Annotated in this window: 115 protein-coding genes and 2 riboswitches (2 of these 117 cut by a window edge); of the genes, 8 read left to right on the top strand and 107 right to left on the bottom strand. The window is 54.9% G+C overall.

Annotated elements, in window-relative coordinates; translation table 11 throughout:
• The 3 genes from NFU03_RS02100 to NFU03_RS02090 all read right to left on the bottom strand — a co-directional run.
• On the bottom strand, positions 1–445 hold the 5' portion of the coding sequence (locus tag NFU03_RS02100; protein WP_251635693.1) for a LysM peptidoglycan-binding domain-containing protein. 302 nt of this gene lie to the left of the window's left edge; the window shows 445 of its 747 coding nt (coding positions 1–445); it begins with the start codon at positions 443–445; its stop codon lies off the left edge, out of view.
• A gap of 78 nt (positions 446–523) precedes the next feature.
• Positions 524–1,960 (bottom strand): RecQ family ATP-dependent DNA helicase, encoded by a 1,437-nt coding sequence (locus tag NFU03_RS02095; protein WP_251635692.1) that lies wholly within the window; start codon positions 1,958–1,960, stop codon positions 524–526.
• Positions 1,957–3,000 carry a YpbB family protein gene (locus NFU03_RS02090; RefSeq protein ID WP_251635690.1) on the bottom strand — a complete coding sequence of 348 codons (1,044 nt, stop codon included), beginning with the start codon at positions 2,998–3,000 and terminating at the stop codon, positions 1,957–1,959. Before NFU03_RS02090 ends, NFU03_RS02095 begins: the two co-directional genes overlap by 4 nt.
• 113 nt (positions 3,001–3,113) lie before the next feature.
• Here NFU03_RS02090 and NFU03_RS02085 point away from each other — a divergent pair, with 113 nt between their 5' ends.
• Complete coding sequence (locus NFU03_RS02085; protein WP_251635688.1) at positions 3,114–3,371, top strand: ferredoxin; 258 nt, start codon at positions 3,114–3,116, stop codon at positions 3,369–3,371.
• Between the two features lie 50 nt (positions 3,372–3,421).
• Here the strand turns inward: NFU03_RS02085 and NFU03_RS02080 are convergent, their stop codons facing one another.
• From NFU03_RS02080 to NFU03_RS02025, 12 genes are all read right to left on the bottom strand, one after another.
• Entirely contained in the window at positions 3,422–4,006 is a 585-nt protein-coding gene (locus NFU03_RS02080; protein ID WP_251635686.1) for an ECF transporter S component, read from the bottom strand.
• Between the two features lie 199 nt (positions 4,007–4,205).
• Positions 4,206–4,338, bottom strand: a riboswitch (FMN riboswitch).
• A gap of 65 nt (positions 4,339–4,403) precedes the next feature.
• Positions 4,404–5,417, bottom strand: coding sequence for a hypothetical protein (locus NFU03_RS02075; RefSeq protein WP_251635684.1), 1,014 nt, complete (start codon positions 5,415–5,417; stop codon positions 4,404–4,406).
• A complete protein-coding gene (locus NFU03_RS02070) occupies positions 5,410–5,946 on the bottom strand; it encodes a sigma-70 family RNA polymerase sigma factor (protein WP_251635683.1) in 537 nt (178 codons plus the stop codon). The genes NFU03_RS02075 and NFU03_RS02070 overlap by 8 nt, the downstream gene beginning before the upstream one ends.
• Positions 5,947–6,003: 57 nt before the next feature.
• Positions 6,004–7,770 (bottom strand): ATP-binding protein, encoded by a 1,767-nt coding sequence (locus NFU03_RS02065; protein WP_251635682.1) that lies wholly within the window; start codon positions 7,768–7,770, stop codon positions 6,004–6,006.
• The gene (locus tag NFU03_RS02060; RefSeq protein WP_251635681.1) at positions 7,767–8,486 is read right to left on the bottom strand and encodes a response regulator transcription factor; all 720 of its coding nucleotides are present in this window, start codon (positions 8,484–8,486) and stop codon (positions 7,767–7,769) included. The genes NFU03_RS02065 and NFU03_RS02060 overlap by 4 nt, the downstream gene beginning before the upstream one ends.
• A gap of 154 nt (positions 8,487–8,640) precedes the next feature.
• Positions 8,641–9,825, bottom strand: coding sequence for a c-type cytochrome biogenesis protein CcsB (gene ccsB, locus NFU03_RS02055; RefSeq protein WP_251635680.1), 1,185 nt, complete (start codon positions 9,823–9,825; stop codon positions 8,641–8,643).
• Positions 9,825–11,480 carry a cytochrome c biogenesis protein ResB gene (resB, locus tag NFU03_RS02050; protein WP_251635679.1) on the bottom strand — a complete coding sequence of 552 codons (1,656 nt, stop codon included), beginning with the start codon at positions 11,478–11,480 and terminating at the stop codon, positions 9,825–9,827. Before resB ends, ccsB begins: the two co-directional genes overlap by 1 nt.
• Positions 11,481–11,495: 15 nt before the next feature.
• Positions 11,496–12,023, bottom strand: coding sequence for a thiol-disulfide oxidoreductase ResA (resA, locus tag NFU03_RS02045; RefSeq protein WP_251636211.1), 528 nt, complete (start codon positions 12,021–12,023; stop codon positions 11,496–11,498).
• A 123-nt stretch (positions 12,024–12,146) separates the two neighbouring features.
• Positions 12,147–12,878 carry a pseudouridine synthase gene (locus NFU03_RS02040; RefSeq protein WP_251635677.1) on the bottom strand — a complete coding sequence of 244 codons (732 nt, stop codon included), beginning with the start codon at positions 12,876–12,878 and terminating at the stop codon, positions 12,147–12,149.
• Between the two features lie 102 nt (positions 12,879–12,980).
• A complete protein-coding gene (locus tag NFU03_RS02035) occupies positions 12,981–13,991 on the bottom strand; it encodes a D-alanyl-D-alanine carboxypeptidase family protein (RefSeq protein ID WP_251635675.1) in 1,011 nt (336 codons plus the stop codon).
• Positions 13,988–14,596: an SMC-Scp complex subunit ScpB gene (gene scpB / locus NFU03_RS02030; RefSeq protein ID WP_251635673.1), complete on the bottom strand. Its 609-nt coding sequence runs from the start codon at positions 14,594–14,596 to the stop codon at positions 13,988–13,990. The genes NFU03_RS02035 and scpB overlap by 4 nt, the downstream gene beginning before the upstream one ends.
• A complete protein-coding gene (locus NFU03_RS02025) occupies positions 14,593–15,351 on the bottom strand; it encodes a segregation/condensation protein A (RefSeq protein WP_285835402.1) in 759 nt (252 codons plus the stop codon). Before NFU03_RS02025 ends, scpB begins: the two co-directional genes overlap by 4 nt.
• A gap of 54 nt (positions 15,352–15,405) precedes the next feature.
• Between NFU03_RS02025 and NFU03_RS02020 the strand changes: the two genes are divergently transcribed.
• Positions 15,406–15,918 carry a DUF309 domain-containing protein gene (locus NFU03_RS02020; RefSeq protein ID WP_251635669.1) on the top strand — a complete coding sequence of 171 codons (513 nt, stop codon included), beginning with the start codon at positions 15,406–15,408 and terminating at the stop codon, positions 15,916–15,918.
• Here the strand turns inward: NFU03_RS02020 and NFU03_RS02015 are convergent.
• The 13 genes from NFU03_RS02015 to NFU03_RS01955 all read right to left on the bottom strand — a co-directional run bounded on the left by NFU03_RS02015 (position 15,915) and on the right by NFU03_RS01955 (position 26,333).
• A complete protein-coding gene (locus tag NFU03_RS02015; protein WP_251635667.1) occupies positions 15,915–16,283 on the bottom strand; it encodes a GNAT family N-acetyltransferase in 369 nt (122 codons plus the stop codon). The two genes, NFU03_RS02020 and NFU03_RS02015, sit on opposite strands and share 4 nt — an antisense overlap.
• Positions 16,284–16,358: 75 nt before the next feature.
• Positions 16,359–16,463: a YdgA family protein gene (locus NFU03_RS02010; protein WP_251635665.1), complete on the bottom strand. Its 105-nt coding sequence runs from the start codon at positions 16,461–16,463 to the stop codon at positions 16,359–16,361.
• On the bottom strand, positions 16,460–17,788 hold the full coding sequence (gene lysA, locus NFU03_RS02005; protein ID WP_251635663.1) for a diaminopimelate decarboxylase: 1,329 nt from the start codon (positions 17,786–17,788) through the stop codon (positions 16,460–16,462). The genes NFU03_RS02010 and lysA overlap by 4 nt, the downstream gene beginning before the upstream one ends.
• 106 nt (positions 17,789–17,894) lie before the next feature.
• The gene (locus NFU03_RS02000; protein ID WP_251635661.1) at positions 17,895–19,343 is read right to left on the bottom strand and encodes a spore germination protein; all 1,449 of its coding nucleotides are present in this window, start codon (positions 19,341–19,343) and stop codon (positions 17,895–17,897) included.
• Between the two features lie 3 nt (positions 19,344–19,346).
• Positions 19,347–20,135: a SigF/SigG family RNA polymerase sporulation sigma factor gene (locus NFU03_RS01995; protein WP_285835401.1), complete on the bottom strand. Its 789-nt coding sequence runs from the start codon at positions 20,133–20,135 to the stop codon at positions 19,347–19,349.
• Positions 20,136–20,138: 3 nt separating this feature from the next.
• Complete coding sequence (gene spoIIAB / locus NFU03_RS01990) at positions 20,139–20,585, bottom strand: anti-sigma F factor (protein WP_251635658.1); 447 nt, start codon at positions 20,583–20,585, stop codon at positions 20,139–20,141.
• Entirely contained in the window at positions 20,575–20,928 is a 354-nt protein-coding gene (locus tag NFU03_RS01985; protein WP_251635657.1) for an anti-sigma factor antagonist, read from the bottom strand. Before NFU03_RS01985 ends, spoIIAB begins: the two co-directional genes overlap by 11 nt.
• Before the next feature lie 214 nt (positions 20,929–21,142).
• Entirely contained in the window at positions 21,143–22,453 is a 1,311-nt protein-coding gene (locus NFU03_RS01980) for a pyrimidine-nucleoside phosphorylase (protein ID WP_251636209.1), read from the bottom strand.
• Between the two features lie 5 nt (positions 22,454–22,458).
• Positions 22,459–23,658: a phosphopentomutase gene (deoB, locus tag NFU03_RS01975; protein ID WP_251635656.1), complete on the bottom strand. Its 1,200-nt coding sequence runs from the start codon at positions 23,656–23,658 to the stop codon at positions 22,459–22,461.
• A gap of 24 nt (positions 23,659–23,682) precedes the next feature.
• Positions 23,683–24,576, bottom strand: a complete 894-nt coding sequence (gene xerD / locus NFU03_RS01970; protein ID WP_251635655.1) for a site-specific tyrosine recombinase XerD — start codon at positions 24,574–24,576, stop codon at positions 23,683–23,685.
• 93 nt (positions 24,577–24,669) lie between these two features.
• Positions 24,670–25,128 carry a ferric iron uptake transcriptional regulator gene (gene fur, locus NFU03_RS01965; RefSeq protein ID WP_251635654.1) on the bottom strand — a complete coding sequence of 153 codons (459 nt, stop codon included), beginning with the start codon at positions 25,126–25,128 and terminating at the stop codon, positions 24,670–24,672.
• An 83-nt stretch (positions 25,129–25,211) separates the two neighbouring features.
• The gene (locus NFU03_RS01960; RefSeq protein ID WP_251635653.1) at positions 25,212–25,727 is read right to left on the bottom strand and encodes a hypothetical protein; all 516 of its coding nucleotides are present in this window, start codon (positions 25,725–25,727) and stop codon (positions 25,212–25,214) included.
• Positions 25,728–25,787: 60 nt separating this feature from the next.
• On the bottom strand, positions 25,788–26,333 hold the full coding sequence (locus tag NFU03_RS01955) for an NUDIX domain-containing protein (protein WP_251635652.1): 546 nt from the start codon (positions 26,331–26,333) through the stop codon (positions 25,788–25,790).
• Positions 26,334–26,395: 62 nt separating this feature from the next.
• On the opposite strand from NFU03_RS01955, the gene NFU03_RS01950 reads away from it, so the two are divergent.
• Entirely contained in the window at positions 26,396–27,298 is a 903-nt protein-coding gene (locus NFU03_RS01950) for an aldo/keto reductase (protein WP_251635650.1), read from the top strand.
• Positions 27,299–27,349: 51 nt separating this feature from the next.
• Here NFU03_RS01950 and NFU03_RS01945 read toward each other — a convergent pair whose 3' ends face one another.
• The 3 genes from NFU03_RS01945 to NFU03_RS01935 all read right to left on the bottom strand — a co-directional run bounded on the left by NFU03_RS01945 (position 27,350) and on the right by NFU03_RS01935 (position 30,661).
• Positions 27,350–28,642 (bottom strand): nucleobase:cation symporter-2 family protein, encoded by a 1,293-nt coding sequence (locus NFU03_RS01945; protein WP_251635649.1) that lies wholly within the window; start codon positions 28,640–28,642, stop codon positions 27,350–27,352.
• A complete protein-coding gene (locus NFU03_RS01940; RefSeq protein WP_251635648.1) occupies positions 28,639–29,223 on the bottom strand; it encodes a xanthine phosphoribosyltransferase in 585 nt (194 codons plus the stop codon). The genes NFU03_RS01945 and NFU03_RS01940 overlap by 4 nt, the downstream gene beginning before the upstream one ends.
• Before the next feature lie 148 nt (positions 29,224–29,371).
• Positions 29,372–29,473: riboswitch (purine riboswitch) on the bottom strand.
• 69 nt (positions 29,474–29,542) lie between these two features.
• The gene (locus NFU03_RS01935; RefSeq protein ID WP_251635647.1) at positions 29,543–30,661 is read right to left on the bottom strand and encodes an NAD(P)/FAD-dependent oxidoreductase; all 1,119 of its coding nucleotides are present in this window, start codon (positions 30,659–30,661) and stop codon (positions 29,543–29,545) included.
• Positions 30,662–30,852: 191 nt separating this feature from the next.
• On the opposite strand from NFU03_RS01935, the gene NFU03_RS01930 reads away from it, so the two are divergent.
• Positions 30,853–31,947, top strand: a complete 1,095-nt coding sequence (locus NFU03_RS01930; RefSeq protein ID WP_251635646.1) for a branched-chain amino acid aminotransferase — start codon at positions 30,853–30,855, stop codon at positions 31,945–31,947.
• A gap of 46 nt (positions 31,948–31,993) precedes the next feature.
• Here NFU03_RS01930 and NFU03_RS01925 read toward each other — a convergent pair whose 3' ends face one another.
• The 4 genes from NFU03_RS01925 to NFU03_RS01910 form a co-directional block, all read right to left on the bottom strand.
• Positions 31,994–32,566, bottom strand: coding sequence for a YhcN/YlaJ family sporulation lipoprotein (locus tag NFU03_RS01925; protein ID WP_251635645.1), 573 nt, complete (start codon positions 32,564–32,566; stop codon positions 31,994–31,996).
• Positions 32,567–32,633: 67 nt separating this feature from the next.
• Complete coding sequence (gene menC, locus NFU03_RS01920) at positions 32,634–33,743, bottom strand: o-succinylbenzoate synthase (RefSeq protein ID WP_251635644.1); 1,110 nt, start codon at positions 33,741–33,743, stop codon at positions 32,634–32,636.
• 63 nt (positions 33,744–33,806) lie between these two features.
• On the bottom strand, positions 33,807–34,055 hold the full coding sequence (locus NFU03_RS01915; protein ID WP_251635643.1) for a YqkE family protein: 249 nt from the start codon (positions 34,053–34,055) through the stop codon (positions 33,807–33,809).
• 23 nt (positions 34,056–34,078) lie between these two features.
• Positions 34,079–35,263 (bottom strand): acetyl-CoA C-acetyltransferase, encoded by a 1,185-nt coding sequence (locus tag NFU03_RS01910; protein WP_251635642.1) that lies wholly within the window; start codon positions 35,261–35,263, stop codon positions 34,079–34,081.
• A 119-nt stretch (positions 35,264–35,382) separates the two neighbouring features.
• Here NFU03_RS01910 and NFU03_RS01905 point away from each other — a divergent pair, with 119 nt between their 5' ends.
• On the top strand, positions 35,383–36,285 hold the full coding sequence (locus NFU03_RS01905; protein WP_251635639.1) for a hydroxymethylglutaryl-CoA lyase: 903 nt from the start codon (positions 35,383–35,385) through the stop codon (positions 36,283–36,285).
• A gap of 18 nt (positions 36,286–36,303) precedes the next feature.
• Positions 36,304–37,230, top strand: a complete 927-nt coding sequence (locus NFU03_RS01900) for an alpha/beta hydrolase (protein ID WP_251635637.1) — start codon at positions 36,304–36,306, stop codon at positions 37,228–37,230.
• Between the two features lie 117 nt (positions 37,231–37,347).
• Here the strand turns inward: NFU03_RS01900 and NFU03_RS01895 are convergent, their stop codons facing one another.
• From NFU03_RS01895 to NFU03_RS01870, 6 genes are all read right to left on the bottom strand, one after another.
• Positions 37,348–37,584 (bottom strand): YneF family protein, encoded by a 237-nt coding sequence (locus NFU03_RS01895; protein WP_040286784.1) that lies wholly within the window; start codon positions 37,582–37,584, stop codon positions 37,348–37,350.
• A gap of 148 nt (positions 37,585–37,732) precedes the next feature.
• On the bottom strand, positions 37,733–38,179 hold the full coding sequence (gene sirA, locus NFU03_RS01890) for a sporulation inhibitor of replication protein SirA (RefSeq protein ID WP_251635635.1): 447 nt from the start codon (positions 38,177–38,179) through the stop codon (positions 37,733–37,735).
• A 191-nt stretch (positions 38,180–38,370) separates the two neighbouring features.
• Positions 38,371–40,377: a transketolase gene (gene tkt / locus NFU03_RS01885; RefSeq protein ID WP_251635633.1), complete on the bottom strand. Its 2,007-nt coding sequence runs from the start codon at positions 40,375–40,377 to the stop codon at positions 38,371–38,373.
• A gap of 108 nt (positions 40,378–40,485) precedes the next feature.
• A complete protein-coding gene (locus NFU03_RS01880; protein ID WP_251635631.1) occupies positions 40,486–40,719 on the bottom strand; it encodes a DUF896 domain-containing protein in 234 nt (77 codons plus the stop codon).
• A gap of 64 nt (positions 40,720–40,783) precedes the next feature.
• Entirely contained in the window at positions 40,784–41,443 is a 660-nt protein-coding gene (locus tag NFU03_RS01875; RefSeq protein WP_251635630.1) for a YneB family resolvase-like protein, read from the bottom strand.
• Positions 41,443–41,760 (bottom strand): LysM peptidoglycan-binding domain-containing protein, encoded by a 318-nt coding sequence (locus tag NFU03_RS01870; protein WP_251635629.1) that lies wholly within the window; start codon positions 41,758–41,760, stop codon positions 41,443–41,445. The genes NFU03_RS01875 and NFU03_RS01870 overlap by 1 nt, the downstream gene beginning before the upstream one ends.
• Positions 41,761–41,948: 188 nt before the next feature.
• Between NFU03_RS01870 and lexA the strand changes: the two genes are divergently transcribed.
• Entirely contained in the window at positions 41,949–42,569 is a 621-nt protein-coding gene (lexA, locus tag NFU03_RS01865) for a transcriptional repressor LexA (RefSeq protein ID WP_251635628.1), read from the top strand.
• Positions 42,570–42,878: 309 nt separating this feature from the next.
• On the opposite strand, the gene NFU03_RS01860 is transcribed toward lexA, so the two are convergent.
• A complete protein-coding gene (locus NFU03_RS01860; RefSeq protein ID WP_251635627.1) occupies positions 42,879–44,141 on the bottom strand; it encodes a methionine gamma-lyase family protein in 1,263 nt (420 codons plus the stop codon).
• 119 nt (positions 44,142–44,260) lie between these two features.
• On the opposite strand from NFU03_RS01860, the gene NFU03_RS01855 reads away from it, so the two are divergent.
• The gene (locus tag NFU03_RS01855; protein ID WP_251635626.1) at positions 44,261–44,866 is read left to right on the top strand and encodes a trimeric intracellular cation channel family protein; all 606 of its coding nucleotides are present in this window, start codon (positions 44,261–44,263) and stop codon (positions 44,864–44,866) included.
• 23 nt (positions 44,867–44,889) lie between these two features.
• Here NFU03_RS01855 and hfq read toward each other — a convergent pair whose 3' ends face one another.
• From hfq to fliR, 65 genes are all read right to left on the bottom strand, one after another.
• The gene (gene hfq, locus NFU03_RS01850; protein ID WP_398289703.1) at positions 44,890–45,099 is read right to left on the bottom strand and encodes an RNA chaperone Hfq; all 210 of its coding nucleotides are present in this window, start codon (positions 45,097–45,099) and stop codon (positions 44,890–44,892) included.
• A gap of 30 nt (positions 45,100–45,129) precedes the next feature.
• A complete protein-coding gene (gene miaA / locus NFU03_RS01845; protein WP_251635622.1) occupies positions 45,130–46,101 on the bottom strand; it encodes a tRNA (adenosine(37)-N6)-dimethylallyltransferase MiaA in 972 nt (323 codons plus the stop codon).
• The gene (locus NFU03_RS01840; RefSeq protein WP_251635620.1) at positions 46,095–47,012 is read right to left on the bottom strand and encodes an alpha/beta fold hydrolase; all 918 of its coding nucleotides are present in this window, start codon (positions 47,010–47,012) and stop codon (positions 46,095–46,097) included. The genes miaA and NFU03_RS01840 overlap by 7 nt, the downstream gene beginning before the upstream one ends.
• Positions 47,013–47,029: 17 nt before the next feature.
• Positions 47,030–48,919 carry a DNA mismatch repair endonuclease MutL gene (mutL, locus tag NFU03_RS01835; protein ID WP_251635619.1) on the bottom strand — a complete coding sequence of 630 codons (1,890 nt, stop codon included), beginning with the start codon at positions 48,917–48,919 and terminating at the stop codon, positions 47,030–47,032.
• Between the two features lie 16 nt (positions 48,920–48,935).
• Positions 48,936–51,497, bottom strand: a complete 2,562-nt coding sequence (gene mutS, locus NFU03_RS01830; protein ID WP_251635617.1) for a DNA mismatch repair protein MutS — start codon at positions 51,495–51,497, stop codon at positions 48,936–48,938.
• 119 nt (positions 51,498–51,616) lie between these two features.
• Positions 51,617–52,126 (bottom strand): outer spore coat protein CotE, encoded by a 510-nt coding sequence (gene cotE, locus NFU03_RS01825; RefSeq protein WP_309296245.1) that lies wholly within the window; start codon positions 52,124–52,126, stop codon positions 51,617–51,619.
• A 132-nt stretch (positions 52,127–52,258) separates the two neighbouring features.
• Positions 52,259–52,693: a YlbF/YmcA family competence regulator gene (locus NFU03_RS01820; RefSeq protein ID WP_251635616.1), complete on the bottom strand. Its 435-nt coding sequence runs from the start codon at positions 52,691–52,693 to the stop codon at positions 52,259–52,261.
• 253 nt (positions 52,694–52,946) lie between these two features.
• Complete coding sequence (locus NFU03_RS01815; RefSeq protein ID WP_251635615.1) at positions 52,947–53,225, bottom strand: stage V sporulation protein S; 279 nt, start codon at positions 53,223–53,225, stop codon at positions 52,947–52,949.
• An 89-nt stretch (positions 53,226–53,314) separates the two neighbouring features.
• A complete protein-coding gene (locus tag NFU03_RS01810) occupies positions 53,315–54,112 on the bottom strand; it encodes a TIGR00282 family metallophosphoesterase (protein WP_251635614.1) in 798 nt (265 codons plus the stop codon).
• A gap of 56 nt (positions 54,113–54,168) precedes the next feature.
• Positions 54,169–55,725: a ribonuclease Y gene (gene rny / locus NFU03_RS01805; RefSeq protein WP_251635613.1), complete on the bottom strand. Its 1,557-nt coding sequence runs from the start codon at positions 55,723–55,725 to the stop codon at positions 54,169–54,171.
• Between the two features lie 227 nt (positions 55,726–55,952).
• Positions 55,953–57,014 (bottom strand): recombinase RecA, encoded by a 1,062-nt coding sequence (gene recA / locus NFU03_RS01800; protein WP_285835400.1) that lies wholly within the window; start codon positions 57,012–57,014, stop codon positions 55,953–55,955.
• Positions 57,015–57,193: 179 nt separating this feature from the next.
• Positions 57,194–58,429 carry a competence/damage-inducible protein A gene (locus NFU03_RS01795; RefSeq protein ID WP_251635612.1) on the bottom strand — a complete coding sequence of 412 codons (1,236 nt, stop codon included), beginning with the start codon at positions 58,427–58,429 and terminating at the stop codon, positions 57,194–57,196.
• A 16-nt stretch (positions 58,430–58,445) separates the two neighbouring features.
• Positions 58,446–59,024 (bottom strand): CDP-diacylglycerol--glycerol-3-phosphate 3-phosphatidyltransferase, encoded by a 579-nt coding sequence (gene pgsA, locus NFU03_RS01790; RefSeq protein WP_251635610.1) that lies wholly within the window; start codon positions 59,022–59,024, stop codon positions 58,446–58,448.
• Positions 59,025–59,120: 96 nt separating this feature from the next.
• The gene (locus tag NFU03_RS01785; protein WP_251635608.1) at positions 59,121–59,963 is read right to left on the bottom strand and encodes a RodZ domain-containing protein; all 843 of its coding nucleotides are present in this window, start codon (positions 59,961–59,963) and stop codon (positions 59,121–59,123) included.
• A gap of 72 nt (positions 59,964–60,035) precedes the next feature.
• Positions 60,036–60,833, bottom strand: a complete 798-nt coding sequence (locus NFU03_RS01780; RefSeq protein ID WP_251635606.1) for a DUF3388 domain-containing protein — start codon at positions 60,831–60,833, stop codon at positions 60,036–60,038.
• A gap of 136 nt (positions 60,834–60,969) precedes the next feature.
• Positions 60,970–61,704 carry an elongation factor P 5-aminopentanone reductase gene (ymfI, locus tag NFU03_RS01775; protein ID WP_251635604.1) on the bottom strand — a complete coding sequence of 245 codons (735 nt, stop codon included), beginning with the start codon at positions 61,702–61,704 and terminating at the stop codon, positions 60,970–60,972.
• A complete protein-coding gene (gene yfmH / locus NFU03_RS01770; protein WP_251635602.1) occupies positions 61,701–62,999 on the bottom strand; it encodes an EF-P 5-aminopentanol modification-associated protein YfmH in 1,299 nt (432 codons plus the stop codon). Before yfmH ends, ymfI begins: the two co-directional genes overlap by 4 nt.
• Positions 62,992–64,281 (bottom strand): EF-P 5-aminopentanol modification-associated protein YfmF, encoded by a 1,290-nt coding sequence (yfmF, locus tag NFU03_RS01765; RefSeq protein WP_251635600.1) that lies wholly within the window; start codon positions 64,279–64,281, stop codon positions 62,992–62,994. The genes yfmH and yfmF overlap by 8 nt, the downstream gene beginning before the upstream one ends.
• 177 nt (positions 64,282–64,458) lie before the next feature.
• Positions 64,459–65,421, bottom strand: a complete 963-nt coding sequence (locus tag NFU03_RS01760; protein WP_251635598.1) for an ABC transporter permease — start codon at positions 65,419–65,421, stop codon at positions 64,459–64,461.
• 1 nt (position 65,422) lies between these two features.
• Positions 65,423–66,469: an ABC transporter permease gene (locus NFU03_RS01755; RefSeq protein WP_251635596.1), complete on the bottom strand. Its 1,047-nt coding sequence runs from the start codon at positions 66,467–66,469 to the stop codon at positions 65,423–65,425.
• Complete coding sequence (locus NFU03_RS01750) at positions 66,462–68,030, bottom strand: ABC transporter ATP-binding protein (protein WP_251635593.1); 1,569 nt, start codon at positions 68,028–68,030, stop codon at positions 66,462–66,464. Before NFU03_RS01750 ends, NFU03_RS01755 begins: the two co-directional genes overlap by 8 nt.
• A gap of 171 nt (positions 68,031–68,201) precedes the next feature.
• Positions 68,202–69,278 (bottom strand): BMP family lipoprotein, encoded by a 1,077-nt coding sequence (locus NFU03_RS01745; protein WP_251635591.1) that lies wholly within the window; start codon positions 69,276–69,278, stop codon positions 68,202–68,204.
• Positions 69,279–69,328: 50 nt separating this feature from the next.
• On the bottom strand, positions 69,329–70,057 hold the full coding sequence (locus NFU03_RS01740) for a GntR family transcriptional regulator (protein WP_251635589.1): 729 nt from the start codon (positions 70,055–70,057) through the stop codon (positions 69,329–69,331).
• 155 nt (positions 70,058–70,212) lie between these two features.
• A complete protein-coding gene (locus NFU03_RS01735; protein ID WP_251635587.1) occupies positions 70,213–72,576 on the bottom strand; it encodes a DNA translocase FtsK in 2,364 nt (787 codons plus the stop codon).
• Positions 72,577–72,648: 72 nt separating this feature from the next.
• Positions 72,649–74,316, bottom strand: a complete 1,668-nt coding sequence (locus NFU03_RS01730; RefSeq protein WP_251635586.1) for a ribonuclease J — start codon at positions 74,314–74,316, stop codon at positions 72,649–72,651.
• A 101-nt stretch (positions 74,317–74,417) separates the two neighbouring features.
• Positions 74,418–75,311, bottom strand: coding sequence for a 4-hydroxy-tetrahydrodipicolinate synthase (gene dapA / locus NFU03_RS01725; protein ID WP_251635584.1), 894 nt, complete (start codon positions 75,309–75,311; stop codon positions 74,418–74,420).
• Between the two features lie 25 nt (positions 75,312–75,336).
• The gene (locus NFU03_RS01720) at positions 75,337–76,380 is read right to left on the bottom strand and encodes an aspartate-semialdehyde dehydrogenase (protein ID WP_251635582.1); all 1,044 of its coding nucleotides are present in this window, start codon (positions 76,378–76,380) and stop codon (positions 75,337–75,339) included.
• Between the two features lie 93 nt (positions 76,381–76,473).
• Complete coding sequence (locus NFU03_RS01715; protein WP_251635580.1) at positions 76,474–77,067, bottom strand: dipicolinate synthase subunit B; 594 nt, start codon at positions 77,065–77,067, stop codon at positions 76,474–76,476.
• Between the two features lie 6 nt (positions 77,068–77,073).
• Entirely contained in the window at positions 77,074–77,853 is a 780-nt protein-coding gene (locus NFU03_RS01710) for an NAD(P)-dependent oxidoreductase (RefSeq protein WP_251635579.1), read from the bottom strand.
• Positions 77,846–78,118, bottom strand: coding sequence for a YlmC/YmxH family sporulation protein (locus NFU03_RS01705; protein WP_251635577.1), 273 nt, complete (start codon positions 78,116–78,118; stop codon positions 77,846–77,848). The genes NFU03_RS01710 and NFU03_RS01705 overlap by 8 nt, the downstream gene beginning before the upstream one ends.
• Positions 78,119–78,187: 69 nt before the next feature.
• Positions 78,188–79,417, bottom strand: coding sequence for a M16 family metallopeptidase (locus tag NFU03_RS01700; RefSeq protein ID WP_251635575.1), 1,230 nt, complete (start codon positions 79,415–79,417; stop codon positions 78,188–78,190).
• A gap of 77 nt (positions 79,418–79,494) precedes the next feature.
• On the bottom strand, positions 79,495–81,612 hold the full coding sequence (pnp, locus tag NFU03_RS01695; RefSeq protein WP_251635573.1) for a polyribonucleotide nucleotidyltransferase: 2,118 nt from the start codon (positions 81,610–81,612) through the stop codon (positions 79,495–79,497).
• A 186-nt stretch (positions 81,613–81,798) separates the two neighbouring features.
• Positions 81,799–82,068, bottom strand: coding sequence for a 30S ribosomal protein S15 (rpsO, locus tag NFU03_RS01690; RefSeq protein WP_251635570.1), 270 nt, complete (start codon positions 82,066–82,068; stop codon positions 81,799–81,801).
• A gap of 130 nt (positions 82,069–82,198) precedes the next feature.
• Positions 82,199–83,146: a bifunctional riboflavin kinase/FAD synthetase gene (locus NFU03_RS01685; RefSeq protein ID WP_251635568.1), complete on the bottom strand. Its 948-nt coding sequence runs from the start codon at positions 83,144–83,146 to the stop codon at positions 82,199–82,201.
• Positions 83,133–84,074, bottom strand: coding sequence for a tRNA pseudouridine(55) synthase TruB (gene truB, locus NFU03_RS01680; RefSeq protein ID WP_251635566.1), 942 nt, complete (start codon positions 84,072–84,074; stop codon positions 83,133–83,135). Before truB ends, NFU03_RS01685 begins: the two co-directional genes overlap by 14 nt.
• A 94-nt stretch (positions 84,075–84,168) precedes the next feature.
• Positions 84,169–84,522, bottom strand: a complete 354-nt coding sequence (gene rbfA / locus NFU03_RS01675) for a 30S ribosome-binding factor RbfA (protein ID WP_251635564.1) — start codon at positions 84,520–84,522, stop codon at positions 84,169–84,171.
• 19 nt (positions 84,523–84,541) lie between these two features.
• Positions 84,542–84,823, bottom strand: coding sequence for a DUF503 domain-containing protein (locus tag NFU03_RS01670; RefSeq protein WP_251635562.1), 282 nt, complete (start codon positions 84,821–84,823; stop codon positions 84,542–84,544).
• The gene (gene infB / locus NFU03_RS01665) at positions 84,820–87,288 is read right to left on the bottom strand and encodes a translation initiation factor IF-2 (RefSeq protein WP_251635560.1); all 2,469 of its coding nucleotides are present in this window, start codon (positions 87,286–87,288) and stop codon (positions 84,820–84,822) included. Before infB ends, NFU03_RS01670 begins: the two co-directional genes overlap by 4 nt.
• A 13-nt stretch (positions 87,289–87,301) precedes the next feature.
• On the bottom strand, positions 87,302–87,616 hold the full coding sequence (locus tag NFU03_RS01660) for a YlxQ family RNA-binding protein (protein WP_251635559.1): 315 nt from the start codon (positions 87,614–87,616) through the stop codon (positions 87,302–87,304).
• Complete coding sequence (rnpM, locus tag NFU03_RS01655) at positions 87,613–87,894, bottom strand: RNase P modulator RnpM (RefSeq protein WP_251635557.1); 282 nt, start codon at positions 87,892–87,894, stop codon at positions 87,613–87,615. Before rnpM ends, NFU03_RS01660 begins: the two co-directional genes overlap by 4 nt.
• Before the next feature lie 23 nt (positions 87,895–87,917).
• A complete protein-coding gene (gene nusA, locus NFU03_RS01650) occupies positions 87,918–89,111 on the bottom strand; it encodes a transcription termination factor NusA (protein ID WP_251635555.1) in 1,194 nt (397 codons plus the stop codon).
• Between the two features lie 24 nt (positions 89,112–89,135).
• Positions 89,136–89,612, bottom strand: a complete 477-nt coding sequence (rimP, locus tag NFU03_RS01645; RefSeq protein ID WP_251635552.1) for a ribosome maturation factor RimP — start codon at positions 89,610–89,612, stop codon at positions 89,136–89,138.
• Between the two features lie 183 nt (positions 89,613–89,795).
• Complete coding sequence (locus tag NFU03_RS01640; RefSeq protein WP_251635550.1) at positions 89,796–94,109, bottom strand: PolC-type DNA polymerase III; 4,314 nt, start codon at positions 94,107–94,109, stop codon at positions 89,796–89,798.
• 57 nt (positions 94,110–94,166) lie between these two features.
• Positions 94,167–95,768, bottom strand: coding sequence for a YbaK/EbsC family protein (locus NFU03_RS01635; protein WP_251635548.1), 1,602 nt, complete (start codon positions 95,766–95,768; stop codon positions 94,167–94,169).
• Positions 95,769–95,810: 42 nt separating this feature from the next.
• Entirely contained in the window at positions 95,811–97,070 is a 1,260-nt protein-coding gene (gene rseP / locus NFU03_RS01630) for an RIP metalloprotease RseP (RefSeq protein WP_251635546.1), read from the bottom strand.
• A gap of 45 nt (positions 97,071–97,115) precedes the next feature.
• Complete coding sequence (locus tag NFU03_RS01625) at positions 97,116–98,264, bottom strand: 1-deoxy-D-xylulose-5-phosphate reductoisomerase (RefSeq protein ID WP_251635544.1); 1,149 nt, start codon at positions 98,262–98,264, stop codon at positions 97,116–97,118.
• A gap of 20 nt (positions 98,265–98,284) precedes the next feature.
• Positions 98,285–99,079 (bottom strand): phosphatidate cytidylyltransferase, encoded by a 795-nt coding sequence (locus NFU03_RS01620; protein WP_251635542.1) that lies wholly within the window; start codon positions 99,077–99,079, stop codon positions 98,285–98,287.
• Entirely contained in the window at positions 99,076–99,870 is a 795-nt protein-coding gene (locus tag NFU03_RS01615) for an undecaprenyl pyrophosphate synthase (RefSeq protein ID WP_251635540.1), read from the bottom strand. The genes NFU03_RS01620 and NFU03_RS01615 overlap by 4 nt, the downstream gene beginning before the upstream one ends.
• Positions 99,871–99,997: 127 nt before the next feature.
• A complete protein-coding gene (frr, locus tag NFU03_RS01610) occupies positions 99,998–100,555 on the bottom strand; it encodes a ribosome recycling factor (protein WP_251635537.1) in 558 nt (185 codons plus the stop codon).
• Positions 100,556–100,557: 2 nt separating this feature from the next.
• Complete coding sequence (gene pyrH / locus NFU03_RS01605; protein WP_251635535.1) at positions 100,558–101,280, bottom strand: UMP kinase; 723 nt, start codon at positions 101,278–101,280, stop codon at positions 100,558–100,560.
• A 76-nt stretch (positions 101,281–101,356) separates the two neighbouring features.
• Complete coding sequence (gene tsf / locus NFU03_RS01600) at positions 101,357–102,244, bottom strand: translation elongation factor Ts (protein WP_251635533.1); 888 nt, start codon at positions 102,242–102,244, stop codon at positions 101,357–101,359.
• 92 nt (positions 102,245–102,336) lie between these two features.
• Positions 102,337–103,071, bottom strand: coding sequence for a 30S ribosomal protein S2 (rpsB, locus tag NFU03_RS01595; RefSeq protein WP_251635530.1), 735 nt, complete (start codon positions 103,069–103,071; stop codon positions 102,337–102,339).
• Positions 103,072–103,213: 142 nt separating this feature from the next.
• A complete protein-coding gene (locus NFU03_RS01590) occupies positions 103,214–103,765 on the bottom strand; it encodes a hypothetical protein (protein ID WP_251635528.1) in 552 nt (183 codons plus the stop codon).
• Between the two features lie 4 nt (positions 103,766–103,769).
• A complete protein-coding gene (locus NFU03_RS01585) occupies positions 103,770–104,078 on the bottom strand; it encodes a hypothetical protein (protein WP_251635527.1) in 309 nt (102 codons plus the stop codon).
• Positions 104,075–104,854 carry a FliA/WhiG family RNA polymerase sigma factor gene (locus NFU03_RS01580; RefSeq protein WP_251635525.1) on the bottom strand — a complete coding sequence of 260 codons (780 nt, stop codon included), beginning with the start codon at positions 104,852–104,854 and terminating at the stop codon, positions 104,075–104,077. The genes NFU03_RS01585 and NFU03_RS01580 overlap by 4 nt, the downstream gene beginning before the upstream one ends.
• A gap of 148 nt (positions 104,855–105,002) precedes the next feature.
• A complete protein-coding gene (locus tag NFU03_RS01575) occupies positions 105,003–105,497 on the bottom strand; it encodes a chemotaxis protein CheD (protein ID WP_251635523.1) in 495 nt (164 codons plus the stop codon).
• Position 105,498: 1 nt separating this feature from the next.
• Positions 105,499–106,131, bottom strand: coding sequence for a chemotaxis protein CheC (locus NFU03_RS01570; protein ID WP_251635521.1), 633 nt, complete (start codon positions 106,129–106,131; stop codon positions 105,499–105,501).
• Complete coding sequence (locus NFU03_RS01565; RefSeq protein WP_251635519.1) at positions 106,121–106,594, bottom strand: chemotaxis protein CheW; 474 nt, start codon at positions 106,592–106,594, stop codon at positions 106,121–106,123. The genes NFU03_RS01570 and NFU03_RS01565 overlap by 11 nt, the downstream gene beginning before the upstream one ends.
• 16 nt (positions 106,595–106,610) lie before the next feature.
• Positions 106,611–108,677, bottom strand: a complete 2,067-nt coding sequence (locus NFU03_RS01560) for a chemotaxis protein CheA (RefSeq protein WP_251635517.1) — start codon at positions 108,675–108,677, stop codon at positions 106,611–106,613.
• A gap of 12 nt (positions 108,678–108,689) precedes the next feature.
• The gene (locus NFU03_RS01555) at positions 108,690–109,817 is read right to left on the bottom strand and encodes a protein-glutamate methylesterase/protein-glutamine glutaminase (protein ID WP_251635515.1); all 1,128 of its coding nucleotides are present in this window, start codon (positions 109,815–109,817) and stop codon (positions 108,690–108,692) included.
• A gap of 2 nt (positions 109,818–109,819) precedes the next feature.
• On the bottom strand, positions 109,820–110,686 hold the full coding sequence (locus NFU03_RS01550) for a MinD/ParA family protein (RefSeq protein ID WP_251635514.1): 867 nt from the start codon (positions 110,684–110,686) through the stop codon (positions 109,820–109,822).
• Positions 110,679–111,794 (bottom strand): flagellar biosynthesis GTPase FlhF, encoded by a 1,116-nt coding sequence (flhF, locus tag NFU03_RS01545; protein WP_309296244.1) that lies wholly within the window; start codon positions 111,792–111,794, stop codon positions 110,679–110,681. Before flhF ends, NFU03_RS01550 begins: the two co-directional genes overlap by 8 nt.
• A gap of 2 nt (positions 111,795–111,796) precedes the next feature.
• Complete coding sequence (gene flhA / locus NFU03_RS01540; RefSeq protein ID WP_251635512.1) at positions 111,797–113,830, bottom strand: flagellar biosynthesis protein FlhA; 2,034 nt, start codon at positions 113,828–113,830, stop codon at positions 111,797–111,799.
• A gap of 25 nt (positions 113,831–113,855) precedes the next feature.
• Positions 113,856–114,935 carry a flagellar biosynthesis protein FlhB gene (gene flhB / locus NFU03_RS01535; protein WP_251635511.1) on the bottom strand — a complete coding sequence of 360 codons (1,080 nt, stop codon included), beginning with the start codon at positions 114,933–114,935 and terminating at the stop codon, positions 113,856–113,858.
• A 4-nt stretch (positions 114,936–114,939) separates the two neighbouring features.
• A protein-coding gene (fliR, locus tag NFU03_RS01530) for a flagellar biosynthetic protein FliR (RefSeq protein ID WP_251635510.1) crosses the window boundary here: on the bottom strand, positions 114,940–115,098 show its 3' portion. The gene runs 615 nt beyond the window's last position; only the last 159 of its 774 coding nucleotides appear in the window; its start codon lies beyond the right edge, outside the window; its stop codon occupies positions 114,940–114,942.

Genomic DNA, 115,098 nt, shown 5'->3' with positions numbered 1-115,098 from the left:
TGGCCTCCGGTTTCGGGTCTGGTTTCACAGTTGCCGAGCCGGGCTCAGCTGCCGACGCACCGCCGTCTGCTGAAGGGCTCTGATCTCCCTGATCGTCCTTATCCCCGTCATCATCACCGGCGGCAGCACCTGTCCCTTTGCCGGGATCGTTATCGCCCACCTCGAACGTCACCCCGGCCTTGTCGACTGTAGCAGTATTCCCCTGTTTAGGATTATACAAATCCGAGAGGACATACACAAATATTCCAATTGGTATGAGAGTGAAGAGCACAAGGATCACGTTGATAAGGGTCAGGCCTTTCCGGCTCCCCTTCTTCTTGCGCTGCGGATTTTTCTTATTCTGGCGGAGCTGAACACGGGAAGGCAGTTCTTCCGGCGTCTCCTCTTCTATCTCGATCGCTTGTCTATTGTTCTCGAAATCTGAGTTAACGTCACTTTTTGTCATAGCGGCATTCTCCTATCCCCTATTGCTGTCTCTTCATTATGACGAATTTTGTCGCAAAAGTAAACGCCAATCAAGTCCTCAGCAAAGCAGCAGACGGATCCGTTCTTCATAGGGGAGGAAGGCCCTTTCCCCGGGGGCAGGCAATGCGCTTTCGAGCCATGTCTCAGCCATGTCCCCGCACACCGAGCAGCAGGGGATCTGCTCCCGGGCCGGCTCCTCGCCGAAATAATGCAGCAGCTTGCTGCGCAGGCATGTCTGCCCGGCGGCATAGCCGATCATCTGCCGGAGCTTCTCCTCTTTGTCGAAGCGCAGCCCCGTGAAGATTTCCGTCACTGCCGTACCGCCGCCGTGCTCGCCGTAATAATCGATCAGCCGGGCGCCCGTCTCGGAGATTCCGGCAAATTCCGCGGCAGATGCCGCAGCTTCCCCGTTTTTTTTCATTGCCAGATAATGTGCGGTCTGCGCCTCGTCGGGCAGGTCATGCTGGACGATGAACCTGACTTTCTGTTCATCATCCGGGACGTACAGGAGAACTGCGCTCGACTGCTTCCCGTCGCGCCCTGCCCGTCCCGCCTCCTGGACGTAAGCGGCCGCGGATGCCGGCATCTGGTCGTGGATGACCTGCCGGATATCGTCTTTGTGGATGCCCATGCCGAATGCGTTGGTCGCGCAGATCCAGGCGAGCTCCCCTGACAGGAACTGCTGCTGGATCATCTGACGGTCCCCGGCCTCCTTGCCGGCGTGGTAGGACGCGATCCGGATCCCGTGTCCCTGCAGCAGCGCCGTCAGTTCTTCCACACGCTTGCGGGAAGACACGTACAGGATGCCCGGACCGGAAGTCGTCGTCAGACGTTCGGTGATCCAGCGGTTCTTTTCCTGTTCACCGGCCGCTCTTTGGACAGCGTAATACAGATTCGGACGGTTCAGCGACTGGCGGAACACGTTCGCATCGCTCATCTCCAAATACCCGAGGATGTCCTTCTCCACGCGCCCGTCGGCGGTTGCCGTAAGCGCCAGGATCACCGGGTTCCCCGCTTTGCGGATGAAATCCCCGAGCCGCAGGTAATCCGGACGGAAGTCGAATCCCCACTGCGAAATGCAATGTGCTTCATCGACGACAAGAAGGGCAACGTGCTGTGACGACAGGAAGCGTGTCATGTCCGGCCGGGTCATCATTTCAGGGGAGATGAAAAGGAATTTGACCGTGCCGATCTCTGCAAACAGCTGTCGCCTCTCATCTGACGGCATGAATGCATTCACCGCGGCCACCCGTTTCTCCCCCCGGCGGCGGATCGAAGCCGCCTGGTCCTCCATCAAGGAGACGAGCGGGGAAACGATGATGACCAGTCCGTCCATCAGGTCGCCCGGGAGCTGATAGCACAATGATTTGCCCATCCCGGTCGGAAGGATCGCAAGCGTATCCTTGCCGTCCAATACGGAACGGACCACGTCTTCCTGACCGGGGCGGAAACTGTCGAATCCGAAACGCTTTTTCAATTCCTGCTCTAGTCTCATACCGGAGGTTCCCCTTTCATCGTGCTGAGCACAAGTCTCAGCTGGAAGTAGGACAGGTGCGGAAACGCCTCCTTCAGCAGCCGGAGCCGTTTCACATCCCCATCGCTGACCATGAGCCGGACAGCCTGCTGATCATCTTCCGTCACGAACAGACCGATCGGGAAACCGGGAACGTTCGCGGCCATTTCCGTGAAATGGTCTTCGATCGTGCTCGTCTTCAGCTGCCGGGCCCGGGAAATCTCTTCCAGCGAATAGCCTTTGTCGAATAATTTTTTCGTGGCCGCTGCCGATCCGGTCAGCGGCGTCTCCACGCGGATACTCTCAGAAAGCTTATGTAAGTGCGGCATGGCGTTTTCGGCTTGCGGTGTTTCCGCGATGGCGAGCAGCCGGTGGAGCGCTTCCAGCCACTCGAGCTGCAGGCTGTTCCTCGGCTCGCCGGCGGCTTCTTCGAGCTGTTCCCATGTCCATCCTGTCGCACCCGCACCGGTCAGACGGTGACTGAAAAGAGCCGCCTGCAGGTCGGACATCCCTGAGGCCCGGATGGCGGCAATCAGTTCCTCCGCAAGCTGTCCGGCTGTTTCCGGCCATGACTCTTTTTTGACAGGAATAAGGCGGCGGACGAACTGCTGGACAGTCCGATCATTGGTGATCGGCAGGAAGGAATTCTGTCCGTCCCTCAGCTGGGAGAACGTCTGCACGACCAACTGCAGACGCTGGAAGAAGACGGCTTCCCGCCCCCTATAGTTCCAGCCGTCGAACCGGTACTCCGGAAGTGCGGCAGCCGCTTCGCGCCCCGCATCGGTCAGCTCCAGGAGCCCCTCTTTTTCAGCAAGCAGGCCCCGCGACCGGAGAGCTCCGGCAGCTTCCGTAAACGCGGCTTCTGAAAGCTTCGGCAATAGCGAGAAGTACGGTTTTACCGAAAAGGTGTCGGCATCTTGGAGGGTCTGCCCGGAACGTTTGCCGCGCAGGACGTGAAGACAGCCATTCAACGACCGCTGACCGTCCATTTTCTCTGCAATCTTGAGAATTAGTGAACTCAACTTCACGACGAATCCCCACTTTCTAGAGTGTAAAGGTTGAAAACTGCTGAAAACCGTTTTAGAATGAATGAAGAACAAAATTGCAAGTGCGAAGAAAAGAGGAGAGAACGAACATGTCTACTTGTAAGTATACAATTGTAGATCAAGATACATGTATCGCCTGCGGAGCTTGCGGAGCTGCAGCGCCTGATATTTATGACTACGATGATGAAGGGATCGCTTTTGTTATCCTCGATGATAACACGGGCAATACCGAAGTTCCAGAAGAACTGCTGGAAGACCTCGAGGATGCATTTGACGGCTGTCCGACCGACTCCATTAAAATTGCGGATGCTCCATTTGACGGCGATCCTCTAAAATACGAAGACTAAAAACAGGCGGCCGCTTTACGCGGGCCAGCCTGTTTTTTTATTGGTGCTATTCAGCGTGCTGTCAGTTTCCTGTGCTGCTGACCGATCCAATTCTGCATGCTCTTGAACAGCAGCAGCGTGATGATCATCAGGATCACGCCCTTGATCAGGTTGAATGGCAGGATCCCGAGCACGATCATCGTGTAGAGTCCTTCACCCGTCACAGGAGGCGCATTCAAGAAGAATGTGTACGCCGGCAGGAAGACGAGATAATTGAGGATGCTCATGCCGATCGCCATGGAAACCGTCCCGGAAACAAGACCTGCTGCCAGTCCGCGGGAAGTACGGAACTTGTTGAAGATGGCGTAGATCGGAAGGATGAATAACACACCCGTCACGAAGTTCGCGATCTCACCGACAGGAACACCTGTCGGACTGCCCTGCAGGAACCAGTAGAGGACGTTCTTCAGCAGTTCGACTGCAATCCCTGCGACCGGTCCGAGTGTCATCACGGCGAGCACCGCCGGAATCTCACTGAAATCGATCTTCAGGAATCCCGGTAGTGCCGGCAGCGGGAAATTGAACTGCATGAGCACCGTCGAAATGCTCCCTAGTATGGCGACCAGGATCATCGCCCGTAATTTCTTGCTGTTCATCATACTCTCTCCTTTTGCGATTCACTTCACAAAGAGGAAAGGTTCTGCCGGTTCTTTTGTCTGCCGAAAAAAACTCCCTCCAGCTCATTCGCTAAAGGGAGTTTTAAGACGTGTTTACATAAGCACCGGTCCTATCCGGAAAACCGGACACCCGTGCTTAAATAAGCCGCTGTCAAACAGACAAAAAAGACGGCTTCGCCTTCACCTTCTCCCATCCAGACTATACTGTCGGCTCCGGAATCTCACCGGAATCAGCTGTTACGCTCGCGGGCTAGGAAGCATAGGCTCCCATTTCCGCCGGTCGGGAATTGCACCCTGCCCCGAAGATGAATCAATATTTTGTTACAACTCCAGTATACAAAAAAAAGACCAGTCTGTAAACTTGTGTGTTTACAGACTAGTCGTTCTTCAAAATGGCCGGCTGCGGATTCGGTCCGATCGCTTCCGGCAGCGTCTTGCGGAAATCCAAACCGTTCCAGTCAGCAGGACTGATCCCTTCGAGCCTGAGGCCAACTCCGAAGCTGCGGGCGGTCAGGGCGAGACTGTCGATAAGCTGCATGCCCCTGTCCGGTCCGAGTCCCTCGAGCTGGATTGCCGGGTCGAATGTGAGCACGGCGGTGCTGCCGTCCTGCCTGACAGTGAACGAGGCGCCTGCCGGGATGGCTGATGTAAACGCATCATCCGGTGCGGTCCTCATCATTTCGGCCGCTTCGACGAACGTCTCTGCCTGCCGGTCTGTGTAAGGCGCAAGGAACTGACGGCCGTCCTGGCCGGTGCAGACAAAGTACGGCGCACTTGCACCTTTGTACGCCGCAGCAGATCCGACAGGCCGGAATGCCGGCAGCCCCATCGCTTCCAGAGCCAGGTCCGATGAAAACGCAGCTGCCAGCTGCTGTTCCGGTGCATCGGCGGGAAGGCCTTTCGCACGCAGCTGGTCTGCGTTGAAAACGACGGATACCGGGATGTCCGCCGACTGCGCGGACGGCAGGCGGCCATTCAGGACACTTCCGCCGTCCAGGCTGTACAGTGCATACCGTCCCGCTTCCGCCGAGTCATTCAGTAAAATCCGGGATTCTGCGGCAGGCGGCTGACCGGCGGCTTCCTCCGATTCCTCTTTGTCATGATCCACAGTCGCGGTACTCTGCTCCGCTGACTGGTCGGTACTTTTCTCGCCGTCTAATACGGAAGGGATTACAATGGCGCCAGCAAGAAGGGCTGCCGAGGCTGCCAGCAGCGGGACCATCCGCCGTTTCCGCTGCCGGATTCCGGCCTGCCCGAGAGACGGTTCCCCGGAGAGCCGGCTGTCGCTCTGCAGACGTTTCAGCACTTCATCCGGCGTCCTCGTGTCCGGCTGATCCGGCAGCGACCGCAGAAGGGTTTCCAGCCGCTCATCCTCATGTTTCTCACCCATGGTGCGCCTCCTTTCCCGGTTCAGCGGTTGAAATAGCAGTTCTCAGTTTTTTCAGAGCCCGGTGCTGCGCCGTCTTGACTTTACCAGCGGTCCAGCCGAGCGCTTCGGCGGTCTCCGCAATGGAAAGGTCGTTCACATATCGCATGACGATAACGAGCCGCTGGTCGAGCGTACAGCCGTCGAGCAAGTCTATGACCGTCCGCATCTCTTCCTGCTCGATCGCTTCCTGCTCCGGCGTTTTGCTGGACGCAGCGACTTCACGCGTATCCCAGTCGAAAAACTGGTCGGCATGCCTGGCGCGGACAGCAGTTTTACGGAAATGATCGATGGAGACATTTTTGGCGATCGAGAACAGCCAGGTCTTTTCGCTGCTGCGGCGTTCGAACGACGAGTAGGCTGGTATGGCTTTGACATAGACTTCATGGGACAGATCTTCCGCAAGCTGCCGGTCTTTCGTCAAGTATGTCAGAAAGTTGAATACATCCCGATGATACGTCTCATAGAGATGGTGAAATACGGATTCATCCACAGCAATCCTCCTCGATCACCCGATTTGACGGCATCAGCGCCAAAAGGTTACACAGTTTCACTCCAGGGGCAGGACAGCAGTAAACACCGTCCCCCCTGTATCGCCTCTTCTGGCGCTGATCATGCCGCCGTGCGATTCGACGATGTTCTTCGCGATGGCAAGCCCGAGTCCCGTCCCGCTCTTCCCCCGTGTCCGTGCCTTGTCCGCCTTGTAGAACCGTTCGAAGACATACGGCAGGTCCTCTTCCGGGATGCCGCTTCCTGTATCGATGACGGAAAGGGCGACATTCTTCGGATACTTCTCGACCGCAAGCGTGACGCGGCCCCCGTTCGGCGTATGCCGGATGGCGTTATCGACCAAATTCGTGAACACTTGCTCGATGCGGTCTTCATCCGCCTGGATATGGAGGGATTCCTGTCCGTTCGGCCGGACATCGAGTGTGACTTCGGAATCCCGCGCGACTTGCGTGAACTTGTTCTGCATGCGCTCGAGGAACGGCACGATGGCCATCTCGGATTTGTAAAGCCGCATGTGCCCGGATTCCATGCGGGCAAGATCCAGCAGATCGGTGACGAGACGTCCCATCCGCTGGGACTCATCATGGATGATCTTCACCATTTCCTGGTTCTCCTCCTCCGTTTCGGGCACACCGTCCAGGATCGCTTCACTGTATCCCTGCAGCATCGAAATCGGCGTGCGCAGCTCGTGCGAGACATTGGCGATGAAATCCGAGCGCAGCTTGTCGAGCTGGTGCTGCTCGGTCATGTCGCGGAGGACGGCGACCGCCCCGCGGATACTGTTTTTACTGTAGAGCGGGCTGATTGTCACGACGAAGAACAGACCGCCGAGTTCGAGCTCCGCATCGACCTCTTCCGCGAACGTGACCGCATGCTCGAGCATGTGGTTGATCTCCCGGGGGAGCAGTTCATCCGATTCCGGATTCGTGAAAGACCATTTCTGCAGCAGTTTCTCAGCCTGCGGATTACTGAGCAGGATCGTATGGTCCCGGTTGAACGTGATGACGGCATCGGTCATGGACGTCAGGATGCTCGACAGCTGCTCCTTATCCTGCTTGATGAGCTCCATGTTGTACTTCAGCTGCCGGCCCATCTGATTGAACGCCGTGGACAGCTGGCCGATCTCATCGTTCTGCTTGACGGGTATCCTCGCGTCAAAATTACCTTTCGACAGCTGGAAAGCCGCCTCTTTCAGCTGCCGGAGCGGACGTGTGATCTTATTCGACAGGAAAAAGGCGAAGAACGTCGTGAGAATGAAGGCGATGAACGCAGACAGCAGGACGATGTGCGTCGTCCACTTCGTCGTATCATGGATGGCTTCGAAGCTCTGGAAGACGAGGACGACACCCTTTCCGCCGTCCGGGATAGGGGCTGTACTGACAATGTACCGTTCCGAGACACCTGGTTCCGTCAGTGACGGCAGGATCATCTGCTTGGACATGCTGTGTGTCCCGCTGAGGCGGATGAATTCAGTGTCTTTCAGCACTTCACGTTCGATCGGACCCATCTTCCCGGAATCCTCGTGGAACGAGTAGGCGATCTCTCCGCCCCTGCCGATGACCATCGCATTCGTCCCGTTGTTCAGGATGTCCCGGACGACGAGCTGCATCGCATTCTCGTTTTCATGATCCTCGATGACACTGCCGATCGTCTTCGCTTCGCGCATCAGCGTCTCCTCCGCCTGCCGCGTATGGAAATTATCGAAGAACTCGAGCAGGAGCGCCGTCACGATGAACAAGACAAATGAAACGAGAAGCAATATGGTTGCCCATAGCTTCCCGACGATTGAGTTCCATATTCGGTTCATTCGGAAGGTACCTCGAATTTGTACCCGACGCCCCATACCGTGACGATCATCTTCGCGGCGCGTTCCGAAACGCGGTTCAGTTTTTCACGGAGACGTTTGACATGGGTGTCGACGGTCCGGAGGTCGCCGAAGAATTCGTAGTGCCACACTTCCTTCAGCAGCTGCTCCCGGTCGAACACCTTATCCGGTGCTTTGGCCAGGAAATAGAGGAGCTCGTATTCTTTCGGCGTGAGGCTCACTTCTTTCCCTTCCGCAGTGACCCGGTGTGCATCGTGGTCAATCGTAAGCTGCGGGAAGACGACCAGGTCCTTCGATGTGGCGGCTGCCTGCGCACCGTTGACAGATCCCGTCCGGCGCAGAAGCGCTTTCACGCGCAGCACGACTTCCCGCGGACTGAACGGTTTGACGATATAATCATCGGCCCCTGTTTCAAACCCGGTGACGCGGTCGGATTCCTCCCCTTTGGCCGTCAGCAGAATGATCGGTGTCTGATCTTCGGCGGCGCGCAATTCGTGGAGCACTTCCATGCCGTCTTTTTCCGGCATCATGACATCGAGCAGGATACAGTCATATTGGGTTCCCTCTATTTTTTCCAATGCTTCTCTTCCATCTTGCGCTTCTTCCATTTCATAGCCTTCCCGGGATAGATACATCGTGAGAAGGCGGCGTATCCGGTCTTCGTCGTCTACGACGAGCAATTTGACGTTTTCATCCATTGACGATTGCCCCTTTCAAACCTGCTCTTTTCATTGTACTTGTCCTATAGCGAAAAAGAAACTACTATACCCTGTCCCGCCCGCCTGATGACAGCTGCAGCGCCGTACCGTAAAAAGACCGCACAGCGGGTTAGGCTGTGCAGTCTTTTTGAGGTTATGCGTAAGAGTGAAGGCCGGCGATGATCAGGTTGACGGCGATCAGGTTGAACATGATGATGACGAACCCTGCGACGGCAAGCCACGCGGATTTCTTCCCTTCCCAGCCCTGCGACAGGCGGAGGTGGAGGAAGGCTGCATAGAACAGCCACGTAATGAGCGCCCAGACCTCTTTCGGGTCCCAGCCCCAGAAGCGCGACCATGCTTCCTGTGCCCAGATCATTGCGAAGATGAGCGCACCGAGCGTGAAGACCGGGAAGCCGATCAGCACGGAACGGTAGCCGATCTCATCCATCAGCTGCGAGTTCGCCTTCTTCGCGAACGGCTGAAGCAGGGCTGCGATCGGACGTCTGAAGATCAGACGGAGCAATAGATAGAGCACGATGCCGGACGCCACCGACCAGACGAACGTGGTCAGCGTTTTCGCATTCACGATGGACGGCATTTCAAACCAAGGTTTCATCGTATCGGTTGTCACTTGTTCGTAGTCATGCATCCCGAACAGCGGCGGATAATTATACGTGATCTTAGCCGGCTGTTCGTTCTTATCGATGTAGTTGAAGTCGGCCTCGTACCCTGACAGCGAGAACGCTGTGGAGGAGACGACGAATCCGAGGACGAGAACGATCGTGAACATGACAGCTTCCAGCCAGAAACGTTCTTTCGATTTCTTCGTCAGGTCGATGTTTTTTGCAAGGAAGATCAGTCCGGCGACCGCACTGATAGCGAGGATCGATTCACCGATAGCCGCCGTGATGACGTGGACAGTGAGCCAATAGCTCTTCAGCGCGGGGATCAGCGGTGTGATCTCCCGTGGGAACATACTCGCATACGCAATGATCACAATTGCGATCGGCAGTGCGAACAGCCCGAGCGAAGGTGTTTTGTAGATGAAGAAAATCAGGATGAACGCGCCGACAAGCATCATACTGAATGCTGTCGTGAATTCGAACATGTTACTGACCGGCGCATGGCCGGAAGCCATCCACCGGGTGATGAAGTAGCCCAGCTGAGAGACGAAGCCGATGATCGTAATGACAATCCCGATCTTCCCCCACATGCTGTCTTTGTAGGATTTCTCAGTTTTCGAACTCTTGACGGCCCCTCCGAAGAAGAAGGTCCCTGCAAGGTATGCGATAAATGAGACAAATAGTAAATTGGCGCTCAGTGATGCATAATCCATTAAACTGTCTCTCCTTCCATCGTATCAGCTGCTGTATCTTTGTCCTGTTTGTCAGTATACGCCGGAAGGGCAGCTGTTTCTTTCACTTTATCGATGTCTTTCTTCAGCGAATACCAGTTTTTGTTCGTATGTGCGGCAACCATCATTTCCGAACCTTCCCCTTTTTGGATCCAGATCCGGCGGTGCTGCCAGTACGACCCTTGAATGACACCGATCATGAAGACGATGCCGCCGAGCAGCAGGATGTAGAGTGTCTTGTCCTTACGGATCGTCAGACCGGAAGCATTCCTTGACTCGACGGACTGGAACTTCACTTCATAGTCATTCGGCTCCACTTCCAATGTCTGCTGGATCGCAACGAAACTTTTCTCGCCTTCCGGGTGTTCCGGCGTGATCATATTGAAGATGAACGCAGGATTGTTCGGAACCGGTGATTTAGAGACCGGTTCCCCGTCGACGATGCCGTCGTAATCCGCATAATACTCCATAAGCTGGATGGAAGATCCGCTGCCGAGATCATATTTCTTCGCCGGTTCGTTCAGATCGACAGTGAATTCGCCGAGAGACTTCTGCGTCTCCTTGTTCAGGAGAGCGAACTTCATTTTACTGAGTTCACCTGTTTTGTAGTCCATCTGGAAGATACTGTAGCCGTCAAACTTCAGCGGCTTATTGACGACGATTGGATACTCTTTAATGAATTCCACATCTTCTGATCCTGGTAGGCTGTTCTCTTTTTCTTTGTACAATTTGACGTCAGATTGGAAGTTGCTGACGATGGCGCCGTTCTTATCGAGGGCTTCGCCGAAGACGGCATCTGCACTCTCTTTGTCATAGGTTTCAACGGTGAACGCTACGTTTTCCAGCAAGTATCCCGGTGCGCCGGGTATTTCACGTGTTTCGCCTTCCCGGATCCACATTGTTTCATCGACATAGAATCCAGGCAGGCCGCGCATGAGGACACCCAGCAGGAAGATGATGAGGCCGGTATGGTTGACATACGGACCCCAGCGGCCGAACCGGTTTTTTTCCGCAAGAATTGCGCCGTCTTCGGTCTTGACGTTATAGTGCATGTCTTTCAGCGCTTTTTCGGCATTTACGAGAGATTCGTCAGGGTTGACGACAGGTTCTTCCCCGTAGATCCTTTGGCGCTTCATGAACGACGGATGCCGCTTCGTCCGCTGCTTTTTCAATGACTTGTAAAGCGGGATGACGCGGTCAAGGCTCGCGATAATGATCGATGTCCCGAGCATTCCGATCAGGATCTTGAACCACCAGCTGTTGTACATATCATACAGGCCAAGGTGGTAATAAATTTTACCGAATGTCCCATAAAGCCGCTCATAGTAATCTAAATACGCATTCGGATCGTTGCCATTCACCGGTACATAGAACTTTTGCGGCAAGATTGTTCCTAACGCCGAGGTGGACAGAACCGCGATAATAATGCTGACTCCTATTTTCACACTGGAGAAAAAATTCCAAATTTTGTCGATTATCGACTTCTTGTACGTCTGCGAGCGACGTGCAGAACCTTCATAGCGCATGTCCACCATGCTGCTGTCTTTTGCCTCTTCTGTAAGCGGACGTCCGCACTTTTCACAAAGGACGGTTCCGAATGGATTTTCATGCCCGCATTGGCATTTGATTTTGCTCATTAGGTACCCCGCTCCTTACTCGGGCTGAACGCTCTCCATGAGAGAAACAATTTCACTTTCGCTCATTTCCCGTGTAATAATCTGTTGAATGACTCCGTTTTTATCGATGAGCATGGTTGTCGGAAGCGGAACAACGTTGTAACTATTCCGGCTGACACTTTTGTTCTTGTCAATCATGACAGGAAAGGTCAAGCCATACTGTTCGATGAATGTATCCACTTTGAATTCGGACTCCCCGATGTTGACGGACAGGACCTGGACGCCTTTATCGGTGAATTCCTTGAAATGCTTCTCAATGTACGGCATTTCTTTTTTACAAGGCGGGCACCATGTCCCCCAGAAGTTCAGGAAGACACCTTGTCCTTCGTAATCGGACAGCTTCACTTTCTTCCCGTCCATATCGGTCAGTTCGAAATTCGGAGCATGATCACCGACTGCCAGTGTTTTCTTCTCCTTGTTCGATGTCAGTGCAAAGACGATGGCCGCTGCCATAACTAACAGGAGGGCGCCCCGAATGTACAGCCGCTTTTTCTTTTTGTCCATTTTAGCCACTTCTCTACCCCCATACAGTTTTCTCACGATAACCACATAGCATCTTCCATTATAGCAAAGCTGTGTTTTTTAATCGTAGTGGTTCGTGAGCGTTTTGTGACAGTTGGCCGGTTTTCAGCCGATCGTGCCTGTTTCTGCAAGGACGCGAAGCTGTTTCACTTCATGAGGAGTCAGCTCCCTGGCTTCACCGGCGTTGAGGCCGTATGTCGTCAGGTTGGCGAATGATTCCCGGCGCAGTTTCACGACAGGGCAGCCGATTGCATCGAACATCCGGCGCACTTGCCTGTTCCGTCCTTCGGAAATCGTGATCTCGACAAGTGCTGTCTGCGCTTTCTTGTCCATCGAGCGGAGTTTGACATGTGCAGGTGCTGTCAGGCCGTCTTCGAGTTCGATGCCGCGTTCGAGCTTCTTCAGCGCTTCCCGCGTCGGAATCCCTTTCACTTTCGCGATGTATTGTTTTTTGATGCCGAATTTTGGGTGGGTCATCGTATAGGAGAAATCCCCGTCATTCGTCATGATGATGATGCCTGATGTATCATAATCGAGCCGTCCGACAGGGAATATCCGCTGTTCGACGAGGGGCATCAGGTCGAGTACCGTCTTGCGGCCTTTTTCGTCATGGACCGTCGAGATATAACCTCTTGGCTTGTACAGCAGATAGTAGACGAAAGTTTCCTTCGTAATCTGGATGCCTTCCACTTCGATCCGGTCCGACGCGGTCACTTTCGAACCGAGTTCCGTGACAACCTGTCCGTTCACTTTCACTTTACCGTCCGTGATCAGTCCTTCAGCCTTCCTCCGGGATGCAACCCCCGCACGTGCCAGCACTTTTTGCAGTCTTTCCATTTCCGTCACCTCATTCTTCAGTCTAAAAAATTATGTCACATTTCCATGCAAATGAAAAGAAGACCGACTGCAGCTGATCGAACAGCTGCCCGGTCAGCCGAGCTATTCCATCCTCTTCAACTTGACAGCTGCTGTGACCACCGGTTCCCGGTCAAGCATGACGATCCATTGTCCGGTGTCTCCGGTCTCCGTATCCGTCGGGAGCCGCATGACCGAGGACGTCTGTTTCCTCTCCTCTTTCGTCAGCAGCAGCTCGATCGGCTGCTTCAGTTCCGCTGTCACACCGGGCAGCACGGCGTAGCTCCCTTTTTTCGCGATTCTGACCACGTCATGCGTCCTGAACGCGGTGTCGGCGAGTGTTTTGTGTACATTCCAGTCATTGCCGTTGTTCAGCGTGACGACGATGACCCGCTTGCCGTTCTTTTCGAAATAGGTCGCGAGTGTCCGGCCGGCCGCCTTCGTGAAACCGGTTTTGCCTGCCACGGCATCCGTCTCGGCTGCGACAAGACGGTGCTTGTTCTGCCAGACGACGGATCCGCCCTGCCGGAAGGTATACTGTTCAGCCGACGCGATCTTGCGGAATTCCTTGTTCTTCATGCCGTAATAGAGCATCATGGCTGTGTCATAGGCGGAGGACAGATGCGTCTCATCATGCAGGCCGGACGGGTTGGTGAAATGGGTATTATCGAGCTGGTACAGTTCCGCCTGCTCGTTCATGAGCCGGACGAACCCTTCCACCGATCCGCCTGCGTGTTCGGCGAGCGCCACGGCTGCGTCATTGCCGGAACGGAGCATGAGGCCGTACAGCAGGTCCTCAGCCTTCACTTTGCTGCCGGGCTCCAAGTAGATGGAGGACCCTTCCGCGGATGCGGCAAGCGGGGTGATGACCGTCTCTTCTTCCGTCACACCCGATTCCAAGTACGTCAGTGCCGTCCACATTTTCGTCAGACTTGCGATGGGCAGCTGTTCGTGCGGGTTGAAGCCGTCGAGAAGCCGGCCGGTATCCGCGTCGATCACCGCCCATGATGAGTTACCTGCAGCCGCCGTCACCGGCTGTACTGCCATGCTGAACAGCAGAACAATGAGTGTCAGTCGCACTACCGCTTTCTTCAAGCATCGCTGCCTCCTTCTTCGTCTTGTGCTTCCAGCATATCCTGGAACTTCGTCAAGAAGAGATCCGTGTCTTCCTCCTCTTCGTTTTCGAGCAGTAATGGCGGCAGGTCCTCCAGCGAATTCAGTCCGAAACGGTCCAGGAAATACGGGGTCGTCGCATAGAGGATCGGACGGCCGCTCGCTTCCAGTCTGCCTTTTTCGGTGATGAACCCTTTCGATGCAAGTGTCTGGATCGCCCGCTCCGATTTCACCCCGCGGATTTCATCCACTTCCACCCGGGTCACCGGCTGTTTGTATGCGATGATCGCAAGCACTTCCAATGCGGCCTGTGTCATCAGCTTGGCCGGCGGATTCTCGAAAAGCCGTTTCATATCTTCCGCGAACTCGGCTTTTGTCACGAGCTGGAAGCCGCCGCCGTACTGGCGGAGGGTGATGCCGCTGTCTTCCCTGCTTTCATAGGCTGCCAGAAGGCCGTCGAGCGCTTCGGTCACTTCACCTTCCGTGCAGACCGACAGAGCCGCCAGCTGTTTGAGCGTCAGCCCTTCCTCTCCTGCTACGAACAAAAAACTTTCCAATACTGCTGCCAGCCGTTTGCTGTCATTCATCCTTCAGTTCCTCCAATAGCTAGCGAAATAAGCAGCCGGTCGAAGTTGCCTTGCTGGCGGACAACGACGTCCCGGCGTTTCATGAGTTCCAAAATCGACAGGAAAGTAACAACCAATCCGCCGGTATCCCCCTCTTCGAATAATTCGTCGAACACACAATGGCCGCCTTTCCGGACGATTACACCCATGATTTCATCCATCTTCTCCCCGACAGACCGTTCGTTGTTTGTTATACTGGCTGACAGAGGGGCCTTCAGCCGTCTTCTGTGCAGCATCTTCTGGAAGGCGCTGACCAGGTCGAAGACATCGAGTTCCTCAGCGGGATCCGCTTGCGGGATACTGCCGTAGTTTTCCATGTCGGACGGCTGTTTCGTGAAATGGACAGCACGTTCTTCTGCCGACTCCTTGAGCTGCACGGCTGCTTCTTTATATTGCTTGTATTCGAGGATGCGCGCGATGAGTTCCTCCCGGGGATCTTCTTCAGGCTCGAAATCCGTTCCGTCGTCGTCGAAGACATCGCCTTCGTGTACGGGAAGCAGCATCTTGCTCTTGATTTCGATCAGGGTGGCTGCGAGTACAAGGTATTCGCTGAGCTCATCGAGTTGGAGGACCCGCATCGTATGCAGGTGTTCTATGTATTGGTTCGTCAGCTCAGCCATCGGAATGTCATAGATATCGATCTCCAGCCGGTTGATGAGATGGAGCAGCAGATCGAGCGGACCTTCAAAAGCTTCCAGTTTTACATTGTATGACATCATTTCACCTTCTCTGCTTTTTGCAGACGGATTTTATTCATAAAGGAGAATTTCATGCACCCTTACCATCATCCGCTATTTGTTCAGTTTTTAGTCTATTTTAATACGAACGGGGATTATTTTGAAGGACACGAAGTGCTCGAGGACTATTGGAAGTCGGTCTCGGCCCATACGAAAATCCATCCGCTCACAGCGTTCATCCTCCTGACGACCGGCATGTATCATTGGCGGCGCGGAAACTTCGAAGGAAGTTCGAGGACACTGCATAAAGCGCAGCAGCGGTTCAGGGAGGCGATCCCGCTCTTTCCGGACTATGCGGAAGAGATCGATCTCGACGGACTTCTGCTCGACATGGATAATGCTGTCCGCACCATCCGGGACCGTCAGCCATTCAAGCCTTTTGCGATCAGGGGGCTTTCCCCGGACCTCGCCGGGAAGACGCAGGCTGCAGCCCTCACACTTCCCCTTCTGCCGGCCGGAAGCGACCCTGTCATCCATAAACATATGCTGCGGGACCGGACGGATATTCTAAGACTCCGGGACGAAAAGAAGAAGAGCGGACGCTAGCGTTCCGCTCTTGCTTCTTCCAGGATGCATCTGCTTACAAATGCGTCGGTGTATTCGTTACCGGACGCTGCTTTGTCCGGATACTCTTCTTGGAGTTTCGTAACGACTTCCCTGCCGATCCCTTCTCCGCGGAAAGACGGATTCAGGGACAGGTGGTGGACGGTCAGTGTATCTTCTGCAAGTTCAGCGCCGATGATGCCGATAAGGTCTTCCTGTTCTTTTACGACAAACAGTTCCCAGTTCTCTTCTGTCTCGTAGCGGGTGAGTATTTCCTGCAGCTGCTTGACGGAATAATCTCCTGGAATATAGGACAGGAAACCCATCGCTATTTTTTGGTATGTTTTTTTGTATCGTACAAGTTTCATGGGTACCCCTTCTCTTTTCCAACATTGCCTATTGCTGATTTTACCGGAAACGCCCTGTTTTTTCAACCTGCGTCTTCAGCGAGGGTCGATCACCGGCACAACAAAATACCAGTAAAGTGCGCCCCACGTGAGTGCCGCGACGATGATGATGGCGAATAATATCAAGTTCTTCTTCTTCATGACTGCTCTTTCCTCACCTTCTGCTGCAGGGAGAGATCCAGCCGGGTCATGTCTTCGTAGGTTTCGCGGCGGATGACCAGGCGGTGCTGTCCCTTTTCTGCAAATACGACTGCCGGGCGGGGCAGCCGGTTGTAATTGCCAGCCATTGAGTAAGTATAAGCACCTGTACAGAATACCGCGAGCAAATCGCCTTCCTGCATACGCGGAAGCCGGGCTGCCTGTATGAGCTTGTCGCCGGATTCACAGCATTTCCCCGCGATCGTCAGTTCCGTGTCATGCGGAGCATCCATCTTGCCGGCGGCTGCCGCTGTGTAATCCGCATCGTAGAGGGCCGGCCGAATATTATCCGACATCCCACCGTCGACTGCGAGGTAGGTCCGGATGCCGGGAACGGTTTTTTCACTGCCCGCCGTGTAGAGCGTCGTCCCTGCATCCCCGACGAGCGAACGGCCCGGTTCGATCCAGATTTCAGGCATCGGATAGTCCCACTCAGCGGACAGGGCGAGCACGGCTTCCGTCATGTTTTCGACGTAGACGGCCGGCTCGAGCGGTTTGTCCGCTTCCGTATAGCGGATCCCGAAGCCGCCTCCGAGGTTGAGCACCGAGCAGACGAACCCCTCTTCAGCCCGCCACTGTTCCATCTTTTTCATAAGGGCCTGCGCTGCAAGGGTGAATGCGTCCGTCTCGAATATCTGGGATCCGATGTGGCAGTGCAGCCCGAGCAGTTCGACGTAAGGCATGTCCAGGACGGTCCGGAACGCTTCGTCCGCCTGTCCATTTTTCAAGTCGAATCCGAATTTGGAGTCTTCCTGCCCCGTCGTTATGAAATCATGGGTATGGGCTTCGATACCCGGAGTGACCCGGAGCAGGATGCGCATCTGCTGCTTCCGGGATGCTGCCAGTTCACGGATCATCTCGAGTTCCAGGAAATTATCCGCAACGATGCAGCCGATCCGTTCATCGAACGCGTAATTCAGTTCCATGTAGCTTTTGTTATTGCCGTGGAAATGGATCCGTTCCCTCGGGAAATCCGCTTGGACGGCCGTGTGCAGTTCACCGCCCGAGACGACGTCGAGCGACAGGCCTTCTTCGGCCGCAAGCTCATAGATAGCGATGGAAGAGAACGCTTTGCTCGCATAAGCGACCTGGGCGCGGACCCCCATCCTGCTGAATGTTTCACGGAAGGCGGCTGCACGCTTCCTGATCAGTTCCGTATCGTAGACGATGAGCGGTGTCCCGTAAATATGCGCCAGATCGACAGAATCCACGCCTCCGATTTCAAGATGCCCCTTGCTGTTCACTGTTTGCGTTCCATATAGCTCCATCTTAATCCCCCACTCTCGATTATGCAGGCTGCCCTGCTTTCCCGTCTTTCAGGAAAAGCGTCATCTATGGACAAATCTAACATAACTCCAGGCGGCAGGCAATGGCTTACGGGAGCCGGCTGCGGTCCGGCGAGTGGGTGATATACGGTCTCGGCATATCCTCCGTCATCGGCAGTCTGAGGATGACCCGCATCATCGCTTTCGGGAAAAACGGCAGTGCCGGCCACAAATACGGGACGTTCAGCGGTTTCATTGAACTCAAATAATAGAACAGGACGGCAAGCATGACGAAGAATCCGGGTGCCCCTGCAATCGCTGTGGCGATGAGCAGGGCGATCCTGAACAATTTGGTCGTGATGCTCAGTTCATACGACGGGATGGCAAATGTCAGGATGGCGCTTACGGCGACGTAGAGGACGACTTCGCCGGTGAACAGCCCGACATCGATGGCCACTTGCCCGATCACGATAGCAGCGACAAGGCCCATCGCCGTCGTCATCGGTGTCGGCGTATGGATGGCCGCCATCCTCAATATCTCGATGCCGAGATCGGCCAGGAGCAGCTGGACGAACAGCGGGACGGCACCTGGATCGTCCGGTCCGATGTAGTGAAGGAATTGCGGAATGTACTGCGTTTTGGTCGCAAGCAAGTACCAGAACGGCAGCAGCAGGAGACTGAACAGCGCACCTGTCAGGCGGAGCCACCGGACGAATGTCCCGATGAAAGGGGCCTGACGGTATTCTTCTGCGTGCTGCAAATGGTCGAACAGCGTAGTCGGCACGAGGATAGCGGATGGAGAGGTGTCAACGATGAGCGCGATATGGCCTTCCAGCAAATGGGCTGCACAAATATCGGGGCGCTCTGTATACCGTACAAAAGGCATCGGATTAAACCGCTGCTTGAACAGGAATTCCTCCAGCGACTTGTCAGTCATCGTGAGCCCGTCCGTCTGGATTTCGTCCAGACGCTTGCGCAGGCCGTCGAGCATCTGTTCATTGGCCGCTCCCTGCATGTAGGCGATCGCCACGTCTGTTTTTCCGATAACGGACACTTTGTGCATTTCAAACCGGAGCTTTTCGGTGCGCAGCCTTCTGCGGATGAGTGTCGTGTTCTGCAGGATGTTCTCCGTGAACCCGTCACGCGAACCGCGGATCACTTTCTCATTGTCCGGCTCTTCCGGCTGCCGGCCCGGATAATTCCGTACATCGATCGTAATGGTGAACCCTTCCTCAGTAATGAAAGAGGCAAGACCGCTTAAGAGTGATGTCAGCAGATCATCGCGGCTGTTCGGCTGTTCGACGGAATGGTAGGGGAAGTAGGAGAGCAACTTCTCACCTGAATAGTGAGAAGTTGTGTCCCCCCTTTCCTCTTCCTGCATTTCAGTCAGCAGGGTGGTGATCGTCTGCCCGTCGACCAATCCGTTGATATAGAGCAGGAGAACCGGCTGCTCGTACAGATGCAGATCCCTGGCAACCGCATCGTACGTTTCGCCGGTACCGAACTTATCGACAAACCACGCTTCCGCTTCGCTTTTAGTGGCAAATAGTGGATTCATGTGCTAATCAGCCCTCGCTTTTTCTACCTTCTCTTCAGGTGTGGCGCCCATCCAGGTTTTCAGCTGGGCCAGTATCTTCTTCTCGAGCCGGGATACTTGCACCTGGGATATCCCGATCCGTTCCGCTATATCGCTTTGTGTGCAGTCCAGGTAGTACCGCATGTAGATGATCGTCTGATCCCGCTTGTTCAGCCGGGAGATCACGTCACGCAGCGGAATGTGATCGAACAGCCTTGCAGACCGGTCATCCCTCAGCTGATCCATGAGTGTCAGACTGTCCCCTTCGCTGTCGTACAGCTGTTCGTGAAGCGAAGCCGGGTCCCGCAGTGCATCCGATGCAAGGATGATGTCATCGACCGCTACATCGAGTTCAGCGGCAAGTTCCGTGATGGACGGTGACGTGCCGTACTTTTTTACGTAGCTGTCCGTCGCATGGCGGATCTTGAAACTCAGTTCACGGATCGACCGGCTCACTTTGACCATCCCATCATCCCGCAGGAAACGCTGGATTTCCCCGACGATCATTGGGACGGCATATGTCGAGAATTTGACTTCGTAGGACAGATCGAATTTGTCGATCGATTTCATAAGGCCGATGCAGCCGATCTGGAAGAGGTCCTCCAAGTCCGCTCCTCGCGAGGCGAACCGCTGGACGATCGACCAGACGAGACGCGTGTTGCCTTCAATCATCCGGCGGCGCGATTCCTTATCGCCTTCCTGGGACTGCTGAATCAGCATTCTCATTTCCTCTTGGGTTAGAAGTGCTTCCGTTTTGTCAACAGACATCTTCATCGGTCACCTCATTCTGCTTTTTTCCGTGACCGGAGAAAATGTTTTTTCGAAACGGACGACTGTCCCCTGGCCGATAGCGGACTCGACGGACAGGGAATCCGCGAAGCTTTCCATGATCGTGAAGCCCATCCCCGACCGCTCGAGCAGCGGTTTCGTCGTGAACATCGGCTCCATCGCCTGGTCCACGTCGAAGATCCCGTTGCCGTCATCCCGCACGGTCATCGTCACTTTGCTGTCTTCGATCTTGGCGTGGATGGTCACTTCCCGGCTGCCGTCACAATCGTAGCCGTGGATGATTGCATTCGTGACCGCTTCCGAGACGATCGTCTTGAACTCGGACAGTTCTTCGAGCGTCGGATCCAGCGGTGTGATGAAACATGTCATCGTCATCCTGGCGAGTGCTTCGTTCTCTTCATGTGCGGCAAATGACAATGTCATCTCATTGTTCATGGTAAACCCCTCCGATTTCCCCTATCGCGTTTTCTATGGTGCCGCGCCTGACGACCGATCCGAGACCTGAGAATTGGAATATCTTCTCCATCGTCGGCGATGGGTTCAAGATCAATGTCTCCCCCTGCTGCGGAGCGAGATCCCTCATTCTCCCGAGGACGAGCCCGATTCCTGAACTGTCCATGAAACTCAGATGAGTGAGATCCCAAATGATGGCATGTGCGGTGCCGCCGAAAATTTCCGAGGAAATTTGTGTCCGTATCCGGTTCGCTTCGTGATTCCCCAATTCCCCCTGCAGCGTAACGACGATGATTCCTTCTGGTGTAATTGACAATTGTGTCACATCTACCGCCTCCTTCCCGCCCTCTATTCAACGGGGTTCCTGCGGATTCCTCCTTCGTGACACAACTAGTCAAAACTAGTGTCAGGGCAGCAAAATGTGACAAACATCTCTCCGGTCAGTGTGGACAACTTCCAGCAGAATTAGACAGATACCGAATTAAAAAAAGCACCATTCACGCGTTAGCGTAAATGGTGCTTTTTGTTCAAACCGCTGTTCAATTGGTTCGGTCGATGACTTTGTAAATGAGCGGCGGACGTTTCTTCGGCTGCCGGGAAATGTGGATATGCTTGCATAGCATGCTTTCCGTTTTCTGGGTATCTTCTGAATTGGCATGAATGACCGCAATCGGTTCGCCGGCTTCGACGTAATCACCGATCTTTTTCTTCAGAACGATTCCGACGGCCAGGTCGATATCGTCTTCCTTCGTCGCACGCCCTGCCCCGAGGAGCATGGCAGCCACACCGATTTCGTCGGCTTCCATCTTGGAAACGTACCCGGTTGTTGTCGACTTCACTTCCCGGATGACAGGAGCCTTCGGCAGCAGTTCCGGATTTCTGACAATCTCCGGATTTCCGCCCTGTGCCTCGAGGAACTTGGCGAACAATTCGAGCGCCGCCCCGTTGTCGATCACTTCGCGGAGCAGGTGTCGTGCTTCCTTCGTATCATCCGTCTTTCCGCCGGCGATGAGCATCTTACTGCCGAGCACGAGACAGAGTTCCGTCAGATCTTCCGGCCCCCGGCCTTGCAGTGTCTCGATCGCCTCTTTCACTTCAAGCGCATTGCCGATCGCGAAACCGAGCGGCTGGCTCATATCCGAAATGACCGCAATCGTATGGCGGCCGACTTCGCTGCCGATGCCGACCATCGCTTCGGCAAGCACTTCAGCCTCTTCCGGCGTCTTCATGAATGCGCCGTCCCCTGTTTTCACATCTAGGACGATTGCATCGGCGCCTGCTGCAATCTTCTTACTCATGATCGAGCTCGCGATGAGCGGGATGCTGTCCACGGTCGCTGTGACGTCCCGCAATGCATACAGCTTCTTATCGGCTGGCGTCAGGTTGCCGCTCTGTCCGATAACAGCCAGTTTGAGGTCATTCACCTGGCGGACGAACTGCTCTTCCGTAATTTCGACGTGGAAACCTTCGATCGATTCCAGCTTATCGAGTGTGCCGCCCGTATGCCCGAGACCGCGTCCGCTCATTTTGGCGACAGGGACGCCGCATGCCGCGACGAGCGGAGCGAGGATGAGTGTCGTCGTATCCCCGACGCCTCCCGTTGAGTGTTTGTCCACTTTGATCCCCTCGATGGCGGACAGGTCGATCCGGTCGCCGGATTCGACCATGGCCATCGTGAGGGCGCCCTGCTCTTCGGATTCCATACCCGAGAAATAGGTCGCCATCAGGAAGGCGCTCGCCTGATAATCCTGGATGGACCCGTCCGTATAGCCGTCGACGAAGAAACGGATCTCCTCGTCCGTCAGCGTCTCGCCGTCTCTCTTTTTCTGGATAACATCGACCATCCGCATACCGATCACCTTGCCTTCTCCAATAATGCCGGCAGGAAACTTTCCCCGAATTCCGGTGCTTTCACGCGGAAGTTCTCAGCGACCGTCGCGCCGATATCCGCAAATGTCTTGCGCAGCGGCAGGGACCCGCCGCTTGTGAACCTCGGTGAATAGACGAGCAGCGGAACGAATTCACGTGTATGGTCCGTCCCTGGATGGATCGGATCATTGCCGTGATCCGCCGTGATGATCAGCAGATCATCGGGCTGCAGGCGGTCCAATATTTCCGGCATACGTGCATCGAATTCCTGCAGTGCATTGCCGTAGCCCTGCGGATCCCTACGATGGCCGAATAGCGCATCGAAGTCTACGAGATTCGTGAAACTGAGACCGGTGAAATCGGACTCCATCTCCTCAAGGAGCTTATCCACGCCGTCCATGTTGCTTTTCGTACGGACCGCTTTCGTCACTCCTTCGTTATTGAAGATGTCCGAGATTTTCCCGACAGCCACGACGTCGCGCCCGTCATCCTGGAGTGCATTCATGACGGTCGGTTCGAACGGTTTCAGCGCATAGTCATGCCGGTTCGACGTCCGGACGAAGCTGCCCGGCTCCCCGACGAACGGGCGTGCAATTACGCGGCCGACGAGAAACTCAGGCTGCAGCGTGAGCTCGCGGGCAATCTCGCAGATCCTGTACTGCTCCTCGATAGGGATGATGTCTTCGTGAGCCGCGATCTGCAGCACAGGGTCCGCTGACGTATAGACGATCAGCGCGCCAGTTTCCATATGTTCTTTCCCGTATTCTTCGATGACCGCTGTTCCGCTGGCCGGCATATTGCAGATGACTTTCCGGCCTGTCCGCTGTTCGAGCTCGTCGACCAGCTGCTGCGGGAACCCGTCCGGATACACTTTGAACGGCTTGTCGATATTAAGGCCCATGATTTCCCAATGCCCGGTCATCGTATCTTTTCCGACGGAGGCTTCCTGCATTTTGCCGTAGAAACCGATCGGCTCACCGGCTGCCGGCACGCCCGGGACTTCCTTAATGTTGGACAAGCCCATGCGTGCAAGGTTCGGGAGTTGCAGCCCGTTTTCCATATGCTCGCCGATATGGCCGAGAGTGTCCGCTCCTTCGTCGCCGAAGTCGGCGGCATCGGGTGCTTCACCGATCCCGACCGAGTCGAGTACGATCAGGTGAATTCGTTTGAATGGCTGTTTGCTCATGATTGTGACCTCCTGAATGATTGGTTACGCCCTCGGGTGATACTGGCTGTATACGTCCTTGAGGCGTGTCCTGCTGACGTGCGTGTAGATCTGTGTAGTGGAAATGTCCGCATGCCCGAGCATTTCCTGGACCGCGCGGAGATCGGCACCGTTCTCGACCAGATGGGTCGCGAACGAATGGCGCAGCATGTGCGGTGTCAGTTTCCGGCTAAGTCCGGCTTTTTCGGAGACGGCCTGCAGCAGGCTCCAAATGCTCTGCCGCGTCAGCCTTCCTCCGCGGCTGTTGACGAACAGGGCATCCGTGGCACTGCCGGATACGAACTCCGGACGGACACGCTCCAGATACTCTGTACACGCTTTCACGGCCGTGCTGCCGAGCGGGATGATCCGCTCTTTGCTGCCTTTGCCGAAAACACGGGCGAATCCCATCGTGACATTCAAGTCTTCCGTATCCATCCCTATCAGTTCACTTACCCGCATCCCCGTGCCGTATAACAATTCAAGAATAGCAGTATCCCGAATATTTTGCAGGGTGTCCGTCCCGGCTGCCATGATGACGCGGTCGATCTCCTTGACAGAAAGCACCCGGGGCAGTTTCTTTTCCAGTTTCGGCAGTTCGAGATGGACGGTCGGATCGGTTTTCAGCACCTGATCCCTCAGCAGGAACTGGTGGAACGAGCGGATTGACGAAATGTGGCGGGACAGTGTCCGAGCCGACTTCCCTTCCTCTTTCAGCGCGTGGAGATAATCGAGGATCCTCTGCTGATCGATCCGTTCCGGTTCCGTCTGCCGGCCTGCCAGCCAGCCGACATATGCCGTCAGATCTCGGCGGTACGAAACGACCGTGTTATCCGCGAGCTGCCGTTCCACTTTCAGATAGTGCAGATAGTCCTGCAATGCAAAGCGCAAGTCCGCCATTTCTGATCGGGCGTCCGGCTGAACACCGCCGGACGACCTCCCTCCTTTTTTTGAAAGGAACAATAAAAGAGGACAGCATGATGCCGCCCTCCCTCACTTTCCCTTTGTATCCCCCTCGGATTTGCATCGTCTGCAAATCCCATGGAAGGTGAGCCAATGATCTTTGACCGTGAATCCAAACCGCTTTTCAACGATCTTTTCCACATCTCCGAGGAGATCTTCCTGGATTTCATCGACCGTTCCGCACTCTATGCATATTAAATGGTGGTGGAAGCGTTCTGCCCCCTCCTGACGCAGATCATATCGCGCAACGCCGTCTCCAAAGTTGATTTTGTTGACTACTTTCAGTTCCGTTAACAATTCAAGCGTTCTGTAAACGGTAGCCAGACCGATCTCCGGGGCTTTTTCCTTCACGAGCAGGAAGACATCTTCTGCACTGAGATGGTCCGCTTCGTTTTCCAGAAGCACCATTACCGTGGCTTCTCGCTGAGGCGTCAATTTGTAACTGGCCCCATGCAGTTGTTTTTTAATGCGTTCGATTCGGCTTTCCATAGGACGCCCCCCTCAAGAATGATTCTATTATAGCAAAACGCTATTCGTGTTGACAATAGAAAGGGGGCTGTCCCGGAGGGGGCTCATCCGCCTACGAGCCGGAAGACAACCTTGTCGGCGAGGAATACGAGCAGTCCGGCTGCCGCCAGTATGAGCGGGAGCCGCAAAGAGGCCGTCTTCTGCTTCGGCTGCCTGACGAAGAACGGCGGCGCCAGCGTCCAGCAGCAGATGCAGACGAGGAATGTCGCCAGCAGCTGGAATGGGAACCACCAGCCGGCATAAGCGAGCATTTTCACGCCGTTTGCAAGAATATAAGCGGAAGAGAGGCCGAACAGCACACTTTTGAATGCCCCGATACTCATTACCAGCCATCTCGTCTTGCCGGACAGGGAGAGGCCGATGGCGAGGATATAGAATGACAGGACCGACAGCAGCTGGTAGAAGACCGGGGAACCGTCCGGTGCAGCAGCCCGCGGATCATACAAACGGACCAGTGCCGAGAAATCGGCTGACGGCAGGCTCCGGCAGAGCAGGACGCCGCCGAGATAGCCGACAGCCAATACGACAAACAGCTGGATGAACGACAAAGAACGTATCATGGACTTCCCGCCTTCACATAGTTTTTATAAGTCTATGCTTGTCCGGAGGGAAATAGTAGATCAGTTTGCGTACAGTTGTTTCGCGAACAGGACGGCGAATGCCGTTTTGGCATCATAGATCCTGCCGTCCTCCACCATGGCTTCCGCCTGCTTCAGTGTACATTCATAGACGTCGATGAACTCGTCCTCATCGCCTTCGGCAGGATTTTCCACCCGCTCCAGCTCCTCGGCCAGGTAGAGATGGATGACTTCGTCCGCAAAGCCGGGTGAAGTCGCGAATGATTGGATTAACCGGAGCCTGCCGGCACGATAGCCCGTCTCTTCCTCCAGTTCGCGTGCCGCTGTCCGCTCCGGATCTTCGCCCGGATCGATCTTGCCTGCCGGGATTTCGATGATCGTCCGCTCGAGCGCTTTCCGGAACTGTTCGACAAGCACCAGTTTTCCCTGATCTGTCAGCGCGATGACGGCGACGGCTCCCGGGTGTTTGATGAGTTCCCGGGAGGAGTGCTTGCCGTTCGGCAGTTCCACTTCGTCCACACGGAGCTCGATGATCCGCCCTTCGTAGATCGTCTTGCTCGAAGTCGTCTTCTCTTCAAATTTCGCCATAAGCTTCCCCGCTTTCTTTCTTGTTTGGACCAGTATACCATGAGACTTCAGGAGGTGTTTGCATGAAGAAAAGAGAAGTTGGCCGGAGCGGGCTCTTCGTTTCAGAACTGGGGCTCGGCTGCATGTCCCTTCCGGAAGATCAGGGACAGGCGGACCGGATCATCGCTTCTGCCATCGATGCAGGCGTCAACCTGCTCGACACCGCCGATCTGTACGGCGGCGGAACGAATGAGGAGCTGGTCGGCCGGGCACTGAAAGGACGCCGTCAAGAAGTCATCCTGGCGACGAAAGCCGGAAACCGGATGAATGCGGACGGCCGTACATGGTCCTGGGACCCTTCGAAGGAGCACATCATGGAAGCGGTGAAAGCGAGCCTGACACGTCTCGGCACCGACTACATCGACTTGTATCAGCTGCACGGCGGGACGATCGAAGATGATGCCGATGAGACGATCGAAGCGTTCGAACGCCTGAAAGAGGAAGGGGTCATCCGGCAGTATGGGATATCGTCGATCCGCCCTAACGTCATCGATCGCTTCCTTTCAGACAGCAGCGCGGTTTCCGTCATGATGCAGTATAGTATGCTCGACCGCCGTCCGGAAGAATGGTTCGATCTGATCACAGGTCACAGCGCATCTGTCATCGCACGCGGGCCGCTCGCGAAAGGGCTGCTGACGGCGGAAGGGCCGGAACGTGTGCGGACAGTCGATTCGTTTGCAGAGTATGGACAGCCTGAGCTGACAGATTTGATCCGCCATCTCGATCAGAAAAGTACCAGCCTGCACGCGGCAGCGATCCATTTCTGTCTGTCCTCGAACGCCGTCGCTTCAGTACTGACAGGAGCCCGGACCCTGGAACAGCTGGACGACTCCCTCCGCGCATATGAGACTGCAATCCCGCAGGAGGAACTGCAGCAGCTCACTGAACTGCTTGCTCGTCATTCGTACGCGGAACATCGGATATAATAGACGAAAAGAAAGAGAGCAGAGGATCTGGTTCATCCTCCGCTCTCTTTTTCATGCTTCCTGTTCAGTCAACACGACCGCTTTCTTGCGTTTCCGCTTCGGCAGCATATTGAAAATGATATTCAATGAAATGGCTGTTACGCTTCCTGCAACAATTCCGTTGCTCGTCAGAAGCTGGAGTCCTTGCGGCAGTTTCGCGAACAGCTCCGGAACGACAGAGACACCGAGGCCGATGCCGACGGAACATGCGATGATCATGGCGTTATCCTGTGAGCCGACAACGACCGTACTGAGCATTTTGATGCCCTGTGAAATGACCATGCCGAACATTGCCACCATTGCCCCGCCAAGGACCGCATTCGGAATGACAATAGCGAGTGCAGCGACTTTCGGCAGGAAACCGAGACTGATCAGCATGCCGGCCGTAATGACGAGCACTTTCCTGGATTTGACCCCGGACATCTGGACGAGTCCGACATTTTGAGAGAATGTCGTATAAGGGAAAGCATTGAAGATTCCGCCGATGACGGACGCCAGACCTTCTGACCGGTATCCTTTCGCCAAGTTCTTCTGCTCTATTTTCTCATCACAGATGTCGCCGAGCGCAAAGTAGACACCCGTCGACTCGACGAGCGACACCATCGCCACGATGGTCATCGTCAGGATCGGCTGCCAGTGGAACGACGGCATGGCGATGAAGAACGGCTTCGTCAGGTGGAAGTAAGATGCTTCCTGGATAGGGGTGAAGTCGACAACCCCCATGAAGATCGCTGCGACCGTCCCTGCCGCCATACCGATCAGGATGGCGATCGCCCGCAGGAACCCTGTCGAGAACCGATAGACGAGAACGATGAATGCAAGTGTACCGAATGACAGCAGGATATTATGCAGCGATCCGAAATCCGCTGCCCCCTGACCGCCACCCATATTGGTGATCGCGACGGGGATGAGGGTGATCCCGATGATCGTCACAACTGAACCGGTGACGACCGGCGGGAAGAACTTGACGAGCTTGCCGAAGAATCCGCTGATGATAACAATGATCACGCCGGACGCAATGACGGATCCGTAGATTGCGGAAAGGCCGAATGAGCTGCCAATCGCAATCATCGGACTGACCGCAGTGAACGTACAGCCGAGGACGACAGGCAGACCGATGCCGAAGTACTTGTTCGTCATGATCTGCAGCAGTGTCGCAATCCCGCACATCATAATATCGACCGAAACGAGATACGTCAGCTGAGTGGGAGTCAGGCCGATGGCACCGCCGACGATAAGCGGGACGAGTACCGCGCCTGCGTACATGGCGAGCAGATGCTGGATTCCGAGCAGTGTCGTCTTCATTGTCCGACCGCCTCCTTGAAGGTAACTTGTCCGTCTTCGAGCGATTCGACGATGGCGAGTGATTCCACGCGAAGCCCTTTTTCACGGAGCATGGCACCTCCCGGCTGAAAGCCTTTTTCGATGACGATACCGACGCCTGCAACGGAAGCTCCCGATTGTTCCGCGATTTCGAGAAGACCGAGCACAGCCTGTCCATTCGCCAGGAAGTCGTCGATGATGAGGAGGGTATCCCCTTCGCCGAGATGTGCCTGTGACACGGAAATCTCATTCGACTCCTGCTTCGTGTACGAGTAGACCGATGCACTGTACAGTTCACTGTTCTGCGTCAGCGATTTACGCTTGCGGGCGAAGACGACCGGAATGCCGAGCCGCAGCCCCGCCATGACGGACGGTGCGATACCAGAGGATTCGAGCGTGAGGATCTTCGTGAGGCCCGCGTCACCGAATTTCTCCGCGAACTCATCACCGATCGCCTGCATCAGTGCAGGGTCGATCTGGTGGTTCAAAAACGAATCGACTTTCAGTACATTCCCCGGGAGAACATTGCCCTCTTCTAAAATCTTATTCTTCAGCAATTCCATTCCATTTCCTCCTCAATGATAGGGCGGGCATGCAAAAAAGCCGCATAACCCGCGCATCCAATCATATCTATGAGTGGAGCAAGGATCATCACGGCTAAAAAGTCACCAGATAGAACGAAACAGGGACCTGCAGTCGTTCGGCAGGATGTTTCGCTTCCGTTGCTCTCATAGTCGGTTCGTTTACGGCAAACCGGTAGAAACTTGCGGGCCATATCCCCGCTATTATATGAGTGAATGTATTCGATTTTGACTTTAGTATAGCATGCGGCAACGGAATTACAAGCCTTCAGGGCGAATTAAAAAATGTAACCGTTTTCCTTCAGTGTGCATGGATGGCACTGTCCGGCGCATAAGGTGCCATGTCCGCGTCTGTCTCTTCCCCCGTGCATATCTGTGCGAGGAGCTTCCCGATGAACGGCCCTGCTGTCAGCCCCGAGGCGCCGAGCCCATTGATGATGTACATGCCGGGATGTTCCGGAACTTCCCCCGCCACCGGCAGGAAACCGGGTGTGAACGGCCGGACACCTGTCCTTGCTCCGACCCATTCGGCATGCCGGAGCCCTGGAGCGACGTCGAGCGCCTTGTCCAGCACTTCCCGGATTCCGCCTGCGCTCACTGAGGGATTGAAGACATCATCGTCCTCATGTGTCGCGCCTGCAGCGACCCGCCCATCATCGAATGACAGCAGATACTGGTCGCCTGGCGGAATGACGACCGGCCAATCTTTCGCCTGTTCCTCGTGGGGATCCAGATGGACGATCTGCGCTTTCTGTCCCCGAACGGCGAGCTCCAGTCCGAGACTTTCGAAATCGGGCGGCCAGGCTCCTGTCGCCCAGATCAGACGGTCTGCAGTATATAGCCGGCCATCTACCTGTATGCGCAAAGTTCCGCTTCCGTCGTTTTCGAGCTGAGCATTACCTGCAATAAATTCAGCTCCGTGATGCTCGGCTGCCCGTCTCAGTGCCTGCAGCAGCTTCCTCCCGTCGACCCGGGCGGCGCCTGATACATGCAATCCTGCGTAGCCGGCAGCAGCCGGCGGATAGAGCTTTGCAATCTGATACGTATCGACCTTTTCGATATCACCGATCTCAGGCGCTTCCTCCCTTCTTGCAAGCGCACGCTCATACGCCTTGTCCCGTTTGGCTTCGTCGCTGTACAGCTGGAGAGCACCGACTTTCCGGTACCCCGTTTCCTTCTCACCAAGCTGTTCAAGCTCGGCGATGAGCCCGCCGTAATGTCTCGCACCCAGGCGGACGAGCCGGTACCAGTCCTGATTCCGCCGCTGCGACAGCCAGGGGCAGATAATACCGGCTGCTGCATCCGTCGCCCGGCCCGTGTCGGCACGGTCGATCACTGTGACGGTGCATCCCCTCTTCGCCAGTTCATAAGCAGCGGAACAGCCGGCTATCCCCGCTCCTGCGATCACGATTTTCTGCATGCTGATTCACTCCTTTTTTTCATCACTTAGTGTACACTTGCTAAGAAGAATGCTCAAACCAAGCTCGTGAAAACGATTTCAAATCTGTAACAAAATTAAAATACGGACTATTCTTTCTTTTTGAATAAAAAGGCGTATAATGGCAGTATTCGATATATCGACAGCTATCACTTACAAAGGGGACATGAGAAATGACGACACCTGAGATCACTGTAACACGGACCGATTCCCGAAAAGTAAAACCGCTGGACGAAACGCTCCTATTCGGTCGGACATTCACGGACCATATGTTCATCGCTGATTATGTAAAGGGTGAAGGCTGGCAGAATCACCGGATTGTGCCCTATGCACCTATTTCGCTTGATCCCGCTGCAATCGTCTTCCATTATGGCCAGACCGTTTTTGAAGGCATGAAAGCTTACCGGGCAGAAGATGAGTCCATCCGGCTGTTCCGTCCCCAGGAGAATTTCAAAAGGCTTAATCGGTCCCTCGACCGCCTATGCATGCCGGAAGTCAATGAAGAACGGGCGCTCTCAGGTCTGCTGGAACTGCTGAAAGTGGAAGAGGAATGGGTCCCCCGCCTGAAAGGCACTTCGCTGTACATCCGGCCGTTCGTCATTGCGACGGAAGCGTTCCTCGGAGTGGCGCCTGCTGCGACCTATCAGTTCTACATCATCCTGTCACCGGTCGGTTCGTATTATGAAGAAGGGATCCACCCGGTGAAGATCCTCGTGGAGAACGAATTCGTGCGTGCCGTCAAAGGAGGGACCGGCGGAGCGAAGACAGCCGGCAACTACGCATCTGCACTGAAAGCGCAGGAGACGGCAAGTGCTAAAGGGTATTCCCAAGTCATGTGGCTCGACGGAGTGGAGCACAAATATGTCGAGGAAGTCGGCAGCATGAATATCTTCTTCAAGATCGACGGGGAGATCATCACACCGGCCATCAACGGCAGTATTCTCGAAGGGATCACCCGCAAATCGATCATCGAACTTCTTGCGCATTGGGGGACGCCTGTGACGGAGCGGCAGATTTCGATGGAGGAAGTGGCGGAGAGTTTCGCTGCAGGTAAACTCGAGGAAGTGTTCGGTACAGGAACGGCAGCTGTCATTTCCCCGGTTGGCGAGCTGAACTGGAACGGGACGATCATGGAAGTCAACGGCGGCAAGACCGGACCGCTGTCGGAGAAGCTGTATGACACACTTACCCGCATCCAGATGGGGGTTGTCGAAGACCCGCTCGGCTGGGTGACGAACCTGTCTGCACCGTTAGAAAAAATCGGATGACAAAATGCCCGGACCCCCATTTGAGGGGCCGGGCATTTTTGTCGTTTCAGTGTGCGTCCGGGAAGATCCGTTTCAGCGCATCGCCGATTTCATCGAACAAGCCCTGCGCAGGTTCCCCGCCCTGCAGTTTCGCATGGTAGTCGTCAATCTGCTTAGCAAAGTCAGGGTTTGTCGACACGTACACTTTGTCAGTATCGCCCGTTGCCTCTTTCGCTTTGTCGGCAATCTTTTCATCGATATCTTGCGATGAAGCTGTACCTTCCTTCAAAGTTGCACCTACATACACACTGTCATTCATCTTCAGGACACTGGCGTGGTCGACCCCGTCGACCGTTTTCACCGCGTCGGCAACCTTGTCGGCATTTTCCACCCGGTTTCCGTCATTCCCGGCTTCCGTACCTGCCCCTTCAGTCGTTCCTGCCGTCCCGCCATCGTCCATACCGCCTGTCCCATTATTGCCGTCTGTCGTACCGTTCTCTGTCGTTCCGTTGTCGGCAGTGCCGTTTTCTGTCGTCGCATTGTTCGTCGTCTGGCCGGCATTATTGTTGTCTTTCTTGCCGCAGGCTGCGAGCGAAGCGATGAGCAGGGCGGCAGCCAGAAACATCCAAATTCTCTTCATTGTTTTCTCTCCTCCATCCTGTTTACTGAACAGTATGGGCAGGAGGCGAAGGAATTATGTATCGGTTTCACAAATTCAGTTCGGTCACCCGGATTGTTCGGCGCTCAACTTCCGGCCAATCGATTTCGCAACCGATTCCCGGTCCTTCCGGCACAGTGATCTCCCCATGATCTACCGTCACTTCGGGAATGATGATGTCATGGTGCCAATAGTTCGACGATCCGGCAGTGTCCCCCGGCAGCGTGAAATTCGGCAGGGAGGTGAGTGCGATGTTATGGGCGCGGCCGACGCCTGCTTCAAGCATGCCTCCGCACCAGACGGGGATCCGCGCCGCCTGACAGACGTCATGGATCTCTCTCGCTTCCGTCAGTCCGCCCACCCGGCCGATTTTAATATTGACGACCCGGCAGCTGCCGAGTCCGATCGCTTTCCTCGCGTCATCGGCGGATAAAATGCTTTCATCGAGACAGATGGGTGTATCCAATTCCTTTTGCAAAACCGCGTGGTCGACGATATCATCCGCTCCAAGCGGCTGTTCGATCATCAGGAGGCTGAAACGGTCGAATTCCTTCAAAAGATCCAGATCGTCCAGGGAGTAGGCCGAGTTGGCATCCGCCATGAGCGGAATATCGGGGAATGCTTCGCGGATTTCTGCCAGCAGTCCGATATCCCTGCCCGGCTTCACTTTCACTTTGATGCGCTCGTATCCGGCGGCTAGACTGGCGGCTATCCGTTCGTTAAGTTCTGACGCAGTCGGCTGGAGGCCGATACTGATCCCTGTGCCGATCTTTTTTTTCGTCCCGCCGAGTGCAGCTGACAGGGACACATCTTCACGTTTCGCATAGCAGTCCCAGACAGCGCATTCGATAGCGGCTTTTGCCATATTGTTCTTCCGGATCGGCATGAAAAGATCACGGATTTCGTCAGGATGGGAAATCCTTTTTCCTTTGAGCAGGGGAATGAGGAAATCGCGCATGACGTGGATCGAGGTCTGCGTCGTTTCTTCCGTATAGAAAGGGGCAGGAAAGGCGACCCCTTCCCCGTACCCCCGGTTCCCGTGTTCATCGGTCACTTCCACGATTGTGAAGTGTCTCGCCTGCATGGATCCGAAACTCGTCGCGAATGGCTGTTTCATCGTCATTTCAAGCTCCCGGATCGTGACATTTCGAATTTCCATCAGCTCGTTCATCTCCTTTGAAAAACACCGCACTTCTAAAAAGCAGTGCGGTGTCCGTCCATCTTATTTGCCGGCCGGCCAGTCATACTCATCGAGCAGTTCCCCGAAGCTTTTGTTCGCTTCGCGTTCTTTCTGCTCGCGGACCGCCTGCTGCCTGCGCTGTTCTTCCGCCTGGGCCGCTTCTTCGGACAGTTCCGATTTAGCTGCTTTCAGCTTGGCGAGGACACTGTCGCCGAGTGCGTCGGCGAGCGTCATCGCGCCGTCATCTTTCTTGCTACCTGTCTCGCGCGGCTGCTGTTTCTTCTTCGCCATGTCCATCTCTCCTTCTTCTTCGATTAAGGCCGTTCGACGACGGCTGCCACGCCTTGGCCGCCTCCGATGCAGAGGGCGGCAAGTCCGCGTTTTGCGTCACGCCGCTGCATTTCGTGAAGCAGCGTAACGAGGATACGGGCACCGCTTGCGCCGATCGGATGTCCAAGAGCGATAGCACCGCCATTCACGTTCAATTTGCCGGGATCGAAGTTCAGCTCACGATCCACCGCTAGGGATTGTGCTGCAAACGCTTCATTTGCTTCGATCAGATCGATATCATCCAGCGACAGTTCAGCACGTGCCAGGACATTCTTCACTGCCTGGACGGGCCCGATCCCCATGACGGATGGATCCACCCCTGCATTGGCATTGGCCGTGATGACGGCAAGCGGCGTGACGCCGAGCTCGTCCGCTTTCGTCTTCGACATGATCACGAGAGCGGCGGCGCCGTCGTTCAGGCCGGATGCGTTGCCAGCCGTAACGCTTCCCTCTTTTTTGAATGCAGGGCGCAGCTTGGCGAGTTTCTCAGCTGTCGTCCCCTCTTTGATGTACTCGTCTTCCGAGAACACGATGGGATCCCCTTTCCGTACAGGGATTTCAACAGGGACGATCTCTTCCTGGAAGCGCCCTGCCGATCGTGCTTCGGCCGCTTTTTTCTGTGAGGCCGCCGCAAATTCATCCTGTTCCTCGCGCGACAACTCATACCGGTCACACAGGTTCTCGGCCGTGATGCCCATATGATAGTCGTTGAAGGCACACCAGAGACCGTCGGAAACCATCGTATCGACCAGTTTCTGATCCCCCATCTTGAACCCTTCCCGAGCATTCTTTAAGACATATGGCGCCTGGCTCATACTCTCCATGCCGCCTGCTACGATGACGTCCGCATCCCCTGACAGGATCGCCTGACGTGCGAGCTGGACGGCCTTCAGACCGGATCCGCACACTTTGTTGATCGTCATGGCAGGCACTTGTTCGGACAGTCCTGCTTTCATGGACGCCTGACGTGCTGGGTTCTGACCGGCTCCCGCTTGAAGCACATTCCCCATGATGACTTCGTCGATTTCGCCGGCAGGCACGCCCGCCCGCTTCACAGCTTCTTTTATGACGATAGCGCCAAGTTCCGCAGCACTGAAAGATTTCAGTGACCCTAGAAATGAGCCGATCGGCGTCCGTACCGCACTTGCGATTACAATTTGTTCTGTCATGTCTGGTTCCCCCTTTTGGTGATGAAACAATAATTCCCATGATGATTACCTGAACATTCCCACTTATGAATTGCCTGCATCCGCAACCGTCCGGTAGAATAGGCTATAGGAGGGATTGTATGTTCAGTTTACCAAATCGCGCAACAATAATCGAGGTCGGTCCGCGAGACGGCCTGCAGAATGAGAAAATGCAAGTGGACACTGATGTGAAGCTGGAGTTCATCCGGCGGCTGGCGGAATCAGGCATTTCCGAGATGGAACTCACGTCGTTCGTCTCCCCGAAGTGGGTGCCGCAGATGAAAGACGCGAAAGACATCGTGCAGCAGGCGGCCGCAGTGAGCAGGCCGATCGTCCTCGCGCCGAACTCGAAAGGTGTGGAACTCGCTTTGGAAGCAGGGGCGGAAGCGATCGCCGTATTCGTCGGCGTCAGCAATACATTCAATCAAAAGAACATCAACCGGTCGACAGAGGAAAGTGTCGAGGCGCTCGCCCCCGTTATCGGGGAATTGAAAGCGCAGGGTAAATTCGTCCGTGCGTGCATATCGACCGCATTCTATTGTCCCTACGAAGGGAAGATCGAAGTGGAGGACGTCATGGAGCTGTGCCGCAAATTTGTAGCGCTCGGTGTGGATGAACTGAGTGTGGCCGATACTGTCGGCATGGCGAATCCTGTGGGGAGTTATGAGTTATTCTCCCGGCTGCAGCAGGCTTTTCCGTCAGTTCTGCTGGCCGCGCACTTCCACGATACACGCAAGATGGCGCTCGCCAATATTTTTGCTGCCCTGCAAGCGGGCATCACACGGTTCGACAGTGCGGCAGGAGGCCTTGGAGGATGTCCGTTCGCTGACGGGGCGACCGGCAACGTCGCGACGGAAGATGTCGTCAACATGCTCGACGCACTCGGCATCGGGACGGGGATCCGTGTGAAGGATGTGTGCAGAGCCGTCGAAGTGATCGCGCCGCACGTCTCCCGCCCGATCGAAACAGGGATGTACCGGCTGTTCGAAAACGGCAGGATCTAAAAGAGAGGATGTGGCGGCGTGAGGAAGCGCTTTCTAGCAATTACAGGCGGCGTGACGGCGCTTGCAGCGGGGGCTGTGTCGGTTTTCGGCATCCTTGCGACGAACCGGCTCATGTTCCTGAAGACGAAAGATGCGGAAGTCGTTCTGAAGCGGGAAACGATCGCGAGGCGGTTCGATGCGCATTGGTACGAAACGGTGCGGAAAACCGTCATGCGCATCCCGTCCCCGAACGGCTACCTCCTCCATGCCGTCTTCCTGCAGCCGCTCGATACGACGCGGACCGTCATCATCTGCCACGGGGTCACCGAAAACAAAGTGAATTCCATGAAGTATGCACGTATGTTCGAACGGCTCGGATTCAACTCGGTCGTCTACGATCACCGGCGCCACGGGGAATCCGGCGGCCGGACGACAAGCTTCGGGTTCTACGAGAAGATGGATCTGCAGGCGATTGTGACCGCTGTCCGAGACCGGATCGGCAAACGGGCGATGCTCGGCATCCACGGCGAATCGATGGGGGCTGCGACAATGATCTTGACGGCGGGCACGTACGACGAGGAAGCGGACTTCTACATCGCGGACTGCCCGTTCTCCGACTTCACGGACCAGGTGTTCCATATACTGAAGACGACGACCCCATTGCGCACACCGAAAGTCATCCGGATCGCCAATCTGTTCTTGAAGATCCGCGACGGGTACACGACGTCGCTCGTCTCCCCGAAGCAGGCTGTTGGCCGTATCACACGGCCGATGCTCTTCATCCACAGCCTGGAAGACGATTTCATCCTGCCAGCGATGACCGAGGAACTGTATCGATTGAAAGAAGGCCCGAAAGCTATCAAACTATTCCCCCGAGGCGCGCACGCCCGCTCGTTCAATGAAAACCCGGAGGAATACGAAACGGCGGTCCGGCGTTTCCTGAGGAAGTACGGCCTTCTCAACTGAATACCGGATTGCGGAAAAACAAAAGGGGCGTCTGCCGGGTATCAGTAACTGATACTCCGCAGCCGCCCCTCAGTTATGTGATCGATACCGAAAAAAGGCATCGAGTATAATAACGGGTCATTTCTTCTTTTTCGCTTCTTTGTCGGACATTTTGTTCATTTGCGCCATCATTTGATTAATCTTTTTCTGAGAAGGTTTCTGCCCCATCTGCATCATCATCATGCGGAGCATATCTTCATTAATCGGCGGGTTTTCTTTCAGATACTTCATCATATATTGACGAGCCAAGAAGAAACCAAGCGCTACTCCAGCTGCAAGTGCGACGATGATTCCTACAATCCACCAAACAGTCATACGTACTACCTCCCCTGCTGCAATAGTCCAAGTGTTTCCACCAAGAAGGATTATACAGCATCGAAGGCTATGTGCGCAACGTCTCAATGACGGCTATCGCAATTATAGACTGCCGGCGTCGCATAATACCGATTATTCAAACTCCCGCTCAGGCGAGCAGGCAGCCGCGGGACATTGCAGAATCCGGCGTGCGAATCGGTTTCAGCCAGCCCCATTCTCGGGATTCGTCCATGATCGCAAAGTAACGGTCCTCCGCACTCGACAGCGCAACGAATAGATCGAGGTCTAGCATACGGGATCCGTGACAGGTCGCATGAAGGGCATGGCTTGAAAAACCGACATCGATGGTCCCTTTCAGCGGATGCGTCAATGTATAGTTCATATCCCCCGCGTCGATCGTGTGAAAGTTCTTTCCAAGTTCGTTCATGATCGCCTTTTCGATCGAACTGATCTCCAGCCGGTCGCACAAATATCGGACTTCCTGTAAGTGGGTGTCGGTTTCGTCCGCTTTCAGCAGATCATACAGCAAGCGCTCCCTGCCCAGCACAAAATCCTGATAGGTTTCTTTGATTTTATAGATTCCATAAGTTCGCATGAATGACCACTCCTTTCTTCCATCGTACCGGAACGGTTTTAAAAAGACTGTCTATTCGCGGAACGGACTACGACTAGTTCTGTCGAATATTAACGGCTGCCTATCGGATAAAAAAACTGCCTGCCGATCATCCGGAGAGGATGTTCAGGCAGGCAGTTCATGATCAAACCTTTATTATCGATGCCGGCAGATTACTTGCCGACGAGCTTTTCGACTTTCGCGACAACGTTAGCCGCATGGAAACCGTATTCTTTCATGACGATTTCGCCAGGGGCGCTTGCGCCGAACGTGTCGATCGCAAGGACATCCCCTTCTGTGCCGACATATTTATGCCAGCCGAGGGACGAGCCCATTTCGAGCGAGAGGCGGGCAGTTACCGCTTTCGGCAGCACTTGCTCCTTATAGGAAGCATCCTGCTCTTCGAAACGGTCCCAAGACGGCATGGAAACGACAGAGACGTCGATCCCCTTTTCGCCGAGTGTCTTCTGGGCTTCGACCGCAAGGCTCACTTCGGATCCTGTTGCGAGCAGAATCGCTTCAGGCAGATCTGCTTTGGCCGGTGATACGACATATGCCCCTTTCCGGACACCGTCGTGTGCCAATTGTGCCGATTTTTCGAGCACCGGCAGATTCTGACGGGACAGCACGAGGACCGTCGGCTTATTGACAGACGTCACCGCTAAGTTCCATGCCGCCGACGTTTCGTTGGCATCGGCCGGACGGATGACGGACAGACCCGGCATCGCACGGAGTGACGCGATATGCTCGATCGGTTCGTGCGTCGGCCCGTCTTCGCCGACCGCAATACTGTCGTGTGTGAAGACGTATGTGACAGGAAGACCCATCAGCGCAGAAAGGCGGACAGCCGGACGCACGTAATCACTGAATACGAAGAATGTGCCGCCGAACACGCGGAGGCCGCCGTGCAGAGCCATACCGTTGAGTGCAGCCCCCATTGCAAATTCACGGACACCGAACCAGATATTGCGTCCTTCGTAGCTGCCCGGCAGGAAATCGCCTGCTGCTTTGATGGCCGTCTTATTGGATCCGGCAAGGTCCGCGCTGCCGCCGAAGAACGAAGGCAGTGCGCCGGCGATTGCGTTGATGGACTCGCCGGAAGCGGAACGGGTCGCGACGGATTTGCCTGCAGCATATTCAGGAAGCTGCGACTGGATCGATTCCGTATCGGTGCCGTCGATTGCCGCTTTCAGCTGCTTGGCAAGATCGCCATGCTCCTGCTCGTACGCACCGAACAGCTTGTTCCACTCCGACTCGGTGTCCACGCCGAGCTGCTGGATGGAAGATTTGAAAGTTTCATAGACTTCGTCAGGCACATGGAAGTCCTTGTCGAATGTCCACTTGTAATATTCTTTCGTCAGTTTCATCTCGTCTTCGCCAAGCGGGGCGCCGTGCACATCGGACTTCCCGGATTTGTTCGGGGAACCGTAGCCGATCACCGATTTCACTTCGATCAGTGTCGGGCCGCCCGTGTTCTTCTTGGCCTGGCCGATCGCTTCGTTCAGGCGGACGGTATCATTGCCGTCTTCGACGCGAAGGTAGTTCCAGCCATACGACTCGAAACGTTTCTGGATCTTCTCCGTGAAGGACATGTCCAGTTCGCCGTCGAGCGAAATATCGTTGCTGTCATAGAGAACGATGAGCTTATCGAGTTCCAGGTGGCCGGCGAGCGAGATCGCTTCCGCCGCAACACCTTCCATCAGATCGCCGTCTCCACACAGCGCGTACGTGTAATGATCGACGATGTTGAAGCCGGGCTTGTTGTAAGTGGCAGCCAAGTGTTTTTCCGCCATCGCCATTCCGACTGCCATGCCGATCCCCTGTCCGAGCGGTCCGGTTGTCGCTTCGACACCTGCTGTGTGGCCATACTCAGGATGTCCCGGCGTCTTCGATCCCCACTGACGGAAATTCTTCAGTTCGTCCAGAGGAAGGTCGTATCCGCTCAAGTGCAGCATGCTGTACAGCAGCATAGATCCGTGTCCGGCAGACAGGACGAAGCGGTCGCGGTTGAACCAGGAAGGATTCGATGGGTTATGGTGCATATGCTGTGTCCAGAGGACGTAAGCCATCGGCGCCGCTCCCATCGGCAGGCCCGGGTGGCCGGAATTCGCTTTTTCGATTGCGTCGATTGACAGCGTTCGGATCGTGTTTATCGCCAATTGATCAACAGTAGTGGTCATCGGTAAGAACACCCTTTCAAATTATCTTCATTGATTCAGATTCCTCATCCATTGTAATGAAAAAACCGCAGGAATACAAACTGCGGTTTCAGGTATAGGGCGTTCCGGTCAATTCAGGAACTTTTTGTCTCTCGCTTCTTTCACTTTATCAGGCGTGACATCATTGCCGTCCGGATCGATGACTTTCACGTTCTCGATCGTATCGCGCATGGTCGAACGGAACGTCTTCAAATACTCGCTCCGCAGCTGGGACTGCTCTTTCGCCTCTTCGATCGATAATCCGTCCGTTTTGGATTTCTTGGCGAGCTCATTGATGCGCTTGATTTTCTTTTCCTCCAGCATTCGGTTCCCTCCTGTACTCGTTCGTCAATTTAACGTAAACAAAAACGAGCCGAAGTGCAACCATTTAGCTCTCGTGTCCGGCTGCATATTCCTGGTATCTCCGGTGGACGGTCGCTTTGCTGACATGATGGCCGAGCCCTTTCAGCACATTGGTGATCTCTTCGAATGTCAGCCCTTTCTCACGCAGCGAGACGATCTCCTGTATCGGTGTATCGATCCGTTCCCTGCCCTCTGCGTTTCCCTGGTTGCGCAAGTTCCGTTCCGGTCGGTACCCCGCTTCGACAGCCCGTTTCATCCCCCGCCGTATTTTTGCATTATGTAGTTTCCGCTGGTACTCCTCGACGATTGCGAGGATCTCGAGCAGCATGGTATCCATTTCGTTCAGCTCAAGCGGGCCGCTGTCATGGTTGGTGAAGACGGCTGTCTGCGTCTTCGCGAGCAGGTGCAGCACCGCTACCCGCGCGTTCCCCCTGCCGAGCCTTGTCTCGTCCTGGACGAGCACTGCGGCAACCGGTTCATCACGGACAAAGTCGAGGAGGCCGAGCAGTCCGTCCCTGTCGATCTCATAGCCGCTCTGCCGGTCGGAAAAGGAGGCAGCGACCGTGTAGCCGAGTGTATCAGCCAGCACTTCAAGTTCTTCCTGCTGCCGGGAAAGCGACATTTCCTGGGTGTCCTTTTCCGTGCTCACCCGGCAGTAGATTACGCAGTCTCCGTTGTTGTCCATCAGTTCCCCTCCTCTGCAAGCACGAGGCGGACATCATCCGACTGAAGGATCGGGTGCAGCGGAACTTTCAGGCCTTCGCCTGCGATGATGCCGGTGCCATCCAGATCATTGAGCGCGGCCACTTCCCGGATCCAGCGGTCGGCCGGGACTTCGCCCGCATACTGCTTTGCGAGCGAGGTCAGCGTGTCACCCTGGACGACGGTGACTTCGACAACGTCACGGGGAACCGATAATTTCGCGAAAAAGATGAGAATGAGGACAGAGAAAAGGATGAATGCAATGATAATTGTTTTGTTTCGTGCAAGAAGTGCTGTCATGATGATGACCCCTTTCAGAATGTACGTTCGCTTATGTGATATTTATTATAAGCGAACAAAGGTTTGGCTGTCAACCGCAAAATTCGAACCTCTGTTTGCTATATGTACGAACACCTGTTATACTATTTTTATAGAAACACGGTGCAGAGCGGCAAGCGCCTGCGAATCTAGTGAAGAGGTGAATACTTTTGAAGAAGATTTCAAAAAGGCAGGAAGACATCCTGACGTTTATCAAAGATGAAGTCCAGAAAAAGGGATATCCGCCGTCCGTCCGTGAAATCGGAGAGGCTGTGGGACTGGCTTCGAGTTCGACAGTGCATGGGCATCTTGCCCGGCTCGAGAGCAAAGGGCTGATCCGGCGGGACCCGACAAAACCGCGCGCGATCGAAGTGCTCGATCAGGATGGCTCGGATGAGCTGAAGACCGGCGTACTCCACATTCCGCTCGTCGGGAAAGTCACTGCCGGACTGCCGATCACTGCAATCGAGAATATTGAAGAGTATTTCCCGATTCCTGATTCGTTTGGTACGTCGGAAGATAATCTGTTCATGCTCGAGATTCTCGGTGAAAGTATGATTGAGGCCGGTATTCTGAACGGGGACCGTGTCGTCGTGAAGCAGCAGCATACAGCGAGCAACGGGGAGATCGTGGTCGCGATGACGGAAGAGGACGAAGCGACGGTGAAGCGTTTCTTCAAAGAGAAGGACTTCTTCCGCCTGCAGCCTGAGAATTCATCGATGGAACCGATCATCGTGGAGAACGTGTCGATTCTCGGAAAAGTCGTCGGTGTCTACCGGGCGATCCATTAAACTAGAAAAAACTGCACGGTGCGCCTTGTTCGGAGGCGCACCGTGCAGTTTTTTGTATGGCCGGCGTGATGGGGTGCCGGTGTTTATGAGCGTTTTTTGGGATTTATGAGCGCTTTCTGAGATTTTTGAGCGTTTCTGGCGATTTATGAGCGCTTTCTCAGATTTATGAGCGCTTCTGGCGACTTATGAGCGCTTTCTGCGATTTATGAGCGTTTCCCCGGATTTATGAGCGGGTTTCATGATTCATGAGCGTTCCCCCAGATTTATGAGCGCTTACCCGGATGCATGAGCCCCCGCAGCGCCGGCCGGTCACTGGATGAGGCCGAGTTCCTCGAGCCGTCCGACGGAGGAGAGGATGGCGGCTTTGACATGTTCGTACGTCAGGCCGCCCTGTACGTAGGCCGTGTACGGCGGGCGCAGCGGGCCGTCCGCGGTCAGTTCGATGCTGGATCCCTGGATGAACGTGCCGGCCGCCATTATGACATCATCCGCGTAGCCCGGCATATAGGAAGGGACCGGGCTGACGTGGGAGTCGATCGGCGAATTGGCCTGGATCGTCTGGCAGAAAGCGATCATCTGCTCGGCGCTGTCGAACGAGACCGACTGAATCAGATCGGTGCGTTTTGCCGAATAGTGCGGCGACGTCTTCAAGCCGTAGGACGCGAGCATCCCGGCGGTGAATTGGGCGCCTTTGACTGCCTGGCTGACGACGTGCGGCGCCAGGAAAAAGCCCTGGTACATCTCCCTTAAGGTATCGAGGGAGGCACCGGCTTCGGAGCCGAGACCCGGAGATGTCATGCGGTAGCTGCACTTCTCGATGAGATCCGCCCGGCCGGCGATGTAGCCGCCCGTGCGTGCGAGGCCGCCGCCCGGGTTTTTGATGAGGGAGCCGGCCATGATATCGACGCCAACTTCTGTCGGTTCGCGTTCTTCGGTGAATTCACCGTAGCAGTTGTCTGTGAATAGGATGATATCTGGATGTTTCGATTTGATGCGCTCTGCCATGTCACGGATGTCTTCGATGGTGAAGGAAGGCCGGTCCGCATAGCCGCGGGAACGCTGGATGGCGATCACTTTCGTTGCCGGGCTGATATTACGCTCCACTTCATCGAAATCCACACTGCCGTCCGCGCGCAGGTCGACATGATGGTAGCCGATCGACAGGTCTCGCAGGGAGCCGGTGTCCTTTTCGCCCCCCGATACGATCGATTCCAGTGTGTCGTACGGTTTCCCGGTTACATAGAGCAGTTCGTCGCCGGGGCGCAGGATGCCGAACAGCGCGATGGCGATGGCGTGCGTGCCGGAGATGATCTGGCCGCGCACGAGGCAGGCTTCCGCACCGAACGTATCGGCGTAGACACGCTCAAGTACATCGCGGCCGGTATCATCGTAGCCGTAGCCTGTGGACCCGTTCAGATGGAAGTCGCTGACGCGGTTATTGCGGAAGGCGGACAGCACTTTCTGCTGGTTGAAAAGCGCAATCCGCTCTGTTTCGCGTGTATACGGGCGGATGTCCGTTTCGATTTTTTCCGAACGCTGCAGGATTTCGTCGTTCAATTGCTGTATACTCATTCAGGATGCTCCATTCTTTACCGTAAGTTCACTGCTCATTTTAGCAGTTCGGGACGCACTGGTAAATGATAGAGCCTGTATGTTCAATTGTTTGGGGATAAGAACGGAGGCACGATTCAGTGACGTGGGATGTTTTCAGTCTGATCGGCACAGCCGCTTTTGCGATTTCAGGGGCGATTGTAGCGATGGAAGAGGACTTTGATATGTTTGGTGTGTATATTCTCGGAATGGTGACGGCGTTCGGCGGCGGCGCGGTGCGCAACGTGTTCATCGGTGTGCCGGTCTCCGTGCTGTGGGGGCAGGAGATGTTTTTCCTCGTGGCATCTGTGCTTATTGGTGTGATCTTTTTCTTTTCGGGCTATTTGCTGAAGACATGGAACCGCTGGGGATCTTACTTCGATGCCGTCGGACTTGCAGCGTTTGCAATCCAGGGAGCACTGATGGCTGTCGAACTTGACATGTCTCTGTTCGCGGTCGTCGCTGCAGCCGTCTTGACCGGAGCAGGCGGCGGAGTGATCCGCGATTTGCTCGCAGGCCGCCAGCCGCTTGTATTCAAAAGTGATATATATGCAGTGTGGGCCGCGCTTGCCGGTCTGATTGTCGGTTTTGATACGTACGTCCATGACGCTGCGCTCTATGTCCTGCTCGTCGTGACGGCCGCCCTGCGGATGCTGTCGATCAAGTTCCACTGGCAGCTGCCGCAGCGGTCATTGCTGTCCAAATAAAAAAAGGCCGTCATGGCCTTTTTTTACTGTTCTTCTTTCAGGATGACCGGTTTCGCCGGTACATAGGTCGAGATGGCATGCTTGTAGATGAGCTGCTGCTTGCCGTCGGATTCCAGCAGGACAGTGTAATTATCATAGGACTTGATCAGCCCTTTCAGCTGGAAGCCGTTCGTCAGGAAAATGGTGACGAACGTGCTGTTCTTTCTGAGTGAGTTCAAAAAGACATCTTGCATATTGGCGTTTGACACTGCGGAATCCCCCTATTATTGTTTTTCTTCAGAGCTTGTTTCTTTATTCGGCGTCTCTTCCGCAAAGTCCTTCATATACTTGCAAATCTCTTGGACGACTGCAGTGCTGCCGAGCGTGGCATCCATCCAGATGACCGGCAGCTTATTCCTGAAATAGGTCATCTGCCGTTTCGCATAGCGGCGTGTATTCCTCTTAATGAGTTCCACAGCTACCTCTGCAGTCTGCCTGCCGTCGAGCGCATCATACAGCTCTTTGTAGCCGATCGCCTGCACCGACTGGACGTCCCGTAATCCTGAATCCCGCAAACCTTCCACTTCCGCCAGCAGACCGGCGTCCATCATCATGTCCACCCGCCGGTCGATCCGCGCGTAGAGAACGTCGCGGGGCATATCGAGTCCGACTATGAGTGCCTGATAGATAGGGGCGGCTCCTGCTCCTGCTTCCTGTTCCGCTTTCGTCGACCCGGTCACTTCGATTATTTCGAGAGCCCGGACGAGACGGCGGTGGTTATTCGGGTGGATTTTCCCTGCGCTGACCGGATCGATTTCCTTGAGCCTGCTGTGCAGGACGTCCGCGCCGAAGTCCGCGAGCTCCTGTTCGAGCCGGGCACGCACCTGCTCGTCCCCTGCAGCTTCCGTGAACCGGTAATCATAGAGGACCGACTGGATGTAGAGGCCGGTCCCCCCGACGACGATCGGCAGTTTCCCCCGCCGTCGGATCTCCTCGATCTTCAGCCGGACGGTCCGCTGATACTCGGCAGCGGAAAACGGTTCATCCGGAGCCTTGATGTCGAACAGATGGTGCGGGATTCCTTTCATCTCATCAGCAGTGATCTTGGCAGTGCCGATGTCCAGGCCGCGATATACCTGCATCGCATCCCCGTTGATGACCTCCCCGCCGAGACAGCCGGCGAGGCGGACGGCTGTGTCCGTCTTGCCGGAAGCGGTCGGACCGACGATGACGACTGCATCGAATGGAATCACCATCGCTTCGATATCCAGTCGGTCATCATCGGAAGCACGAGATCGGAAGGCGGTCCCGACAAAGTCTCGTGCCGTTCACCTTCCGCCAGAAAGACCGTGACGTCCCGGACACCTGCAGAGCTGAACAGTCCGGCAGCTTCGAAGACTCCGCTGCCCATATTGCCGACCGGATCGCTGCTGCCGGAGAAAAAGAGTACCGGCAGCCCGCTCGGCACGGTGCTGTTGCTGCCGGCCGAACTGATCGTATTCAGCCCCTCGAACAGCACCCTGAAAAATGCATTCGTCGAAACTGCTCCCGACAGCGGATCATCGATGTATGCCTGAACGGTTTCCTTATCAGTGGACAGCCAGTCGAACGGCGTTTCCGGGTTGTCGATCGTCCGGTTGTAGCTGCCGAAGCCGAGGGTATTCAGTACATGACTCGGTGCATGCCTGCCGTCTTTCGCGGAAAGCACCGAGGACAGGGCGATGCCGCCTGCTGCTGTCGCTCCCGGTTTCCCTGCGGTTCCTGAGCAGATCAGTCCTTCGATCTCCCGGCCGTACAGCTGGGCGAACCTGCGGACGACGAAGGAACCCATGCTGTGGCCGAACAGGATGGTTTTCAGTCCGCCACGGCGCAGCTTGAACACATTCAGCACTTCACGCACGTCCTCAACGAGCCGGTCGAACGTGACGCCGTCTTCGAAATCACCGAGCTGCCCGGCTTTCTCAGCAAGCCCCCCGTGGCCGCGCTGGTTGTGTCCTGTCACGGCATATCCTTGCGCCGCAAGCAGTTCGGCTGTCCGCTCATAGCGCCCGATGTGCTCGGCCATCCCGTGGACGAGATGGATATGGGCCTTCGGCGTCCCTTCCGGCATGACGGAAAGGACTTCGATCGGCGTGCCGTCCGACATCATTACCACTTCTGTGATCATTTCAGTTCCTCCCTCTCTTACATCACACGCTTGAACATCTTTTCCAGTTCGTGCGTCGTGAAATGGATGAGCACCGGTCTTCCGTGCGGGCACGTATACGGATTGTCCGCGTCGCCCAAGTCTTTCAGGAGCCGCTGCATATCTCCGGCTGTCAAGTAATGATTCGCTTTGATGGACCGTTTGCAGCTCATCATGATTGCGGTCTCCTCCCGCAGCTTGGCGATATCGACCTGTTTCGTATGCAGCACCTGCTCGATCATTTCTTCGATGATGGAAGAGGCTTCAGCTGGCGGAAACCAGGACGGATATTCCTTCACCGTGTAGGAGGAAGGACCGAAACTTTCCAGATAGATACCCACTTCCTGCAAGGCCTCAAGCCGTTCTTCGATCTTCAGCTGTTCATCTGCCGAGTAATGGAAGATGAGCGGCATCAGCAGCATCTGCCGTTCCTGATGATCGACTTCTGCAATTTTGTCGCGGAAATACTCATACTTGATGCGTTCCTGTGCGGCGTGCTGGTCGATCAGGTAGAAACCGTCTTCATTCTGCGCCACGATATACGTACCGTGGACCTGTCCGACCGGCAGTAGAGCCGGGAAATCGGGACGGCTCTTTTCTGCAGGATCGGCAGCGGCAGCCGATCCATCCTGCCGCATGTCTCCCTCGGCTGAACGCACAGATTCCGGCATACCTGACTCTTCAGAACGGTCCTCGTGCGGAACTGTCACCTGTCCGGATTGTTCCGTTATACGGGATTCTGTTTCCTCCACCGACCATGACCGCGGGGTCACTTCCGCATACTCCTCCGGCGCCGCGGAAGGTTCACTTGCATGGACGGGGGCTTCCGGACGTTTCCAGAAGGATTCCTGCACACTGTTCACTCTTTTCGGTTTCGGTGCTGTCGGGGCTGCGTCCGGGATGATCATCGCCCGTCTGACCGCCTGGTGAACCCCTTCCCGGACTGCATTGAGCAGTTCCCCTTCTTTGCTCACTTTGATGAACTGCTTGGACGGATGGACATTGACATCCGTCAAGTACGGATCTGCCTCCACTTCCACGACAGCGATTGGAAAGCGGCCGATCGGCAAATACGTATGGAGTGCATCGAGCACCGCCTTGTTCACCGTATAGCTTTTGACCCACCGGCCGTTGATCAGGACGGTCATGTAGTTTTTCGACGCCCGTGTCATCTCAGGCAGCGTCACATATCCTTTTACCTTGTAATCGGCGTTTTCCGCCTCAAACGGAATCATTTTTTTAGCAACGGCCATTCCGTACACATCGGACAGGACGCGCAGCAGATCACCGGAACCGGTCGTTTTCAGCAGCAGATGCTGGGCATGGGTGAGACGGAAGGAGATCTTCGGATGGCTGATTGCGAGCCTGTTGACGAGATCGATCGTATGGCCGAGTTCCGTCTGGATGGTCTTCATATATTTCAGTCGTGCGGGCGTATTGAAGAAGACCTGTGAAACAGTAATATCCGTCCCTTTCCGCAGCGCTGCGGACCGGCTGTCGGTCACGCGGCCGCCTTCGATCAGCACTTCGCATCCTTCCGCGCCGTCCGACGTCCATAGGTGCACTTTCGAGACGGCCGTAATACTCGCGAGTGCCTCGCCTCGGAATCCGAGTGTCCGGATGCGGAACAGATCGTGTTCGTTGTCCAGCTTGCTCGTCGCGTGACGTTCAAACGACCGCAACGCGTCCGCCGGGCTCATCCCTTTGCCGTTATCGGTGACACGGATGCTCGTCAGACCAGCTTCCTCAAGCGTGATCTCGATGGATGAACTGCCGGCATCGATCGAGTTCTCCACAAGCTCCTTGACGATTGAAGCCGGACGTTCCACGACTTCACCGGCCGCGATCTTGTTGGCAAGCGGAGCATCCATCACTTTAATGATGTCCATAGTGCCACTTCCTTTCTCACTTCAGCTTGGCTTTCAGTTCGAACAGCAGCTGCAGCGCCTGGAGCGGGGTCGTGTTTGCTGCGTCCAATCCGCTGATCTGCTGCAGCACTTCCGCTTGTCCGGCCGGGACTTCCTCCGGTTCTTCCGGCGCGAAGTCGAAGAAGCTGATCTGCTCACTTGCCGGTGCACTGCTCTGCTCGTCGGTCCGCTGGCTCTCGAAACCTTCCAAAAGTATGCGGGCGCGCGTCAGCAAAGCGGTCGGCAGTCCTGCAAGTTCAGCTACGTGGATACCGTAGCTGCGGTCAGCCGGCCCCGCCATCACTTTGTGCAGGAAGACGACTTTGCCTTCCTGCTCCATCGCAGCGACATGGACGTTCACCAGTCTGTCCAGTTCCTGATCGAGCGCTGTCAATTCATGATAATGGGTGGAGAAGAGCGTATTCGCGCCGATTTCATCGTGGATGTATTCCATCATCGCCTGTGCGAGCGCCATCCCGTCATATGTCGATGTCCCGCGGCCGATCTCGTCGAACAGCAGCAGGCTGCGGTCGGTCGCATGGGCGATCGCCTGCTGGGATTCGAGCATTTCCATCATGAACGTACTCTGGCCGGAAGCGACGTCATCGGCTGCACCGATCCTCGTGAAGATCTGATCGGTGATCGGCAGGCGTGCGGACTCGCAAGGGACGTAACAGCCGATCTGCGCCATGATAGCTGTCAGGGCGACCTGGCGCATGAACGTGCTCTTCCCGGACATGTTCGGCCCCGTGATGAGCAGCATGTTCGCCTCTTCCGTCAGTGTGCAGCTGTTCGGGACGTAAAGCGAATGGTCCATCATCTTCTCGACGACCGGATGACGGCCGTTCCGGATTTCGAGCGTTTTCCCTTCGGTGAACTGCGGTTTCACGTATTGCCGTGATTCGGACACTTCGGCGAAGGCGGTAAGCACATCTAGCTCACTGATGACCGACGCAAGCTGCTGGATGTCCCCGATGCCTTCTTTCAGCTCTTCCCTCACTTGTGTGAAGAGGGAATACTCAAGGTCCAGGCTCTGCGATTCCGCACTGAGGATCAGCTCTTCTTTCTCTTTCAGTTCTGGCGTGATATACCGTTCGCAGTTGGCGAGTGTCTGTTTCCGCTCGTAGCGGGAGAGGTCCGCCAAGTGGAGGTTCGACTTCGTGATTTCAATGAAGTAGCCGAAGATGCGGTTGTAGCCGATTTTCAGCCCTTTGATGCCCGTCAGTTCCCGCTCTTTCTTCTCAAGCTCCGCGAGCCACAGCTTGCCGTTCTTCGAGGCGTCCCGGTATGTATCCAGCTGTCCGTGGAAACCGTCCTTGATGATGCCGCCTTCTTTCGCCGAAAGCGGAGGTGATTCCGCGATCGCCTGTTCGAGAATCTGGCATTGTTCGTCGCATGGGCTGATCCGTTCCGAGAACGCCCGCAAGTGCTCCTTGTCCGATTCTGCCAGCAGCGCTTTCAGGGACGGGATGACGCGGAGGGAGTTGCGCAGCTGCGCGAGGTCCCTTGCACTAGCACTTCCCATCGATAATCTGCCCGCAAGCCGCTCGAGGTCATACACGTCCCGCAATGACGTTTTCAGTTCATCCCGCAGGAAGAAGGCATCGATCAGTTCACCGACCGTATCCAGCCGGCGTTCGATTTCAGGCCGGTCGGCGAGCGGCTGCCGGATCCACGTCTTCAGTTTGCGTGCACCCATCGCAGTGCTCGTTTCGTCGAGCAGCCAGAAGAGCGTGCCTTCCTTGCCTCCGGAGCGGATCGACTGGATCAGTTCCAGGTTCCGCATCGAGTTGGCGTCGATCGACAGCTTCGCTTCACGTGCAAGGAAGCGGAACGGCTGCAGATGATCAAGCGACGATTTCTGTGTCTGCTGCAAGTAGGCGACGAGCCGCTTCCCTGCAGCGACGGCGGCTGACGGCAAGTCTTGGAACAGGTCGCGTCCGTGCGGGCTGCAGCTGTCCCCGTCGCAGATCGACAGGACGATCCCTTTGCTGCCGGCTGCGTCGCTGAGCATAATCTGCAGCTGTTCGTCGACCACTGTTTCTTTCATGCCGAGCGAATCGATCGCCTGGACGATCGTGTTTTCATCCCCCTCGATGTACTCGACAGTCCCTTCGCCTGTAGCGAGGTCAAGATAGGAGATGGCGTACGCCGTGCCGCTGATCCTGTTCACGGAGCCGATATAGTTGTTGGAACGGGCATCGATGCTCTTGCCTTCCGTGATCGTCCCGGGGGTGATGACGCGGACGACCTCCCGTTTGACGAGGCCTTTCACTTGCCGCGGATCTTCGGTCTGCTCGCAGATGGCGACCTTGTGTCCTTTACTGACGAGCGTCTCGATATACCCTTGTGCCGAATGGTAAGGCACTCCGCACATCGGGATGCGTCCCGATTCGCCGCCTTCCCGGCTTGTCAGCGTGATTTCGAGCAGATGGGACGCTTCAGTTGCATCCGAAAAGAACATTTCATAGAAATCTCCGAGCCGGAAGAACAGGAATGCGTCTTCGTGCTGGGATTTCACTTGCATATATTGTTGCATCATTGGAGTATAGGTTGTCATTCTGATTCCCTCACAGCATAATAGTATTCCTTTAGTATAACAGAATCTGTTCCCTCCCGTAGACCGATGTGCAGCTCCGGCAGCGGACAAAAAGAAAAAGCCGAAAACAAGCTTCGGCTTTAAAATGGCGAATGATCGTTACCCTGTCGGCTGCTTCCTTGGCTTGCATGCTGCTCATTCGTCGATTCGTCGTCGAACGACCAGTCTTCCTCCAGCTCATTCGAGTGGACCGTGATCAGCACTTTCGTCTCCCCGATCACCTCTGCGAGCAGCTCGCGTTCCACTTTGATCTGGAAGTTCTGCTGGCATTCCGAGATGATGGCTTCCGTACAGTTCGGCTGCTGGAGCACTTCGACGCGGATTTCCTCTTTGGAAGACGATGGCTCATCGCGATAACGGAGTTTGATCGTGTCTTTGTATGCAACCGTCTCCGTGAACACCGATGTCTTGGAATGATCGTGGTGGGAGTACCATACGTTGACGTCGAACTTCCCTGTCACTTCGATAGAGGACCCTGACTTCTTCGCGCTGTGGGTGTGGTTGATGACCCAGCAGCCGAGGATGCTAGACGGACGGTTCGGCGGCGTGAGCGTGACTTCCTTCTCTGTGCGCTGCTTCCCCTTTGCGATGATCGCTTTCGTTACGACTTGACGTAGATTCTTCAGTTTCCTTCCTCCTTCGTAGACTTCTTTACATCCTATGCAGCAGAAGCCCAGAAAGTGAAAAAAATCGGAAGAGAATTCATCTCTTCCGATCGATGATCAGGATAGCGGCTTATGCTGTGTGTTCTGGACATACGATCCCGTCTGCCCTTTCAGTACATCCCCGCCGGTGGACTCGATGATTTGGTCCGTCACCCGGTTCGAGATTGTGTGGGAGACGAGCTGCAGCAGTTCGTTCACGTCCGCCTGCGACTGCTTGAATTCCTGGACGAGCGGAACGGCATCGATTTCGTTTTCGATCTCTTCGATCTTCTTTTCGATGATGCCGAGGGCACGCTCTTTGTCGTATTCCTGGAAGTTGACCGCCTGTTTCTGGAGAGACTTCAGGCTCGCGATCTTCTCCCGCACTTTTTTGTTTTCGTTTATGTGTGCTTCTGTCTGTTTGAACAGTTCGACCTGCTCCGTATTGGCGATCATATGTGCGATTTCCCGTGCTTTTTCGATGATCTGTTCTTTTGTATACCGCTGTTCCATTATGCCATCACCTTTTCCTCATTGTTCACTCCGATGGATTCCCCATCGGGCGACCCTTTTTCGCTTCTGTAAACGGGGCATTCGGAAGTGCGGAAGCCCCTTCTTCCCGCATGCCGCTGTGCATAGAGAACCCAGACAGCACGTATCCCCATTATACTGAAGCGTTTCACATCTGTATATGAGCTTACGGGATTGTCCCCCATTTGTCACAGAAAAAGACACTGCGGTGGGAAGTTCTGCCGCAGTGTCCGGATTATAGCGCTTGCTGGCGGGTCCGCTTTTCGACAAAGAGCTTCAGTGCGGTGCGGCCCTCTCCGTTGATCTCGATATCAGCGAACGCCGGGGAGCAGATCAGATCGCTCCCGCTCGGCGCCACGAACCCCCGGGCGATCGCCACCGCCTTGATGGCCTGGTTGAGCGCACCTGCGCCGACTGCCTGCATTTCAGCAAAACCTTGGTCCCGGATGACTGCCACGAGTGCTCCTGCGACGGAATTCGGATTTGAGCGGGAAGATACTTTCAATGGGTTCAACGTGTTTCCTCCTTATGGATAGTGGTATATGGAATGCAGTTCTCCATGCACCATCCTATGAAAGGAAAGAACCTTTTAGACACTGTCCCTTACACTTGGAACGGGTTATCGTCATTGATGAGAACCCGTTCGATGGAGCGGGCGCGGCCGTTTGAAGGATCGATGTCCGCCACTATGCCGTTCAGCTGGGCACGTCCGTCTTTCGGCACTTGGAACCGCACCGGCATATTCGTCTGGAACCGGTAGATGACATCCTCTTTCTTCATGCCGAGAATTGCATCATACGGTCCGGTCATCCCGACATCCGTGATGTAGGCGGTCCCTTCAGGCAGCACGCGGCTGTCTGCGGTCTGCACGTGGGTGTGTGTTCCGACGACAACCGATGCCCGGCCGTCCAGATGGAAGCCCATCGCGATCTTTTCACTCGTCGCTTCCGCATGGAAATCGACGAAGACGAGCGGTGTCCGTTCGTTCGCTTCCCGGATTAGCTCATCCGCTTTTTTGAACGGATCATCGTGCGGCGGCAGGAATGTCCGGCCGTGCAGGTTGAGGACGGCAAGCGTGACGCCGCCGCGTTCGATATATGTCATTCCGAGACCGGGGGCTTCTTCCGAGAAGTTCGCGGGCCGGATCAGATACTCCGTTTCATCGATGAAATCATAGATGTCCTTATGGTCCCACGTATGGTTGCCCATCGTGACCACGTCGACGCCGGCCCGAAGCAGGTCGTCGAAGATCGCTTTCGTGATGCCCCGTCCGGCAGCCGCGTTTTCTCCGTTCGCGATGACGACGTCGGGCTTGTATTTCTTCTTGAGACGGGGCAGGTAGTCAAAGACCATATCCCGTCCGGGTGATCCGACGATATCGCCGATAAATAATACTTTCATAGTCGACCTCTTTCCAAAAGAAAGAGGCTTCCGCAAACTGCCGGAAGCCCCTCTCGTTATTTTGCGTACTCCACGGCACGGGTTTCCCGAAGTACCGTGATTTTGATGTGACCGGGGTAGTCCAGTTCTTCCTCGATCCGTTTCCGGATATCGCGGGCGAGACGATGGGCCGTAATGTCGTCGATCACATCCGGGCGCACGATGATCCTCACTTCGCGGCCCGCCTGGATGGCGAATGATTTCTCGACGCCTTCATAGGACTCGGAGATTTCCTCCAGCTTCTGAAGACGGCGGATGTAGTTTTCAAGTGTTTCGCTGCGGGCTCCCGGACGTGCAGCCGACAGGGCGTCTGCTGCAGCGACGAGCACCGCGATGACAGAGGTCGCTTCCTCGTCCCCATGATGGGAAGCGATGCTATTGATGACCACTGGATGCTCTTTGTACTTGATGGCCAATTCTTTGCCGATCTGTACGTGACTGCCTTCCACTTCGTGGTCGATGGCCTTTCCGATGTCATGGAGAAGTCCTGCGCGTCTCGCGAGTGTCACGTCTTCGCCCAGTTCTGCAGCGAGCAGACCTGCCAAGTAGGCGACTTCCGTCGAGTGCTTCAAGACGTTCTGGCCGTAGCTTGTACGGAATTTCAACCGGCCCAGAATCTTGATGAGATCCGGATGCAGATTGTGCACGCCGATATCGAATGTCGTCTGTTCCCCGGTTTCCCGGATCAGTTCGTCGACTTCGCGGCGGGACTTATCCACCATTTCTTCAATCCGTGCCGGATGGATGCGTCCGTCGGCGACGAGCTTCTCAAGCGCCAGACGGGCAATTTCACGGCGTACCGGATCGAAGCCGGACAGGATGACCGCTTCAGGGGTATCGTCAATGATGAGATCGATCCCTGTCAATGTCTCCAGTGTGCGGATGTTACGGCCTTCCCGGCCGATGATCCGGCCTTTCATTTCATCATTCGGCAGATTGACGACGGAAACGGTCGTTTCCGCCACGTGATCCGCTGCGAATCGCTGAACGGCGAGGGAGAGGATCTCCCGTGCCCGTTTCTCGGACTCTTCCTTGGCACGCTGTTCGGACTCTTTCGTCATGACAGCGATATCCGTGGACAGTTCGCGTTCCACATCGTCCAGGATGAGATGTTTCGCCTCATCACGGGTCAGTGCTGAAATCTTTTCCAGTTCCGTCTGCTGCACGGCAACTAATTGTTCCGCCTTGCGTTCCATCTCTTCAATATGCTGTTGTCTTCCGGAAAGCGCGTCGTCTTTGCGCTCCAGACTGGCTTCGCGTTTGTTGAGGGAATCATCTTTACGGTCGAGGTTCTCTTCCCGCTGCAGCAGCCGGTTTTCCTGCTTCTGCAATTCGGTCCGTCTTTCCCGTATATCCGTTTCCGCTTCCACTCGCAATTTGTGATTTTCATCTTTCGCTTCAAGCAGTGCTTCTTTTTTCAATGCCTCCGCTTCGCGCTTCGCCTCTTCCACGATTGTTTCAGCGGAGTGCTTGGCACCAGTCACTTTTGACTCGTTCACGTTTTTGTTATACACAAACATAACAACTGCACCGACGATGAGACCGAGCAAAGCGGAGATGATGATCGTACCCATTCAGGTCACCTCCTCTTGCCTATTTTTTCATGTGTAGTCGGCTTGTACATCAGCTTTCAATATACCGCCTGAATTCGTTTCAACCAAACATCGTTTCAAATGGTGGGAATTATACAATTCTAATTGTATCGGTGTCATTCTGGCATGTCAAGATAGAGACGCAAGCCGCCGCTTTTTTCAATACAGAAAGCCGGCGCCCCACTGAAGGGCTGCCGGCTCGGCTGTTATCATTCTTCGTCTTCGAAAAGTGCCAATTCTTCTTCATCTTCGTCCTGGTTATGTGCTGCGATGACATAGTTATCGGAAGTGAGCCCGTAGCTGCTGCGGATCTTATCGGAGATTTCCGCGCGGATCGAGGGGTTCTCTTTCAGGAACTGCTTCGCATTCTCCCGTCCCTGACCCATCCGGTCCCCTTCATAGGAGTACCAGGCGCCGCTCTTCTGGACAACTTCAGCTTCGACACCGAGGTCGACGATCTCCCCTTCTTTCGAGATCCCTTCACCGTACATGACATCCACTTCAGCTGTACGGAACGGAGGCGCGACTTTGTTTTTCACGACACGGATACGGGTCTTGTTCCCCATGATATCGGTACCGTGCTTGATCGCTTCACCGCGGCGCACTTCAAGGCGCACGGACGAATAGAACTTCAGCGCGCGGCCGCCCGGAGTCACTTCAGGGTTCCCGAACATGACGCCGACTTTTTCACGGATCTGGTTGATGAATACAGCAATGGTCTTCGACTTGTTGATGGCGCCCGACAGCTTACGGAGAGCCTGTGACATGAGCCGCGCCTGCAGACCGACGTGGGAATCACCCATCTCGCCTTCGATTTCCGCTTTCGGCACCAATGCCGCAACGGAGTCGATGACGATGATGTCGACGGCACCGCTCCGGACGAGGGCTTCCGCGATTTCGAGTGCCTGTTCACCCGTGTCCGGCTGTGACAGCAGGAGCTCATCGATGTTGACACCGAGCTTCTGGGCATAGACCGGATCGAGTGCGTGCTCCGCATCGATGAAGGCTGCCTGTCCGCCTGACGCCTGCACTTCTGCGATTGCATGCAGCGCAACGGTCGTCTTACCTGAACTTTCAGGTCCATAGATCTCGATGACCCGGCCCCGCGGATAGCCGCCCACCCCGAGTGCTGCATCCAGCGCAAGTGAGCCGGTGGATGATGTGGAGATTTCACGGTCCGTCTTTTCCCCGAGTTTCATGACAGACCCTTTGCCGAATTGCTTTTCTATTTGTTTCAGCGCCTGATCCAGCGCCGCTTTACGATCGCTCAAAAAAATTCCTCCTTCAAGGTGTTTTCTAACTGTCTCTACTATACTCCTTTTGAGAAAAATAAACAAGCAAAAAGCGAACGAGTATTCGACTTTTTGCTTGAAATTCGAGATTTAATTGAGAAAACGGACTATATCCGGATTTTAATTGAGAATCGGAGCGAAACTTCAATTTTGCCCGATTAGTGCTCCAGCAGCCTGATAAGATAGTAGAGTGCGTAATTCGCAGCCCTCTCGCGGTTCGTGTTCCGCAAGCCGGACAGCCGCAGCTGATAGGCTTCCGTCCGGTCTTCTGCAGCGATTCCGATCCAGACGGTGCCTGCCGGTTCGCCGTCATGCGGGTCGGGGCCGGCCGCGCCTGTCAGTCCTACGCCGATATCCGTTCCGAAACGGCTGCGGACTTTCTCAGCAAGCGTTTTCGCGCACTCCGCGCTGACGATACCAAAACGGTCGAGCAGAGAGGGATCGACACCGAGCTGCCGGATTTTCGCTTCCCGCGTATAGACCGTCATCCCGCCTGCAAGCGACCGGCTGATACCCGGCTGTTCCGCAAGCAGAGATGTGAACAGTCCGGCAGTCAGGCTTTCGGCAGCCGAGATGGTCAGGCCTTTGGCCAGCAGCAGATCTGCGGCTTTCGAAGGAAGCGTATCCTCATCGAATCCGACGATATAGGCGCCGACCTGATCGCGGAGCTCGTCGATCACCGGAGCGATTAGTCCGCGCGCTTCACTTTCCGATGGCGCTTTCGCCGTCAGCCGGAGTGTCACGGCGTCACGCGTCGCGAGCGGAGCGATGGTCGGGTTCGTCTGCCGGTCGAGCAGATCCTGCAGCCTGGCTGCAAGCTCCGCCTCCCCGATGCCGAAGAATTTCACGACTGTCGAGATGATCGCTTCCTGATGACCGAGCAGCTGCTGTAAATAAGGGACCGCCTCCTGCCGGAACATCGGCTCCATCTCGTGAGGGGGTCCGGGCAGCAGTATATAGGTGCGGCCGCCTGCAATTGCAGCCATGCCGGGTGCCATGCCGTTCCGGTTGACGAGGACAGTTGCTCCCTCAAGCACGAGCGCCTGCTTCCGGTTGTTGTCGGTCATCGTACGGCCCGTCCGTTCGAAATACGCTTCGATGGAAGTGAGCGCCTCCTCATCCATTTCGAGATCACAGCCGATATGTTTCGCGATCGTCTCTTTCGTCAGGTCATCTTTCGTCGGACCGAGCCCGCCGGAGAAGATGATCAGATCAGCCCGGCTTTCCGCAATCCGGATGGTCTCTTCCAGCCGGGATGGGTTATCGCCGACGACCGTCTGATAGAAGACGTCGATGCCGATTTCCGCGAGCTGTGCCGAGATGAATTTCGCATTGGTATTCGTGATCTGACCAAGCAGCAGTTCCGAACCGACTGCGATGATTTCAGCTTTCATCGAAGATTCCCCCTCGTTACATGGATTGCGTCAATACGTGTTTGTTTTTCATGAAATAATCGAGACCTGACCAGATCGTGAAGATCAGGCAGACGTACAGCATGACAGTTCCGAACGGGAAGTTCACCGCTTCAAAGAAGATATTGTGCAGCAGAAGCGATGCGATAGCCAGGATCTGGGTGACAGTCTTGATCTTGCCGAGCTGGTTGGCAGCGACGACTTCCCCTTCTCCTGCGAGCAGCAGACGGAGGCCCGTGACGGCGAACTCACGGCTGATGATGATGATGACAACCCACGACGGCGCCGCGCCGAACTCGACGAGGATGATGAATGCCGCGGAAACTAGAAGTTTATCCGCGAGCGGGTCGAGGAATTTCCCCATGTTGGTCACCAGATTGTTCCTCCGGGCGATGTAGCCGTCGAGCCAGTCAGTCGCTGATGCGAAAATGAAGATCAGCCCGCCGATGAATTGTTCGACAGGGAGTGTCGTTCCTCCGATCGACAGGGTGCCCATCCCGAAATCGGCCAGCATGAAAACGATGAATATCGGGATGAGCAGGACACGGGAAACCGTGATTTTGTTTGGCAAGTTCATAGGGCAACGCTCCTTATTCGATTATGCGATCTTTTGGAACCTGCTGCGAGCAGGCAGTGTAAGAATGAAAAAAGTCATCTTCTCAGATGACTATTTTCATTTTTTATATTCGATGATGATGTTTTGGGTGACCGTGTCGTTCGGATATGCCAGCGGTTCACCGTTGACAAGGACTTCCGTGAATTGCGTACGTCCCACACGTATCCTGGCTGATTGCTGTCCGTTCAGATCGACGGTCTCTTCCTGGCCGCCTGTCATCACGCGAGCGCCTTGAGGAAGGAGCTCTTCCCCGTTCGGGTTCGTAATGCCGATCCATGACTCGCCGTCCTGCTTCACTTTCACGGTAACGGAGAAGGTTTCAGCGTTTTCCAGTGTGAACGTGGAAGTCGCTCCGGAAATGGAAGACTGTGTCAGTGTCTGCTCGGGAGCAGGTGCTTCCGGCTCAGCTTCAGGTTCTGCTTTGTCAGCATCTTCCCCGTCTGCCGGTTCCCCGTCTGCTTTGTCCCCTTGACCCTTATCATCGACCACCGGATCGTCTTTCGGCTTATCCACAGTCATTTCGTCCGTCGTCGCTTCCTCCGGCTTCGGCGCGCTGGCCTGATGCTGGTACAGGAAGACGACCACTCCAAGTATGACGACGATGAACAGTGCCGCGATTATCTTCGGAAGGACTTCGTTCATGCGCCCTGACTTCAGATAGCCTGGTTTCTGCTGCATCTGGGGGGCGCTCCGCTGGACTTCCTCTTCCCGCATCTGGACGGAAGACTCGTTATCCCGGTAGAGCGCGAGCATTTCCTGCGAATCGAGACCGACCGCTTCCGCATATTGCTTGATGAATGCGCGGACATAGAAAGAGCCGGGCATCATGCTGTAATCCTCGTTCTCGATCCCGGCCAAGTACCGTTTCTGTATTTTCGTTATTGCCTGTAAGTCATCCAAGGTGTAACCTTTTGCTTTTCTCGCCTCTTGAAGACGATTGCCTAAACCGGACAACTTGATCACCTGCCTGTTTTAAAAATTGAACATACCAAATCCGTCTGCGCCGCCGCGTCCTGAATTCATCACGTTATTGTCGATGACTTCATATGTAATCTCCTGGTCGGGATCTGTACGCAGTTCGATGATGTAGTCGAAATCCTCTATGGAGTATTCAGAGTGCTGGACGAACATATCCGGATGTTCGACAACTTTCGTTGAAGGGAGGCGCATCATTTCCCGTACGAGCTGCATGTGCCGCTCGTCGCCGGATTTCCTGGTGACGATGCCGTCGAGGATGAAAATATTATCTTTCGAGAATTCATCGCCCATCAGACTGTTGCGGACGGTCTGCTTGATCATCGTCGATGACAGAAAGATCCACTTCTTGTTCGCACAGACACTCGCGGCAACGACAGACTCGGTTTTCCCGACCCTCGGCATTCCGCGGATACCGACCAGCTTATGGCCATCCTGCTTGAAGATTTCAGCCATGAAGTCGACGAGCACCCCGAGTTCACTGCGCAGGAACCGGAACGTATTGCGATCATCCGCAGTCCGCTGAATATAGCGGCCGTGACGCACAGCGAGGACGTCCCGCAGTTTCGGCTGCCGGATCTTGCGTATCTCAATCGTGTCCATCGTGGACGCGATCAGTTCGAACCGTTTGATCTGGTCGTCGTCATCCGTCCGCACGAGCATTCCCCGTGTGTCCCCGTCGACTCCGTTGATCGTGACGATATTGACGCGGAGCATCCCGAGTAAGGAAGCAATGTCCCCGAGAAGTCCCGGACGGTTCACCTGCAGCTCGTATTCCAGATACCATTCACCCAATGGAACCCCTCCTTCGCCTGATTACCACTCACTCGGATAGGACGCAGCAGCGCACACCTTAGTTCCTATCATAGCTGAATTAGGACGTGAGTGAAAGAAAAAACTAAAACAAGGGGATCCGGATCGAAACGGCGGACTAGATATACCAGCCGCCGTTCAGTTTCAGGATTTCCCCTGTCATGTAATCCGCTTGTCCGCCCGTCAGAAAACCGACGAGATCCGCCACTTCTTCGGGTCTCCCCGGCATCATGAGCGGGATTTCCTGCATGACGAGTGCCCGTTCGTCTTCCGGGATCTCTTCGTTCATGCGGGTTTCGATCCATCCGGGGGCGATGCCGTTGACCCGGATCCCGCCGAAAGCAGCCTCTTTTGCGTACGCTTTGACGAATGCGTGCTGAGCCCCCTTCACTGCGGAGTACATCACTTCACCGGCAGCTCCCGTACTGCCCCAGATCGAACCGATGAAGACGACGTACGACGGTGCGGCCTCACGCAGCTTTGCCGACAGCAGGCTGATGAGCCGCGCCGGGTTCTGGACGTGCACCCGCCACAGCGCCTCCATGTCTTGCTCCGACGTCTCTGTCAGGAGTTTCAGCATGGACTGACCGCCCGCTGCAACAATGCACGCAACGTCTCCGACTTGTGCGGCCAGCGTCTCTGCTGCACCTACTGCTGAGAAATCCGCCGGCAGGCAATGATACCCGCCGTCCGAATGCTCAGCTGCCAGTTCAGTACGGAGTGCTTCCGCTGCTTCGGCATTCGAGTGGTACTGCATATACAGCGACCAGCCGTCCCGGGCGAGGCGGCGGCAGACCGCGCTGCCGATCCCGCCTGAGGCGCCGAGCACGAGTGCATGACGCCTGCTGCTCACTTGCCCTGTTCTGTCGGGCGGATCGTCATGACCGTCTGCCCGCCTTCATAGTAGAAGTCCCGGAACGCTTCCTGCAGCTGGGCGGTTGTCAGCTGTTCCAATACAGGGACGACGTCAAACAGGTTCATGTCGTTGAAATTGTAGTGTGTGAACTGGTTCGCAATATATTCCGGCGAGTTGAGCGCCCTCATGAAGAGGCCGATCCGCTTCTTGCGGATCCGTTCGAGCTGATCACCCGTGATCGACCAGCGGTCCCGTGCTTCATCGAAGACACTCAAGATCAGCTTTTCAAGCTCTTCCGGATGGTCGGTATCCGAACCGATTGCTGCAAACCCGAAGCCGTTCTCCAGATTGAACTCATACGAGAATGATTCGTCGATAAGCCCTCTGTTGTAAGCTTCCGTGTAGAACTCCGACGAACGGCCGAACAGGATATCGAGTGTTACGTCTGAAGCCAGTTCCCGGATGAGCATCTCTTTGCCGCTCATATCCGTATTCCGGCATTTCGTTCCGATCATCAGCTTCGGCTTCGTGACATCCATGAACAGTTCACTGCGCGGCTCAGCCGCCTGGTCCGGTTCCTCAGGGAAACTCCGTTCGACCGGTTCCGGGGCTTCGAACGTCTTCGCCTGCTGATCCTTTTTGACAAACTCCAGCATCTCGTCAGGGTCGACATTGCCGACTGCGAAGAACACCATGTTGGAGGGATGATAGAATGTCCCATAACATTCATACAGATGTTCCGCCGTGATATCCTGGATCGTTTCGACTGTACCGGCGATGTCGATCCTCACCGGGTGGTTCTTGAACAGGTTGGCGATTGTGCCGAAATACTGGCGCCAGTCGGCCTGATCGTCATACATCGTGATTTCCTGCGCGATGATCCCTTTCTCCTTCTCCACCGTCTTTTCGGTGAAATACGGCTGCTGGACGAAATCGAGCAGGGTTTTCGTGTTCTTGTACAAGTTGGCCGTTGAAGAGAATAGGTAGGACGTCCGGGTGAACGAAGTGAACGCGTTCGCCGCAGCCGCATTCTCGCTGAACTCCTGGAAGACATCACCTTCCTCTTTTTCGAACATCTTATGCTCCAGGAAATGGGCGATCCCGTCAGGCACCGTCACGAAGTCGCTGCCGCCGCGCGGTATGAAAGTCCGGTCGACGGAGCCGTATTTTGTCGTGAACGTCACATACGTCTTCGAAAAGCCGTTTTTCGGAAGCACATAGACATTCAGGCCATTTTCAAGTGTTTCATGGTACAGCGTCTCCTGCAGCTGTTCAAAGTGGATCTTATTCATCATCCATCGCCTCCCGTCCGGACAGAAGATACGTAATCTCTTTCGTAAGCCCTGATGCCATCTGCTGCACGTCTTCTTTCGTCACTTGTTCCCATTTGCCGATCAGGTGGTCTGCCCGGAAGTTTTCATCGAGTTCTTTATACTGATCAAAGATTTCGATCTGGCCCTTTGCCGAATCGAATGCGCTCCGGATGCTGTTGGACAGCAAAGCAAGTGTCTGCCGCATCTCCAGGTCCGATATGTCACCGCGACGCATCGCTTCGATCTGTTCATCGATCAGGCCGGCCGTCTTCTCTTCCTGTTCCGCATCGATTCCCGACATGACATAGAGCAGCCCGTACTGGGAAGCATAGGAACTCGAGCAATAGTACGCGAGGCTCTCTTTTTCACGGACATTGACGAACAGTTTACTGTGGGCGAACCCGCCGAGCACTCCGTTCATCATCTGCATCTTCGGATAATCAGGATGCTGGAAGGTGACCGGCGTGCTGTATGCGATATTCAATTTCCCCTGTTTCATATCCTGCTGTTCCCGGATATGGAGCGGCTGACTGCGTTCCGTCTGTGCCGCCGTCGTTCCAGGTTCCGTCCGTTCCTTGCTGCGGTCCTGGAACGGGAACAAGCCGGCAGTGCGTTCAGCAAGCTCTTCCGTATCGGTATCGCCGAGCAGGTAGATATCGATTCTGTCGTTCGCGAGCATGTCCTCGAAAGCCGCCTTCAGCGACTCGCCTGTCACCGCCAGCACTGCCTGCTCGGTGCCGTTCGCCGACTGTGAGGCGGGTTCACCGGGGCGGATCAGTTCGAGCATCCGCTTATTCGCATAGCGGGTCTTATCGTTATAGACGGAGCGGATCCGGTCGGCAACGGACTGCTTCTCGCGTTCCACAATTGTTTCGCTGAACTGCCCGTCAACGAAATTCGGCTCAAACAGGCTCTCTTTCACGAGGGCCAGCAGCCGCTCGAAGACAGGGCCTTCGGAATTGCGCAGGAATTCGTCGTTGACGCTCTCTGCGTAGACGGTGACGATGTGCTCATCCCCCCGTTTGCCGGTGTCTGTGTAGAATACAGCCCCATACAGCTCCTCGAGAGCCTGACGCAGCTCGGTGCGGCTCGGATGCTGTGCCGTCGAGTCTTCCAGCACATTGGCCAGGACTGTCCGGACAGCGGCGGATTCTTCCGTCAGCGGAGCCGTGAACTTGATGGCCAGGCTGATTGTTTTAAACTGATCGGTCGGGCGTGTGTAGACCGTAACGCCCGATCGGATTTCGGTTTTGTCAAACATTCCCTAACACCTCGATTGGTTAAGATGGATTTCAGTGTGCAGCTGCACGCAGGGTACACTCTTTTTAGTATGCTGCTTTCCAACTTCACTATACATTTCCATCGGACTGCATACAAGCGATGGGACCCGGCAAAAAAGTCCCGCCTATCCGGTAACGGACGGGCGGGACTTTTTTGATCAGCGGGATCCTTTGACGTACGGATCTCCGAGAGCTTTCGGACCGTTCGCTTTTCCGATGAAACCGGCCAGTGCGACGATCGTTAAGACGTAAGGCAGAATATATAGGATGAACGACGGTACATTCTCCATGAACGGAATCGACGAGGAATTGATGGCCAACGCTTGAGCGAAACCGAAGAAGATGGCCGCGCCCATAGCACCGATCGGATGCCATTTGCCGAAGATCATCGCAGCAAGCGCCATGAAGCCCTGCCCGTTGATAGTCGCGTGACCGAAGTCGTTCGTCATCGTCTGTGCATAGACAGCGCCCCCCATACCTGCAAGGCCGCCCGATACAAGCACAGCAATATAGCGGATGCGATTCACTTTGATCCCCATTGTGTCAGCTGCCATCGGGTGCTCTCCGACAGAACGGAGACGCAGACCGAACGGTGTCTTATAGATGATGAACCACGCCAGGATTGCAACGGAAATCGCAAGAATGGAGGATCCGTACACCGACTTGAAGAACATCGGCCCGAGTACGGGGATGTCCTGCAGGAACGGGATGTTGAAACGCGGAATCTTTTCCTGGATGAAATCCGTCTGCCCTTTTCCGAAGATCATCTTCACCGAAAACAGTGCGATGGCGATCCCGAGCAGGTTGATGGCCACACCTGATACGACCTGGTCGGCCCTGAACGAAATGGAAGCGACCGCATGCATGAGTGAAAAGATCGATGATACAAGCATGGCAGCCAGGATTGACACCCAAGGCGTCCAGGCGCCGAACGTATCGACAAAGAACAAGTTGAATACGATACCGACGAAAGCGCCCATGACCATGAGCCCTTCGAGTCCGATATTGATGACCCCGGAACGCTCAGAGAACACACCGCCGATCGCGGTGAAGATGAGAGGCGCTGCATATGCAATCGACAAAGGGACGATGATATACAGGACATTCAGAAACGTACTCATCTCACTTCGCCTCCTTTTTCTTGCTAAGTCGCAGCAAGCCAACACGGATGATATAGCCCGATGCTACAAAGAATATGATTAACGCAATGACGATCGAAACAATTTCGATCGGAATATCAGCGGCATTCGGCATGTTGTTCGCTCCGTATTTCAGGGAACCGAACAGACTCGCACCGAAGATGACACCGAGCGGCGTGTTCGCACCGAGAAGGGCGACGGCAATCCCGTCGAACCCGATACCGGTGAAGCCGGCGCGGGCGGAGATGTTGCCGAACGTACCGAGGGCTTCCATCGCCCCGCCGAGACCTGCGAACGCGCCTGAGATGACCATCGCCATGACGATGTTCTTTTTGACGTTCATGCCGGCATATTCTGCCGCATTCTCGTTGAACCCGACTGATTTCAGCTCATAGCCGAGCTTCATGCGGTCGAGCAGGAACCACATGATGAATACCATGAAGAGCGCCACAAAAATTCCGTAATGCAGCGTCGAGAAGTCCGTCAGCTCCGACAGGAAATCGGAACGGAGCGAAGCCGTTTCCTGGATCTTGTCCAATTTGAATCCGCCGTGCGAGATCGACTTGATGAGCGCATTGACGATATGGAGCGCAATGTAGTTCATCATGATCGTGACGATGACTTCGTGCACTTTCAAAGTCGCTTTCAGCAGACCTGGGATGAGACCCCAGATGGCGCCGGCAGCGGCTGCAGCGAGAAGCGCCAGCGGCAGGTGGATGAACTTCGGAAGTTCAAACGCCATACCGACGTACGCAGCTGCGAACCACCCGACGATCAGCTGTCCCTCGACCCCGATATTGAAGAGGCCGGTTCGGAAAGCGAACGCGACTGCCAGACCGGCGAGGATGTACGGGCTGATCTGACGGATCGTCTCGCCGATGGCATACGTATCGCCGAAGATACCGTTCCATAATGCCGCATAACCGGCGATCGGATCATAACCGCTCACGAGCATGACGACAGCGCCGACCAGCAGACCGAGGATGATGGAAATGACCGGTACAAGCACATTGATAATTCGATTAGACATGGTTGTCGTCACCTTCTTTCACAACAGGTCCTTCTTCAGTTTTTACAATTTCATTTTTATTGTGCCCGGCCATGAACAGACCGAGTTCCTGTTCCGTCGTTTCCGCCGGGATGACTGTATCGACGATCGCTCCGTCGTAGATGACTGCAATTTTGTCGGACACATTCATGACCTCATCCAGCTCGAAGGAGATGAGCAGGACAGCTTTCCCCTGGTCGCGCTGTTCGATGAGCCTTCTGTGGATGAATTCAATCGCCCCGACGTCGAGACCCCGTGTCGGCAGTGCCGCGATCAGCAGATCCGGATTCCGCTCGACTTCCCGGCCGATGATCAGCTTCTGCTGGTTCCCGCCGGAAAGGGCGCGTGCCAGTTCGTGCTCACCTTGCGTGCGGACATCATAATCCGCGATGATCTTGTTCGCATGATCAGCAACCGCTTTGTAATTCATAAGCCCGTTCGATGAGTACGGTTTTTGGTAATACGATTGCAGCGCAGCGTTATAGCCGACACTGAAATCGAGGACGAGCCCGTGCTTATGGCGGTCCTGCGGGATATGGCCGACACCCGTCTCCGTTATCGTACGCGGCCTTTTGTTAGTGACGTCCTTGTCACCGATGATGATCTTTCCGGATTTGACCTTCCGCAGACCGGTGATCGCTTCGATCAGTTCAGACTGCCCGTTGCCGTCGATACCGGCGAGACCGACAATCTCCCCTCTGCGGACGGTAAGGTTCAGGTTTTTCACTTTGTTGATGTTGCGGTAATCGGCTACTGTCAAGTTTTCAATCCTCAGTATCTCTTCCGTCGGATGAGCGGGCCCTTTTTCAGTCTTGAACGTCACTTGACGGCCGACCATGAGCGTCGCCAGTTCTTCCGGGTTCGTCTCCGCCGTGATGACCGTACCGATGCCTTCCCCTTTACGGATCACCGTGACCCGGTCGGACACATCCATGATTTCCTGCAGCTTATGCGTGATGATGATGATGGACTTTCCTTCTTCGATCAGTTTGCGCATGATGCGGATTAGTTCATCGATCTCCTGAGGCGTCAGCGAAGCGGTCGGCTCATCGAATATGAGGATCTCCGCACCGCGGTAAAGCGTTTTCAGAATTTCCACACGCTGCTGCATCCCGACAGAAATGTCCTCGATCTTCGCAAACGGATCGACATCAAGGCCGTACAGTTTCGAGATTTCCGCAACTTTTTTGGCGGAGTCTTTAATGTTGATCATGCCCAGTTTGGTCGGTTCACTGCCAAGGATGATGTTTTCGGTGACGGTGAGGTTTTCAACGAGCATGAAGTGCTGGTGGACCATCCCGATGCCAAGATCATTGGCAACATTCGGGTCAGTGATATTGACAGCTTTGCCTTTGACTTTGATCTGGCCGCCGTCGGGCTGGTATAAGCCGAACAGTACGTTCATCAGTGTCGACTTCCCTGCGCCGTTCTCGCCGAGCAACGCGTGAATTTCGCCCTTCCCCAACTGCAGGGTAATGTTTTTGTTCGCATAGAAAGTACCGAATTTCTTGTCTATATTCAGCATCTCGATGACGTATTCCACTGAGCTCACTTCCTTGCATATAGTTTCTGATTCACTTAAATTGTCACAATAAAAGATTTTGTATCAAAACCTTTTAGTCTGGCAACTTAGGTCTGTGCAGGGCTTGACTATGTATACAAAAATAACGAAGGCCGGAATTACCCGGCCCTCATTGTTCAGCTGATCATGCGGTTATTTCTTTTCACCAGGGACTTCGACTTTACCATCGGCAATGTCTTTTGCATACTTGTCGATTTCAGAAAGTACGTCTTCAGGGATCGCACCGCGGGAATCCGCAAGAGCTACACCGTCGTCATGCAAACCGTATACTTTAGTTTCGCCGCCTGGGAACTTACCTTCTTTAGCCAATTTCGCAACGTCGTTTACAGCGTTGTCTACACGCTTCAGCATGGAAGTCAATGTGACGTTATCGTCGCCGACCTGACCTTCGTCATACTGGTCGGAGTCGACTCCGATTACCCATACATACGCGTCTTTGTCTGCTGATTTACGCTCTTTCGCTTCACTGAATACACCATTACCTGTACCGCCCGCAGCGTGGAAGATGATGTCCACACCTTCAGAGTACATGCGGTTGGCAGCTGCTTTACCAAGTTCTGCTTTGTCGAATGCGCCAGTGTACTGGACATCCACTTTAAGATCAGGCTTGACAGCTTTTACGCCTTCAAGGAAACCAACTTCAAAACGTTCGATAACAGGAATTTCCATTCCGCCGACAAAACCGATCTTATCCGATTTTGTCATCAGAGCTGCGGCAACACCAGCAAGGTATGCCCCTTCTTGTTCTTTGAAGAGGATGCTTGCCACGTTTGGCTGATCCACTTCTCCATCGATTATTGCAAACTCAGTATCTTTTTGCTGACTTGCGATGGAGTCGATTGCGTCTTCCATGAGGAAGCCGACACCGAATACAAGATTGAAGTCACGGCGTGCAAGCGCATTCAAGTTCGTTGTATAGTCCGCGTCACTTTGTGACTGGAGATAGTCAAACCCGCCGTTGCCTTTTTTCAAGCTGTTTTCTTCACCAAACTCCTGAATCCCTTTCCAAGCGGACTGGTTGAACGATTTGTCGTCAATACCGCCGACATCCGTTACCATTGCTACAGAAAATTCAGAGGCTTTGCCGCCGTCAGAAGTTGAACCTTTGCCGCTGTCCTTGCTGTTGTCTTTGTCTGAACCACAAGCTCCCAATACTGTGCCTGCAGCAAGAACGAGGGACAGGGCAAGACCAAATCTGCGTTTACTCATTTTGTGACCTCCCTATTTATATGTTGGTATGATGAAGGCGGAAAACCGCCTTATACCCGTTTCCGGACTACATGGAAGCTGAACTTGTCCGCGCGGAAATAGTTCTTCGAAAGCAAGACCATTTCCCCGGTTTCCGTGTAGTGTTTCTGAAGCAGGACAAGAAGAGGTACATCGACCCCGCATCTCAGGATGGATGATGCTTCCTGATCATATCCTACTGGTTCGATATGCGCAATGGCCTGGGAGATATGGATCTTCCCGTCTTGCTCCAGTGCGTCGAATAGTGAGGTTTTCATGAGTTCTGTCGAGTCTGCGCGGAGATTTCCCGCACGCACCTGATCGATGCAGTAGACGACCGGTTCTCCGTCTGCTGTGCGCACCCGTTTAATTGTAACAATGGAATCATCTGTTTTGCAACCGAACTTTTCACTGCATTCATCCCCTGCCGGCGCTTCCGAGACTTCCATGAAGATCGTACCGGGCTTCATGCCGGCGTTCCGGATCATCGTGGAGACACTCGACAGTTCCTCGATCCCTGATGAAAATAATGGCCGGGGCTTCAGAAATGTGCCGACTCCATGTTTCCGTACGATGACTTTCTCTTCTTCGAGAACACGCAATGCTTCGCGCAAGGTCGCCCTGCTGACGCCGAGTGTCCTCGCCAATTCGAATTCAGAGGGGAATTTTTCGTTTTCCTTGAATCTGCCGGCTTCGATGTCCTGTTTAATGTGTTCGATGACTTGGACATATAAGTGCCTCTGGTCTGCCTTGATCACCAACCCATCTCCCTCCGGACGAGGTCAGACCTCTGATGTTGGACGTCGTCTTATTCAACCATACTATAACATTACCGGAGGAGAAAATAAACATGGCAGATGAAAAAAACTTGGCCGCCAGAGTCTTTCTGTTCAAATTCTGTCAATATTTCTCGCTATTACTCTGCAGCGTCCCTGCCGGCCAGCACTTGACGCGGTTTGCTGCCTTCCGGAGGTCCCACGACACCACGCATCTCCATCTGGTCGACGATGCGGGCGGCACGTGAATAGCCGACACGGAACCGTCTCTGAAGGAGCGAAACGGAGGCCGTCTGCATTTCGATAACCAGCTGGACAGCCTCGTCGTACAGTTCATCCGTTTCTTCGAACTCCTGGATCTCCTCCGTCTCGGATGGGATCATATCTTCCTGATATTGCGCTTTCTGCTGCTGGATGACGAAATCGACGACCGTTTCGACTTCCCGGTCCGAAACGAACGCGCCCTGCACGCGGGTCGGCTTGGAAGCGCCTGCCGGGAGGAACAGCATGTCCCCCCTTCCGAGAAGTTTCTCCGCCCCACCGCTGTCGAGTATCGTGCGTGAGTCGACGGCGGACGAGACGGCGAACGCGATCCGTGACGGGATGTTCGCTTTTATGATCCCGGTGATGACGTCGACACTCGGCCGCTGGGTAGCGATGATCAGATGGATCCCCGCCGCCCGTGCCATCTGTGCCAGACGGGTGATCGCATCTTCCACTTCGTTCGAAGCGACCATCATCAGGTCGGCGAGCTCGTCGACAATGACGACGATGTAAGGCATCTTCGGATGTTTCTCGTCGTTTTCTTCGTTCCATTGGTCGATGTGGTCGTTATAGCCTTCGATATTCCGGGTGCCCGTATGTGAGAACAGTTCATACCTGCGCTCCATCTCGGAGACAACTTTTTTCAGTGCCTGGGCGGCTTTCCTCGGATCGGTCACGACGGGCGCGAGCAGATGGGGGATTCCGTTATAGACATTCAGCTCGACCATTTTCGGATCGATCATCATCATCTTCACTTCATGAGGTTTCGCCCGCATGATGATACTGACGATGATTCCGTTCACACAGACACTCTTCCCGCTTCCTGTCGCGCCGGCGATCAGGACGTGCGGCATTTTGTTGAGTTCCGCGAGCATCGCTTCCCCGCTGACGTCCCGGCCGAGTGAGATGAGCAGCTTGGAGTCCGGCCGGTTGTTCTGTTTCGCTTCGAGCACTTCACGCAAGGAGACGACAGCGACCGCTTTGTTCGGCACTTCGATACCGACTGCCGATTTCCCCGGAATCGGCGCTTCGATCCTGATTCCGCTCGCAGCGAGCGCCAAGGCGATATCATCCGAGAGGCTGACGATACGGCTCACTTTGACGCCGGTATCCGGCAGCACTTCGTATTTAGTCACAGCCGGACCGAGGTGGACCTGCGTGACTTTCGCCTTGACGCCGAAACTGAGGAACGTCCGCTCGAGTTTCTGGGCGTTCGCCTGGATGGCGTTGTATTCACCTGACTGGTCGTGCTCAGGCGGCTGTTTCAGCAGATTGAATGATGGCAGCTGATAGGACTCGTTCTCTTCCTCTCCGGACACGCCCTTGTACGGATCGGCTTCATCAGCAGCCGCCGGCTCCGGTTTCTCGTCTTTAACGGCGGCCGGAGCAGCGGCTGTCCGTTGTTCCCCTTCCGTCTCCGCCCGTTCGTTGAATGCGGAAATGATCGGCTGGACGAACGGTTCCCCGGTTTCCGCAGGCACGTCCTCCGGAACCGATGCGACCGGTTCTGCCGGCTTCGGCTGGTCCTTCTTATGCTTGCCCGCCCGGGTGGCAGGTGACTGTTTTGGCGTTTTCACCGGCTTCTCTTTCGGCTGCGGCTTGAAGTCGATCCCTTTCACTTTCTCCTTCAGCGAGTTGAACACCGAGGGGAACCATTCCGCCAAGTAAGGCGCCAATGCTTTGCCTGTGATCAGAATGAGGCCTGTCAGCAGCAGCAGGACACCCGCGACTGCGGCGCCCGCTGAATCGAAGAGGGAAAAGAACATGGCAAAAAGGACGGCACCGATCATCCCGCCGCCGAGCGTGCCGCTTCGTGTACTGATCCCTCCGTTCGTGATAAGGACGTTCCACGTTTCTCTCAAAGATGAGTCCGAAAGCAGGACACGGCTTGCGTACAGTTCCTTGAACAGCAGGATATGGCTGAACAGCAGCAGGCTGCCGAGGATGCAGAGGCTCCCGCCGACAATCCGGTTCTTCCAACCGAGTTCGCCCCGCTTCACCATGAAGACGAGGGCTTGGAGGATCAGCATGAGCGGCAGCGCGCCATGCCAGTTGCCGAACAGGAAGCGGCCGACGGAGCCGAGCCCCCTTCCGACAGGGCCGAATTCGAACAGGATGATGACCGCAAGCGCAAGCATTGCAAGTCCGATCACTTCGAACAGCAGCGGATTCAGGGGGGTTTTGCCTTTCTTCTTGTTCGGCGGCCGTTTCTTTTTCTTTTTCGAGACTTTCCTAGACATGCTCTGCCTCCTTTTTGCACAAAAAGGATTTCCCGCCGGCCGGCAAGGAAATCCTTAAGGGGAATTGTATGATCAGTATTCCATGATAATCGGAATGATCATCGGGCGTCTTTTCGTCTGTTGGTACAGATAAGAGCTCAATGTATCCCGGATCTCTTGTTTAATGTTTGTCCATTCGAACGTTTCTTTATTCACATACTTCTCGACGATCTTTCGGATCAGGTTCGAAGCCTCTTCCATCAGTTCCTCGGATTCCCGTACATATACGAATCCGCGGGAGACGATTTCCGGTCCTGCAGCAATTTTTTTCTGCTTTCGGCTGAGCGTGATGACGATCGTGAATATCCCATCTTGCGACAGCAGTTTGCGGTCACGCAGGACGATGTTGCCGACGTCGCCGACACCGATGCCGTCGATCAGGACGTTGCCTGCGGTCACTCGGCCGCTCATTCGGATCTTGCCGTTCTTGAACTCGACGATATCGCCTTTGTCCGCGATGAAGATCTGGTTCTTACGCATACCGATCTCCTGAGCCAGTTTGGAGTGGGCGATCAGCATCCGGTATTCACCTGTTATCGGGATGAAGTTCTTCGGCTGCATGAGATTGAGCATCATCTTCAGGTCTTCCTGGCTGCCGTGGCCGGAGACGTGGACGTTCCGGGCAGATGTCAGCACTTTCGCACCAAGTTTTGCAAGTTCGTTCATCATCGAGAATACGGAGACTTCGGAACCCGGTGACGGAGTGACTGTGATCAGCACAGTATCCGTGTCTTTGATGCGCACATCGCGGTGGTGTTTGCGGACGATTTTCTCAAGTGCTTCAAGCGGTTCGCCCTGGTTGCCGGTCATGATGATGACCACTTCGCTGTCATCGTAGTTCCCGAGTTCCTTGACCGTGATGACAGTTCCTTCAGCAACTGTCAAGTAGCCGAGTTTCACGCCGACTTCAAAATAGCTTTCGAGGCTTTTCCCGACGACTGCCACTTTACGGCCTGTCTCAGCAGCCTTGTCCAGCACTTGCTGGATCCGCAGGAAGTTGGATGCGTAGACGGCGACCAGGATCCTTCCTTCAGCACCGTAGAACGTTTTGGACAGCTGTGCTTCGACAACCGTTTCGGAAGTCGTGTAGCCTGGACGTTCCGCTTCCGTAGAATCCGACATGAGGATGAAGACGCCTTCCTCACCGAGTTCAGCCATTTTGCCGAGATCGGGCTTGTACGCGCCTTTTGCAGCCTGGTCGAACTTGAATTCCCCTGTGTGGACGACAGCACCTTCACTCGTATGGAAAACGATCCCGAGTGAATCCGGAATGCTGTGGGTCGTGCTGAAGAACGTCACATACGTCCGTTTGAAGTTCATCCGGCTTTTCGCCGACACTTCGAAGAACTTGACGCTCGCCGGAGCCGGCATTGTTTTCAGGTGCTCTTTCGCAAGCGCCAATGTCAGCTTCGAACCGTAGACAGGAGCCTGGACTTTCTGCAGCAGGTAAGCGATCGCACCGATTGCATCTTCGTGTCCGTGTGTCAGGAAAATCCCTTTGACCCGGTCTTTGTTTTCTTCGAGGTATGTCATGTCCGGAACGACGAAATCGATCCCGAGCATTTCTTCTTCAGGGAACATGAGGCCTGCATCGACAACGAACAGTTCCTCATCGATTTCCACGACGTACATGGATTTCCCCATCTCTCCCACCCCGCCAAGCGGGATGACTCTGATTACTTCATTTTTAACATTTGTCACATTGTTTCCTCCTATATGAGATTCCCGCACTAAACGACTAGTTCCCATTATACTTGACCGAGCAGTTCTGCACAAACAAAAATAGCCGGCGAGTCCGCCGGCTATCCGAACAATCTCTCTGCAGCAGCCTTTACCCGCTGCAGGGTGTCGTCAAGATTCGGGTCGTGTCCGGGCATTCCGGTGAGCGGGAGCCGGACATCACCGACAGGAATCCCTGCCTGATTCAAATAATATTTCACTGGCACCGGGTTCGGTTTCGAGAAAACCGCCTCGAACAGCGGGAGCAGTGTCTGGTGCATCTTTTCAGCTGTCCGGTGACGGCCGCTCAAGTACGCATCGACCATCCGTCTCATCTCACTGCCTGCGATATGTGACGTGACGGATATGACTCCGCTGCCCCCTACCGCGAGCAGCGGAAGTGTCAGCGCGTCATCACCGCTGTAAACGGAGAATCCGCTATGTGTGCCGGCGATGATGCGGGTCATCTGGGTAAGGTCCCCGCTCGCTTCCTTGACAGCCCGGATATTGCTGATCTGCGACAGCCGGATCACCGTCTCCGCAGTCATGTTGACGCCTGACCTGCCTGGTATGTTGTACAGCAGCACAGGGATCGTTATCTGCTCAGCGATCGCTTTGAAGTGCTCATACATCCCCTGCTGGTCCGGCTTATTGTAGTACGGGACGACCAGCATGACGCCGTCCGCCCCGAGTTCCTGAGCCCTGACGGCGGCACGGATCGAGGAGCGGGTATCGTTTGTTCCGACGCCCGCGATGACAGGCGCTTTTTTATCAGCAGTACGGATGATGTGTGTAAGAAGCTGTTCTTTCTCTTCTTCGGAAAGGGTCGGGGATTCTCCTGTCGTTCCATTGACGATGAGTGAATCGGTTCCCGTCGACAGTAAATGATCGACAAGCAGTGATGCGGCACCGAGATCGACGGCACCCTGCCTGTCGAACGGAGTGACCATCGCCGTACCGATCTGACCTAATTCCATTCGCTTCATCCTTTTTTCAGTAGTCTTACGAAAGACGCGGCGGCCGGCCGATCAGCTTTTCCGCAATCTGCACCGAGTTCAGCGCCGCGCCTTTCAGCAAGTTGTCAGCCACGATCCATAAGTGGAACCCACGCGGATGATCGGGGTCTTTCCGGATGCGTCCGACGAATACATTATCTTCGTTTTCCGCAAACAGCGGCATCGGGTAATGCTGTTTCTCGGGATCATCCTGGACAGTGATCCCCTGTCCTCCGGCGATCGTGCGCCGCAGCTCTTCCGCCGTGACCCCTTCCTCCTGGATTTCGATATAGACGGATTCCGAGTGGCCGGTCACGACCGGGAGCCGGACACATGTAGCCGATACGGAGATGGAATTGTCGCCGAAGATCTTCTTTGTTTCGTTGATCATCTTCCATTCCTCTTTCGTATAGCCTTTCTCGTCGAAGACGTCGATCTGGGGGATTGCATTGAAGGCGATCGGATAGTGACGTTTCGCACCGGCACTCGGAAGCTGTGATGCCGAATTGCGTGCCCGCGAGTCGAATTGGCCGCTTTGGGACTTCAGCTCGAGGATCGCATCCGAACCTGCACCGGACACCGCCTGGTACGTGGATACGAGGATCCTGTCGAGTCCATAAGCCTTGTTGACAGGGTGGAGCGCCGCAGCCATCTGGATCGTCGAGCAATTCGGATTGGCGATGAGGCCCTTATGGTTTTCCAGTGCATCTGCGTTCACTTCCGGCACGACGAGCGGCACATCCGCGTCCATCCTGAAAGCGCTCGTATTGTCGATGACGACAGCCCCCCGCTTCACGGCTTCCGGGGCGAGTTTTTCCGAAATCGATCCGCCTGCGCTGAAAAATGCAATGTCGATATCCTTGAATGACTCAGGCTTCGCCTCCTCGATCGTGAAGAGCCTTCCGCCCGCCTGTATGACCGTCCCGCTCGAGCGGGAAGAAGCCAGCAGTCTGATCGAACGGTATGGGAATGACCGCTCCAGCAGTTTATCCAAGATTTTAGCGCCCACTGCACCTGTTGCCCCTACAATTGCTACATTGTACGTCTGCATGCCGATTCTCCTTCTCTGACACGATGCCCCGCGATGCGGGCACCGGATAATCATGTTTCACGAATTATACCATAAACGTGAATTCTCTGTCGTTCATTTTTCCGGCTGGTGTGCGATCAGCAGCGGCTGCAGCTGTGTCTTTTCGATCGCAGCAGCGGCCGCCTCTGCGATCAGTGAAAAATCGCTGATGAGGGAGTTCGGTTTTCTGTATGGATCATCCTGACCGAACGGGATGAAATAGACGTTTTTCATGTTGAGCAATTTGACAAGATTATAGGCATTCAGCCCGAGCGCGTCGTTTGTCGAGATGCCGAGAAGGACAGGGGCGTGATTCCGCATGGTCGCTTTTGCAGCCATCAGGACCGGTGAATCCGTAGCTGCATTCGCGAGCCTGCTCATCGAATTGCCGGTCATCGGTGCGATGATCATGCAGTCGACGGGCGAGGAAGGCCCGAACGGCTCCGCCCCCGCGATGGATGAGATCACTTTCTCACCTGTTGCACCCTCTATTTTCTCGATCCACTCTTCTCCGGTGCCGAACCGCGTGGCGGCTGTCAGCACCGAGTGTGTGATGACCGGTACAACGGCTGCTCCTGCCTGCTGCAGCCGTTCGATCATCGGCAGCAGTTCCTCATACGTACAATGGGAGGCCGTGATGCCGAGGCCGATCCGCTTGTTGTGAAGCACTCTTGTTTACTCCTTTCCTCTGCACATTCTCAAAACGGTCTGCGCCAAATACTCTCCGGCCTGTTTCGGGAAGTGCCTGCCGGGCAAACCGAGATGTAGTGTATAGTATGCAGAGGTGTCATCGGCCCTTAGGCAGCCGGGCATGGAGGCCAGTTCGAACACGTGCAGCCTGCTGCCGTGATCCCTCGTCAGCCAGGCTGCGGGGATCGTATTGACGAGGTAGCCGGACCGGGGCAGCCGTTCGGGGTCGAGCGGGTGTGCTGCGAATCCGAGCGCTTCCGCTTCCCCGAGCTGCGCGTCGGAGCGGGCATAGATGCTCACCTCAGCCCCTAATCCGCCAAGGACCTCTGCTGTGATGCGGCCGACCCTGCCGAAGCCGGCAATGCTGATCTCCGTCTGCCCGACAGGTTCCTTCGTCATGCTCATGAACTCCGCGGCGAATGCTTCCGCTGTCAGCCGGGCATTGTTCCAGACGAACCGTTCGTCCGCCAAGTAGTTCTGGACGTCCAGTCCGTCCTGTTCGAGCGCCTCCCGCTGCCCCTCTTTCAGGAGGCCCGTATAAAGGCAGGCGCCTTTCCGGAACGCGCCCGGAGGGAATTCCCCTGTAATCCCCTGGACAGGCAGGATGATATGTGATGGTTTTCCCTGCCTGATCAAATTGAGCAGGCCGTCCGTCACCTGGTCGTGTTCATATCGCAAGCAGTCGGGATAGCTCTGCTCCACCATCCTTGCACAAGACGTCATCCGTTCGTCACTGCCGATGACGAGCCACCGCTTTTCAGACATCGGCTTCCACTCCGTCCAGGTCGTGTGTCTTCCCGAAAAGGATCCGGTGCTCACCGATCAGTACGATCTCACTCCACGGGATGTATTCCCTGGAAGGCTCCTTCTTCTGCAGGAAGGGGATCCTGCCCGCACGGTCCCTGATTTCGAAACCGATGATCCTGCCGCTCCGTCTGTCGAACAGCAGATCCGTATCCGCAAGGAACCCATAGCGGACCCCTTCAGCAACCTGGATGAGCTCTTTTTGAGCGAGTTCCGACAATAACATACACATGCCTCCTCCGCTTTATCTATACAGTCTATGATAAGGCGGCGGAAAAGCTGACAGCCGGTTTGGTCACGGGTGGTTCGGCGATACGATCGATATGGCCGGCTCCGTCAAAAGAAGGCGCCCCGCCATCCGCGTCACGTCATTCACCGTCACGGCGCGGACGAGTGCCAGCACCTCGGCTTCCGTCCGGTGGCGCTGCAGGAGCAGCTCGTTGTTCCCGTTCCGGTGCATGCGGGCCTCCGCGGTCTCGAGCCCGATGAGGAAACTTCCGCGCATCTGTTCTTTCGCATAATGGAGCTCTTCTGCGGTGACGCCGGATTGCGCGATGTCTCTGATGACGTCAAGCACAGCACTGGTCAGCGCTCTCTCATTCTCGGGTGCCGCTGCACTGCCGATGACAAAGGCCCCTTCAGCTTCGTGCGCCGCATAGTACGAATAGACCGAGTAGGCAAGCCCTTCTTCTTCGCGCACTTGCTGGAACAACCTGGACGACATCGTGCCGCCCGCGATGCTGTCGAGCAGTGCCAGTGTATAAATTTCGGGATCGTCCGTTGCAAGCCCCGGATAGCCGAGGAACAGATGGGTCTGTTCAATGTCCTTCTCTTTCCGGATGGTGCCGCTCCTGAACCGGGCAGGCCGGTATTCCTCTTCCTCCATGGACGTCCCGTCTTTTCGGAACGTGCCGAACAGCCGTCCCAGCTCTTCGAGGAGCGCCGGCTGGAAGCAGCCCGCTACCGAGACGATGATCCTGCCGGGCGTGTAATACCGGTCCATGAAGCCGAGCAGCCGGTCCCTGGTGAATGCACGGATGCTTGCGGCTGTCCCGCCGATCGGCCTTCCGATCGGATGCTCCGGATACATTAGCTTCCATAACTGCTCGTCCGCATCGTCTTCCGGCGAATCTTCGACCGATGCGAGTTCATCCAGGATGACGGTCTTTTCCTTCTCCATCTCCGTTTCGCTCAGCACCGAGTTCAGCAGCATATCCGCGAGTATTTCTGCAGCCTCTGCCGCTTTGTCCGCCAGAACGGTCGCGTAGTAGCACGTCGTCTCTTTCGTCGTGAACGCGTTGATGTCCCCGCCGTATAGGTCGAACTGCTGGGCAATTTGTTTAGCGGATCGGGATTCCGTGCCTTTGAAGAGCATATGCTCGATGAAATGCGCGATCCCTTCTTCGCCTTGCCGTTCGGATGCGGATCCCGCCTTCACCCAGATGCCGAGTGATACGGAACGGGCATGCTCCATCGGCTCGCTGACGAGCCGGACTCCGTTCTGCAATGTATCGATCTGTACCATTTCCCCATCTCCTTCTCTAGTTAAAAGCGGAAAAGCCCCGCTCCCAATGGTGTGGGAGGGGGCTCCTTGCAATCCGCTTACTCGCCTTTTTTCTCGGCTTTTTCTTTTTCTTCTTTCAGGACGACTTTGCGGGACAGATTCACGCGGCCCTGGTTGTCGATCTCGATCACTTTCACGAACATCTCGTCGCCGAGCTTCATGACGTCTTCCACTGCCTTTGTCCGTTCTTCCTGGATTTCGGAAATGTGGAGCAGTCCGTCTTTGCCCGGGAACAGTTCCAGGAAGGCACCGAATTTCTCGATACGCTTCACTTTCCCCATGTAGTACTCCCCGACTTTCGCTTCGCGGACGATGTTTTCGATCATCTTTTTCGCTTTGTCGTTCATCTCGGAATCCGGGGACGAAATGTAGATTGTGCCGTCTTGTTCCGTGTCGATCTTGACGCCGGTCTCTTCGATGATCTTGTTGATCACTTTACCGCCAGGTCCGATCACGTCGCGGATCTTGTCCGGATTGATGTGGATCATGATGATCTTCGGAGCGTATTTCGAAAGTTCCTGAGCCGGCTCAGCGATCGTATGGAGCATGTGATCGAGAATCTTCATGCGGCCGATTTTCGCCTGCGCAAGCGCTTCCTCCAAGATCTGGCGGGACAGCCCTTCGATCTTGATGTCCATCTGCAGGGCAGTGATGCCTTCAGCAGTACCAGCGACTTTGAAGTCCATGTCGCCGAGGTGGTCTTCCATACCTTGGATATCGGAGAGGACGGAATAGTTTTCACCTTTTTTCACGAGTCCCATTGCAATACCGGCAACCGGTGCTTTGATCGGCACGCCTGCGTTCATCATTGCCATCGTGGAAGCACAGATGGATGCCTGGGAAGACGATCCGTTCGATTCCAGCACTTCCGCGACGAGGCGGATCGTATACGGGAATTCTTTTTCATCCGGGATGATTGCGGACAATGCACGTTCACCGAGCGCTCCATGGCCGATTTCACGGCGGCCCGGTGCTCGGATCGGTCCTGTTTCCCCGACGCTGAAATTCGGGAAGTTATAGTGGTGCATGAACCGTTTCGTCTCTTCAAGACCGAGACCGTCGATGATCTGCACCTCGCCTAAAGCACCGAGGGTACAGACACTGAGTGCCTGTGTCTGTCCGCGCGTGAACAAGCCGGACCCATGAGTACGCGGCAGTACGCCGACTTCGGACGACAGCGGGCGGATTTCTTCAAGTCCGCGGCCGTCGGGACGGATCTTTTCGTCCGTGATCAGACGGCGCACTTCGTCTTTGACGAGCTGTTCGAGAACATTGCGCACTTGTTTCATCGTCGCGTCATCAGCTTCGTTCTCTTCGTAGCGGGCGGTCACTTCGTTCTTCACTTCCGTGATCGCTTCTTCACGTGCGTGTTTCTCTTCCGTCTGGATCGCTGATACGAGCTTGTCGTGGCAGCTTTCTTTGATGGCTGCGAGCAGGTCCTGATCGAGTTCGAACAGTTCGATCTCCATCTTCGCTTTGCCGACTTCCGCAATGATTTTTTCCTGGAATTCGATCAATTTCTTGATCTCTTCGTGACCGAAGATGATCGCTTCCAGCATGACGTCCTCGGATACTTCCTTCGCTCCGGCTTCGACCATGTTGATAGCGTCTTTCGTTCCGGCGACGACGAGGTCCAGTTCACTTGCTTCCAGCTGTTCGGTTGTCGGGTTGACGATCAGTTTCCCATCGACACGGCCGATCTGGACTCCTGCGATCGGTCCATCGAACGGAATGTCGGAAATGGAGATGGCCAGGGATGATCCGAGCATGGCTGCCATTTCAGATGAGCAGTCCTGATCGACGGACATGACCAGGGAGATGACCTGCAGATCGTTGCGGAACCCATCCGGGAACAGCGGGCGGATCGGACGGTCGATCAGACGGCTTGTCAGAACCGCTTTTTCGGAAGGACGGCCTTCCCGTTTGATGAACCCTCCTGGGATCTTCCCGACTGCATACAGCCGCTCTTCATAGTTGACGGTGAGCGGGAAGAAGTCGAGCGCCTTCGGTTTTTTCGAAGCTGTTGCAGTGGATAGGACCGTCGTATCGCCGTAGCGTACGAGGACAGCACCGTTCGCCTGCTTGGCAAACTTTCCTGTTTCGACCGTCAGTTGTCTGCCGGCCCAATCCATCGTGAATTTTTTCTGTTCTGTCATGATTGATCTCCTCTCGGTTTACATCCTGTCCATACGTAGTATGTAATACTTAGTAGTGTATCAAATTAAGCAATGATATGCGAAAGTTTTCATTATCCTCCAGGACAGCCGCCGCTGAGGTGCTGCCGTGTGCTGTCCGGAGGCATAGAAAAAAGCGGGCAGAGCCCGCTTTTTCGGTTGTCGATATTAACGGCGCAGGCCGAGTTTAGCAATCAGATCACGGTAACGCTGAACTTCGTTCTCACGCAGGTAACGGAGAAGACGACGGCGCGTTCCGACCATTTTGTAAAGGCCGCGGCGCGAGTGGTTGTCTTTCTTGTGTTCCCGCAAGTGCTCGTTCAAGTTGTTGATCTCTTCGGTAAGGATAGCGATCTGAACATCTGCAGACCCTGTGTCGTTCTCATGAGTCTTGAATTCGTTGATCAGCTCATGTTTACGCTCTTGTGTAATAGCCATCCTTTTCACCTCCTATTCTGTAATAGCCCCAAGTCCCGAGCAGCCGTTGGTGATTCGTGATGCCAAGGAAAAGGTTTGTGTATGTTTTACACTTTCCAATCATAACACTTGCGCCCGTGATGTGCAACCATCAGTCCAAGTCATTCAGTATCGCTCTGGCGGTTTCTTTATCCGTGCCGATCTGCGATTTCAAGTCATCGATGGAGCCGAATTTCTGTTCAGGCCGGATGAACGCGATCCAGTCAACGGCTGCCTCTTTGCCGTATAGGTCCCCGTCAAAATCGAAGACGTTCACTTCGATCGTCTTTTTCGCTTCTTCCGGTTTGTCGAACGTCGGTTTCACGCCGATATTGCAGACGCCGTCATAGACCGTTCCGCCGACTGTGAAGCGGACGGCATAGACACCGTTCTTCGGCACGATCAGGTCGTCTTCAGGGATGATGTTCGCTGTCGGGAACCCGAGCAGCCGACCGCGTTTGTCCCCATCCGTCACCGTGCCGACCGAGCGGAACGGCCTTCCGAGGAGTTCCGCCGTCTCCGATACCTTCCCTTCCGCAAGCAATCCGCGGATCCTCGTCGAGGAGATCTTCTCGTCGTCCATTGCCACTTTCCCGACGGTCGCCGCTGTGAAAACGCCCTCACCGAGCTGCCGCATATCTTCCATCGTACCCCGGCCTTTCGAGCCGAATGTAAAATCGAAACCGGCGGTCACATGGCGGACGTTCAGTTTCTTCAGGACGTCCTCGACGAAGCGGGCCGGCGACAGATCTGCAAGTGCTTTGTCGAATGTGACGATGAAGAGAGTATCAATCCCCATATCCGAAAGGAGCCGCTCCTTCTCTGATAGCGGGGTTATATAGCCAATTTTCCGGTCCTCTTTCGAAAACAGGTGGGAGGGATGGGGATCGAACGTCATGACCGCCGGAAGCAGCTGCCGTTCCTCCGCTTCCCTTACCGCCTCACGGATCACCGCCTGATGCCCTTTGTGCAGACCGTCGAAAAACCCGACAGCCAGTGAAAATTCCTTGTTTTCTATCGGAGTGATGCTTTGTGCGGCATCGAGCTTAATCACTTCCACTGCAGTCGTCCTCCTTTTGCCAATTCAGCGGGAACATCTTCGCGGGCTTCATGAGGCCCTCTTTCCCGGGATGCGGTGCATAGACGGCCATCGCCTTTCCGCCTGACGTGATGACTAGCTCGCCGCCGGATGCCAGCAGGGGATGCAGCGGCAGCACCTGGCCATGCTGTACAAATACGAGCAGCTCCCCTTCCGCTTCCGCAGACGGCAGGCCGGACAGCGCCGACTCTAGCGGCCGGATGTGCGGCTGAAGCCGCCCTTCATCCATGAGTTCCTGCACTTGCCCGAGCGTCAGGCAGTCTTCCTGGGTGAAGGAGCCAGACGCCGTCCGGACGAGCTTAGACATGTGGGCCGGGTAGCCGAGACGTTCACCGATCTGCACAGCGAGTGTGCGGATGTAGGTCCCTTTTCCGCAAGCGACCCGAATCGTGAACTTCGGCTCGGTTCCCGAAAATTGTTCAGCGTCGCTCAGAAGGTCGATGCGGCTGATGACCACTGTCCGTTCCGGACGTTCGACTTCCAGCCCTTTGCGGGCGTATTCGTACAGTCTCCGCCCGTTCACTTTGACAGCCGAGTACATCGGCGGAATCTGCGTGATATGCCCTGTCAGTGATGCCAGGGCAGCCTGCAACTGACTGCGGCTGATCGCCTTTTCCGACGGATCGCATTGGACTGCAGCACCATCGGCATCTTCCGTTTCCGTCGCGGTGCCGATCGATACTTCCGCGATGTATTCTTTTCCTGAATCCGTAATGTAGGAAGCTGTTTTCGTTGCCTGTCCGATACAGATCGGCAGGACGCCTTCCACGTTCGGATCGAGCGTCCCGGTGTGGCCGACTTTTTTGGTCCGCAAAATCTTACGGAGCTTGAAGACACAATCATGGGAAGTCATCCCTTTTTCTTTCCAGAGCGGCAGAATACCATCCATGCCCGTATCGCCTCCTTCTCCGGCTTCCCCGCCGGAATGTATGTATGACGGAAAAAAGGGACCGGGAATCCTAGTGGATGCCGATCCCTTCTCGTCAACTGTCCGTCTCGTCTTCTTTCACTTCCCGTAAAAGGGATTCGATCCGGTTGCCGTATGCAACGGATTCATCGAAAGCGAAATCGATTTCAGGTGTTTTCCTCAGCCGGATCCGTTTGCCGATCTCGGAACGGATGAATCCTTTGGCTTTTTTCAGGCCATCGAGCGTCGCCGCTTTTTCGGATTCCTTTCCGAGCACCGAAATGTAGATCATCGCCTGCTGGAGATCGCCTGTCACCTCGACGTCTGTCACAGTCACGAACCCGACGCGCGGGTCTTTGAGCCGCTGGCCGATAATCTCGCCCAGCTCTTTCTTCATCTGTTCGGCGACCCGGTTTGCACGCATTGTCATGGAGTTTCACCCCGCTTTGCTATCGTACATAGTCGATCTGTATTTCTGTCAGCTCCCACTCCGGATTGGACTCCAGGAACTTCTGAACGCGGCGGATTTCCCGCTCTGCCGCTTCCGTGGAGGAAGCTACAGCTGCAACACCGAGTGTTGTCCGCTGCCAGAGATCCTGATGATCCAATTCGGATATAGAAACATTATACCCATTTTTGACGCGATCGATCATGCGTCTCAGCACTGCGCGTTTGTCTTTCAGAGAAGCCGCCATTGGTATGATGAACGAACACTCTGCATAGACGATCACACCCGCTTGACTTCCTGCATGACGAAGGCTTCGATGATGTCGCCTTCTTTGATGTCATTGAAGTTTTTGATGGTGATTCCGCATTCGTAGCCTTTTGCAACTTCTTTTGCATCGTCTTTGAAACGCTTCAGCGTATCGAGTTCACCTTCGAAGATCATGATGTCATCGCGGTAGATACGGACGCCGGCATCTCTCGAAATCTTGCCGTCGGTTACATAGCTTCCTGCAATCGTGCCGACTTTCGAAACTTTGAATGTCTCGCGGACTTCGACCTGACCGATCACTTTCTCCTCGAATTCAGGATCGAGCATCCCCTTCATCGCCGCTTCGATCTCTTCGACGACTTTGTAGATGACACGGTGAAGACGGATATCGACGCCCTCTTCTTCAGCTGCCCGTTTCGCGTTCGTATCCGGCCGGACGTTGAAGCCGATGACAATCGCATTGGATGCGGCTGCAAGGGACACGTCTGACTCGTTGATCGCTCCGGCACCTGTGTGGATGATCTTGACGTTGACGCCTTCCACTTCGATTTTCATGAGGGAAGCGGCCATCGCTTCGACCGTCCCCTGAACGTCCGCTTTGACGATCAGGTTCAGTTCCTTCATTTCCCCTTCTTTCATCTGATCGAAGAGGTTGTCGAGTGTGATACGCGCCTTTTCGGTACGTGATTCCTGGATGGCGTCGCCTGCACGGCTTTCGCCGATCTGGCGTGCCGTCTTTTCGTCTTCGAAGACGACGAAACGGTCTCCTGCCTGAGGAACGTCACTCAGTCCGGTAATTTCGACCGGAGCGGACGGACCTGCTTCTTTCACACGGCGGCCGACGTCGTTGATCATCGCGCGGACTCTGCCGAACGTGTTGCCGACAACGATCGGATCCCCGACGCGCAATGTTCCGTCCTGGACTAGGAGTGAAGCGACAGCTCCGCGTCCGCGGTCCAGCTGGGCCTCGATCACTGTTCCTTTCGCACGGACTGCAGGGTCCGCTTTCAGTTCAGCGACTTCGGATACGAGAAGGATCATTTCGATCAGCTGATCGATCCCTTCGCCTTTCAGTGCCGAGATCGGAACGAAGATCGTATCTCCGCCCCATGCTTCCGGAACGAGGGCGTGCTCTGTCAGTTCCTGCATGACACGGTCAGGGTTCGCTGTCGGTTTATCCATCTTGTTGACTGCTACGATGATCGGAACCTCTGCCGCTTTCGCGTGGTTGATGGCTTCGACTGTCTGCGGCATGACACCGTCATCAGCTGCGACTACGAGGATCGTCAAGTCGGTCACTTTCGCTCCGCGTGCACGCATAGTCGTGAACGCTTCGTGTCCCGGTGTATCCAGGAAGGTGATCTTCTTGCCGCCCGACGTGATCTGGTAGGCACCGATATGCTGCGTGATGCCGCCTGCCTCGCCCTGTGTCACTTTCGTGTCACGGATCGAGTCCAGCAGTGTCGTCTTACCATGGTCGACGTGCCCCATGATTGTTACGACTGGCGGTCTTTCTTCCATCGCAGCTTCTTTTTCAGCTGCCTTTTCGTCTTCTTCCGGCTCTTCGAAATAGATTTCCAAGTCGGTGCGGTCGATGCGGATCTCTTCTTCGACTGCTACATCATACTCAGCGCAGATCAGTTCAATTGCATCTTTGTCGAGTTCCTGGTTGATGGTCGCCATTACACCGAGCAGGAAGAGCTTCTTGATGATTTCAGAAGGCTCTTTGCCCAGTTTGTTTGCGAGTTCCCCGACGGACAGAGATTCATAGAATGTAATTTTTTCCGGCAGCGGCTTTTCGATTTTCGGCATCGGATTCGCCGGACGGTGTCTTCTGCGTCCTTGGTTTATGCCCCGTGCTGGCGGACGGCCCCCGCGGCGGTTGCCGCCTCCGCCTCCCTGACGGTTTTGCGGAGAGGATCCCTGGCCGGAACGCTGCTGAGGTCCCTGGCTGCCTGACTGACCTGCAGGACGGTTGCCCGTCTGGCCTGCCGGGCGGCTGCCTGTCTGGCCTTGCGGACGATTGCCTGTTTGGCCTTGCGGACGATTGCCTGATTGGCCTTGCGGGCGATTGCCTGATTGGCCTGCCGGGCGATTGCCGGACTGGCCTGCCGGGCGATTGCCGGACTGGCCTGCCGGGCGGTTGCCGGACTGGCCTTGCGGACGGCTGCCCGTCTGGCCGGCCGGGCGATTGCCTGATTGACCTTGCGGACGGTTGGAATTCCCTTGTCCCTGAGGCCGCGAATTGCCGGACTGGCCTTGCGGACGTGAAGACGGCTGCTTCGAGCGGTTCGTATTGTCTTGACCGGATTGTGCCGGTTTGGACGGACTGAATTTCTTATCCAGTTTGTCTGCAGCCCCAGCGTCGATCATCGACATATGGTTCGTGACATTCACGTTCATCTTCCCTAGTTCTTCAATGACTTCCTTGCTCGATTTGTTCACTTTTTTCGCGTATTCATGTACACGTATTTTCGTCATTAGCCCACCCCCGTTATAATTCGTTGAGGAGCATAGACAGCTTTTTGGCAAAACCGCTGTCTGTTACCGCGAGGACGACTCGCGACTCTTTTCCGATTGCATGCCCGAGTGATCCGCGATCACCGAAAACATGCTTCTCAACGTTGTAGCTAGTACATTTATCTGACACTTTTTTCATCGTGTTATCAGATGCGTCATTAGATAGTATAACAAGTTTTGCGCGCTGTGCCCGGATCTCGGCCACAGCGAGTTCTTCCCCGGCCGTCAGTTTCCTGGCCCGGGCGGCGAGTCCGAGCATCTGGTAGATCTTCGTCTCCGCCGTAATCATTTCAATGCCTCTCTCCGGACGGCGTGCAGCAGGTCCGCATACACGTCTTCCGGAACGGCGGCACCCAGCTGTTTCTCGATGGCATGTGTCGCCTGTGCTTTCTCGACAGCCTCCTCGGATTTCGAAACATAGGTGCCCCGCCCGGATTTCTTCCCTGTCAAGTCGACAGAGATTTCGCCTTCTTTCGTCCGGACGATCCGGAGCAACTCTTTTTTCGGGAACATTTCCCCGGTAGCTGCACATTTGCGCAACGGCACTTTCCGTTTACCTGCTGCCATGCGGATGCACCTCCATGCCTTCCTTATTCGCTCTCTTCTGAATAGAGATCGATCTGTTCATCCGCCCCTGCAGCATCAGCCGGTTCCAAAGGACCCTCTTCGTCTGCATAGACATCGAACTCTTCGTTTTCGATATAGTCTTCTTCCGCCTCTTCTTCTTCGGGACGCGGATAGATCCCTAACTCACGAGCATCCGTTTCGCTTTTGATGTCGATTTTCCATCCTGTCAGCTTGGCTGCAAGACGTGCATTCTGCCCGCGCTTCCCGATGGCCAGTGAAAGCTGGTAATCCGGTACGACGACTGTCGTCGAGCGGTCCTCATCCTTCACTTGGACGTCGAGCACTTTGGACGGACTCAGTGCGTTCGCAACGAATACGACGGGATCTTCCGACCATTCGACGATATCGATCTTTTCGCCATGGAGCTCGTTCGAAATCGTCTGGACACGGGCACCGCGAGCGCCGACACAGGAGCCGACAGGATCGACATCCTCATTCAGCGTGAAGACGGAAATCTTGGAGCGGTCGCCGGCTTCCCGGGCGATGGACTTGATCTCCACGATGCCGTCGAAGATCTCAGGCACTTCCATTTCGAACAGGCGGCGCAGCAGGCCGGGATGTGTGCGTGATACGAACACTTGAGGGCCGCGGGACGTCCGTTCCACTTTCGTGATATACACTTTGATGCGGTCGTGCGGCTTGTAGGTTTCCGAAGCGATCTGTTCAGTAGACGGGAGGACAGCCTCCACTTTACCGAGACCGACGAACAGGTTGCGTGCGTCGAACCGTTCCACGATTCCGTTGACGATGTCATCTTCACGGTCGATGTATTCTTCGTAGATCAGTCCGCGCTCCGCTTCCCGCACACGCTGCGTGACGACCTGTTTCGCTGTCTGTGCAGCGATACGGCCGAAGTCGCGAGGCGTCACTTCCTGTTCGACGATATCGCCGATCTCATACGCAGGGTTGAGGAGCAGGGCATCCTCCAGCTCGATTTGCAGGAGGTCGTCTTCCACTTCTTCCACAACGTCCTTGCGTGAATAGACCTTGATCGTGCCCTGGTCCAGATTGAGATCCACGCGGACATTCTGGGCCTGGTTGAAGTTCCGTTTGTATGCTGTTACAAGTGCAGCTTCGATCGCTTCCACCAGTACATCCCTAGAAATTCCTTTTTGCTTTTCCAAAGCGGTTAACGCATCAAGCAGATCGCTGCTCATCTTCATCACTCCTGATTGGTTCGATTATGCCGAAAAGTCGATTGCGTATCGTGCGACCGCAATTTTGTCTTTTGCAATGCTGACTGTCAAAGTCCGTGTTTTAATGCGGATCTGCATTTCGAGAACATCCGGCGCGTTGGCGATCAGATGTCCTTCGAACTCCTTCATGCCGTCCACCGGTTCGTATGTTTTCACATAGATATAACGGCCGACCGCTTTTTCGTAGTCCTCTTCTTTCTTGAGCGGACGTTCGGCTCCCGGGGAAGACACTTCCAGGAAATAGTTTTGCGGGATCGGATCCGTCCGGTCGAGTTCTTCACTGAGGCGTTCGCTCACCTGCGCACACTGGTCGATATCGATATTACCTTCCGGTGTGTCGATGTAAACACGCAAAAACCAATCGCGGCCTTCTTTCAGGAATTCGATGTCGACAAGCTCCAGACCGAGTTCCTGAACAACGGGAAGTGCTAATTCCTCGACTTGTTCAATTACTTTACTCATTTTACCCCTCCCTCACAAGTTGTAATTTGCCTGCAACTCACAGTAAACAACAGAAAAGAGCGGGGATTCCCACTCTTTTCGCGTGAAACTATAGCAAAAGTTACAACTATTATACCACAGACTGCCGCTTGCCGCAAATGTTACAGGCCGCTGCCCGATCCTGCCCCTCTGCATTCCGTGAAATCAGAACAGGGAGAGCTGGTTCATCTCCGGGAGGCCTTCGAGGCAGCCGAGGCTGTCCATGTATTCCGTAATCGTCTTCGAGACACGGCCCCGCCGCTGCAAGTCCTCTTTCGAAAGGAATTCGCCGTCTTCCCGCACTTCTACAATCGTTTTCGCCACGTTCGTCCCGAGGGAAGGGATGGCGTTGAACGGCGGGATGAGAGTGTTCCCTTCGATGATGAACTCCGCTGCGGAGGACTTGTACAGGTCCGGCTTTGCGAACGAATACCCGCGTTCGCACATTTCCAGTGCGATCTCGAGCACCGTCACCAAGCTCTTCTCCTTCGGTGACGCGTCGAGCCCTTTGTCGTATATCTCCTTGATGGACGCGCGGATGGATGCCGGTCCTTTGATCATCGTGGCCAAATCATAATCGGTCGCCCGGACCGTGAAATAGGCCGCATAGTACATGATCGGATGGTGCACTTTGAAATATGCGATACGCAGTGCCATGAGTACGTATGCGGCTGCGTGCGCTTTCGGGAACATGTACTTGATCTTTTTACAGGAGGCGATGTACCAGGCCGGGACTTTGTTCTTCTTCATCTCTTCCTCGAATTCCGGTGTCAGCCCTTTCCCTTTCCGGACGGATTCCATGATCTTGAAGGCGATCGCCGGTTCGAGCCCCTGATAGATGAGGTAGACCATGATATCGTCCCGGCAGCCGATCACTTCGGCCAGCACGCACGTCTTGTTCTGGATCAGTTCCTGGGCATTGCCGAGCCAGACATCCGTGCCGTGCGACAGGCCTGATATCTGGATGAGCTCGGAGAACGTTGCCGGCTTCGTCTCTTCGAGCATCTGCCGGACGAACCGGGTCCCGAACTCTGGAACACCAAGAGTACCGGTCTTGCAGTTGATCTGTTCTTCCGTGACACCGAGCGACTCCGTGCCGCTGAACAGCGACATGACGCCTGCATCGTCCGGCGGGATCGTCTTTGGATCGATCCCTGACAGATCTTCGAGCATTTTGATCATCGTCGGGTCATCGTGCCCGAGTATATCGAGTTTCAGCAAGTTGTTGTCGATCGAGTGGAAGTCGAAGTGGGTCGTCTTCCAGCTGCTTCCGACGTCATCCGCCGGATACTGGATCGGCGTGAAGTCGAAGATCTCCATATGGTCCGGGACGACGATGATGCCGCCCGGGTGCTGTCCGGTATTCCGTTTGACGCCGGTACACCCCTGGACGAGCCGGTCGATCTCCGCGCCGCGCAAGTTCAGTCCGTTGTCGTTCATGTACCCCCGGACATAGCCGTAGGCGGTCTTTTCCGCAACTGTTCCGATCGTCCCCGCACGGTACACATAGTCCTCACCGAACAGCTCTTTCGTATAGTTGTGGGCATGCGCCTGGTATTCACCGCTGAAGTTCAAGTCGATATCCGGCACTTTGTCCCCGTTGAAGCCGAGGAATGTCTCGAACGGGATGTCATGCCCGTCTTTCCGATAAGGGACATGGCACGCGGGACATTCCTTGTCTGGCAGGTCGAAGCCGGAACCGACCGAGCCGTCTGAGAAGAATTCCGCCTGTTTGCACGACGGACAGATGTAATGGGGCGGCATCGGGTTGACTTCCGTGATTTCCATCATGGTGGCGACGAGTGACGAGCCGACCGATCCCCGCGAGCCGACGAGATAACCGTCGTCCAGCGACTTCTTCACGAGCTTATGCGAGATCAGGTAGATGACGGCAAACCCGTTGCCGATGATCGACTTCAGCTCTTTCTCGATACGCGCCTCGACGATGTCAGGCAGTTTCTCCCCGTAAATCTCGTGGGCCATCGTATAGGTCAGTGACCGGACTTCCTCTTCCGACCCTTCGATATGCGGCGGATACAAGTCGTCTTTGATCGGCTTGACATCCCCGACCCGGTCGACGATTGCCAGACTGTTGTCGATGACGATCTTCTCCGCCGTTTCCGGCCCTAGGAACGCAAACTCTTCGAGCATCTCATCGGTCGTGCGGAAATGGACAGCCGGCAGACTGTGGCGGTTCATCGGGTTCGCGCCGCCCTGGGAGCGGACGAGCACTTCCCGGTAGGAAGCGTCTGTCGGATCGACATAGTGGACGTTGCCGGTCGCGACAACAGGGAGCCCTGTCTTCTTGCCGAGCTTGACCATCTTCCGCATGATGTCTTCCAGGTTCCATTCATCGCGTATCAGTTCGAGTTCGATCAGATGACTGTATACCGGTTTCGGATGGAGTTCGAGGTAATCATAGAATGACGCGACTTCTTCCGCTTCTTCCAGTGACTTCTGCATGAGCGCTTCGAACACTTCCCCTTTGTCGCATCCGGAACCGACGAGCAGCCCTTTCCGGTGCTTGACGAGCAGCGATCGCGGAATCCGCGGCACGCGGTAGAAATAATCCATGTGGGAATAGGAGACGAGCTTGAAGAGGTTCTTCAGCCCTTCATCCGTCGTGGCAAGAAGAGTGCAGTGGGACGGGCGGGAGCGTTTGTAGGCATCGCCCTCACCGACATTCTTGTTGAAGTCGTCCAGATAGGCGATCCCTTTCTCCTCGGCATCTTTCATGAGCCGGAGGAACAAGTGGGCTGTCGCTTCCGTGTCATAGATCGCGCGGTGATGCTGGGTCAGTTCGATGCCGAACTTTTTCGCAAGTGTGTTGAGGCGGTGGTTCCGGAGTTCCGGATACAGCATGCGGGCGAGTTCGAGCGTATCGATGGCCGGGTGGTTCACCGTTTCGATTCCGGCTTTCTTGCATGATTCATAGAAAAAGCCCATGTCGAAAGATGCGTTATGGGCTACGAGGATGGAGTCACCGATGAATTCGATGAAGTCCTTCATGACGTCCGCCACTTCCGGTGCATCTTTCACCATATCATCCGTGATGCCTGTCAGTTCAGTCGTCGTGGAGGACAGCGGATGATGGGGATTGGCGAACCGCTCGAATCGGTCGATGATCTCCCCATTGCGGACACGGACTGCTGCCAGCTCGATGACCGTGTCATAGACAGCGGAAAGGCCGGTCGTCTCCACGTCGAAAACAGTATACGTATCGTCCTCAAGCAGACGGTGCTGTTCGTCGTAGACGATCGGCACGCCGTCGTCCACCAGATTCGCTTCCAGCCCGAACAGCACTTTGACGCCGTGCTTCCTTCCTGCATTGTACGCTTCCGGGAACGCCTGGACATTGGCATGGTCCGTTATGGCGATTGCCGGCAGCCCCCATTTTCCAGCCTGCTCGACGAGCGCTGCTGCAGAAGACACCCCATCCATCTGGCTCAATTTCGTATGGGTATGTAATTCGGCGCGCTTCCGGCCGTCAGGTGACTTGTCTTTCCGCACGACAGGAGCAACCTCCATGATATCCTGCGCCATCATGATGAGGTCGCGGACGAATGTGTCGTTCTGGATGCTGCCGCGTGCACGGACCCATTTGCCCTTCGTCAGTGCCTTCATCAGCTCTGCGTCTTCGTTATCCCGGGAGAACATCTTCACGAGGATGGAGTCCGTATAGTCGGTGACTTTCAGTGTCAGCAGGGAACGGCCGCTTCGCAGTTCGCGGACTTCCGCATCGAACACGAACCCTTCGATCGTGATGCGCCGCTCTTCATCCTGGATCTCGCGGATGCTGACCATCGGTTCGTCGTGGCGGATCGCCGTGCCGAGGGAGATCGGACCGCTCGGGGCGGTGCCGCCTTCTTTCTTCGCCGTATCCCGCTGCTGCATCGCTTCCAATGCTTTTTGGGCATAGGCTTCCTCTTCCGCCTTCCGTTCTTCGAAAAACGCGGCTTCCGCCTGCTGTTTCTCCTCAGGAACCTCGGAAAGCAGGAACTCAGGATAAATGCCCGCAAAACCGAATGACTCGAAGGCGTTCGAAATCAGCTGGCCGTATTTGTTCTTCAGTGTCCGCTGCTGGACTTCGTTCACGCAGCAGACGGACAGTTTGTCGCCTGTCAGCTCAGGCTCCCGTGCCGTCAGCGCTTCGCGCAGCGGAGGTGAAATATCCCCGAGTTCGTCCATCACGGCCGGCCAGTAGGCGGTCACTTTGCCTGCATCCGCCGGCCGGTTCCGTGACGAAATGTGCAGACGGACGGCAGCGATGGCGGAAAACGCTTCACTCACCCGCTTGCGGAACAAGGTGTATACTTCAAACGGCAGCGGTTCGTCCAGCGTCACTGCAAACTGCCAGACCCTGGATTTCTTGTAGATATCCACACGTTCCAGTTCCGCATGATGGAAATGAGCAGCGACTGCATCTTCCGTCAGTCCGATCTGCTGCAGCAGCATTGACATCTTCGTTGTAGCGTCCATAATTGTCCCCTTTCCCGAAAAAGAAAGGAAGGACCGGAATCCGGCCTTCCCATGACTTTACTCTGTTCTGAAAAATTCCTGCAGTTTCTCGGTCACCTCTTCTTTGCGCCAGTGGTGTGTTTCCCCTGTGCTCCGGTAGGTGACCTCGATCATACCGTCCGCCGCTTCGCTGGCGACGGTGATCTTCACCGGGATGCCGAGCATATCGGACGTGCGTTTCTTCTCTTCCAGACTGACATTCCGTTCATCGTACAGAATCCTGTACCGGTATCCGTTCATAACAGAATTCAATTCTTCCGCCAGCTGCCGCTGCGTGTCGTCCTCATAATCATCGATCAGCAGGTGCACATCATACGGCGCCAGACGGAGCGGCCATTTCAGCCCGAGTCCGTCACTGTAATATTCGGCTGTTACAGCGAACAGCCGGGTGAGATCCATATAGGAATACCCGGTTGAAATCTCGAGGGTCCCTTTGCCGGCAATATCGATTTTACTGAAGACAGGCTTCGGGTCGAGTATCCGGGCGAACACCGTCCCTTTCGAGAAAGCGAGTGTGCCGTTTCCGTCCGGAGAGGGCTCCCCTTCCGTCACCAGCCGGATATCCATGTATTCATCCGCCGTGAAATCCCTGTCCGGGTTGACGTTCAGCAGGAATGTGTCCGCTTCGTTCGCCCCGCACAGTCCATTGACGACCGTCTCCACACTGTAATCGGCAAGCACACGGAAACCGAATGGCAGCTGGACTGGACCGAGAGTGTCTGCCTCCGTCCCGAGTACCTCTTTCACGTTAGCGTCCGGCAATTTGATAAGCGAGGCGGCGCCGCATGCTTTCTGCAGCTTCAGCTCGTTCAGCTTCCGGTCACCGCGGATGAGGACGACAGCAGGATCCCCGTCGATTTCGTACAGATACGAGTGGATCACCCGGTCTGCGCCTATACGTAAAACTTCAGCGAGCTGATCCCCCGTCCGCCCGGAGCCGGCCGCTTTCTCAGCCGGTTTCTGTTTGACCGCTGCGTCATGGCCCTCCCGCAGCGCCTCCGTGAGCTCCGCTTTCGCCACGTATGTGCCGCTCTCGTTCCTCGCGATCCATTCATCGCCGCAATCGGGGAACGCAACGAACTCATATGCCTTCATGCCGATTTCCTGCTCACTCTGCAGTACACTGAACGGCACGCCGATTTTACTGAAGATGCTTGAGAACACACCGTGCAGAAGGGAGCTGTGATCGATCGCTTCGGCCGTATCGGTATGGAAGGAATATCCGCTCATCAGCGCGAATTCCTTCGCACTGAGCAATCCGTTCTCCGGCGCGAGCCTTTCACCGCTGCGCACGTGCTGTTTGATGTGGAACACGGAGATCGGCAGCTGTTCGGAAGAGATCACTTCTTTTTCGATGAAGGACAGGAAGATCATTTCATCGGATTTTCCGGATGCGTGTGCAAATTGTTCGTACGGAAGGTCGACCTCCAACACGCCTGCCGCTTCCATATCACTGCGGATGATCTGCTTGATATTGTCCAGCACTTTACCGGCAAGCGGAAAGTAAGCATACATACCTTCCGATGTTTCCTGCACATAACCCGCCCGTGCCAGTATCCGGTCCGCCACACAGTGATTCGGTGATTCTGCAGCAGGTATGAAAACACCTGATTGTTTCATCGTGTGTCGCCTCCATCTGCCCCTAGAAGGGGAATGTATCTCTTAGAAAAAGAATTTCTGGATGTCATTCCATGTGACGACAAGCATGAGCAGCATAAGAAGCATGATGCCGACGAAATGCACCATCCCTTCTTTCTGGCGGTCGATCGGCCGGCCGCGTACCGCTTCGAACAGGAAGAACAGCAGGCGTCCGCCGTCAAGTGCAGGGAGCGGCAGCAGGTTCATGATCCCGAGGTTGATGCTCAGAACGGCTGCCCAATTCATCAGGTTGAAGACGCCATACTGTGCGACTTGTTCGGTCGCTTTGTAAATGCCGACCGGTCCGGACAGCGCATCGAGCGTGAACTTGCCTGTCAGCAGCATGCCGAGGAGTTCAAAGATCTTGGCGATCCAGAACCACGTCTGCTGGGCGCCGTATGCGATTGCTTTCAATGGGTTCTTTTCAACAGGACTCGTATAGAGAACACCGATCTGGCCGAATGACTGTCCGGCATCTTCCATCGTATCCGGAGTGACCTGCAGCTCTTTCAGCTCGCCGCCGCGTTCCACTTTGATAGTGATCTGGCGGCCCGGGCTGTCCTGGATCTCCTGTGTGAAATCCGTCCAGCTGTGCACTGCCTTGCCGTCTGCTTCTTTGACGAAGTCGCCAGCCTGCATGCCGGAAGCGGCTGCCGGACTGTCCTTCTGCACTTCCGTGATGATCGGCTCGTTCGTCGGAACCCCGTTCAGCAGGCCGAGTGCGAGGAACACGAAGAACGCCAGGATGAAGTTGAATACAGGTCCCGCCAGGATGGTGAGGAACCGTCCGAGCAGCGGCTTCGAATCGAACTGCCGGTCTTTCGGCGCAATCAGCGTCTTATCCCCTTTTTCGTAGATGACAGCTGTTCTCGAAATCGGGAAACGGACGAGGTTTTCATCCTCGTCATACCCTTTGATATACAGCTCATCCGACAGGTCAGCTATTTCCGTCTCGATGAACAGGACGTCCGGATTGGACACATTCGAGTTCAAGTGGATCTTCGTGACTTCATCCTTGCTGTTCAGGATCAGACCGACCCGGTAGCCGGGAAGCAGCTCGACCGTATCGAAGTCCTCCCCGGCCATACGGACATATCCGCCTAGCGGCAGCAGACGGATGGTGTACAGGGTTTCCCCTTTTTGAATGCCGAGGATCTTCGGTCCCATGCCGATTGCAAATTCGCGCACCATGATACCCGCCTTTTTCGCGAACAGGAAGTGCCCGAATTCGTGGAAAAAGACCAAGGAACCGAAAATTATGATAAACGCAATGATTGTCTCCATTCATACCCACCTTTTCAGCCCCTACAGGCCGCTGTACTAAATACCTTATTTTATCATGGAATGGACGATTTGACGAGTGTGCGCATCCGTCTCCAGGATGGCCTCGAGTGTTGCTTCCTTCACGGTCTGATGCTGTTCCATCGCCTGTTCCACGAGTTCGTCGATCCGCACGAACGGGATACGGCCGGCAAGGAACTGGCTGACGGCCACTTCGTTCGCGGCATTCATGGCCGCGGGCATCGTGCCTCCAGTGCGGCCCGCTTCATAGGCGAGGGCAAGTGCTTTGAACCGCTCATAATCCATCGCCTGGAAGTGCAGTGTTGCAATCTCTTCCAGTTTCAGGCGCTGGGGATTGGCCATCGGGATGCGTTCAGGGTAGGACAGTGCATACTGGATCGGCACGCGCATATCGGGAGAGCCGAGCTGCGCCATGACGCTCGTATCCTCGAATTCGATCATGGAATGGATGATGCTCTCCTTGTGCAGCAGGCAGTCGATCCGGTCATACGGCATGTCGAATAAATGGTGGGCTTCAATGACTTCAAGCCCTTTGTTGAACATCGTCGCGGAGTCGATCGTCAATTTGTTTCCCATCGACCAGTTCGGGTGGGCGAGCGCCTGTTCCAGCGTCACACCCTGCAGCTGGTCCCGTGTCAGGTCGCGGAAGCTGCCGCCCGATGCGGTCAGGATGAGCCGCTCGATCGACTTCGGCTGTTCCCCGTTCAATGCCTGGAACAGCGCGGAGTGTTCACTGTCCACCGGCAGGATCGGCACATTGCGCTTCCTCGCCTCCGCCATGACGACGTCACCCGCGGCAACGAGCGTTTCCTTGTTGGCGATGGCGATGGCGATGCCTTCGCGGATTGCTGAGAGCGTCGGCTTGAGGCCGACACTGCCGATCACCGAGTTCAGCAGGATATCAGCACCCGAACCGGCCGCAACCTCTTCCAGACCTTCTGCGCCATGGACGAATGTAATATCAGGGAATTCCGCACGCAGTGTGTCCGCGTCACTCTTTTCCATGACCGAAATGAGCGGCGGTCTGAAGGCCGCCGCGATTTCCCGTACTTTCCCGATATTGCGTCCGGCTGAGAGCGCAGTGAGCTCGAACTGTTCAGGATGGGCGCCGATGACGTCCACTGTCTGGAGACCGATCGAACCGGTCGCTCCCAGCAGGCTGATCTTTTTCTTCATGGTCAAAACATCCCTTTCGATTAGCTAACGAAGTGCAGCAGATGGAGCAGCGGCAGGACAAACAGCAGGCTGTCGAACCGGTCCAGAATACCGCCGTGCCCGGGAAGAAGTTTCCCGGAGTCTTTTACATTGTAGGTCCTTTTGAATGCAGATTCCACCAAATCCCCCAGCTGGCCGACAATCGAAGCGAGAATCGTCATGCCGATCAGTATAAGGTATGAAGAGGTGATCGGCTCGATGAGCTGGAAGATAAGGACGAAGATGACTGCACTGATGATGCCGCCGACAAAGCCTTCCACCGTCTTATTCGGTGAAATGTCGGGCCACAGTTTCGTCTTCCCGAGCTTGCGGCCGACGAAATATGCACCCGAGTCCGTCGTCCAGACAACGACCAGTGCGTAGATGATGAAGATGAGGCCAGCTTCCCTCGTGGCGGTGAGGAAGTAGAAACCCATCCCGACGTAAAAGGCGGCCAGTACGGAGAATGCGGCATCCGAAAATGTAAAACGGTTCTTGACGATAACTGTATAGATCAATAAAAGCAGGATGATGACGAATGCAGCATCCAATTTCGTGTAACCGATCGCTCCGAGCCATCGGTCCGCTGTGTTTTTCGGCAGCAGAAAGACAGCAGCCATGAGCCACGCAAGCACACCTTCGGCGGATGCCAGTCTGATCGACTGCATCTTCAGCAGCTCATACAGGCCGATGGTCGCGATGGCATAGACGAGCAGTGTAAACGGCACTCCCCCTGTAATGACAAAAGGAATGAAGACCGCTGCTGCGATCACTGCGGTAAGTATTCGTTGTTTCACGTAAGTTCATTCCCTTCGAGACTTCCAAATCGTCTGCTGCGTTTTTGATAATCTTCAATGATGGTCAGCATCGTATGCTCATCAAAATCCGGCCACAGCACTTCAGTGAAGGCCAGTTCGGCGTAAGCGAGCTGCCAGAGCATGAAATTCGACAGACGGACTTCCCCGCTCGTACGGATCAGCAGATCTGGATCCGGCAAATGGCAGGTCATCATCGCCTTGCTGACGGTCTCTTCCGTAATCTCACTGAGTGCCAGTTCGTCCTGTTGCAGCTGGACGGCGATCTTTTTGACAGCTTCTGAAATTTCGAAGCGGCTGCCGTAGTTCATCGCGAAGTTGAGCACCATTCCGTCGTTCGAAGACGTCTCCTGCATGGCCCGTTCGATGGCCTCTTTCGTATGGACCGGCAGCAGATCGGCACTGCCGATCATTTCGACTTTCACATTATTTTCGACCAGTTCAGGCAGATACGTACTCAGGAACTCGCCTGGCAATTTCATGAGGAAGTCGATCTCCCGTTTTGGCCGCTTCCAGTTTTCTGTTGAGAAGGCATAGAGTGTCAGCACTTCCACGCCGAGCCTGCTGGCAAACAACGTCGTCTTCCGGACGGTTTTCATGCCTTCATGATGCCCTGCAATCCGTGGCAGTTTCCGTTGTTTCGCCCATCTGCCGTTGCCATCCATGATGATGGCGATATGTACAGGCATGGGCCTCTCTTTTGCAGCAGCCAGCCGCTCTTCGTATGACGGCAGATCAGCCGCCGTCTTCTTTCGCAGCAGTTTTCCGAACATATTTTTTCCTCCACTCGGCGGCGTTTCGAATCATTCACCCTCTTTATCCTATCAAACTGAGGGGAAAGTTGCATGCTAAAAAGGACGCCCTAACGGTAGGACGCCCATTGAAAAGGAAAGTTACTGTTTAGATTTCCATAATTTCGTTTTCTTTATCCTCTGCCAGGCTGTCGATCTTAGTGATGTACGAGTCAGTCAGCTTTTGGACTTCGTCACTGTAGCGGCGCAATTCGTCTTCTGTGATTTCGCCGTCTTTCTCGAGTTTCTTCAGTTCCTCGTTCGCATCGCGGCGGATGTTGCGGATGGCGATTTTCGATTCTTCCCCATCTTTCTTCACTTCCTTGACGAGATCCTTCCGGCGTTCTTCCGTCAGGGCAGGAACCGCGAGGCGGATGACTGAGCCGTCATTCGAAGGGGTGATACCGATATCCGACTTCAAGAGCGCTTTTTCGATGTCTCCGAGCGTCGTTTTGTCGTACGGCTGGATGACGAGCAGCCGGGCTTCAGGTACGGAAATACCAGCCATCTGGTTCAGCGGCGTAGGCGCCCCATAATACATAACGGAAATACGGTCGAGCAAAGAAGCACTTGCACGTCCCGCACGAATGGAAGCGAGTTCCCGCGTAAGTGAGCTGATTGCTTTTTCCATCCGTTCAGTTGTTTGGTCCATTACTGCTTTTGGCATGTTTAGTTCCTCCCAACGACTGTACCGATTGTTTCACCGCATACAGCCTTTTTAATGTTTCCTTCTTCCATAATTGAGAATACTACGAGCGGGATATCATTGTCCATACAGAGCGTAGAAGCAGTAGCGTCCATGACTTGGAGACCTTTGCTGATCACATCCAAATAGGTCAGCTGTTCGTACTTGACAGCTGTCGAATCGATCATTGGATCGGCAGAATAGACACCGTCGACATTGTTTTTTCCCATTAGGATTACATCTGCTTCAATTTCAGCTGCGCGGAGTGCCGCAGTCGTATCGGTCGAGAAATACGGGTTGCCGGTACCTGCTGCAAAGATGACGACGCGATTCTTTTCGAGATGGCGGATCGCTTTTCGGCGGATGTACGGTTCAGCCACCTGGCGCATGTCGATGGAAGACATCACTCGGGACTCCGCTCCAAGTTTTTCGATAGCATCCTGCAGGGCGAGTGCATTCATAACAGTGGCGAGCATACCCATATAATCGGCAGTCGTCCGGTCCATGCCCATTTCGCTGCCGACCTTACCACGCCAGATATTGCCTCCACCTACGACGACCGCCACTTCGATGCCGAGATCGAGGACTTCTTTTACCTGAATGGCAACAGACTTGATGATTTTCGGGGAAAGACCGAATCCCTGCTCTCCGGCGAGCGCCTCTCCGCTTAGTTTCAGTACAATACGTTCATAGTTAGGAGTGCTCATATGTATCCCCCATTTTTTTGTTTTTCTTAAAAATAGGGAACACAAAATGTGTCCCCTGTCAGTTGTATGAGTGTAATCAGTTGCCTTTGTTAACTTGGCTCATTACTTCGTCTGCAAAGTTGTCTTCACGCTTTTCAATTCCTTCGCCGACTTCGTAGCGGATGAATTCTACCAATGTACCGCCAGTGGAATTGACGAACTCGCCGACTTTTTGGTCGGAGTTCTTGACGAATGGCTGGTCAAGTACACAGATTTCTTCGAAGTACTTGCGCAGGCGGCCTTCCACCATTTTCGCAACGATGTTCTCCGGCTTGCCTTCGTTAAGCGCCTGTTCTGTCAACACTTTGCGCTCGTGCTCGATTTCGTCTTCTGAAATCTGGTCGTGTGAAATGTATTTAGGATTCATCGCTGCGATGTGCATAGCAACGTCTTTTGCTGCTTCCTCATCAGTCGAACCTTCGAGAACAGTCAGAACGGAAATACGGCCGCCCATGTGCAAGTATGCACCGAAAGCGTCGCTATCCGTCTTCGTACGGATTTCAAAACGGCGGAGGGTGATTTTTTCACCGATCTTAGCAATAGCATTCGAAATGTAGTCCGCAACGTTCAGGCCATTGCCCATTGTAGAAGCAACCGCTTCTTCGACAGTAGCAGGTTTAGTAGAAAGAAGGTGATCCGACAATTCTTTTACGAGTGTCTGGAATGCTTCGTTTTTCGCAACGAAGTCAGTTTCCGCATTCACTTCAAGGATGACAGCGTCGTTTCCGCGCACTTCGATGGAAGTTGTTCCTTCAGCCGCGATGCGATCCGCTTTCTTCGCCGCACTGGAAAGACCTTTTTCACGCAGGAAATCGATTGCTGCGTCCATGTCACCGTTGACTTCTGTAAGTGCTTTTTTGCAGTCCATCATACCTGCACCTGTTTTTTCGCGAAGTTCTTTTACCATTTGAGCTGTAATTGCCATGTTGAATTCCTCCTAAAGAGCATTAGTTGTAGTTTGTTCTCCTAAAAAAGACGATAAGGGGGGTTGGCCGCTTATCGTCTTACACATTTCTATTACTCTGCAGCTACTGCTTCAGACTCTTCTGCTTGAGCAGCTTCGTCGTCTTCACCTTGTTTAGACTCGATGAGCGCGTCTGCCATTTTGCTAGTCAAAAGACGGACTGCACGGATTGCATCGTCGTTTGCAGGGATGACATAGTCGATCTCATCCGGGTCGCAGTTAGTATCTACGATGCCGACGAGTGGGATATTCAATTTATGAGCTTCCGCAACTGCGATACGCTCTTTACGCGGGTCTACTACGTAGATCACGTCTGGAATCTGTTTCATGTCACGGATACCGCCGAGGAATTTCACGAGGCGTTCGTGCTCTTTCTTCAATTGGGAAACTTCTTTCTTAGGAAGGACTTCGAAAGTGCCGTCTTCTTCCATCTTCTCAATCTGTTTCATGCGTGCAATACGCTTTTGGATCGTTCCGAAGTTTGTGAGAGTACCGCCCAACCAGCGTTGGTTGATGTAGTACATGCCTGCACGTTCTGCTTCTTCTTTGATCGCGTCTTGAGCTTGTTTCTTCGTACCGACGAACAATACTTTCCCGCCGTCTGCACCGACTTGGCGCATGAAGTTGTAAGCTTCTTCCAGTTTTTTAACTGTTTTCTGAAGGTCGATGATGTAGATGCCGTTCCGTTCAACGAAGATGTATTTCTTCATTTTCGGGTTCCAGCGGCGTGTTTGGTGTCCGAAGTGCACACCAGCTTCAAGCAATTGTTTCATTGAAATAACTGACATAGTGTTTTCCTCCTGTTTGGTTGGATTCCTCCGTGCAGTTCATCCGTCGGAAGCGACCTTTCGGCACCGTCTCCCGCGTCCGCGCACGTGTGTAGTAATACCACTTGCTACTATATCACAGCTGTGGCGACTTGTACAACCTTTACTGTTTGAATTTCAGGATCAATTCGATTTCCGTTTTCCCTTTCCCGAGCCGGCTCGCGATTTCGCCGGCTGTCAGCCCTTCTGCATGGAGCCTGTAGACCGGCTCGAACCCTGTCTCCCCGTCCGGCTCCTGCTGCTGCACGGATTCCGGCGGTTCAACAGTTTCCCGGGGTTTTGCAGTCTGCTGGGAACGGTATGAATCCATCACCTTCAGCGCAGGGGGCTTCACGGCCGAGACGGCTGTGAGTGGTTTTTCTATGCTGCTGCCTGCAGGATCTGCGGCAGTCCCGGCATTGGAAGCACCGGCCCCCCTGCTGTCTGCACGGATTCCGGGAGCGTCCGGACGGTTCGTGAGCTGTTCGATCAGCCTGTCATTCTCTTCTTTCACGTCTGCTATGTAGAGGGCCAGGCTGTCTTCCATCTCCTTCATGAGCTGCCGCTGTTTCTTCTCCGTGCCGTCAAGCTTCGAGAGGCGCATGTACAGCAGTGCGATCACGTAAAAGCTGCCCAGCTGCAATATGAATAGGACGGTAAGCACTATTGCTGTCATCGGTTCACCCTGTATAATCCACGAAGCCGCCCTTGTATGGATGGCTTGCGTAAAATTCTTCCTTCTCGTCTTCCGGATCTTTCCGTCCGCCGCCGGACGGACTGCCGCTGTCAGCCGTCTGGTCTTTGCCGTTCGTCTTTTCGGAATGTGCGCTGTCCATGACCGACTTGCGCTGTTTGTGTACAAGCTCTTCGGTCTGGGCGGCTGCCTGCTGATGATTGAGCACGGACTGCTGGTTTTTCTGCTCGGTCAATTTCCCGGCGTCGAATGTCTTCGGGATGGCGATCTGCAGTTCGATCGATTTCAAGCTCATAGTATCCCCCGATCCAGCACTTCCGGCAGCAGCACTTTGCGCAGTTTGAAGAGAGCTTTGGAATGGATCTGCGAAATGCGGGAAGTGGACAGGCTGAGGATTTCGCCGATTTCCGTTAGGGTCATCTCCTCTGAGTAGAACAAGCTCAGCACAAGCTGCTCGTTTTCGTTCAGGTCTTTGATCTTCTCCGTCATCTCACCGAGCAGTTCCTGTTTCACCGTCTGCTGTTCGGGCGTGATGGTCTTCTCGTCTTTCAGCACGAAACTCTTACCGGAATCCTCTTCGTCATCATTCATGCGTTCGTCGATCGACAGGACGCTCGCGAAATAGTGCTCGTGCACGGTCTGATAGACATCAGCGACTGCCAGGCCGGTGTGCTCCGCAATCTCCTCAGGCGTGGCGCTGCGCATCAGCTGCTGTTCCAGCCTGCTGATCTGCTCTTCAAGTTTCTTGGATTTTTCCCTTGAGGACCTTGGAAGCCAGTCTTCTTTCCGCAGTCCGTCCAGGATGCTTCCGCGGATCCGGAATGAGGCATATGTATCGAATTTCAGATCCCGGCCCGGGTCGAATTTAGTCAGCGCGTCGAATAACCCCTGATAACCGAGACTTTTCACATCATCCCTGGAAACGTTGCGGGGAAGGCCTGAACCGATCCGCTGGACATGATAGTTGACGAGCGGCATATACTTGCGGACAAGTACATCTCCTGCGTCCGGATCCCGCTTAGTTAACCAAAGATCCCAGTAATCCTCTTCGGACAGTTCCTTTTTTGACATAGAATCCCTCGCTTCCATGCTGAACGGTGTAGTAGATATGTATCTATAACAACAGTATAGCAAAACCGATGGCGTAAAGACAGCGAACGCAGATTATATTCATCAAAAAAAAACAGCAGTTTCATAGGCTGAAACCGCTGTACAACCACTATATCTCTTTTGTCCCCTGATTGACCGTCCGTACATTCAGCACACCAGTCGCCGGGTCGAATTCGATCGTCCGGCCGCTTGAGCCGCCGGTGTCTTCGGCGACTAGCGGTATCGACAGTCTGCGGAGCTCCTGTTTGACGGCTTCGACATTGCGCGGACCGATGCGCACAGTGTCGCTTGAGCCGAACTGAAACATCTGCGAACCGCCCGCAATTTTCGCTTTCAGCGCCATCGGCCGGACACCTTCCGCTTTCAGCCTCTCCATCAGCGCGTAGATGCCCGTATCCGCGAATTTCGCGGCATTCAGCGGACCCCCTTTGCCAAGTGAGCTGTCCGGCAGCATGACGTGCACCATCCCCGCGACTTTGCGCCGTTCGTCGTACAGAACGACGCCGACACAGGAACCGAGCCCGGATGTACGGATCGTATCCGGCTCCTTCACAATGTTCAAATCCGCTATGCCAACCCTGACGACCGTCTTGACGCTCCCCATCTCACATGACTCCCAATGATTTGAAGATCGTGACATAGGATGGCGGATCGGGCAGCAGGAAGAAGTGCCCGTCGACACTCGTATCATTGCCGTCCACTTCGACAATTTTCGTATCGATGACGATCACTTCATCGCTGTAATGCGAGACTTCGATGAGACCGAAACTGACGATTGCCCCGACCATGTCGACGCTGAGCGACGGGACAGTCGGGTAGATCTTGAGCCCGGTGAAATCAGACAGGGCCGACAAGTAGGAACCTGACAATATATTGCCGAGCTCCTGCATGGCGGAAACGCCGATTTCCCGGATTGTCGATGGATCGGAGAAATCGAACGTTCCGTCACCGATCAGCCTGCGGATGAAACGGTTCGCCGATTCGATCGGGAGGACGAAGAACATACTTCCTGACAGATCGCCTTCGAGCCGCAGGAAGATGCCGACGACGACGCGTTCCGAACCGCCCGCAAGTTCGAACATGTCGTCAAACGACACGAGCGCCACTTTCGGCACATGCATATCGATCGTGCGCTGGAGCAGCTCGGAAAGGGATGTCGCCGCGTGCGCCGCCCCGATGTTGCCGATTTCCTTCAGTACGTCGAGGTGCATGTCACTGATCGTGAATTCAGTTGTCATCGGAGTTCCCGTTTCTGATCGGTTTCAGCACATGATCCAGATTGAGCATCACGAGCAGGCGTTTGTCGATCTTCGCAACTCCTGCCACGAATTCCGATTCGACGGAGCCGACCACTTCCGGCTGCGACTCGAGCGCGCCGGCCGGGATGTCGATCACATCGTTCGCATTATCGACGATCAGACCGACGTCGTAGTCCTCCAAATTGACGATGATGATCCGCGTGTTGTCGTCATACCCGGTTTCCGGCAGATCGAAGCGGACACGCAAATCGACGATCGGCGTCACCATCCCGCGGAGGTTGATCACGCCTTTGACGTAATCGGGCACTCCGGGAATGCGGGTGATCGTCATGAGCAATAGTTTTTCGATGGACTGGACGACATCCACTTCAATTGCGTATTCCTTATCGAGCAATTGGAAGACGATCGTTTTCATCATTTTGTTTTCCGTTCCAGCTGTCATTGAGCTTCCCTCCCGCTTATTTAATGAGTGCATTGCAGTCGACGATCAGCGCCACCTGGCCGTTGCCGAGAATGGTAGCGCCCGATAGCGCGAACACGCTCTGCAAGTAATTTCCGAGTGACTTCAGGACGATCTCCTGCTGGCCGATGAACGAATCGACAACAAGCGCCGCAAGGTTTTCGCCTTTTCGGACGATGACGACAGACTTGTAGTCCTCTTCCTCTTCCGGCAGACCGGTATGGAAGATCTCCCGCAAGTCGACGAGCGGTACGATTTTGCCGCGGAAATCGATGACACGCTGGTTATGGGCATTCAGTATATCATCACGGTGGATGATCGCTGTTTCGATGATCGACGACAGCGGCACCGCGAACACTTCTTTCTGCATTTCGACGAGCATGACGGAGATGATCGACAGTGTCAAAGGCAGCTGCACCTGGAAGAGCGAGCCTTCCCCTTCTTTCGAATCGATGGAGATATGGCCGCCAAGCGATTCGATCGTGCTCTTCACGACATCCAGTCCGACGCCGCGTCCGGAGACGTCCGTCAGTTTTTCGGCCGTGGAAAAACCGGATGACAAAATAAGTTCAGCAACTTGCTTATCCGTCAGTGTATCCGCTGCGTCTTCGGTGACGATGCCGCGTTCGATCGCTTTCTTCAAGACCCGTTCACGGTTGACGCCCGCTCCGTCATCTTCCAGCTCGATGAACACATGGTTGCCGGAGTGATAAGCGCGCAGTGTAACTGTCCCTTCTTCCGGTTTGCCCTTCGACCGCCGCTCAGCCGGGCTTTCCACGCCGTGATCAACGGCGTTCCGGATAAGATGGACGAGAGGATCGCCGATTTCATCGATGACCGTCCGATCGAGTTCCGTTTCCGCACCGATGATTTCGAGGTTGATCTTCTTGTCGAGATCCCGGGCAAGCTGCCGCACCATTTTCGGGAAGCGGTTGAAGACCGTTTCGACAGGCACCATGCGCATGTTCAGGATGATGTTCTGCAGATCCCCGGAAATACGGGTCATCCGCTCCGTCGTCTCATTCAGTTCGGAATTCTGGAGCTCAGCAGCGATCGACTGGAGGCGTCCCCGGTCGATGACGAGTTCCTCGAACAGATTCATGAGCACGTCCAGGCGGTCGATGTTGACGCGGATCGTTTTGTTGGCTGAGTGGGAAGCGCCGCTCCGTTTCGGGGAAGCCTCCGCTTTGCCGGCTTTCTTCTTGTCTGCCGGCTGTGCCGGTTCATTCTCCTCAACAGCACCGTCCTTGCTGGCTTCAGGTGTTACCACCGCTTCCGCAGCTGCTGCCGTTTCCCTGGAGGCCGATTGGAACTGCACAGGCTGGATGTCCGCCTTCTCCAGTTCGGAGACTTTCTGGATTTTCGACTGCAGATCACCCGCGTCTTCCTTGGTCACCAGGACGACGGTGAACCGGTTATCGAATTCTTCGTTCTCCAAGTGTTCCACCGTCGGGGAGGTCTTGATGATCTCGCCGGCTTTTTCGAGAATCTCGAAAACCATGAACACTCTCGCCGCTTTCAGCAGGCAGTCATCACGGAGCGTCACGGTCAGTTCGTACGCGTGGAACCCCTGGTCGATTGACTGCGTGATGACCGTCTGTTCAAAGTCATCGTATACGAGCCCTTCCGGCTGGGAATGTACCGCCTTCTCTTCCGACGCCTGCTCAGCGGCCGCAGTTGGTGATTTCCCGGCTTCGATCTGGTTCAGCATCGTGACGAGACTGCCGACATCTTTTTTGCCAGTGCCGCCTTCTTCGATATCGATGACCATCTCTTCCAAGGTTTCGGAGGATTCGAAAACGACATCAAGGATTTCCGATGTCACGCTGATTTTCGAATTGCGGATTGCATCCAGCACATTCTCCATTTTGTGTGTCAGGTTGGCGATGTCCTCATACCCCATCGTCGCAGACATGCCCTTCAGCGTATGTGCCGCACGGAAGATTTCATTGACAATCCCGAGGTCGTCCGGGTTCTTCTCTAATTCCAATAATTGTTCGTTGCATGCCTGGAGATGCTCTTTACTTTCTTCGAGGAACATTTCCAAGTACTGATCTGTATCCATCCAAATGCCTCCTTAAGACTTAACCTGGTCTGATAGCAGCTTGCCGATCTGCTGTACATCTGCTGAAACGTCTGCGAGTCCTGCTTCCGCGATGGCCCGGGGCATTCCGTATACGACTGCCGTCTCTTCCGATTCAGCGATCGTGTATGTCCGGCAGCGGCTTTTCAGCTGCTGCATGCCGGCGAGGCCGTCATGCCCCATGCCTGTCATGATGGCGGTCGTATAGTCGATTTCCGGAAATTCGGCGGCCGACTCCAGCAATACATCCACAGCCGGGCGGTGTCCCATACGCGGTGCTTCCTCCGCGTCGAGGCGGATTGCATAACTGACGCCGACACGCGCCAGCTTCATATGATAGCCGCCGGGTGCGATGTAGGCGGTATTCTTTTCGATCAATTCACCGTTCTCCGCTTCTTTCACATGGATATCACACAAGCTGTCCAGCCGGTCGGCCAGCGACTTCGTGAAGCCTGCCGGCATATGCTGGACAATGAGGATCGGCACGCCGATCGTCGCCGGCAGAGAGGTCAGCACTTGCTGCAGGGCTCTAGGCCCCCCTGTCGAAGTGCCTATGATCACCATTCGCCGCGGTAAGGACCTCGGCACACTGCCGGGTGCCGCGTTTTGCGTATGGCGCACCGGAGAAGCTGTATGAGGTGAAACTGCCGAAACAGGCGTCTTGCGGGCTGCCGGTGAAATGGCAGTCCTGCGGCCAGTGATCTTCTTCACATCGATCTGGGCAGCATCGTATACCTTGCTGACAATCTGTTCTTCGCTGTCACGCAGGTTGAGCGAGATCGCTCCGCCTGGTTTCGTGATGAAATCCGCGGCGCCATATTCCATTGCACGGATCGTATTTTCAGCGCCTTCCTTCGTCGTGCTCGACAGCATGACGACAGGAAGCGGGTGCTCTTTCATGATCTGCTGCAAAGCACCAAGACCGTCCAGAAGCGGCATTTCGATATCCAGCGTCATGACATCAGGCGAAAGCTCGCGGACTTTCTTCACTGCTTCGAGCCCATTCCGGGCGGTACCTGCCACTTCGAGTCCTGGATGCGACGAGATAATTTCAGTAATCAGCTTGCGCATGAAAGCAGAGTCATCTGCAATCAGCACTCGTTTAACGGCTGGTACACTCATTGTCACCCACGCCCCCTCGCAAATAATTTTTTGAGCTGGCTCAAAAACGTACTGCCTTCCTTGATATCTATATCGGTGCCGGAAGAGAGATAATTAGCAGCAATCGCATTCATCCGCCGCGTAATGGGCGCATGCGGGTAAAGCGTAACGAACGGTCTTTGAGCGATGACCGATTTATGGACGGCCGCATCTTCCGGAAGGGCCCCGAGCAATGTCGTCTCTTTGTTCAGGAACTTGCGCATTGCGAACTGCAGCCGCGTAATCGCTTCGTTGCCGTCTTCCTTCGGCTGGACCCGGTTGCTGACGACATGGAATGTCTTTTCAGGGTCCCGCAGGCAGATGAACTTCACCATCGAATATGCATCGGTGATCGACGTCGGCTCAGGCGTCGCGATTACGATGATTTCGTCCACGGACACGATGAGTTCGATCGCGCTTTCGGAAGCCCCTGCTCCCATGTCGAACAAAATATAGTCGTACTGCTGCTGCAGTTTCTCGAAAGCGCCGATCAGCCGTGCAAAACGCTGTTCGGTCCATTGCAGGACAGTTTCAAGCCCCGAACCGCCGGAGATGAAACGGAGACCGTCCGCACTCTCGGTGATTGTTTCTTCGAGTGACCGTTCTCCTGTCAAATAATCTTTCAGACTGTATTCCGCCGACGTGCCGAGCAGGATATGGACATTCCCCATCCCGATATCCATATCGACGATGATCACACGCTTCCCTTCCGCCTGGAGGGCTGTTGCGAAGTTCGTTGTGAAATTCGTCTTCCCGACGCCCCCTTTGCCGCTGATGATCGCGACGGAGCGGGCAGCCGTCCCATCGGCCTGCATCATCTTCACCCGGAGTGCTTCCGCCTGGTCACGCATGGGCGTCCTCCTCCAGCAGGAGTGTCAGTAATTTGCTGACGCTTGCTTCTTCAAGGTCCTCCGGCACTTCCTGTCCATCGGTCATGTACGCGATTCCTTTACCGTAGTCCGTGAGCATGTTGAATACCGGTCCGATAGACTCGGTTTCGTCGAGCTTCGTGAAGATGAACTGGGAGATCGGGAATTCAAGGAACTGGTCAGCGATGGCACGCATGTCGGACTCTTTCGTCGTCGCAGCGAGTACAAGGTAGGATTCCATCTCCAAATCGAAGTCGATGAGGGATTTCAGGTCTTCGATGAATTTCGTCTCCTTGTAATTGCGCCCTGCAGTATCGATGAATACGATGTCCTTCTGGTCGAGTTTCTTCAGCGCTTTTTTGAAGTCTTCCGTGCTGTACACCACTTCCACAGGTGCCTGCAGCAGGTTGGCATACGTCCTGAGCTGTTCGATCGCTGCAATCCGATACGTGTCCGTCGTGATGAAACCGACCTTGCGCTTGTTTTCGATAAGCGCCCGTGCAGCAATCTTCGCGATGGTCGTCGTCTTGCCGACGCCTGTCGGACCGAGGACATTCACAAACTTCTTTTTCATCGGCACACCGCCGAATGGCAGGTCGGACAGCTTCTCTTTCAGCAGGGCCCGGGTCATATCCCGCTGTTCAGCTGCTGTGAAGTCGGCTTTCTCCTCTTTCATGCGAGTGAAGAGATGATCTGCGATCTCCCGGATCGTCTCCCGGTTCAGTTCAGCTTTCTGCAGGACTCTGAGCAGCGGCTGCATCGACTGCGGATACTGATCGAGCGGTGCTGAATCCTTCGCCGTCTTCAGCAGCTGCTTCATCTCCTGCATCTCCTGCTTCAGTTCCTGGAGTGCTGGGTCCGGCTGGCTGCTGACGGCAGGTTCACTGCGTGTCTCCGGCTGACGGACCGACTGTCTGACTGCTGACGGCTCGTCAAAGCCTGCCACCACTTCCACACTTTTCTTTTTGAATAAACCGAGGAAACCTTTCGAGCGGACGATCGATGAGCTCATGATGACGGCTTCGTCGCCGAAGTCTTTGCGCACCTGCTGCATCGCCTGCACCATCGTATCTGCTGTATATTTCTTCATCTTCACGCGATATCCACCACCCCTACGCTCTGTACTTCCACCGATGCTTCCAGTTCGTTATAGGATAAAATCGGTATTTGCGGGAAATACCTTTCCGTAATCTGCCGTAAATACATCCGGACAGCCGGCGAACAGAGGATGACAGGTGACTGGTCAAGCAGTGCCACCCGTTCCACTTCGCTTGCGATCGATTCCAGGATCGCCTGTGATTCCTGCGGGTCGATCGTCAGGTAACTGCCCGTTTCCGTCTGCTGGACGCTGTCTGCGATCAGTTTCTCGACTTTGCCGGAAACAGTCATGACTTTCAGCGCCTGGCCTTGCGGCGTGTACTGTTCCGTGATCTGCCGCGCGAGCGATTGCCGTGCATATTCCGTCAGCAGGTCGACATCCGCCGTATATTTCGAAGAATCCGCAAGTGTCTCGAAAATGATCGGCAAGTTGCGGATCGAGACATTCTCACTCAGCAGCTTGGCCAGCACTTTCTGGATCTCCCCGACGGACAGCGGTGTCGGCGTCAGCTCGTCGACAAGGATCGGATACGTCTCATGGACATGGTCGATGAGCTGTTTCGTCTCCTGACGGCCAATCAGGTCTGCTGCGTGGCTGCGGATGATTTCCGTCAAGTGGGTCGAAACGACGCTTGGCGGATCGACGACCGTATAGCCGAGGATTTCTGCATCTTCCTTCACTTCCTCGGTGATCCACTTCGCAGGCAGTCCGAACGACGGCTCGACGGTTTCAATACCCGGTATCGAGTCATCACCGCCCGGGCTCATCGCCAAGTAATGGTCAAGCAGCAGTTCACCGCGCGCCATCTCGCTTCCTTTGATTTTGATGCGGTATTCGTTCGGCTGCAGCTGGATATTATCCCGTATGCGCACAACCGGGATGACGAGACCGAGTTCAAGGGCGAGCTGCCTGCGGATCATGACGACCCGGTCGAGCAAGTCCCCTCCCTGCGAAGCGTCGACAAGCGGTATCAGCCCATAGCCGAATTCGAATTCGATCGGGTCGACATTGAGCAGGTTGACGACGTTCTCCGGACTCTTGAGCCCTTCCGTCTGCTCGCTCTCTTCCATTTCGAGCATTTCTTCCGGGTCTTCCTCTTTCGGACGAGACATGAAAAAAGCACTTGCTGCCAAAGCGGCTGCAATCGGCATCGTCAGAATGTTATTGATCGGCGTGGCGAGACCGAGCAGGAGGATCGTGGCGCCTGCCACGTACAGCAGCTTCGGCTGACCGAGCAGCTGGCTCGTAATATCGGAACCGAGATTGCCTTCCGATGCGGCACGCGTGACGACGATCCCTGTTGCTGTCGAAATGAGCAGCGCTGGAATCTGGGAGACGATCCCGTCACCGACCGTCAGTTTCGAGAATTGCGTCGCAGCTTCCGCGAATGGCAGACCGAGCTGGACAACACCGATGATCATCCCGACGAGCAGGTTGATGATGACGATGATGATTCCGGCGATCGCGTCCCCTTTGACGAATTTCGTCGCTCCGTCCATCGCTCCGTAGAAGTCCGCTTCGTTACTCACTTTGTCACGGCGTTCACGGGCTTGTGTATCGGAGATCATACCGGCGTTCAGATCGGCGTCGATACTCATCTGCTTACCCGGCATTGCGTCGAGTGTGAAACGGGCCGCAACTTCCGAGACCCGTTCCGAACCTTTCGTGATGACGATGAACTGGATGATGATCAGGATGACGAAGACGACCAGTCCGACGATGACGTTGCCGCCGGTGACGAACGAACCGAATGTGTCAACGACGCCCCCTGCGCTTCCGTCGCTCAGGATCGCCCGGGTTGTCGAGACGTTCAGTCCGAGACGGAACAGCGTCAGCAGCAAAAGCAGTGACGGGAAGATCGAGAACTGGAGCGCTTCCTGCATATTCATAGCTGTGAGCAGCACGAGCAGCGCCAGCGTGATATTGATGATGATCAGAAAACTGAGCAGCCAGTGCGGCAGCGGGATGACAAGCATCGCAACGATCATGATCACCGCTGCGAGCACACCCATATCTTTGAACTGCATGTCATCCCTACTTTCTGTTGGTCAGTTAGATTTTCCGCTGAATGCGGTAGACGTATGCGAGCACTTCAGCGACCGCTTTGAAAAACTGGTCGGGAATGCCTGACCCGATCTCCGCGTCGGCATACAGCGCCCGCGCGAGAGGCCTGTTTTCGACGGTGACGATATTATTTTCCTTCGCGATCAGCTTGATCTTCTGGGCGATGAAGTCCGCCCCTTTTGCCACGACGACTGGCGCTTCCATTTCGCCGTCCTTGTACTTCAGCGCGATTGCGTAATGGGTCGGGTTCGTGATGACAACGTCTGCTTCCGGCACTTCCTGCATCATGCGCCGCATCGCCATTTCGCGCTGTCTCTGTTTGATCCGCGATTTGATCTGCGGATCCCCTTCCATGTTCTTATATTCATCTTTGATGTCCTGTTTCGACATTCGCAAGTTTTTTTCGTAGTCAAATTTCTGGTAGAGGAAATCCAGGATGGAGATGAACAGCAGGACGAACGATGCGGTAATCCCCATCAGTGCAACGAGCTGTCCGATCGTCTTCATCGAGGCAGATGGTGTCTTGAACGCCAATTCGAGTACTTTGTCGATATTCATGTACAGGACGAGGGAGGTGACGCCCCCGATGAAAGAAATCTTCAGCAATGACTTCAGCAGTTCCACGATCGCACGGATGGAAAAGATCCGCTTCAGCCCTTTCAAGGGATCGATCTTTTTCAAGTCGAACTTCAGCGGCTCTCCGGTGAACAGCAGGCCGAACTGCATCAGGTTGCCGGCAATCGCTCCGATCATTGCGACAAGCATGATCGGAAGCAGGACGAATGCCATTTCCTTGATGATTTCCAAGTAGATGAGCATCGTCTGGTCGATGTCGAGTTTCTCCATCGATATGTATGTATGGAAAGTCTGTATGAAAAATTGGAAAAACCGGTCTTTCATGAAGCCGGCGGCAAAAAAGAGGAACAGGAACACGGACAGCAGGACGACGGCGCTCGTAACATCCTGACTTTTGAGCACCTGACCTTTTTTCCGGGAGTCTTCCCGTTTTTTCGGTGTCGCTTTCTCCGTCTTCTCCCCTGCAAAGAACTGCAGATCCAAGCGCAGCATCCGGTCAACCTCCTAACAGCATCATGAGATCTCTCATGGCGTACGACATCACTTCGAATATTTTCTGCATCATCGCAACGATGACCGACCCCATGATGAAGAGCACCAGGAAACCGACGCCGATCTTGATCGGGAATCCGATGACGAAAATGTTCAGCTGCGG

The organism is Sporosarcina sp. NCCP-2716 (assembly GCF_023707985.1).
GTDB lineage: Bacteria > Bacillota > Bacilli > Bacillales_A > Planococcaceae > Sporosarcina.
Note: the sequence above shows the minus strand (reverse complement) of the source record. Positions and strands in the feature narration are given on the sequence as shown.

Excerpts from the sequence above, each read along its gene's own strand:
- NFU03_RS02095 (WP_251635692.1), bottom strand. The coding sequence starts at position 1,960 with ATGAGACTAGAGCAGGAATTGAAAAAGCGTTTCGGATTCGACAGTTTC.
- NFU03_RS02085 (WP_251635688.1), top strand. The coding sequence starts at position 3,114 with ATGTCTACTTGTAAGTATACAATTGTAGATCAAGATACATGTATCGCC.
- NFU03_RS02080 (WP_251635686.1), bottom strand. The coding sequence starts at position 4,006 with ATGAACAGCAAGAAATTACGGGCGATGATCCTGGTCGCCATACTAGGG.
- NFU03_RS02075 (WP_251635684.1), bottom strand. The coding sequence starts at position 5,417 with ATGGGTGAGAAACATGAGGATGAGCGGCTGGAAACCCTTCTGCGGTCG.
- NFU03_RS02065 (WP_251635682.1), bottom strand. The coding sequence starts at position 7,770 with ATGAACCGAATATGGAACTCAATCGTCGGGAAGCTATGGGCAACCATA.
- NFU03_RS02060 (WP_251635681.1), bottom strand. The coding sequence starts at position 8,486 with ATGGATGAAAACGTCAAATTGCTCGTCGTAGACGACGAAGACCGGATA.
- ccsB (WP_251635680.1), bottom strand. The coding sequence starts at position 9,825 with ATGGATTATGCATCACTGAGCGCCAATTTACTATTTGTCTCATTTATC.
- resB (WP_251635679.1), bottom strand. The coding sequence starts at position 11,480 with ATGAGCAAAATCAAATGCCAATGCGGGCATGAAAATCCATTCGGAACC.
- resA (WP_251636211.1), bottom strand. The coding sequence starts at position 12,023 with ATGGACAAAAAGAAAAAGCGGCTGTACATTCGGGGCGCCCTCCTGTTA.
- NFU03_RS02040 (WP_251635677.1), bottom strand. The coding sequence starts at position 12,878 with ATGGAAAGACTGCAAAAAGTGCTGGCACGTGCGGGGGTTGCATCCCGG.
- scpB (WP_251635673.1), bottom strand. The coding sequence starts at position 14,596 with ATGAATGACAGCAAACGGCTGGCAGCAGTATTGGAAAGTTTTTTGTTC.
- NFU03_RS02025 (WP_285835402.1), bottom strand. The coding sequence starts at position 15,351 with ATGTCATACAATGTAAAACTGGAAGCTTTTGAAGGTCCGCTCGATCTG.
- NFU03_RS02020 (WP_251635669.1), top strand. The coding sequence starts at position 15,406 with ATGCACCCTTACCATCATCCGCTATTTGTTCAGTTTTTAGTCTATTTT.
- NFU03_RS02015 (WP_251635667.1), bottom strand. The coding sequence starts at position 16,283 with ATGAAACTTGTACGATACAAAAAAACATACCAAAAAATAGCGATGGGT.
- NFU03_RS02010 (WP_251635665.1), bottom strand. The coding sequence starts at position 16,463 with ATGAAGAAGAAGAACTTGATATTATTCGCCATCATCATCGTCGCGGCA.
- lysA (WP_251635663.1), bottom strand. The coding sequence starts at position 17,788 with ATGGAGCTATATGGAACGCAAACAGTGAACAGCAAGGGGCATCTTGAA.
- NFU03_RS02000 (WP_251635661.1), bottom strand. The coding sequence starts at position 19,343 with ATGAATCCACTATTTGCCACTAAAAGCGAAGCGGAAGCGTGGTTTGTC.
- NFU03_RS01995 (WP_285835401.1), bottom strand. The coding sequence starts at position 20,135 with ATGAAGATGTCTGTTGACAAAACGGAAGCACTTCTAACCCAAGAGGAA.
- spoIIAB (WP_251635658.1), bottom strand. The coding sequence starts at position 20,585 with ATGAACAATGAGATGACATTGTCATTTGCCGCACATGAAGAGAACGAA.
- NFU03_RS01980 (WP_251636209.1), bottom strand. The coding sequence starts at position 22,453 with ATGCGGATGGTCGATGTTATCCAGAAAAAGAGAGACGGCGAGACGCTG.
- deoB (WP_251635656.1), bottom strand. The coding sequence starts at position 23,658 with ATGAGCAAACAGCCATTCAAACGAATTCACCTGATCGTACTCGACTCG.
- xerD (WP_251635655.1), bottom strand. The coding sequence starts at position 24,576 with ATGGCGGACTTGCGCTTTGCATTGCAGGACTATCTGCACTATCTGAAA.
- fur (WP_251635654.1), bottom strand. The coding sequence starts at position 25,128 with ATGGAAAGCCGAATCGAACGCATTAAAAAACAACTGCATGGGGCCAGT.
- NFU03_RS01960 (WP_251635653.1), bottom strand. The coding sequence starts at position 25,727 with ATGATACGTTCTTTGTCGTTCATCCAGCTGTTTGTCGTATTGGCTGTC.
- NFU03_RS01955 (WP_251635652.1), bottom strand. The coding sequence starts at position 26,333 with ATGGCGAAATTTGAAGAGAAGACGACTTCGAGCAAGACGATCTACGAA.
- NFU03_RS01950 (WP_251635650.1), top strand. The coding sequence starts at position 26,396 with ATGAAGAAAAGAGAAGTTGGCCGGAGCGGGCTCTTCGTTTCAGAACTG.
- NFU03_RS01945 (WP_251635649.1), bottom strand. The coding sequence starts at position 28,642 with ATGAAGACGACACTGCTCGGAATCCAGCATCTGCTCGCCATGTACGCA.
- NFU03_RS01940 (WP_251635648.1), bottom strand. The coding sequence starts at position 29,223 with ATGGAATTGCTGAAGAATAAGATTTTAGAAGAGGGCAATGTTCTCCCG.
- NFU03_RS01935 (WP_251635647.1), bottom strand. The coding sequence starts at position 30,661 with ATGCAGAAAATCGTGATCGCAGGAGCGGGGATAGCCGGCTGTTCCGCT.
- NFU03_RS01930 (WP_251635646.1), top strand. The coding sequence starts at position 30,853 with ATGACGACACCTGAGATCACTGTAACACGGACCGATTCCCGAAAAGTA.
- NFU03_RS01925 (WP_251635645.1), bottom strand. The coding sequence starts at position 32,566 with ATGAAGAGAATTTGGATGTTTCTGGCTGCCGCCCTGCTCATCGCTTCG.
- menC (WP_251635644.1), bottom strand. The coding sequence starts at position 33,743 with ATGGAAATTCGAAATGTCACGATCCGGGAGCTTGAAATGACGATGAAA.
- NFU03_RS01915 (WP_251635643.1), bottom strand. The coding sequence starts at position 34,055 with ATGGCGAAGAAGAAACAGCAGCCGCGCGAGACAGGTAGCAAGAAAGAT.
- NFU03_RS01910 (WP_251635642.1), bottom strand. The coding sequence starts at position 35,263 with ATGACAGAACAAATTGTAATCGCAAGTGCGGTACGGACGCCGATCGGC.
- NFU03_RS01905 (WP_251635639.1), top strand. The coding sequence starts at position 35,383 with ATGTTCAGTTTACCAAATCGCGCAACAATAATCGAGGTCGGTCCGCGA.
- NFU03_RS01895 (WP_040286784.1), bottom strand. The coding sequence starts at position 37,584 with ATGACTGTTTGGTGGATTGTAGGAATCATCGTCGCACTTGCAGCTGGA.
- sirA (WP_251635635.1), bottom strand. The coding sequence starts at position 38,179 with ATGCGAACTTATGGAATCTATAAAATCAAAGAAACCTATCAGGATTTT.
- tkt (WP_251635633.1), bottom strand. The coding sequence starts at position 40,377 with ATGACCACTACTGTTGATCAATTGGCGATAAACACGATCCGAACGCTG.
- NFU03_RS01880 (WP_251635631.1), bottom strand. The coding sequence starts at position 40,719 with ATGCTGGAGGAAAAGAAAATCAAGCGCATCAATGAGCTCGCCAAGAAA.
- NFU03_RS01875 (WP_251635630.1), bottom strand. The coding sequence starts at position 41,443 with ATGGACAACAACGGAGACTGCGTAATCTACTGCCGGGTGAGCACGGAA.
- NFU03_RS01870 (WP_251635629.1), bottom strand. The coding sequence starts at position 41,760 with ATGACAGCACTTCTTGCACGAAACAAAACAATTATCATTGCATTCATC.
- NFU03_RS01860 (WP_251635627.1), bottom strand. The coding sequence starts at position 44,141 with ATGAGTATACAGCAATTGAACGACGAAATCCTGCAGCGTTCGGAAAAA.
- hfq (WP_398289703.1), bottom strand. The coding sequence starts at position 45,099 with ATGCAAGATGTCTTTTTGAACTCACTCAGAAAGAACAGCACGTTCGTC.
- miaA (WP_251635622.1), bottom strand. The coding sequence starts at position 46,101 with ATGGTGATTCCATTCGATGCAGTCGTCATCGTCGGTCCGACCGCTTCC.
- NFU03_RS01840 (WP_251635620.1), bottom strand. The coding sequence starts at position 47,012 with ATGATCACAGAAGTGGTAATGATGTCGGACGGCACGCCGATCGAAGTC.
- mutL (WP_251635619.1), bottom strand. The coding sequence starts at position 48,919 with ATGGACATCATTAAAGTGATGGATGCTCCGCTTGCCAACAAGATCGCG.
- mutS (WP_251635617.1), bottom strand. The coding sequence starts at position 51,497 with ATGACAACCTATACTCCAATGATGCAACAATATATGCAAGTGAAATCC.
- NFU03_RS01820 (WP_251635616.1), bottom strand. The coding sequence starts at position 52,693 with ATGGAACAGCGGTATACAAAAGAACAGATCATCGAAAAAGCACGGGAA.
- NFU03_RS01810 (WP_251635614.1), bottom strand. The coding sequence starts at position 54,112 with ATGAAAGTATTATTTATCGGCGATATCGTCGGATCACCCGGACGGGAT.
- rny (WP_251635613.1), bottom strand. The coding sequence starts at position 55,725 with ATGGGTACGATCATCATCTCCGCTTTGCTCGGTCTCATCGTCGGTGCA.
- NFU03_RS01795 (WP_251635612.1), bottom strand. The coding sequence starts at position 58,429 with ATGAAAGCTGAAATCATCGCAGTCGGTTCGGAACTGCTGCTTGGTCAG.
- pgsA (WP_251635610.1), bottom strand. The coding sequence starts at position 59,024 with ATGAACTTGCCAAACAAAATCACGGTTTCCCGTGTCCTGCTCATCCCG.
- yfmH (WP_251635602.1), bottom strand. The coding sequence starts at position 62,999 with ATGAATAAGATCCACTTTGAACAGCTGCAGGAGACGCTGTACCATGAA.
- yfmF (WP_251635600.1), bottom strand. The coding sequence starts at position 64,281 with ATGTTTGACAAAACCGAAATCCGATCGGGCGTTACGGTCTACACACGC.
- NFU03_RS01760 (WP_251635598.1), bottom strand. The coding sequence starts at position 65,421 with ATGAGTACGTTTCTGAATGTCCTGTATATCATCGTCCCTTTGTCGATT.
- NFU03_RS01755 (WP_251635596.1), bottom strand. The coding sequence starts at position 66,469 with ATGTCTAATCGAATTATCAATGTGCTTGTACCGGTCATTTCCATCATC.
- NFU03_RS01745 (WP_251635591.1), bottom strand. The coding sequence starts at position 69,278 with ATGAGTAAACGCAGATTTGGTCTTGCCCTGTCCCTCGTTCTTGCTGCA.
- NFU03_RS01735 (WP_251635587.1), bottom strand. The coding sequence starts at position 72,576 with ATGTCTAGGAAAGTCTCGAAAAAGAAAAAGAAACGGCCGCCGAACAAG.
- dapA (WP_251635584.1), bottom strand. The coding sequence starts at position 75,311 with ATGGAATTAGGTCAGATCGGTACGGCGATGGTCACTCCGTTCGACAGG.
- NFU03_RS01720 (WP_251635582.1), bottom strand. The coding sequence starts at position 76,380 with ATGCAGACGTACAATGTAGCAATTGTAGGGGCAACAGGTGCAGTGGGC.
- NFU03_RS01710 (WP_251635579.1), bottom strand. The coding sequence starts at position 77,853 with ATGTCTGAAAAGCGGTGGCTCGTCATCGGCAGTGACGAACGGATGACG.
- NFU03_RS01705 (WP_251635577.1), bottom strand. The coding sequence starts at position 78,118 with ATGTTATTGTCGGAACTCGCTCAAAAAGAGCTCATCCAGGTTGCTGAA.
- NFU03_RS01700 (WP_251635575.1), bottom strand. The coding sequence starts at position 79,417 with ATGGTACAGATCGATACATTGCAGAACGGAGTCCGGCTCGTCAGCGAG.
- pnp (WP_251635573.1), bottom strand. The coding sequence starts at position 81,612 with ATGACAGAACAGAAAAAATTCACGATGGATTGGGCCGGCAGACAACTG.
- rpsO (WP_251635570.1), bottom strand. The coding sequence starts at position 82,068 with ATGGCTATTACACAAGAGCGTAAACATGAGCTGATCAACGAATTCAAG.
- truB (WP_251635566.1), bottom strand. The coding sequence starts at position 84,074 with ATGGATGGTATTCTGCCGCTCTGGAAAGAAAAAGGGATGACTTCCCAT.
- rbfA (WP_251635564.1), bottom strand. The coding sequence starts at position 84,522 with ATGACAATGCGTGCAAACCGGGTCGCCGAACAGATGAAGAAAGAGCTG.
- infB (WP_251635560.1), bottom strand. The coding sequence starts at position 87,288 with ATGACGAAAATACGTGTACATGAATACGCGAAAAAAGTGAACAAATCG.
- NFU03_RS01660 (WP_251635559.1), bottom strand. The coding sequence starts at position 87,616 with ATGATTACGGCGGAGACGAAGATCTACCAGATGCTCGGACTCGCCGCC.
- rnpM (WP_251635557.1), bottom strand. The coding sequence starts at position 87,894 with ATGGCAGCAGGTAAACGGAAAGTGCCGTTGCGCAAATGTGCAGCTACC.
- nusA (WP_251635555.1), bottom strand. The coding sequence starts at position 89,111 with ATGAGCAGCGATCTGCTTGATGCGTTAACCGCTTTGGAAAAGCAAAAA.
- rimP (WP_251635552.1), bottom strand. The coding sequence starts at position 89,612 with ATGAGTAAAGTAATTGAACAAGTCGAGGAATTAGCACTTCCCGTTGTT.
- NFU03_RS01640 (WP_251635550.1), bottom strand. The coding sequence starts at position 94,109 with ATGGACGCTACAACGAAGATGTCAATGCTGCTGCAGCAGATCGGACTG.
- NFU03_RS01635 (WP_251635548.1), bottom strand. The coding sequence starts at position 95,768 with ATGAAACAATCAGGTGTTTTCATACCTGCTGCAGAATCACCGAATCAC.
- rseP (WP_251635546.1), bottom strand. The coding sequence starts at position 97,070 with ATGGAGACAATCATTGCGTTTATCATAATTTTCGGTTCCTTGGTCTTT.
- NFU03_RS01625 (WP_251635544.1), bottom strand. The coding sequence starts at position 98,264 with ATGAAGAAAAAGATCAGCCTGCTGGGAGCGACCGGTTCGATCGGTCTC.
- NFU03_RS01615 (WP_251635540.1), bottom strand. The coding sequence starts at position 99,870 with ATGTTCGGAAAACTGCTGCGAAAGAAGACGGCGGCTGATCTGCCGTCA.
- frr (WP_251635537.1), bottom strand. The coding sequence starts at position 100,555 with ATGCCAAAAGCAGTAATGGACCAAACAACTGAACGGATGGAAAAAGCA.
- pyrH (WP_251635535.1), bottom strand. The coding sequence starts at position 101,280 with ATGAGCACTCCTAACTATGAACGTATTGTACTGAAACTAAGCGGAGAG.
- tsf (WP_251635533.1), bottom strand. The coding sequence starts at position 102,244 with ATGGCAATTACAGCTCAAATGGTAAAAGAACTTCGCGAAAAAACAGGT.
- rpsB (WP_251635530.1), bottom strand. The coding sequence starts at position 103,071 with ATGTCAGTTATTTCAATGAAACAATTGCTTGAAGCTGGTGTGCACTTC.
- NFU03_RS01590 (WP_251635528.1), bottom strand. The coding sequence starts at position 103,765 with ATGACAGCAATAGTGCTTACCGTCCTATTCATATTGCAGCTGGGCAGC.
- NFU03_RS01585 (WP_251635527.1), bottom strand. The coding sequence starts at position 104,078 with ATGAGCTTGAAATCGATCGAACTGCAGATCGCCATCCCGAAGACATTC.
- NFU03_RS01580 (WP_251635525.1), bottom strand. The coding sequence starts at position 104,854 with ATGTCAAAAAAGGAACTGTCCGAAGAGGATTACTGGGATCTTTGGTTA.
- NFU03_RS01575 (WP_251635523.1), bottom strand. The coding sequence starts at position 105,497 with ATGGGGAGCGTCAAGACGGTCGTCAGGGTTGGCATAGCGGATTTGAAC.
- NFU03_RS01570 (WP_251635521.1), bottom strand. The coding sequence starts at position 106,131 with ATGACAACTGAATTCACGATCAGTGACATGCACCTCGACGTACTGAAG.
- NFU03_RS01565 (WP_251635519.1), bottom strand. The coding sequence starts at position 106,594 with ATGACAGCTGGAACGGAAAACAAAATGATGAAAACGATCGTCTTCCAA.
- NFU03_RS01560 (WP_251635517.1), bottom strand. The coding sequence starts at position 108,677 with ATGGATACAGATCAGTACTTGGAAATGTTCCTCGAAGAAAGTAAAGAG.
- NFU03_RS01555 (WP_251635515.1), bottom strand. The coding sequence starts at position 109,817 with ATGAGTGTACCAGCCGTTAAACGAGTGCTGATTGCAGATGACTCTGCT.
- NFU03_RS01550 (WP_251635514.1), bottom strand. The coding sequence starts at position 110,686 with ATGCGTGACCAGGCGGAAGCACTCCGGGTGAAGATGATGCAGGCCGAT.
- flhF (WP_309296244.1), bottom strand. The coding sequence starts at position 111,794 with ATGAAGAAATATACAGCAGATACGATGGTGCAGGCGATGCAGCAGGTG.
- flhA (WP_251635512.1), bottom strand. The coding sequence starts at position 113,830 with ATGCAGTTCAAAGATATGGGTGTGCTCGCAGCGGTGATCATGATCGTT.
- flhB (WP_251635511.1), bottom strand. The coding sequence starts at position 114,935 with ATGCTGCGCTTGGATCTGCAGTTCTTTGCAGGGGAGAAGACGGAGAAA.